We start from the raw sequence: 82719 nt of genomic DNA, 5'->3' as shown, positions 1-82719 counted from the left end.
AACTGGAACTTCAGTTTTAAAGATCTACCAAAGTACGATGGACAAGGAAATGAGTTCAAGTACACAGTAAATGAAGTGAAAGTGAAAGACTACGAAACAAAAGTAGAAGGAACAACAATCACGAACACTTACAAGAATACGGAAACAACAGAAGTAAGTGGTAAGAAAATCTGGGAAGATTACAACAACAAGTTCAACACACGTCCAGAAAGCATCACAGTTCAATTGCTTCAAAATGGTAAAGAGTTCAAAACAGAAGAAGTGAAAGCTGATAAAGAAGGCAACTGGACTTTCAGCTTTAAAGATCTACCAAAGTACGATGGACAAGGAAATGCGTACACGTACACAGTAAATGAAGTAAAAGTTGATGGCTACGAAACAAAAGTAGAAGGAACAACGATTACGAATACTTACAAAAATACAGAAACAACAGAACTGAGTGGTAAGAAAGTCTGGGAAGATTACAACAACAAGTTCAACACACGTCCAGAAAGTATTACGGTTCAATTACTTCAAAATGGAACAGAGTTCCAAACAAAAGAAGTGAAAGTTGATACAGCTGATAAAGAAGGCAACTGGACTTTCAGTTTTAAAGATTTACCAAAGTACGATGAACAAGGAAATGAATACACGTACACAGTAAGTGAAGTAAAAGTAAATGGATATGAAATAAAAGTAGAAGGAACAACAATTACGAACACTTACAAAAATACAGAAACAACAGAAATCAGTGGTAAGAAAGTCTGGGATGATAACAACGCAATAGATCGTCCAAGCACAATCAAAGTAGACTTACTACAAAACGGTCAAGTAATTGACACGAAAGAAGTAAGCGTGGCAACAAATTGGAAGTACACGTTTGAAAACCTGCAAGCATACGATGCAAACGGAGTAGCGTACAAGTATGAAGTGAAAGAACAGCCAGTAGCTGGATACAAATCCGAAGTAAATGGTTATGACATCACAAATACAAAAATCAAGGACGAACCAAATGTAGATCCAAAAGATCCAAGTACAGATCGAAAAGATCCAAGCACAAATCCAGACAAAAATAGCGATTCAAAAGTTCCACCTACTACAGAAAATGATAAGCCAACATTACTTCCTAACACAGGAGGAACATCAGCAGAAATGAGTTCAATTCTTGGAGGTATTGTATTATTCCTTTTAGGTGGAATTCTACTCGCTCGTCAGCGAATAAAATAATAAAAAAAATTTAGATTATTGATTACACTGTAATCTGAGTAGCAGACAAATTAAAAGTTTACTATTGATATTACGCCCTTTAGGTAAGTATTCAAAAACACTTCACGATAAAGTGAAGGGAAGAATACAACCTGAAGGGTTTTTTTATAGAAAAAAGAGAACAGTTTCAAGGTGGAATCAATCTGCAACCCAATAATATGGTCAGCTTTCATAGAGAGATAGGCGGCTCTAAAACGATAATAAAACAAGCCTATTATCCATTGGATCATAAGCTTAGAGTGTGGTATCTCATTTAATTTAAGATCAATGCCATGTTCCATTAAGTTTTGGATGACTGCATGGTCATTTGTATGGCGGATTTAAATTTGGTCTCATTTTGGTTCTGGTGCAAAAACTTTGAAGTATATGAAAATGGTCTATCAAACTTGTAGATACTGATAGTATTACTCTAAAAAGATGTGCGATTGGTATATGGGTGTAACCCCATATCCATCAACTTAAGAATTTTATAACACCCAAAAAATAATAACTTTGTATATTTGCACTTAGAGATGTAAAATGTCTCATTTTTGGATACTTTTTATTTGTCAACTTGATGTCAATGGGGCGGGATCCCCTACACGCTTTTATGAAGAACCTTTATTTACATTAAAGATTGGAATCTTATTGTCGCCTGAAAATGTAGATAGGGGAAAATAATGTAAAAAAACTATTGTATATTCAAAAACCTTATGTTACATTTGTGTTACAGAAGAGTTACAAATCGTAACTTATATTACGGTTTGTTTTCTTTTGTCTTTCGGTATGTTACGGATTATGGATTGTATTTCAAACCAACTGAGAATATATAAAGTTGAAGAAATAGCAAGCTATAAACGAAAAATGATTTTTCTATGTGTATAAGAGTGTGTGTAGTAAAGAGCCTGAGTGAGAGCTTTGTGCATATTATTAAAATTCCTTTCTGTCTTAAAAAAGAAGAATACCAACTATTTAGGAGTTTTAAGTAATGATAGTAAATGAAATGTACTTCCTTTCCCACACACAATGTAGTACATATTTACTTTCGGTCTAATTACTACACAGACTTTTATACATATGACGTTATTATTTTAGGGAAATATAGGGGGAGAGAAAATGAAGAAGTTATTAACGGTAATTGGACTTATGTTTTTAATGCTAGCTGGGTGTAGTAATGGGAATTTTGACAAAGCAATGGATGAAGGGAAGACCGCGTTAACGAATAAAGAATATAAAACAGCCTTGTCATCATTTGAAAAAGCACTAGATGAGAAAAAAGATGATTCAGATGTAAAAGTGCTTGTAGAACAAACGAAAGTAATGATTGAAGCAGTGAAGTTAAAAGAAGAAACAAAGGTAGAAGAATCTGTTAAATCGTTTGAAAAAGTAGAAAGCGTGAAGAATGGTAGCACTACGCTTGTAAAACAAGCAAAGGAAGAACGAACAGCGTTACTAGCTATTTTAGAAACAAAAAAGAAATATAGTGAACAACTGGTGAAAAGCGAAGAGTTAATCGGCAAGAAAAATTATTCAGAAGCGAAAGAGTTATTAACGAAGCTAGTTTCAGAAACAAAAGATAACAAGAACCTTGAAGAATATAATAAAAAAGCCGCAGGATTAATCACGAAAATTGGTGAAGAAGAAAAAAATGCAAAGAATGTAGCGGTAGCAACGAAAACAGAAAAAACGAATACAGCACCGGCTCAAAAGGTAGCGACAGAGAATAATAAAAAGGTAGAAGCAGACAAGACTCAAAAAGTAGCAACAGAGAATAATAAAAAGGTAGAAGTAGACAAGACTCAAAAAGTAGAAGCAGACAAGACTCAAAACGTAACGACAGAAAATAATAAAAAAGTAGAGGCAGATAAGACTCAAAACGTAACGACAGAAAATAATAAAAAGGTAGAGACAGGAAAGAATCAAGATGCGTTTACTTTTGAGAAGGCTAAAGAATATATCAAAAATGAATATAAAGAAGAATATGATTATACGCTAGAAGATACGCAAGTAGAAAATGGAAAGAAATATTATAAAATTAGAGTGCGTACGACATATAAAATAGAAGGCGCAGCTGGATCAGGATTTACTGGAGTATTCAAAGTATTCGAAGATGGTACAATTATTGAACTGCACTAAATCGATGGAAAAGGTACCCTCAAACTATTTGAGGGTACCTTTTTTAGCATAAAAAAAGGCATCTAGCAAAAGTACTAGATGCAAATAAAAACACAAGGGAAGACAAAATTCTTCCCGTTTCCCGTAAGTAATTATATCAAAAAATATATAAAAAACTAGCTTTATTTTTAATATAATGAATGTGTGAAGCTATGAAAGCAAAAGATTACACTATTTTCATAGTGTTTTATTGAAAAAGGAGTTGTATAAATGATTAATTTCAAACCAGAAAATTTAAACCAACTACTAAAAGTGACGTTAATTAGTGCGAATAAGTCTTATGACGCGATTAAAGATTATGAATTTACGGGAGAAGCAGTAGCATTTCGTATAGATTTTGAGTATATAGATGTTGCGCTTATGGTTACGGATATGTTAGGAAGATCAGCTTCTAATTTTAACATTTTGCCATATGCCCGTCCTAATACGAATGAAATAGATTATATTCAGTTTCAGGTGTATTCCATTAATGAGGGGAATTTTAAAGAAATGCTCGATACGATGTGATAACTATAATTTTACAAAACTGTATATAACAACTAATATATAATTAATAAATTCATATAATTGGAGTGATGAGATGCAGCCGTTAGAAAGGGAGATTCATTCTAATATGCTGAAAGTGTGGAGAATTCACGCTTTAATTGGGGCGGCAGTTATACTAGCAGTCGTAATTGCGTATTTCTTTTTTATGATCAATTTTAACTGGTGGGGCTGGTTGTTTGGATTATTAGTAACAGGCGCTATTACCTTTATACCACTTGATTATTTTGTGTTTCCAAATTTACGTCAACGTTATTATAGTTACAGATTAAATGAAGAAGAGATTGAGATTCAAAAGGGAATGTTCGTTATAAAACGCGTACTTATTCCGATGATTCGCGTGCAGCACGTAACGATTGAGCAAGGACCAATTATGAGAAAGTATAATTTAGCAGAATTACATATTTCAACAGCGGCAACTTCTCATAGTATTCCAGGTTTAACGAGAGAAGAAGCAGAGCAGTTGAAAAGACAAATTGGAGAGCTTGCGAAAGTGAGTGATGAGGATGTATAAGAGGCAACATCCGATCACGATATTATTAGGTATTCGAATTGCAGGCTTGTTGCCTTTTATTTTTCTTGTTTTATTTCGATCAGAGGGTGAAGTAAAAGCTTGGTATGCATTGCATCTTGTGCTTTTGTTTGTATTATTTATTATGGCTATTTTTTCAGCTGTAAAATGGTATTTCAAAGTGTACTGGGTTGAGAATAATATTTTACATATTAAGCACGGTGTGTTCGTTAAGAAGGAAAGTTACTTAAATAAAGAACGTGTGCAAAATATTAGTACGTCTTCTAACATCATTTATCAGGTGCTTGGACTGACGAAATTAAACATAGAAGTAGCCGGCGGCGGTAGTGAGCCGGAAGTGATGTTAGCTGGTATTAGAGAAGATGAAGCGAAGGAACTGATTGCCTTATTAAATAAAAAAAGAAGCGCTGCGAGTGAAGAAGTACCCATGGCAGAAGAAAGTAAGACGATTTATCAGTTAACGATGAAAGAGATTTTAGTAGCTTCCATTACGTCTGGTAGATTCGGATTAGTGTTTTCTGGATTACTTCTTATTTACACAGAGTTTAATGAATTTCTTCCAAAATGGCTCATCAGTAAAGTGGAAGCGTATGTGATGGATAACGGTGTATATGAATTAATCGTTATGGCTGCGATTTTAATGGCGGTTTCATGGGTCGTTTCGACAGCTGGCTATGCATTAAAATATGCGAACTTTAAAATCGAGCGAACCGGAAATGAAATTCGCATCGTTCAAGGGTTATTTGATAAGAAAGAGTTTGTTTTAAAACTACACCGTATTCAAGCTATTACGGTGAAAGAAGGAATTCTTCGCCAGCCTTTCGGTTATTGTTCTGTCGAAGTGGAAGTTATTCAAAGTATAGAAGCGGCTGGAAATGAAGTAATGCTACATCCCTTTATGAAAAAGAAAGATGTCCAGCAGTTACTTACGTATTTGCAGTTGCCGTATGAAACGGAAGAAGAAATCGTTCATTTACCGAAGGCCGCATTACGCCGTTACATCATAATGGGCTGGATTACAAGTGCCATACTCGCTGTGCCGATCGTCGGTGCGAGTATTTATTTTAAACAAAATAGTGCGTTGTTCACTTTAATACCACTATTTATCATATTTACCTTACTTGCATATGCTCGGTATAAAAGTGGTGGATATATGATACGGGAAAATCAATTAGTCATGGTATACCGTGGCCTTGCAAAATATACAGGAATCATGCGGAGAAGGCATGTTCAAGCAGTAGGATACAATCAATCGTATTTTCAAAAGAAAGACGAGCTATGTACAGCTGTTGTATCGGTAGCCGGGAATAGATATAAAGTGAAGCATATGCGAAAAGAAGATGCACTCCGTATATATAATTGGTACAAAGAAAAAGGAAACACCGGTGTATAATGGTGTTTCCTTTTTTTGTGTCGTGATTTGTCGATAAGTCGATATATTCGAAAAATCGCTGATATATTTTGAGTTGCGCCGATATATTCGAAAAATCGCTAATATAATTTCATGCACTGCCGGTGTTGTACTACTTTTTAATTAAACTAAAACATCAAAAGTAGTCACAAATGACGGACGAGAGAAAATACTTTTTTGCCCTTCCGCATGTGGATGCGCCGGAGCTTGTCCCTCTGCTTGTGCAGGGCGTTTTTTATGAGCGTTTTCGAATGAACGTGATTCTGTCCAGTCTTTAAAGTTTTGCTCAGTTTCCCACATCGTTAAGATGACATATGTATCGTTACTTAATGGGCGAAGAACGCGGATTGCTTGGAAACCAGGTTCGTTTTCGATAAGGCCTGCGCGGTTTTTAAAGCGGTTTTCAAATACAGGGCGACCTTCGTCTGTTACAGAAATGTTGTTACAAACGATGTAGCCAGGTTGTCCTTTAAATTCTCCAACAGCGTCTAATACGTCATACTGAAGTGCTGATTCTACAGATTCTTCAGTATTTTCTTTATAAAACATATCTTTTTCGTTATTTTTTGCAGTGAAATGTGCTTGTTCTAGAGGTGTTTCGTATGAAATAATGGCCTTCATTTTAATGCCCCCTTTATGGTTTGTCTCTATTATATCAATTCTCTTAAAAAACTTCGAAGATTATATACATAAAGATACTTCTTTTTCAAATAATAAATGTACCATCATTTGGAAAGAAGGCCGATGTATGAAGAAAGCAAAGTGGACTTTATTGGGCGGGTTAGCAACGTTTGTAGTAGCAATTGTACTTTATAAACTTATTGTGTTAGCTGGTGGCTATATGATGGATGAAAAGCAGCTTGTTTTCCACTCTTCATCACGTATCGTTGACCAGAAAGGAAAAGAAATTACGAAATTATATGTAGAAAATAGAGAGCTCGTGCCGATCGAAGAAATTCCAAAGTATGTGCAGCAAGCATTTATTGCGGTGGAAGATTCTCGTTTTTATGAGCATCAAGGAATTGATTACCCTTCTATATTTCGGGCGCTTTATAAAGATACGTTAGCTGGAGAGAAGGTAGAAGGCGGTAGTACGATTACACAGCAATTAGCTAAAAATGTCTTTTTAACTCGTGAAAAAACATTTACGCGCAAATTGAAAGAAGTCGCAATCTCTCTTCAATTAGAGCAAAAATATACGAAGCAGCAAATTCTTGAAATGTATATGAACCATATTTATTTTGGCCACGGGGCATATGGAATTCAAGCGGCAGCAAAGTTGTATTTTAATAAAAATGTAGAAGATTTAACAGTAGAAGAGGGGGCTATGCTTGCAGGGCTTCCGAAAGCGCCAAATGGCTATTCACCGTACTTATCCCCTGAGAAGAGTAAGGAACGCCGTGATCTTGTTTTGTCACTTATGCATAAACAAGGCTATTTAACAGCGGAAGATAGTGTTCGTTATCAAGGGAAAACAATCGCTCTTTATAAAAATTCAGATGAACGTGAACTCGCATATATGCCGTATATCGATATGGTTATAGATGAAGCAGCACGTTTATACGGTTTGTCTCATCAAGAAGTGCTTCGCGGAGGGTATACGTTTGTCGTACCGATGGATGAAAAAATTCAAAAGGTAGCATATAACCAGTTTCAAGATGCGAGAAATTTCCCAGGTAAAGAAAACGGGGCGCAAGGTGCATTTTTATTAATGGATAACCAAACTGGCGGAATTAAAGCAGCAATTGGCGGAAGAGAGTACGTTCCAAGAGGGCTTAATCGTGTTTTTGCAAAAAGGCAGCCTGGTTCTGTTTTAAAGCCGCTTATCGTATATGGACCTGCACTTGAGACGAAAAAATATAATCCATATTCTTTATTAACGAATGAAAAAAATTCGTTTGAAGGCTATGAACCTCGAAATTATAATCATGAGTATACGAAAGAGATGACGATGTACGATGCGGTATTAGAATCAGCAAATGTGCCAGCTGTCTCTTTATTAAATGAATTAGGGGTAGATGAGGGAAAGCAATACTTAGAGAAAGGAAATATTCATATTGCGGACTCAGGTTTAAGCACGGCACTTGGCGGGCTTAAAAATGGTGTTTCTCCATTTGATCTTGTTAAAATGTACCGCTCTTTTTTAGCGAACGGGAATATTATTGAACCGCACGTTATTGATAAAGTATTAAATAGACACGGTGCAGTTATTGGAGAATCATCAAAAGCTGAAACGAAAGTCTTTTCAAAGCAAACGGCATGGTACATGACAAAGATGCTGGAAGGAGTTGTGAAAGAAGGTACGGCGAAAGCTGGTGTATATAATGGAGCTTTGGCTGGAAAGACTGGAACAACTTCATTGCCGAATGATGACCATGGTGCGCGCGATATGTGGTTTGTTGGATATACACCGAATTTAGTAGGGGCAGTTTGGATTGGCTATGATCGTACTGATAAAGAGCATCAATTACAAGATGGAAATGCATCTGCAACGATGTTGTTTAAAAAGATTTTAACGAAAGCAAACATACAAGATAAAGCGAGTTTTCATAGGCCAAAAGGTGTCGAAACAATTGGACTGCCAATTCGTTTAGATAAGATTCAAAACGTGGAAGCAAAACTAGTATTTAGTCCTTTCGGTTTATTTGCGATGAAACTAAGCTGGACGCCGCTTCCTGATGAGCGAATTATGTACCGGATTTATAAAGTTGAAAAAGGAATTCATACTCACGTTGGGACGGTAAAAGGAGCTGAGAAATATGAGGAAAAGTTTATTAACATATTCTCAAAACCGAGTTTTTACGTTGTGCCATTTAACACACAAACGAACCGTGAAGGAGAAAAGTCAAAAGTAGCTAAACCGTAGTTTTTCTCTGTGCTATAATAAGAATGTTGTGAAAATAGTAAGCGGTTTTACGAACATTTGTGTCAATTTCATGAACAACGTACATAATGTTATGCATTTTGTTTTTACAAGCTGTATAGTAAAAAAAGATAAATATCGGAATAGAACGTATTTAAAGCAAAAGCATTGGTAGGGAAGGGAGCAAGGGTCTTGGTAAGAACTATAAATGAGACATTTTTAAAAGCATGTAGGGGGGAACGTACAGAGTATGTACCAGCATGGTATATGCGTCAAGCAGGTCGTTCGCAGCCGGAATATAGAAAGATAAAAGAGAAATATTCTTTATTTGAAATTACACATAATCCAGAATTATGCGCTTATGTTACAAAGTTGCCAGTTGATCAATATAACGTAGACGCAGCAATTCTTTATAAAGATATTATGTCACCACTACCTGCAATTGGTGTTGATGTGGAAATTAAATCTGGTATTGGCCCAGTAATTGATAATCCAATCCGTTCTTTACAAGATGTAGAAAAATTAGGGGAAATCAATCCAGAAGATGACGTACCTTACATACTAGATACAATTCGTTTATTAACGACAGAAATGTTAGATGTACCGTTAATCGGTTTTTCAGGAGCTCCATTTACGTTAGCGAGCTATATGATTGAAGGCGGTCCTTCTCGTAACTACCATAATACGAAAGCGTTCATGTATGCAGAGCCGAAAGCTTGGTTCGCATTAATGGATAAGCTTGCAGATATGGTTATTACATATTTAAAAGCGCAAATTAACGCAGGAGCAAAAGCTGTTCAAATTTTCGATTCTTGGGTTGGAACAGTAAATGTAGCGGATTACCGTATATTTATTAAACCAGCGATGGAGCGTATTTTTGCAGAAGTTCGCACGATGGGTGTACCAATGATTATGCACGGCGTTGGCGCTGCACACTTAGTAAATGAGTGGCACGACTTACCTCTTGATGTAGTCGGTTTAGACTGGCGTTTACCGATCGAAGAAGCACGTGCACGCGGCGTTCATAAGGCGGTACAAGGAAATATGGACCCTTCATTCTTACTTGCGCCATGGTCTGTTATTGAAGAACATGTAAAAGGTATTTTAGATCAAGGAATGAAAGAGCCAGGTTATATCTTTAACTTAGGTCACGGTGTATTCCCAGAAGTAAATCCAGATACATTAAAACGTTTAACTACATTTATTCATGAGTACTCTAAAGAACAGTTAGCGAAGTAAAGGAGATTGGCTGTATGAAAAAGAAAATTGGTTTGCTTGTAATGGCATACGGAACGCCATATAAAGAAGAAGATATTGAACGTTACTATACACATATTCGCAGAGGAAGAAAGCCAAGTCCTGAAATGCTAGAAGATTTAACAGAGCGTTACCGTGCAATTGGTGGTATTTCTCCTTTAGCTACTATTACATTAGAGCAAGCTAAAAAGTTAGAGACGCGTTTAAATGAAGTGCAAGATGAAGTAGAGTATCACATGTATCTTGGCTTAAAACATATCGAACCGTTCATTGAAGATGCGGTACAAGCTATGCATAAAGATGGAATAGAAGATGCAATTGCACTCGTTCTTGCCCCTCATTATTCTACTTTTAGTGTGAAGTCGTATGTAGGACGAGCGCAAGAAGAAGCAGAAAAACTTGGAAACTTAACAATTCACGGCATCGATAGCTGGTATAAAGAACCGAAATTTATTCAGTATTGGGTCGATGCAGTGAAAGGTATATATAACGGTATGTCAGAAGCAGAACGTGAAAAAGCTGTGTTAATCGTATCAGCACATAGCTTACCAGAAAAAATCATCGCACTAGGCGATCCATATCCAGATCAACTAAATGAAACAGCTGACTATATCGCAAGAGGCGCTGAAGTAGCAAACTATGCAGTAGGTTGGCAAAGTGCCGGAAATACGCCAGATCCTTGGATTGGTCCAGATGTACAAGATTTAACGAGAGAACTAAATGAAAAGTACGGCTATACTTCATTCGTATATGCACCAGTTGGATTTGTTGCGGAACATTTAGAAGTTTTATATGACAATGACTTTGAGTGTAAAGTTGTAACGGATGAAATTGGCGCGAAATATTATCGTCCAGAAATGCCAAATGCATCGGACGCATTTATTGATTGCTTAACAGATGTTGTAGTAAAGAAAAAAGAATCTGTAATGTAAGTAGAAAGGGGGAGCTTACTTGAGGAAAAAAGTTGTGATCATCGGCGGTGGCATCACAGGATTAACAACAATGTATAACTTACAAAAAGAAATTCGTGAAAAAAACTTGCCGATAGATGCATTGCTTATAGAAGCGTCTGGTAAACTTGGCGGGAAAATTCAGACCGTTCAAAAAGATGGATTTACAATTGAACGTGGCCCTGATTCTTTCTTAGCAAGAAAAGAGAGTGCAGCTAAATTAGTGAAAGAATTAGGACTTGGCGATGAACTTGTAAATAATAAGGCAGGTCAATCATTTATCCTTGTAAATAATCGGTTACATAAAATGCCGAGCGGATCAATGATGGGAATTCCAACGCAAATTACGCCGTTTCTATTTTCCGAATTGTTCTCCCCAATTGGTAAATTAAGAGCTGGTTTTGACTTATTAATGCCAAGGTCAAAACCAGTTTCTGACCAATCACTCGGGCAGTTTTTCAGACATCGCCTCGGGAATGAAGTCGTTGAAAATTTAATTGAGCCATTATTATCTGGTATTTATGCAGGGGATATTGATGAAATGAGTTTAATGTCAACATTCCCTCAAATTTATCAAATCGAACAGGAGCACCGTAGTATTTCACTCGGTATGCGTACGCTCGCTCCGAAAGAAGAGAAGGCTGAAGTGAAAAAAGGAATCTTTAAAACTGTGAAAACCGGTTTAGAATCTATAGTAGAATCTCTTGAAGTGAAGACTCCTAATGATATGGTAATAAAAGGAACGCGTATTGAGAAAGTTGCAAAACTTGGTGATGGCTATACGATTACTCTTAGTAACGGAAAAGAACTAGAAGCAGATGCGATTGTAGTCGCAGCTCCGCATAAAGTGTTACCATCTATGTTTGCGCAGTACAAGCAGTTTCGTTTCTTCCGTAACATTCCATCTACATCAGTTGCGAATGTGGCACTTGCTTTCCCGAAGTCTGCCATTCAGCGTGATATTGACGGTACCGGATTTGTCGTATCAAGAAATAGTGATTACACGATTACGGCGTGTACGTGGACACATAAAAAATGGCCACATACAACGCCAGAAGGAAAAACGCTTCTTCGTTGTTACGTCGGACGACCTGGTGATGAAGCGGTTGTAGAACAAACCGATGAGGAAATTGTACAGCTCGTCTTAGAGGACTTACAAAAGACAATGGATATTACAGAGGATCCAGAGTTTACAATTGTAAGCCGCTGGAAAGAAGCGATGCCTCAATATACAGTAGGTCATAAAGAACGAATGAAGAAGCTCACAACATTTATGGAAAGTGAGTTGCCAGGTGTGTATTTGGCAGGTAGTTCTTACGCTGGTTCTGGTCTTCCGGACTGTATTGAACAAGGTGAGAGAGCTGCAAAGTGTGTGCTAATTCATTTAGAGAAAGTAATGGAGACTGAATTAGTCGCAAATTAAAATATTTCAAACAAACCGCCTTCAATTAGATTGAAGGCGGTTTGTTTATTGAATAAAATAGCTGTTAGTTAATAAACCTATATAAGTTATTTTGTATTATAGTTTGAAAACTTGTAAATTAAATAAATTTTGTGTAAAACTTGTCGAAATATAGTTCTATATAACGAATCATTTGATATGATAGACATGCTGAGAAAATATGAATTAGGGAGAGGAAAATGACTGTGAAGAAACTGTTAAGTGTCTTTTTATCATTCATACTATTGCTTTCATTTACTGGAACTTTAGCGCAGGCGGAAGAAAATACTTCTATGTCGGTAGAAAAAGCAATTCAAGTATTCAAGCAGCAAGGGAAAACGAAGGAGATAGTGGAAGGATATATCGTTGGATATACGCAAAGTCCTTCTAAATACACGAAGGATCCGGCTAAGTTTGACGACACAAATGTGGCAATTGCCGATTCGCCAAACGAAACGAATCCAGACAAAATCATGCCTGTTCAGTTGCCAAAAGGCGATGTGAGATCGGCTGTAAACGTGAAAGATCACCCTGAAAATATCGGAAAGAAAGTTCAGCTAACAGGGACGCTTGAATTATATTTTAGTAGCCCAGGCTTAAAATCAGTAACAGCTCATAAGTTTCCAGGGGAAGAACAGAACCGTGTTAGCGATGTAGTAGCTTCGCCTGGTGGCGGGGAAGTTGCTAAAGGAACAGCGGTAACATTAACAACGAGCACAGAAGGAGCAACAATCTACTATACGTTAGATGGTTCTAATCCTACAAACAAAAGTGTTCGTTATAACGGACAAATTGTAGTGAATGAAAATAGTGTAGTGAAAGCAATCGCAGAGAAAGAAGGGTTTACTTCTTCGGCGATTTCAACATTTTCATTTATTATCGTAAACAATGAACCAGTTCGTATTCATGATATTCAAGGAAAATCACATATTTCTCCTTACAATGGGAAGAAAGTATACAATGTGGAAGGCGTTGTAACAGCGCTTGATAAAAATGGCTTTTATATAGAAGACAATCAGCCAGATAATGATCCAGCTACTTCAGAAGGTATGTACGTATACAAAAAAGATGCGAATGTAGCAGTAGGAGATCTTATTCAAGTTGATGGAGAAGTAGAAGAATATGTTGGACCTGGATATGCAGAGCGATTTGAAACAGACTTAACGACGACGGAAATTAAGGCGAGTCGCGTTGCTGTAATCGCAAAAGATCAACCTTTACCAGCGCCGATTGTATTAGGAGAAAACGGTGTGAAAATCCCTGATCAAATTATCGATAATGATGCATTCGGTTTATTTGATCCAAATGAAGATGCAATCGATTTTTATGAAAGTGTAGAAGGCATGCGCGTTACGATGCCAACGCCAAAAATTATCGCTCCGCAGAAAAACGGTAATTTATATGTAACAGTAAAAAATGGCGGAGATAAAGTAGTAACGAAGTATGGTACACCTTTATTAGATAAAGAGCAATTAAATCCAGAGCGTCTTTCTGTAAAAGTACCTCGTGATTATGTCGCGAAAGTAGGAGATACGTTCACTGGAGATATAACAGGAGTAGTAGGATATGACTACGGTTCGTTCCGCATTTCGCCAGTAACGGAATTACCATCTGTAGTGGACGGCGGATTTAAGCAAGTAGGGGCAAATATTCAGCCGCGTCTTGATAAGTTAACAGTTGCTACATATAATATTGAAAACTTCTCAGCGAACAAAAAAGAAACAACGGACGAAAAAGTAAAAGCGTTAGCTTATTCTATTAAATATAATTTAAAAATGCCAGATATTATCGGTGTAGAGGAAATGCAAGATAATAATGGAGCAATAAATGACGGTACGACAGATGCTTCATTAAGCGCAAAACGTATTATTGATGCAGTTCTAGAAATTCGCGGACCGAAGTATGAGTATGTAGAAATTGCGCCGAATAACAATCAAGATGGAGGAGCACCAGGAGCGAATATTCGCGTCGGTTTCTTCTATAACCCATCACGTGTGAAATTAGCGACAGTACCGAAGTTACTAGATAAAAATGTTGTTCGTATAGGGGACGAAAATCCTTTATTTGAAAGTACACGTAAACCGTTAGCGGCAGAATTTACGTTCCAAGGACAAAACGTTGTTGTCATCGCAAATCACTTAAACTCAAAACTAGGAGATGCAACACCATTTGGAAAAGTGCAGCCGCTCGTATTAAAGAGTGAAGAAAAACGAGTTCAATTAGCACAAGAAGTGAATCAATTCGTACAAGGTATTCAGAAAAAGAATACGAATGCACCAGTTGTTGTATTAGGTGATATGAACGATTTCGAGTTCTCTAAACCACTAGAAGCACTGCAAGGAACGATATTAAAAGATATGTTAAACACAGTGCCGAAAGAGAATCGCTACACGTACATTCATGAAGGTAACGCACAAGTGTTAGATCATATTTTAGTAACAAATAACATCGCGCCGCACACAATTGTAGACCCAGTACACTTAAACTCAAACATTATGAAAGAACATGGGCGTGTAAGTGACCACGATCCAGTACTTGCTCAAATTGATTTGAAGAAGGCTTCTTAAAATAGGGGAACGCTTAGGTATCTAAGCGTTCTTTTTAGGTTGCATAATGAAATATCTCCAATTGCTAATGTTATATGCTTATTTAGTAAAAAGGTAGCCAAATAAGAGAATGGAGCTAATAAGTAAAATATTCAAAAGAGTGACCACTAAAGCTATAATAGGTAATACTTTCTTTTCAGAAGGACTACTAAATGAAATGATAGCCATTATTATAGATAAAATGGTTCCGCATAATATTGCGTACGTCATAGGAGTAACTGTATTTGGACCAAATCGATCTAAGACAGGAACAAGTGAAAACATTAAAATAGTACTGAATAGGCTAAAGGTTAAAAACATATAACTTTTCCAAGTATGAATTTTAGGTTGCATGATCAAAACGCCCCTTTCCGAGGTAATGTGGACTATTTATGTTTATCCATATGAAAATCATAATTAGAAAATAATATTTTTGCAATATTGTAAATTTTTAACTTGATTTAAATTGTTGATTTTCTATGGCTTTAGCAGTGAGCATTTTATTTAAAAAGAGAATATAACTAATCACTCGAGATTATATATAGATCCCCTTTTTATAAAATTCATGATAAAATTAATTGAATATTTAGTTTTTTAAAAAGGGAGGTCAACGATGCAAGCACAAATAAATGGAAAATTAATGAATCAGCTTGCGATTTTTTTTAGTACGATCGTCATGCTTCAATTTGTGGCTGAGGTAACAGGACTTACTCAAAATTTGGACATTACGTATAACTTAATAAATATAGCAACTTCCTATGTAACGTTTAGTTTGGCGGTTATTTTTACTTTAATAGGTGCGAGAAGAGAATTAAGTAAATATGCAATTATTTCATTATGTTTAGTGGTAGCTATTAAAGCAATTTATTTTGCGGCGGTTGTTATTTTGTGGGGATTGGCTGGTACGCCGTAAAAGAAGAGTAGTGAACGTATGCATTTGATACATGTAAACGATAATAAGAGCGTAATTCCCATCTTACATAGGGAATTACGCTCTTATTCGTTTTAATTACTTAGTCTGAAATTACTTGAAAAGCTTTTCTACATCGATCTCGTTTTTGAAGTCTTCTCATATATCTTTTTTTGTCCCGTTGTAATCCTTTTATGTACATGAATAAGCTGACAAGGAAGAAAAATGTACATTGTAAAATGTACGGTGACATCCTGTGTAATGGTTGTTTCGGATCATATAAGTGAATAGGTGCTCCGCCTACTGTAGGGAATAGTGTATTTAGTAGGACGAAAGGAATGGAAGTAACTACAAATGGAAATAGAAGTGCCATGTAATCCTTTTGTGACCATGTGGACGCTGCTAAACCTAAGAGGGCCATTAAACCAGCGAATAAAAAATTAATCCCTATATATAGAGAAATATAAGTGATGGGAGAAGAGAAATATAACTCTGCGAACATTCCGTTGCCATTTATCATGCTAGTACCAACGGTGGGAACTCCATTTGGAATCGTTAATTTGCAAAGTAATAAAGAAAGAATGAACGGTAAAGTATAAAGAAATCCACCGCAGAAAAATGTAACGATATACTTCGTAAAGGAATACGAGAATAGGGAAATTTCCTTACTTATAAAAGCTTTGAAACCATCAGATTTATCGGAATTATAACTTGTACTAAATGGTAAACTTGCAATAACAGGCAGTAATAATAAATAAACATCCATTTCATTATCACGAAAACCAATCCATTTAAAAGCAGTTGCCATAGTCCCGTTCGTTGCGTCTCCTAAATAACGAATTACATAATAATAATGATAAATAGAAATAAGAACTAATCCACTAAACATAATAATTAAAGAAACACGATTACAAAAAGCTTGCTTTATATTTAAACGAAGTGCACGCATCATGACTGAAAAAGCCTCCACTATTTTTATAAATCTGTCTACTTTCTATATTACTATTAATTGTAAGGATTTTCTTGTTTTTTTATGTGGTTATTAGAAAAAGAGGAATTTTGTTGTTGCTAAGTAAGGTTTAACTGTAGAAGAAGATTGTTAGAGTGAAAGGAAAAGAGAGGGCATATGGAATTCTAGTTTAGACAAAATTACGCTTTCTACGCTGAAATAAGAAAAAGGTGTTCATAAAAATTATATCTGAAGAACATCTTTTCCTTTCTCCTTTTTTTCTGATACACTATGACAGTATTATATACATTGACTGGAATGTTTTTATACTGGGAATAACTAAAAAGAGAACTTGTATAGAATGTAAGCGTGTGGTAATATCAAAGATGTACTAATTGACCATATTATCCAATTGGTCATTTTTGGAGGTGATGATGTGGCGATAGATCGAAAACGTTCTATTATTGAAGCTGCAACAAAGTCTTTTTCAGCATTCGGTTATAAGGCGACGACGATGGATCAAGTTGCGAAGTTAGCGAATGTAGGAAAAGGAACAATTTATACTTTTTTCAAAAATAAAGAAGAACTATTTGGCGAAATTATTTCTAATTTAATTACAGAAATGAGGCAAGTTGCAAAAGATGCAATTCGTTCAGATATTTCATTTTTTGAAAATGTACATAGAGCATTATATAGTATATTAGAATTTAGAAAAGAACATCAGCTCATGATTAAATTAATTCAAGAAGAGCGCGATATGGGAACGAAAGAAGTACAAGAAGTGATGCAACAAGTAGATGTGGAAATCGTTTCTGTCATTCAATCTTATTTAGAGATTGCAATTGAAAAAGGTGAAATTAGCAAATGTGATCCAGAAATTACAGCGTTTATTATGCTTCGCCTATATGTATCGCTTATTTTTGATTGGGAAAAAAATCATGAACCGTTAGAAAAAGAAAAAATATCGGAATTATTCGAACTGTATTTACTAAAAGGATTGTCAAATTAAGATAATCCTTTTAATATTATAAAAAATGACTAATTAAACAAAATGGTCATAAGTTTAATTAAAGGGGGGAATAGAGAAAGAAATTTCATAATGAGGAATAGTTGCATAGTATAAATTCGGGGATGAGGCATATGTATGAACAGAATATAGCCTTTTTATTTGCATAAAAATGACCGGATATTAATTTTGGTCATTTTTAAAAAGGGGGATAAATTATGAAATGGCGTAAGTTGCTTAGCAAAGAATTTGCAGAGATTATAAAAAGTAAAAAAATATTAATCCCAATCATTGCGGTTTTATTTGTACCGATTTTATATGCAGGTATGTTTTTATGGGCTTTTTGGGATCCGTATGAGCAGCTAGATGACTTACCAGTTGCGGTAGTCAATTTAGATAAAGGTGCAGAACTTGATGGGAAACCAATTGAGGTCGGGAAAGGGCTCGTTGATAACTTAAAAGATAATAAAAGTTTTAAATGGGAATTTGTAAGTGAAAAAGAAGCGAAAGAGGGAATGAAAGGCAGAAAGTATTACATGTTAGTACGTATTCCAGATGACTTCTCAAGTAACGCTACAACAGTATTAAAAGACGATCCGAAACCATTGAACTTAGAATATATTCCGAATGAAAGTTTGAACTTCTTATCTTCACAAATTGGCGGAACAGCCATTGAAAAAATTAAAAGTGAAGTATCAAGCACGTTAACGAAAACATATGCAGAGAAAATGTTTGATTCTATTAAAGACGTCTCAAAAGGATTAGCAGATGGAGCGGACGGGGCAAATAAGTTACATGACGGTACCGGTGAGTTGCATGACGGTTCGAGTAAAGTGACGGATGGGCTTTATACGTTGCAAGGAAAGTCTGGTGAGATGAAGGATGGAGTTCAGAAATTAGCAGATGGATCTAGTAAATTATTAGATGGGTCCGGAAAAGTAACAGATGGTTTAAATACATTAAATAGTAAAACAGGCGAAATACAAACGGGTATAGGGAAATTACAAGATGGATCAGAGAAAGTAACTGGTGGTTTGAATACGTTAGTAAATAAATCAGGTGAATTAAAAACAGGAACGAATGAATTAGCAAATGGTATGGAAAAACTTGTTGGAGGACAAAGTCAATTAGAGGGAGCTTCCCAAAAAATTGAAAAGGGTTTGCAAGAGTTAAATAGTACAGTGAAAAATTCTGTTGCAGGTTTAGAGGGAATGCGGTCGAAAGTTCCTTCTATATTAAATACGGTAAATGAGAAAATAGATGGAGCTGTGGAAAATGTAAATCAGTTAAATGAATTTACTCAATCAACAGCAGGGGATGCAAAAACGGCAGCACAAGATGTAGCGAATTTGCAAAAGCAAATCGAGAGTTTACCAAAAGAATATCAAGAGCAGCTACAACCATATATAGCAAATGCGGCAAAAAGTACAGCAACAGTTCAGCAGAAAGCCATTGGAGTAGCAGGTGGAACAAATAAATTAAATGAAGAAGTAAAACAATTAAAAGGTGAAATAAATCAAACGACAAGTGAAATGCAAAACAAACTACCGAATTCAGAAGGGGTCAAAACTTTAACGGATGGTATTGAGAAATTAATGAATGCGCAAAACGAATTTGTAAGTAAATTTCATGGATTTGGTGAAGGATTAAGTAATGCCAAAGTAGGTGTAGATAAATTAAATAACGGGTCAGGTCAATTAATTGATGGAGTAACGCAATTAGCGGATGGCTCAAGTAAAGTAACTGGCGGTTTAGGCTCATTATCTGTAGGAGCAAACCAAATGACAGGCGGAATAACCCAATTAGCAGATGGCTCAAATCAAGTAACAACTGGCTTAGGTACTCTAAATGGTGGCCTAAATAAAATGTCCACTGGCTCAACTCAGCTAATCGACGGAGTAAATAAACTAACAGACGGATCCGGAAAAGTGACAGATGGACTTGTGAAAGTAACCGATGGTTCAGGTACACTGGCTGAGAAACTTGGTGAAGGTGCAGAAAAAACAGGAGAAGTAAAAGGTACGGATAAAACGTATGATATGTTTGCAAGTCCTGTAAAAGTGAAGACGGAGAAAATGGCGGAAGTTCCAAACTACGGAACTGGATTTACACCATATTTCTTATCACTCGGTTTATTCGTTGGGGCATTACTACTATCTATTGTATACCCATTACGCGATACAGTCGGTGTTCCGAAATCAGGGTTCAGCTGGTTTATTAGTAAGTTTGGTGTTTTACTATCAGTCGGTATTATTCAAGCGATAGTAGCAGATGTCATATTACTGTTCTGGTTAGGTGTAGAAGTACAAAGTATTCCATACTTCATACTCTTTAGTATTGTTACGAGTTTAGCGTTTATTTCATTAATTCAATGTTTAGTAACAGCATTCGGTGATGCAGGGCGTTTCATCGCCATCATCACATTAATTATTCAGCTTACAACAAGTGCTGGAACATTCCCACTAGAGTTGATTCCGAAGTATTTACAACCATTTAATGCTTGGCTACCAATGACATACTCTGTATCAGGATTTAAAGCAGTCGTATCAAGCGGAGATTTTAACTTCATGTGGCAAAATATTGGAATACTCATGATCTTTATCGTTGTATTATCAATTGGAACAATCGCTTCATTAACTTTGATGCACAAACGACAATTTAAAAATATTGCTGAAAATCAATCGATTGAAGCTTAGAAAAAAGCACCTTTTTGGTGCTTTTTTTATTTTAGTGCAGGGTATCTTTTCTGTAGTTCGTATACAAATGTTTTCCAAATCTCTAGAAATGAAGGAAAAGGAATTACAACAATTTACAGAGAAACATAGAATAGAGGAGTTGATATGATGAAAGGCAATCTTACTTACTATTTTATCTTATATCCGCTAATCTTCTTTCTTGTTTATGCCCTTTGACCTATCTTGTTTGATAAAGAAGAATATACAAGTATGAAAGATATATTGGGAATGATTGTAACGTATTACATTCTAATTAGTGGATATTACTTTATTGATTGTTTAAGTGAAAGAATAAAGAAAAACGGTAAAGAAAAACAGTAAAGTTTCATTATTTAAAAGCTGATGGAGGATAACAAAATGACCGAAAGTGAAATGAAATTTAGAGATACGACCATTCGTAACTTTTTCGATAAAGAGGACCGCTTAAAATCGATTCCAGGTCAAAAGAAGAAAAAACTAGTATTGTTAGAGCATTTAGTTAGCAAGTTAAACGCTGAAAATCAATATACAGAAAAAGAAATTAATACATTCATAAAACAATATCATGATGATTTTTGTACGATTAGACGCGAGTTTATCGTGCATGGATTTATGGATCGTGAGGATAATATGTACCATATAAACGGGAGAGAAGTGTGGACGAAGTGGGAGGAGCTAAAGTAATGAATCAGCGGGGAGATCCCCACTGATTCAGAATTTAAGCTAGTTGTGCATTTTTTTGTAGTAAGTCTAAGAACCCTTCAATATTTGAACTTGTAATGTATCCCAACGTTATATATTCATCTTCATAGTAAAATATTATTTTTTTATCAAAGATTCTTCTCTTCGTTTCTATAGATACAATTTTTTTATACTCAAATTCGGCAATGAATGTATTTTTACATTGTCCATAAAAGAGAAGCCTTCTATTAGTAGCCAGTAGCATGCCTGGATACGGGACTTTATGCGTATTCATATAGTCAGTAAGTGAACATTTTAAAGTAGATATAATAACTTCTTCTTTATGTAATAGTTGTTTTGCAGCTGTTAAGATTAGATTCATTATATGTCTTCCTTTTTTTATTTAGATGTATGAATATTGTATCAAAAGTGGAAAGATTCTCAATATGTAATGATGCATATTGAGAGTTTTGGTTGGATGGCTTTTTAAAGAAAAAGGTACGAGGTGATTTAGTGATACGATTAGCAAAAGAGGCTGATGCGGAAGCAATTATAGATATTAGAAAAGAAATTATATTATCGGAAACTACTACAAAGTTTTTCATAGTATCTCCAAATAAATTACCAAATGACATTGATGCAGAAAGAGAAAAGATACGGAAAAGCAATGAAAAAGGTAATCTTTATATAGTTTATGAAGTAGATAGTAAGGTGGTTGGCTTTTTACTTTTCAATCGATATGAACTAGAACGCTTACGACATGCAGGCACAATGGGAATGGGAATTAGGGAGGCGTACTGTAATCAAGGCATTGGTACGAAGCTAATTGAATTTCTTATTAGTTGGGCTAAAAGGCAGAAAGGTTTAGAGAAAATTTGCTTAGGCGTAGTTTCTATTAATGATAGGGCGATTAAGGTGTATAAACGTATGGGATTTGTAGAAGAAGGAAGACAGAGAAAGCAAATTAAATATGAAGATGGATCGTATGGAGATGACGTATTGATGGGGTTTTATATTGAATAAAAAAGAGAAGTCTTCCATTAGTAGCAGGCTGGAATACGGGATTTTATGAGTAATCGTATAGTCAGTGAACATTTTAGTGAAGAGACCGCCAATATTGGCAGTCTCTTTTTAGTGGCAATGTTTACACTTAACAAACCGTAAGTTCCAGTCGATTTTTCTGACGAAGATGATGTGAAAAGTGCATAGAAATAAGCTGGAACCATTCTGTTGCATTTAAGTAACCAAGCCCAGGGTGTTCGACTTTACAATTATTTGAAATAGAAGTAAGTGTTGCTTCGGTATTTTTTACAATTGTAATTAATTCTAGAAATTGTTTCTGCACTTCTTCTTTGTTAGTTGGGTTTTCAGGTGTATATCCTGGATGACCTGGCACTTTGATTTGTATGTCCGGGAAAGCCCCCAGTATATATACTTTTTCACCCATATCCGTTTTTTTGTTAGCTACAGATGGTGTTTCAGTTTTACATTTATCGATTGCATTTAATTGCATGTATGTGGAGGCAACTAAATGATTATACATTTGACCGAGGGACCATTCCTCACGAGAAGGCTTCGTCCTAAATTGTTCTATAGAGTATTTTTCTAATTCCTCTATGTAATACGTTGCTAAACTTTCGAATTTCTCTAACATAACAGTACTGTTCATATTGTTATCCCCTTTTTATGAAAATGTATTTGTTAATATCTACTATAAAGGAGGGCTGCTGACAACATTATGTCAGTAGTGAAATGGAAAAATTAAAGTTTTAACATTTTTTTTACTTCATCATATATTTTCTCAGAAAGAATTTTTGGCTCTAGTACTTGCACTTGGCTTCCCCAGCTTGATACCCATTGAAATACTTCGTCTATGCTTCTTGATTTCAAAAAGACGTGAAAACCATTATCTTTATGCTCGTATGAATCTATAAAAAAGTATCGTGATTCAATAATTTTATGCGCAATGTGGGCTGGGAATAATAAATGGATTGTAACAGTACGATTGTTTTCAGGTTGATAGTCTTGTAAGGAAAAGTCTTTCGGTTTTGTAAAAAATTCTTGTTCTTGCTGTAATGTATCCATACGGTCTAAGCGAAAATTACGTATTTGTTTTCGCAGTAAACAATGAGCAACGATGTACCAAATTCCTGAAATGTTGACTAAACCGTAAGGATGAACGGTACGTTTTGTTTTTGTAGTTTCTCTCGGTTTACGATATGAAAAAGAGATAGATTGCTCTCTTTGAATAGCTTCTTGTAATAAGAAAAGTTGGCTCTCTAGTTTTTCTTGCTCGGCTTGCTGGTTTGAAAATATAGGAGAAAGGAAACGGAAAGTTCCTCGCAATTCCTCAATTTTCTTTTGTTGATCAGTAGGGAGGACTATCTCAAGTTTCTCTTTTGCCGATTGCGCATGTACAGAAAAAGAAGAGGTGAAAGCTTTCTCAATATAATCACCGCCCAATAAAAGAGTAACGGCCTCTTCTGGCGTAAGCTGAATGGGTGGTAAGAAATAACCATCCATTAATGAATAGCCGTGACCAGGCATTGAAAAAATGGGAACGCCGGATTCGCTGAGTGCGTCCATATCTCGATAAATAGTGCGTATACTTGTCTCAAATTTTTCAGCTAAGCTTTGTGCTGTGACAGTTTGTTTTCTTTGTAATTCAATTAATATAGCTAATAAACGATCCGTCCGATTCATGAAATATCATCCTTTATTTTATAAATATTCTTATTGTAAAATTCTAAAAGTAGTGTGTGATTTCCTTCCATTAACAGACTTTTCCCTATGTATAATATTAATATAGTAAAATCATAACAACCTATATTGCAGTTTCCAATAATATACTATATAATCAGGATAAGAAAACGTTTTCATGCAAAGGGGGAAAATTTCGTGTCGACTATCGAGGACGTGGCGAAATTAGCGGGGTTATCAAGGACAACGGTTTCTAGGGTGATTAATAATCATCCATATGTTTCAGATGAGAAGAAAAAAAGGGTTCAATTAGCAATGAAGCATTTAGGCTTCGTTCCTAATTCTGCGGCGAGAAGGCTTCGTAAACAAAAAACGGAAACAATTGCGGTGCTAGTTCCAAGGATTACAAATCCTTTCTTCAGTAGATTTATTGAAGCAATCGAGATTGCTGCTTCTGAACATAAATATAAACTGATTATTTGTCAAACAAGATATTTACCGGAAAAAGAGATGGAGTATTTACAATTATTATCTACGAAACAAGTAGATGGGATTATTCTATGTTCACTAGAAAATCCGTGGGAAGATGTAGAGCCATACTTACAACACGGTCCAATCGTGTTATGTAATGAATATATTGAGGAAGCAAATGTTCCAACAGTGAAGTTTGATCATGCGCAAGGAGCATACATAGCTGCCAATCATGTATTAGAACAAGGCTATCGTAATCTTATTTTTTGCCGTGGTAACGAAACCAAAGTTGTTAGCCAGCAGCGAAAAATGGGCTTTTTACGCGCTATTACTGAAAAGAGTAGAGAAGTGGAAGCGATCGATTTTCTTGAAAACGCTTTCTCTTGGGATGATGGAAAAAGAATATTCCATGAAGTATTAAAGGACAAAAAAAATCCTACCGCGATTTTGGCAGGAGGCGACGAGGTTGCAGCTGGAATTATCTCAGAGGCGAAACGCCATAATTGGAGTATCCCAGAGGATCTCGCTGTTATCGGTTTTGATAATCAAATTTTATCACAGATTACAGAGCCAGGTATTACGACAATTGAACAGCCAATCGATGAGATGGCTCGAAAAGTTGTCGACTTAATGATGGATAAAATCCATACGAAAAATTATCGAAAAAAAGAATTGTATGAGTTTGAACTGGAGCTCTTGGTGAAAGGTTCAACGATGAAGGATACGATGTTATTAGCCTAGTAGACTATGTCTGCTAGGTTTTTTTATGTTCACAAACTACTATTCTTCGTGAACGCAATCGTCACATTTGTTATGGTATGCTTCGTGCTGCTCATCAATTTCTTTCCCGCAGTGTGCACAAGTTTTCGTCGGTAAATTTCTGAAAAACTCCATTGGTTGATCGATCATGTCAATCCCTCCATTTCCATTTCTTACTATCATTGTATTAGTACAAAAAACAAAAGTCAACAACTGTTTTATAACAAAATTGAAAATTAATGAAAAAGTTTAGGAAATGGATTATAGTTAACAATGTAGGATGTACGTAAAACATGCATTCCTACTCGGTTTTAGAAAGGATGGATACATATGAAAATGACTGTTGTCGGCTTTTGGGGCGGCTTTCCAGAAGCGGGAGAAGCAACGTCGGGGTATTTGTTTGAACACGATGGTTTTCGTTTACTTGTAGACTGTGGCAGTGGTGTATTAGCACAGCTTCAAAAATATATAACACCATCTGATATAGATGCAGTTGTACTGTCGCACTATCATCACGATCATGTTGCAGACATTGGGGTATTGCAATATGCGAGATTAATTACGAGTGCCACAAAAGGACAACTACCGGAGTTACCAATATACGGTCATTCGTTTGATGAGAACGGATTTAATTCTTTAACGCATGCACCGCATACGAAAGGAATCGCGTACAATCCAGAAGAAACACTTCAAGTTGGACCGTTTTCCATTTCATTCTTAAAAACTGTTCCATCCTGTTACATGCTTTGCGATGCGCATTGCAGCGGGTGATGACGCTGTAGTATATAGCGCAGATTCAAGTTATATTCCTGAATTTATTCCGTTCACAAAAGATGCTGATCTTTTCATTTGTGAATGTAATATGTATGCACATCAAGAAGCAGCGAAAGCAGGGCACATGAATAGTACAGAAGTAGCAAGTATTGCGAAAACTGCAAATGTAAAAGAACTTTTATTAACGCACTTACCGCATACAGGCAATCCATCTGATTTAGTAACAGAAGCAAAACAAACTTTCAGTGGCCACATTACGCTTGCGCATAGTGGTTACATCTGGAATTCATGAGGTGATATGATGTTATTTATTGATAATAAAGGGATTACAGATCCTAGAATAAACTTAGCGATTGAAGAATATTGTGTGAAGAATTTAGATATTAACGAAACATATTTATTGTTCTACATTAACGAACCTTCAATTATCATTGGTAAAAACCAAAACACAGTAGAAGAAATTAATGCAGATTACGTAAAAGAAAAAGGTATTCATGTCGTTCGTCGTCTATCAGGCGGAGGCGCAGTATATCACGATTTAGGAAACTTAAACTTCAGCTTTATTACGAAAGATGATGGAGATAGTTTCAGCAACTTCAAAAAATTCACAGAGCCTGTAACGAAAGCGCTTAGTAAATTAGGCGTAAATGCAGAGCTAAGTGGTCGTAACGACATTTTAGCTGAAGGTAGAAAAATTTCAGGTAACGCGCAGTTCTCAACGAAAGGTCGTATGTTCAGTCATGGTACGTTACTATTTGACTCTGAAATCGATCACGTCGTATCAGCGTTAAAAGTAAAAATGGATAAGATCCAATCAAAAGGAATTAAATCAATACGTAGCCGAGTTGCGAACATTACAGAGTTCTTAAACGAAAAAATGACGACAGAAGAGTTTAGACAACTTCTTCTAGAAACAATTTTCGAAGGAGAAACAGAAATCCCAACGTACGAATTAACAGAGAATGATTGGAAAGAGATCCATAAACTTTCTGAAGAGCGTTATCAAAATTGGGACTGGAACTACGGAAAATCACCGAAGTTCAACTTACAACATTCACACCGTTTCCCAGTTGGACAAGTTGACGTTCGCCTTGAAGTGAAAAAAGGAACAGTAACAGAATGTAAAATTTACGGTGATTTCTTCGGATCACTAGATGTTCATGACATTGAAGAACGTCTAACAGGCATACAATTTGATAAAGATGCATTCGCTGTAGCTTTAGAAGGCGTAGATATAGTGCGCTACTTTGGTAATATTACAACAGAAGATTTCTTACATTTATTCTTCTAAAAATGAGAGAGGTTGTCATAAAAGGGCAACCTCTTTCTTTTTGTTTAGGTTGTCAGGATTTGTCGGTAAATCGATATATCTGGAAAATCGCCGATAAAAATGGAGTTGCGCTGATATATCTGGAAAATCGCCCATATAATTTTATTTACCACAAAACATAAAATCACAGGACATCTGCCCCTTACAAAGGAATATATATATTCAAAAGGAGGCACGGATCGAAATGAAAAGGGTAATGTCCGTTGTATTATTGCTCAGCTTAGTCATCGGCATGACAGCTTGTAACGATGAAACGTCCTCAAGTCGCACACTTTTATCTATTGGAAAACCAGCGAAAGATAATGTTATATATTTTACGCATACAGATAACAGACGAAAGATACAGGAAATACAAAACATGTTTCAAAATAAGAAGTGGAAAAGAAATGAAACATTCAGCACTGTTAATAAAACACCAGATGTCGTCTTTTCAATAGATGAAGACAATACAGGGTTACCGACATTATATGTTACGGTTTATTTTCATGAAGATGGAGCGGACGCTCTTAACTTGCACGGGGAGCATACGACGTTAAATAAAGAGGAACTTAATAAACTTAGAGAAAAGATGAATGCATATTATCCTAAAATGATTTCTGTACTAGTTTAATAATTTGCTGGTAAGTGGAATTCCCTTATCCTTCCAAAGAAATTCAACAGAAGATGCTCCGTGTATATGCAGTTAATAGAATATCACTTGCCACTTTAATTTTCTTTTAATATAATTAATTTAGAATTTTTAAATATTCTAAATTTTATAAAGGTGGGATTTGTGTGAATCTCGTTCAATCTTTGGCTGAAACGGCAAAAAATAAGGGGGATAAACCGGCGTACATATTTATGGATCAGTCGGTCTCATATGACCAATTAAACAAAGTGGTCACTAGGTTTTCTAGCAATTTAGCAAAAATGGGCATTGGAAAAGGGGACAATGTCGCATTAGCTGTAGGCAATTCACCACATTTTTTAGTCGGTTTATACGGAACGATGAAAGCCGGAGCAACTGTCATTCCGATTAATCCAATTTATACAGCAGATGAAATACATTATATTTTACAAAATGGAGATGTAAAAACAATCATTGTACTCGACGTCCTTCTACCTGTTATACAATCTCTTACAACAAGACTTCCTTCACTTGAAAACATCATCATATGCGAAACCTCATCAGATTTTACTCATATAGAAACCGAAAAAATGAAAACGTTTACTAGTCTTATAGGAACTGGAGATATAACTTACGCAGGTCCTGAACTAGATGAAGAAGATGTAGCTGTTATTTTATACACTTCAGGTACAACTGGAAAGCCAAAAGGCGCTATGTTAACTCATAAAAATTTATATAGTAATGCTAGCGATGTTGCGTCATATTTACAATATACTGCGGACGATCGCGTCGTTGCAGCATTGCCGATGTTCCATGTGTTCTGTTTAACTGTTGCGGTAAATGCGCCGATTGTGAACGGGGCAACGATTTTAATGGTACCGAGGTTCAGTCCGAAAGAAGTATTCCGTATTTGTCGTACGTATGAACCAACGATTTTTGCTGGTGTACCGACGATGTACAATTATTTATATTTATTTGAAGAAGCAAGCGCAGAAGATGTGAAGACGCTTCGTCTCTGTATTTCAGGTGGTGCATCAATGCCTGTTGCCCTTCTGAAAAACTTTGAACAACGTTTTGATGTTATCGTTTCAGAAGGATACGGATTATCAGAAGCATCACCAGTTACTTGTTTTAATCCGTTAGATCGTCCTCGTAAACCAGGTTCGATTGGTACAAATATTTGGCATGTAGAAAATAAAATTGTAAATGAACTTGGGGAAGAAGTACCTGTCGGTGCAGTTGGGGAGTTAATTGTTCGCGGACCTAACGTTATGAAGGGTTACTATAATGCGCCAGAAGATACAGCTGCGACACTTAAAGATGGCTGGCTATATACAGGTGACTTAGCGAAAATGGATGAAGAAGGTTACTTCTATATCGTCGATCGCAAAAAAGATATTGTTTTAGTTGGTGGTTATAACGTATACCCTCGTGAAGTAGAAGAAGTATTATATACTCACGATTCGGTAGCTGAAGTTGTTGTAATTGGCGTTCCTGATGAAAACTTAGGAGAAGCAGTTCGAGCTTACGTCGTTCTGAAACAAACGAACGTAACAGAAGAAGAACTGATGCATTACTGTACGCTACATTTAGCGAAATATAAAGTACCAAAGAGCATTGAGTTTTTAACAGAATTGCCGAAGAATACAACTGGTAAATTGTTAAGAAGAGCTTTGAGAGAGAAGGCATTGCAAGTATAAAAATAAAGGTATTCATCTCTATGACTAAGTGTTATAGAGGTGGATATCTTTTTGTTTTTTAGAATTGACTAAGCTATAAGCCCATATATTTAAAACGTAATATGACTAATACGGAGGGGATATGTATGGAGCAGAAGGAATTACGATTACGGAAAGTGCAATATCTCATTTGTGACATTATGGATGAAATGAATATGGAGAGTGAGAAGAAGAACTTAGAAACATTGCAAAAGGTAATTGATCACCTTTCAGGAGCGATTGGGGATTTAGTTGATCCATCGAGTACGTATTCGTTGGACTATTTAGAGAGAAAAGTGCATACTGCTCATTATTTATTGTTTAAAAATGATCGGAAAGCATATTTGTGTAATAAATAGGTATTATTCGTTTAATTTTTTTATTTGACGTTGATAATCATTATCAATATGATAGGGATGTTGGGTATATTCATATAAAGAGAGAGGTCATGTTGATAATGATTAAAAAAAAATATATTAATGCATTCGTTATAGCAACAACTTTAGTAGTTCCATTTAGCGGTATTATGGCACCGATTGCGAAAGCTGATGCAGCGGTTGAAATGAAGGTAAATAGTAAACTTGCAGATGGTACATACGATGTTATTTTTAAAACTTATAAAGATCAAACAAATGAAACATCGGTTGCTTCAACATATTTAAAAAATGCAAAAGTAACAATTCAAGGTGACAAAAAAATCGTTACGTTAACAGTGCAAGATAGTAGCTATTTCCAGTATCTTAGAGTAGAAGATACTAATAAAGTAGGGACATTCCATGATGTGAAAGTGATCTCTGAAGATAAAACAAATAATGGTACGAAGGTTGTTCAATTTGAAATCGATGAGTTCTCGAAAAAATATAATATGCAAATGCATATATTAATTCCAGCAATTAAATATGATCATAAATATCAAGTGCAGTTTGAAATCGATGCAAGTACAATTGAAAAGAAATCTAAGTTCTCAGATGTACCGACTTGGGCACAAGAGTCAGTGCAATATTTAGTAGACAAAGAGGCAGTACACGGTAAGCCAGATGGTACATTTGCCCCCGCTGAAAATATCGATCGTGGTTCAGCAGCAAAAATATTAGCTACTGTTTTAGGGTTAGAAATTAATAAAGATGCGAAGCCATCATTCCGCGATGCTCAAAATCATTGGGCTACACCTTACATCGCAGCAGTTGAAAAAGCTGGTATTGTAAAAGGTGATGATAAGGGTAACTTTAATCCGAGCGGGCTAATTAACCGTGCATCAATGGCTTCTATGCTTGTAAATGCATATAAATTAGAAAGAAATGAAAATATTAAACTACCAAAAGAATTTGCTGATTTAAAAGATCATTGGGGAGCGAAGTATGCCAATGTTTTAATTCAAGAAAACATTTCAGTTGGAACAGATAATGGCTGGGCTCCTGATAAAGCAGTAAGCCGTGCGGAAGCAGCACAATTTATTGCAAAGACAGATAAATTGAAGAAATAAAATGAAATGAAAATCAGTGAGGGACTATCCTCGCTGATTTTCATTTATTAAGAAAAAACAAATTCCAAGTTGACACATATGAATTACGGAATTAAAATGAAAAGAAATCAAACAGAATACAATAGAAGCTCATCAGAGAAACTGAAGGCGCACAATGTTCACTTTTGTGAAGAAATTGTGTGCCTTTTTCTATTGTACAAACTAAGGGGGCTTTATATATGAAACAGTGGGGTAAGACAGCATTTATGAAAAGTACAGGTGTTTTATTATCAGCATTTGTTCTTTTATCAGGGTGTGGTTCGGCAACATCCACTAGTAATTCTGAAGGAGGCGGGGATAAAAAGACGGTTGAGCTTTTAAATGTTTCATATGACCCGACTCGTGAGTTGTATCAAGACTTTAATAAAGACTTTGCGAAGTATTGGAAAGAGAAGCATGGTCAAACAGTAAATGTAAAACAATCACACGGGGGATCTGGAAGTCAGGCACGCTCCGTTATTGACGGTTTAGAAGCGGATGTTGTAACGCTCGCACTCGCTTATGATATTGATGCAATTAGTAAGAAGAAACAATTAGCAGAAGATTGGCAGAAGCGACTTGCGGATAATTCTACTCCGTACACATCAACAATTGTATTTCTTGTGAGAAAAGGAAACCCGAAAGGAATTAAAGATTGGGATGATTTAACGAAAAAAGGTGTGTCTGTCATTACACCGAATCCAAAAACATCTGGAGGAGCACGTTGGAACTATTTAGGTGCATGGGGATATGCGCTGAAGAAGTATGACAATAGTGAAGACAAGGCGAAAGAGTTTGTCGGCCAAATTTATAAAAATGTAGAAGTATTAGATTCAGGGGCGCGGGGGGCAACAACAACTTTCGTTGAAAAAGGAATTGGTGATGTGTTAATCGCTTGGGAAAATGAAGCGTTATTATCACAAAAGGAACTTGGAAAAGATAAATTTGAAATTGTAACACCTTCGATTAGTATACTTGCCGAGCCACCAGTAGCAGTTGTAGACAAAGTCGTTGATAAAAAAGGAACGAAAAAAGTAGCAGAAGGATATCTTGAATATTTGTATTCAGAAAAAGGGCAGGAAATTGCGGCGAAAAACTTTTATCGCCCTCGTAACGAGAAAGTAGCAGAAAAGTACGCATCACAATTTCCGAAAGTTCAATTATTTACAGTAGATGAACTATTTGGCGGCTGGAAAAAAGCACAAGAAAAACATTTTAATGATGGCGGCGTATTCGATCAAATGTATAAAAAATAAGGGGGGATGAGGTGACGTTATATGAGGAAAAAGCGAGTCTTACCAGGGTTTGGATTATCTCTCGGATTTACAATGCTGTATATGAGTTTATTCGTACTTATACCACTTTCTATCGTATTTATTCAAACTTCGCAGCTAGGCTGGAAGAAATTTGCTGGGGTTATAACGAGTGAGCGCGTGTTGCATTCCTATCAAGTAAGTCTCACAACCTCACTTGTAGCGGCAATCGTAAATGCCATTTTCGGTTTATTAATTGCTTGGGTACTCGTTCGCTACACATTTCCAGGGAAGCGGTTATTAGACGGACTAATCGATTTACCATTCGCTCTTCCGACTGCAGTAGCTGGTATTACACTTACGACGCTTTATGCGGAAAATGGCTGGGTTGGAAAAATATTTAGTGTGTTTCATATAAAAGTAGCTTTTACCCAGCTCGGCATTATTGTGGCGCTTACGTTTATTGGCTTACCATTTGTCGTCCGAATGGTGCAGCCAGTACTGCAAAGTATTGATAAAGAAGTAGAAGAAGCAGCTTCTAGTTTAGGGGCGTCACGCTTCCAAATATTTGTGAAAATCATTTTGCCAGAAATATTCCCGGCTCTACTTGCTGGTTTTTCACTCGCCTTTGCGCGGGCGTTAGGGGAATATGGATCTGTCGTGTTCATTGCAGGTAATATGCCAATGAAAACAGAAATCGCACCGCTTATGATTATGACAAAACTAGAACAATATGATTATGCAGGTGCAACAGCTGTAACGGCTGTGATGCTTATTATTTCTCTTCTTTTCCTACTACTTATTAATATGATTCAAACTTGGAGTAGAAGGCATGAACTGAAAAGCGAATAGGAGGGGAGAAAATGGAACCAACATTATTAGAAAAGAAACTAGTAAAAAGCGTATCAGCTAAAAAAGAATCTAAGTTTGTACCAATTCTATTCATTACGATAACAATTTTATTTTTATCTCTCTTTCTATTACTGCCGCTCGTGACAATTTTTATGAAAGCATTCGAACGAGGAATTGATGTATATATTGCCGCTGTAACAGATCAAGAAGCATTTTTGGCAATCAGGTTAACACTTCTCGTTGCATTAATTGTTGTACCACTGAATACGATATTCGGAATAGCAGCGGCTTGGCTTATTACAAAGTTTCAGTTTAAAGGAAAGCAACTATTATTATCTCTTATTGAACTGCCGTTTGCAGTATCACCAGTTATCGCGGGGTTAGTGTTCGTTTTACTTTTTACACCTCGTGCTGCTTTTGGCGGATGGTTATTGGAACACGGGATAAAATTCATCTTCTCTGTCCCTGGCATTATCATTGCGACGATATTTGTTACGTTCCCGTTCGTTGCGCGTGAATTAATCCCGGTTATGCAGGCGCAAGGGAAAAGTGAAGAAGAAGCAGCTCTATCACTTGGCGCAAGCGGCTGGAAAATGTTTTGGCGAGTGACATTACCTAATATAAAATGGGGCCTTTTATACGGCATGATTCTATGTAATGCCCGCGCTATCGGTGAGTTCGGAGCAGTTTCCGTTGTGTCTGGTCACGTACGCGGCGTTACAAATACGATGCCGCTTCATATTGAAATTTTGTACAATGAATATCAATTTTCAGCAGCGTTCGCTGTGGCGACTTTAATGTCACTCATCGCAGTTTTTACGCTCGTTATAAAAAACTGGATTGAATGGAGAATGGAAAAACGACAATAAGGGGTGAGTGCGGTGAGTATTCAAATTCAAAATGTATCAAAACAATACGGTACATTTCAAGCGCTGACAGACATTCATTTGGATATTCCAAAAGGTGAACTGGTCGCTTTATTAGGCCCATCAGGTTCTGGGAAAACGACGTTATTACGAATTATTGCAGGACTAGAAGAAGCGGATCAAGGTGCCATTTCATTTGATGGAGAAGATTTAACAAATATTCATGTGAAAAACCGGCAAGTCGGTTTCGTCTTCCAGCATTATGCACTTTTTAAACATATGAATGTGTTTGAAAATGTCGCTTTTGGTTTAAAAGTAAGAAAGAAAAGTGTAAGGCCCTCAGCAGAAGTAATAGAAGAAAAAGTAACAGAACTATTGAAACTAGTAAAAATGGATGGTTTCGCAAAACGTTACCCGGCGCAATTATCTGGTGGACAACGACAGCGTATCGCACTAGCTCGGGCACTTGCAGTAGAACCGAAAATTTTATTACTTGATGAACCGTTTGGTGCACTTGATGCGAAAGTACGAAAAGAATTGCGAAGGTGGCTCCGAAAACTACATGACGAATTTCAAATTACGAGCGTATTCGTAACGCATGATCAAGAAGAAGCGTTAGACGTTGCGGACCGCATTGTCGTGATGAATGAAGGGCGCATTGAACAAATGGGAACGCCGGAAGAAGTGTATGAAAAACCAGCAAGTCCATTCGTATATGACTTTTTAGGAAATGTAAACTTATTTCACGGTCGCGTTCATAAAGGTAAGCTAAATGTAGGATCGGTGGAACTAGAAGCACCAGAGCATAAGCACGTTTCAAACGTAGACGGAGTGGGATACGTAAGGCCACATCACCTTTCAATCGCTCGTACGAAAGAAAAAGTGGATGCCATTCCGGCGAAAGTAACATACTCACACGCAGTTGGCCCTGTCGTATATGTAGAATTGAAGCGCGACGGAACAGATGAATATTTAGAAGCAGAAATTAGTAAAGAGCAGTTCAGAAAGCTCAACATTCAAACGGGTGAGTTTGTATATGTACATCCGAGAGAAGTGAAAGTGTTTATTCCGGAGGATTTTGTGATTTAAGAGAGCGAAAATTAACTTGGATTAACAGCAATCTATTAATAAGAGGAGGTCTCCTAAGATATATTTGGGAGGACTTCCTCTTTGTTTGTTGCGATAACTTTTTTTATATGAAATGTAGTGGGAAGTTTGTTATAGATATATGGAAACACAACAGAGAAATCTATCATGTTTGGCGGTAAAACACAAACACACAAATATGAATATGATGTAGATAATAAAAATACAGTGTATATCGATGCGTTAAATCGCCGTATTGAACACACATATGATGAAAATGCAAACAAGATTAAAACAAAAATGCCAAATGGCTCGATTTTAGAGTCTGTATATGATACAGCAGATCGCGTCGTTGGAGAAAAACGCAATGGAAAAGATTCATTTACATATGAACGTGATCAAAATGGACAAGTTACGAAAGTCAAAGACCATGTTAACGGTGTAGAACGCACAAAAACATACGATAAGGCAGACCGCGCGACAAGTGCAACGGATAGCCGAGGTGGAAAAATTGACTGGGCGTATCATGACAAAGCAAACAGTAAGACAGAAAAACTAAAAGAACAAACAGTAACGCAAGGCGGATACACAAATAAAGTATCGTATGACTACAACACGTTAGATCAAAACATTCGTGTGACAGATGGTTCTCAAACGTATCGCTTTGATTATGACGATCAAGGAAATGTTCGTACGTATACAGCCGGAAATGGTTCGGGTTCTACTCTCAACTATGACCATGCGAACAAAATTAAAGATTTAGTAGTAGGTACGTCAAATAGTATTCTACTTTCTGAACGATATGAATATGACCAATCGGGTAACCGTAAGAAGATAAAGCATGAAAGTACAGGCGGAAAAGTAACAGAAACAAATTTTGTATATGACCCGATTAACCAACTATTAAACGAGGCATTACCAAACGGGACAAGTAAATCATACACATATGATGGATTTGGAAACCGTACGAGTGTTAAAGTTGTAGAGAACGGAAAAGAAACAAAATCTATAGCGGCAACATTCAATGAAGGAAACCAGCTTGTAAAGTTCGGAAACGAATCGTTAACATATGATGCGAATGGAAATCGTACATCTGATGGGAAGTACAAGTATACATGGAATGAACATGACCAGATTGTAGCTATCACAAAACAAGGTGAAAGCAATGCATTCGCAACTTATAAATATGATGATGATAATCGTCGTATTGAAAAGAGTGTAAATGGTCAAGTAACACGTTACTTCTATGAGGGAGATAGTATTAATCCGTTGTACGAGACGGATGGTAGCGGAAATGTACTTCGTCAATATGTATACTCAACAAGTGGCGCGCGTCTAGCAATGAAGTCAAAAGGACAAATGTTATACTACCACTCTAATCCTCGTGGTGATGTTGTTGCGATGACAGATCAAAATAAAGAAGTTGTAGCAACGTATGAATATGATGCATGAGGTAACGTATTAAAGAGTGATACGAAAGATATCGCAGCAGACAATCCATTTGGATATGCGGGATACATGTATGATAAAGAGATTGGCATGTATTACTTGATTGCTCGTTACTATAATCCAGAGCATGGTGTGTTCTTATCGGTGGATCCTGGCCCGGGTGATGAGGGATGATCTGATTACGATGAATGGGTATACGTATGCGGATAATAATTCGGTAATGAAGGTTGATCCTGATGGGCATGTAGCTTGGTGGGTTGGTAGTGCAGCAATTGGTGCTGGTTTTGGAGTAGCTAAATATTTATACCAAAACAGGAATACTGGATATACTTGGAAAGGTGGTTTGGAAGCTGCAGGGAAAGGTGCTTTAAGTGGCTTGATTTCTGGTGGTGTAGGGAGAGTGTTTGGGTTTATAACTCCTATGCAAGGGGGGATAAGAGTAGTGAAAAAAACTATTCAAGGAAGGGGGCGAATCCCGTTTAAACAAGCAGGACGTAACGTGTCTCGTTTTATTGGAAACCCGAAAAAACACTTTGAAAGGCTTCCAGGTGCACGATTAGAAAGGCTAGCTAAAGCGAAGAAGAATTCTACAAAAGCAAAGTTAATGCGTATTTCTAATGCGATAGGAAAGCGTAAATAAATTTAAGAAGGAGAATTTAGGATTGGTAGAGCTTTTAGAATATTTATTAATTTTGGGTTTGAATATGCTAGTAGCATCTATCGTATTTTTACAAGAGTACTGCATAGGTAGTATAAGACTGTTTCATTATAAGAGAATCTTTGCCATGATTCTAGTAATACGTTCATTGTTGAGCATATGGATCATTTACCCTACGGCAGCTCCCCTGTTAGGGACGCTAAATATCTTAGTGATTCAATCAATTATATTACTTTGCCTTTGGGGGATTATGCAGTGTGTAAAGAAGTACGAGGGAAAGTGGTATATTACAATGATTGCACTTATTATTTATGGTCTTAGCTGTTATTTTCATATTATGTATGCGAAAACTGTATAGATAATTAGAGGGTATTTATAGTGGGACATGTGATAGTTATGATGGATGGGAAACGCAAGTTGTAGAGTGATAATAAAGAAGGACTATTCTAAATTGAATTTTAGATAGTCTTTTTTATTGTGAAAATAGGGGTTTGAAATATTGCTAGTGAAAGTTAATATAAAATGGAATAGCTGAGATCCTACTCATTTGTACAAGTAATAATTTTTTATTTAAAAATATAATGCATAAAAATGATGATTGAGGAAGATTTGATGAACTTAAAATATAAAAATGGTTTTTATGTAAAAGAAGATGTGCATGGGGAAACTGTATTAGTATCTCAAAAAAATTTAGGTGAATGTATAGAATATATTAATATGTTTAATATTTCTGGAGTACAAATATGTGATATGTACTATGAATTAGAAGATATAAACTTTTTAAATGAGTGTGAGAATATTACACATTTAATGTTAGATAACATGTTTTTAAAAGATGTATCGGGTATATATGATTTAAATAAACTTCAAGATATATCAGTAATGGAGTCTAATTATAAATTAGAGTTAAATAAATTAACAAACTTAGAGAGCTTGACGATGTACTGTGATAAAAAGATAACAGGCTTACAGGAACTAACGAATTTAAAATCACTTTCTTTATGGAAATACAGTCCTAAAAATAGAGATTTGACTGAATTGAAACATTTACGAAATTTAGAAGATATAAGGATTACACAATCTAAAATAGATTCAATCAATGGTATTGAAAATTTTAAGAAATTGCAGTCGTTACAATTAAATTATTTACGTACATTAAAAACGATAGAGCATTTAAAGTATGGGAGTAGAAAATTACTTAATTTAGAAATGGAAGTATGCAAAAATATTGAAGATTTTTCTGTTATTCAATGTTTAGAGTCTTTAGAGGTTTTGCACCTTTTCAATTGTGGGGATATACCGACAATAAGTTGTATACAAACATTAGATCATTTAAAACGTTTTTCTTTTTGGGGAAGTAATGTTGTAGATGGTGATGTTAGTTTCTGTGAGGGGATAGAATTTGTTAGTTTTACAGACAAAAAGCATTACTCTCATAAAAATAAGGATTTTAATGATATATAAGAGATAAGAGGGCATTATAATGAGGTTTCCAAAAGATGAAGATGGGCAAGTACTGAATAAATAAAAAGAGTGTCTAATTACTTTCAAGGAGAAAATATGGATATATATATTGAAATGCACAAGCCCGCAACTGAAAAAAATGAATATTTTCTTGTGCTAGATGAAAATGATAACTTTGAAAATGATAAAAATTTAAATTTATTATCATCGGTTAATAGATATATAGTTGATGTTGATACAGGCATGGAACGATTTATGGAAACAATGATATCGAGATTTCATTTATATATTTTAGTGAATTGTGAAGGGGTTCAAGAAGAATTAACAAAGGTGCAAAATTACATTTGGGAAAAAGAATTAAAAGAGTTAAACTGGAAAAAATCCACTGTAAAGAGCATGATTTTAACGAATCAGTATGATAATACAACTAATATTTTCGATGTGATTTCTCCTGTATGTATGGAGGGAAGTCTTATGTTCCTTTTCTCTGAGAAGGCAGTAAGCGAAGAAGAGTTAGAAAATATAATAAAATATATGAAATTTGATCGGACAAGAATATATTTTAATAAAGAAACAATTGAACTAGCAGGGAAAATGGGTTATATAGTAGGGCATTTTACAGATGAATATTATATAGTATCTTTACGTTTGGAAAAGCAAGTATTTGTTTGTTATGGGGAAGAACGTGTTATGGGGTAGAATAGAGATACAAAACATGAAATTGCTACGTTGAGAATGAAAATGCATCTAAATTAAGGGTGTATTTTTTTTACAATCTGTATGTATTTCATCTCATCAATTTTTTATTTACTGGTGTAGTTGCATGTAACTTTTTCTGAAATGATAATGTGCTGTTATTTTTATAATGGAGATCGTATTCACCCGTTATACGGGACGGATAGTAAGGGATGATTAAACGTGAAGTATACTTATTATTCGGAATTTCATTTAGTTCAAATGAAAGATAAAAAGGCTAAAGGTATGCCTCTTAGCCTTTTGTTTAATCAATACTTCTCAGTTTTATATTCATTTGGAAGCTATTTGAGTTAATTTACGAATAAATTCCACTGCACTGTTTTTATTACCTGCCAATTCTATAGGTACAGAGATGTAGAGTGCAGTATATAATTGTTTCGCCATATACCTCCTAAGGTGTTTTTAACAAGGTGATGGGTTATTTTTCATTGTGATATTCTTCTAAAGTGATACCTTTCTCGTATATTTCTGTTGCAATGTCACCTACGTATCGAATATGCCATGGTTCATATGAATAACCTGTAATGTGCTCTTTTCCTTTTAAATAACGTATAATAAAGCCAGCACGATGAGCATTGTTTTTAAGCCATTTTCCTTCAGTAGTATTCGCGAATTGAGTTTCTAGTGTATTATTGACACTATTCGCAGAAACATCCATCGTTAAACCTGTTTGATGTTCGCTATGACCTGGCTGTGCAGAAACTTTATCAGCTTGGACTTGACCTTGTTTCGCTACATTTCGTCTATAAACAGTTTGTTGATATTCTTCCGAACGAAATCCGGATATAGCATGTAGTACTATTCCATCTTGTTTCGCTAAAGCAAATAATTTTTCCAAAGCGATAGCAGCTTCTTTTCGTAAATGACTTTTTTCTTGAATCCCATCGAATGCAAAAGTAACTTTAGGTACAACTAAATCGTCAGGTCTATAATTACTTGGAAGTTTCCTATTTTTATTAACTACTACATCCACACTATTGGGGAATCCAATAGTTACAGATCCATCATTATTTTGTATATCGTCCTTGCCTTTAGCGATGTCAGTTATACTAGGGAAAAAAATATATATGCATAGGAAGAGAAGAACAGCTCCCCCTACTAAGCGGCCTATTAATTTTCTAATCATTTTATTTACTCCTTATAGCAATCTATTTTAAAATTTACGTTTCTATGTAATTTCGTATTATCTATTTATCATAATTTAAAGATTAATGCTACCAATTCAAAAAAGTCGAGCTAATTTTATTAAATCCATATGAAAATAATTTTTTTGTTTCTATAAATCTCTTAGTATCTTCGTTAGTTCCCGCAACAACAGAAATCAGCCTGTTTTTACCTTGTTTTGCTGTGCCTGTAAAACAGTATCCTGCTTCATCTGTAAATCCAGTTTTCAAACCATCAATTCCTTGAAAATACAATTCATCATTAGATGTATCGAGCATCTTATTTGTAGTTATTATAGTTGCACCATTATACGATAATGTATAGTTTGTTAGCTTGGTTATATCTAAAACTTCGGGATATATTTTTAACAAATGTTGCGCGAGCGTTGCGACATCTAAAACAGTCATTTTTGACTCTTTATTTTGAGCATTTGGTAGTCCTGTAGCATTAACAAAATGAGTCGCATTAGATAAATTTAATTGCTTTCATATTCATAAGCTTTGTAAAATTCTCTTCACTTTTAGAAATATGCTCAGCTAAAGCAACAGCAGCATTATTGGCTGATGATATTACCATCGCATGAAATAAATCTCTAACAGTTAAACGATTACCAACTCGTATATTGATCTTAGCCCCAATACTATTTACAGCATTTGGACCAATTCTGACGGAATCGCTCCATTTTAATGTACCGTTATGAATTTTTTCTAGTACAATATACTCGGTCATCATCTTTGACATACTTGCTGGAGCAAGGGGCACATTTTCATTCTTACCATAAACAACTTTTCCTGATTGTGCATCCATTAGTATAGCAGCGTTAGCTTCTATAACGGGTTCTTTTGTAAAAGCTAAATAAGTATATAAGGTCACAAAAATAGCAATAAATACTATAAGCATGTTCCTACTTCTCTTTGCTATTTTCATTTTCTATTCTCCTTCATCATTGTTACTAGCAAAGTGTATGTTTCAGGTTTTGTTGCAAAGTTTCCGAAGACATAAAGAGCTGAGGAATATTGCAACAGAATCTGATTTTTATTATTACATTGCAATAGTAAATAAACTATCTAATAACCTTACGTAAAGGTGACAAACTTGTAAGGTTTCATAAGTAGAAAATGAATGTAACAAAAGGATCCTATTAATTTAGACCTCTAATCGTTAGATGCAAATCTAACAATTAGAGATCTTTACTGTGATGAACAAGGTGCTTAATATTTACGTTTAACGTGCATAACAAGTTATAATAGAAGAAATTAATAAGGAGGCTGGCTGTGAAGAATCTTCGTTATTTCAATATATTTACTATGTTACTTGTATACACACTACTTATGTTTTACATAGGCTGGAACGGATGGGTTTGGCTCAGTGCGGTATTTGGCTGGGAATCTTGGGGGTATTACGCTTTCGTAGTTGGATTTATTTCATATGCGTATATTCTCGTGCAAGTGTTTAAGTTTTTGCCATTTCTGCGAACGATTGGTTCGATTTGGTTTGCGGTCATACAATATGCGCTTATGTTGTTGCCACTTGCTGATATTACAGTTTTCCTTTTTCAATTTGGGGTGGAGAAAGAAACAGCAATTATTTGGACAGGGGCGGCTGTGATAGCTGCATTTATCTTTATCTTTGCGTATGGGGTATTTAATGCGTATAGCCCCGTAGTAAGAAAATATGAGGTACACATACCGAAAAAGGTAGAAGGGCGTAAAAGTTTACGCATTGCGATGGCTTCTGATATGCATTTCGGTAAATTGTCTGGTGTTGCTCATTTGAAGAGACTTGTCCGTCATGTAAATGAAATGGAGCCCGATATTATTTTACTGCCAGGTGATATTATCGATGATCATCCAGGAGTATTTATTCAAAAAAACATGGGTCATATTATGAAACAAATGAAAGCTCCATTAGGCGTATATGGTGTGTTAGGAAACCATGAATATTACGGCCGAGCTGTTCCTGAGTTTTTACAAGAGATGGATAAGATTGATATTCGTATTCTTTTAGATGAAGTCATTACAATTGAAGATGATTTTTATCTCGTCGGAAGAAGGGATAAAACAGAGCGTGATCGTCAAAGCTTTGAAAATCTAATGAGTACGGTAGATAAATCGCTTCCTGTTATCGCAATGGATCACCAACCATTTGAATTAAAACAAGCAGCGGACGCTGGCGTTGATTTATTATTATCCGGTCACACGCATCGCGGACAAATGGCGCCGAACCATATTGTGACGAGAAGAATGTACGAACTAGACTGGGGATACGCACAAAAAGGTGCATTCCACGCAATTGTTTCTTCTGGATTTGGATTCTGGGGACCACCGCTTAGACTTGGAAGTAGATCTGAGATTGTGCAGGTGGAGGTTACGTTTGAATAGATTTATGAAATAGAGGGCTGATGGCTCTCTATTTTTAAAAATAAAAAAGGCTCCACATAAGGAGCACTCAATAAAAGTATAGTAAATGAATTAAAACAAATAACAGACATTTATAATATATACAAAAACAAATTTAATATCAATATATATTTAAAAATAGATATAAAATAAATCAGAACATTCATGTTTGTATTGTTAAATATTGTATTTACTCGCCTTTGAAAATGAGATACTATAAGAAGACTCTGCTTGAAAAGGGGGATTTTAAGTGATCATATCAGATGCCATATACGGTGAGTTTAAAGTAGATAAAGTGTTAGAAGAATTAATTTTAAGTAAGTCTGTGCAAAGATTAAAAGGTATTCACCAAAATGGCGCAAGCTACTTAATAAATGAGAAATGGAATGTAACGCGCTTTGATCATTCAGTTGGTGTTATGTTGTTAATTAAGAAACTAGGTGGTTCAGTAGAGGAACAAATTGCAGGTTTACTGCACGACGTATCGCATACTGCTTTTTCTCATGTAATCGATTACGTTTTTGATAACAAAAATGAAAGTTATCATGAAGAGATATTTAGTTCTGTCGTGAAAAACTCAGAAATTCCAGCGATTCTTTCAAAGTATGGTTATAACTATGAAGATATTTTGTTAGATGACTCAAAGTGGACATTGCTGGAAAGATCAGCACCAGAATTATGTGCAGACCGAGTGGATTATACATTACGAGATATGTATACATATGGGTATATTTCTTTAGAAGAAGCTCAAAATTTTTTAGATGATTTAATCGAAGTTAATGGGAGAATGGTTCTTCAAAATATTGAAATTGCAGAATGGTTTACGAAGACGTATTACAAAGAAGTAATCGATTTCTTTATGAAACCACTTAATATTTATGGAAATGATATGTTAGCTAAAACGTTAAAGTTAGCTCTTCATAAAAAGGTTATTCATGCAGATGACTTTCTTCTTGAAGATCATGAGCTTATATCGAAATTGCAGCTATGTAACGATCCAGAAGTACATGTTTTATTAAGAAAAATTCATCCAAGTATAGAAGTAAAAGAAGATAGAAATGAGTATGATCTACATCAGAAAAATAAAGTGCGTCTTATTGATCCGCCGTTACTTCGTGCAGGTGAGGTTATTCAATCGTCTGTTGTGTCAGAAAACATAAGGAAGATGAGTGAGATCGCTTATGAAAAAGCGGTGAGAGGGATGTATGTGAAAGTGATTGCGAATTAAAAAAGAAGTAGCGCATCATTTCTAATGCGTTACTTCTTTTTATTAATTATCAAACCAATTCCAAACCTCAATATCTCCAAGAGTCGCATAACGTACGTGCGGTGAGTTTTGTAATTTTAATAACTCTTTTGACGGTCCAGTAATGACAATGCCATATACTTTTACTCCGTTATCTTTTACATATTTATAACGTTTATCTAAGTTTAGTTCACTTTCAGGAAGCATAGCAACTGTACTTACAGTTTTTTTATGTGTAGAAAGAATGCGCATCATTTCAATAACTTTATCCTCTTGCGTTTTCAGATTTTCTGTTTCATCATCAAGGAATCCTATATGTTCTGGAAATCCTATAAAGTCGCTCCCAGATAGGATGAAATCTTCTTCGTTTATTCTTTCTTGCCCCGTATCTAAAGCGTACCATACAGGGGTTGGAGGGAGTTCTTGTGCTTCAAATACACTATATAAAAGTGGTTCTAACTCTTGTAAAGTGTAGGATTTATCAAAAGAAATTGCTACTTCTGCAACGGTTCCCTCATGTACCTTTGCAAGTGTATCCCAAACCTTTTTAGATGCTTCTTTCAAATAATCACCTTGTTTTATTTTTGGATGAACAAAGTGGATGTTCGGTTGATAGTGCATATTCACCCAAGATTTATTTGTGATATTTAAAGAAGATAAAAAGCTGCTCGTTTCTATTGTACCGAGTGGCATTTCTTTTTTACCAATCGTTTTGACTAAATCAAATTGGCTGTTTGTTCGAAAGAAAGCTTCTACACTTGTTCCGCCCCCCATGACGCGGCTATTTGGGATAGTTGCTTCAAGTGCAAGAGAGGGAACATCTCTTATTTCTTTTAGCTTTTTATCATTATTAGCTTGAAAATAAAAGGCAGACAATACCCCGCCAATCATATATATAACGATACAAATTGCTAGTATAAAACCAAACATCTGTAAACGATGTTTCCACTTAATTCTCCAAAAAGGAACTTTAAGTTCTTTTGGAGGTAATTTTTTCTTTACGGGTTCACTCTTCGTAAGCAATTCATCTAAATGAGCTTCACATTCTGCACAAGTTTCTATATGACTTTCTAACTGTTCTTGCTCATCACGTGTGAGCGTACCTTTTTCATATTTCTCCCAAAGTTTTTTAAACTCTGCACAACCCATCTGTATCACTCCTTTATGCTTCTTGCTTCTTTTCGTCCGCGGTGTAATTCAATTTTCACTTTCGCTAATGAGAGACCGGTCATTTCTGCTATTTCCTTATAGGTGAATCCGTAGTAATCTCGTAGTAGTAGCATATTTCGTCTTTCGAGCGGAAGTGAGGATAAACTGTCTAACCAACTAGCAATCTCATGTTTTACAAAATATGCATGTTCTGTACTTGGCACGTTTGGTAAATGGAATTCTTCAACTGTCGTTGTTTTATATTTTTTTTCTTTTCGATACCAATCGATAAAGGCGTTGTAGGCAATCGTAAACAACCACGGCCTAATTTCTTCTCCTTTATAATAATCAATGTGGACTAGCATTCGGTAAAAGGTTTCTTGCATAAGATCTTCCGCGTAGTGAGAATCTCCGGTTAGGGAGAGAAGATAGCGAAATAAATCTTGCATATGCTCTGAGTAAATCTCTTCTAATGATTGTTTGCGTTTCACTAATTTCCCTCCCTTCATACATAACAACGAAATACATATAAAAAAGTTACATTTGTTTTTAGAATTATAGTAAAAAACGTCAAGAATCAGATATGATTCTCTTTTATCATAATACATATAAGGCGGGTGAACAGAGATGGAAAGCTATGAAACACAAGTTCAAAGGTCAATTGATTATATTGAGGAAGATGTAATGGAAAAACAAACGCTGCGTAATTTGGCGCGTATTGCAGGTTTTTCTGAGTCGCATTTTCATCGTGTATTTCAGGCGTTAGTAGGTGATACAGTAATGGAGTATGTTCGAAAGAGGAGGTTAGCCCGGGCAGCTTATCAACTTTCTCATACGGATGAAAAAGTTATTGATATCGCATTTGAGCATGGCTTTCAATCTCACGAAACGTTCACGAGAGCCTTTAAAAAATTATTTCAAATGACACCAAGTGAATATCGAAAACAAGAAATCGAAACACCGATGTATTACAGAGTGAATGTAAAGCAAAGAAAATTAAATCCGTATTTAGGAGGCATACAAATGGAATATCGTATTGTAAATAAACCAGAATTTTTAGTGGCGGGTTATGAACTGAAGACGACAAGTAAAGAAGGAAAAAATCATCAAGACATTCCAGCATTTTGGCAAGAATATTTACAAAAAGATCTTGGAACAACGATTCCGAATCGTAAAGATACGAGTCAATGGGTAGAGCTAGGATTATGTACTGATTTTAATTTAGAAACAGGGGACTTCACTTATATAATTGGAATGGAAGTTACAGACTTTGAAAATGCACCAAATGCAGTTGCAAAGCGTACATTCCCAGCAGCGACATATGCAGTATTTACAACGCCGAAAGTTCCTCATGAAGAAATGATATCGTCTATTCATCAAACGTGGAATGCAGTATTCTCAGAATGGTTCCCGCACTCAGGATATGAACATTGCGGAGTTACAGAATTTGAGCTATACGATGAGCGTTCCCATGCAGATAAAAGTGAGTTTGCTCAAATTGAACTTTGGCTACCAGTGAAGAAGAAATAATAAGAGGAAAAGTGAACCACTCAGTGGTTCGCTTTTTTATCATATAGGTTGCTACATTTGACGATTTTTGTCGGTAAATCGATATATCTTGAGTTGCGCCGATATAATGAAAAAATCGCCGGTATAATTTCATATACTGTAGAACTATTAAGAAAACCACTTCATAATTTCATTCACCGAAAAAATTCCTCAAAAAAAAGACGCCCTACAGCGTCTTTCCTATGAACTAAACGGAAACATAAGTATAATCGTCGTTCCTTTTTCAAGTTCACTATCAATGGAGATCGTTCCGTTATGAGCATGAACGAGCTGTTTTGTAATGGCGAGGCCAAGTCCAGTTCCGATGTTGCTTTCTTCTGTATTCGTTCCTCTGTAGTACCGCTCGAATAGAAGTTCTTTCGTTTTATCGTCCATACCTTTTCCATCATCTGAAATAGATAGTGTAAAGAAGTTAGCATTTTGCGAAAGTTTTACGATTACGTTTGTCGTTTCATTATTATGTTTTACAGCGTTTGCGAGTAGGTTTTCGATAATACGCTGGAACCATTTTTCTTCAATAAAATATTGGATTTTGCTTGAACTTGGCACAAATTCAATATTTTGATTTTGTAGTGTTGGGTTATTAATAAATTGTAATAATACTCTTTGGACGAACTGATTAATTTCAACATTTACGTGTTGCGCAGGAAGAGTATCATTTTTTAATTGATATGTTAAGCTTAAGTCGTCAATTAATGTAGTCATATATTGAGATTTTTCTTTCATTACATGGCCAAATTGTTGAATGTCTTGATCAGTCCAATTATATTGCTTCGATTCTAGTAATAATGCATAGCCGTATATAGAGCTAAGCGGTGTTTTTAGATCATGCGTCAGGCCGGTAATCCACTCTTCACGTGTTTGTTGCAGTACTTTTCTCATTGCATCGTTCTTTTTCAAAGTAATAGAAAGGTGCTCTAGTGAGTTTGTAACATCTTTAAATATACGGAATGACCATTTTTCTTTACCGGAGCGCCGGAACCGAACAGGTTTGCCTTTTTTACTAACAGGTTCTTCATATTTTCCTCCGGCTATGTTTTTAAGCCAGCGCATCGTATGTAATAAAGGCTTTCCAAACTTATTTCCATACCAAATTGAAAGAATGACTAAATAAACAAACACAATAAGGAGGATTAAGCTGCATCCGATTAGAAGTTTCTTGGTAAATACATCATCTAATTCATCATCTGGATAATAATGAGCGTTTGGGGCGGATACAACGACGAGATGACCGCTATTTGAATCGTAAAAACTAGATGTATTTTCTTTATAATTCCACGGTTCTTTTTCATTAAGAGCCGTTTTTATGGCTGAAAATGTTTTTTTCTTCCCAGTTGGATAGGAAAAAACTTCTTCTCCATTGTTATTAAATATTTGTAGTGTTGCTTTTTCTTTAGAAATTAATTGTTTTTCTTGTTCAGTTAGTGCAAATTCATTTAATGATAAAGAAGGATGTCCTTGTTGTATCGTTTTTAGTAAAGTATTACTTTTTAGTTTGGCACCGTAAATAACGATCGCTGGTTTCTTTTCTAATTTAATCTCCCAATAGTTAAATTTATAAATACTGTTGCTGCTATTCTGTAAATACGTAAGTAAGGATGTCTTTGTGTAAGAGGTAGGAACATCGCTAGGCGTATTAAAGTTGTAAAGGACCTTTCCATCTTCATCTACAATTTGAAGCCAATCACTCTTTTCTTTTATTAAATCTTTTACCTCAGATTTTAAAGTAATTTTATTGTCTTCAGAAGAAATATATTCGGAGATTGTAAAGGTATCATAATCAGAAATATTAGGTTCATATAAAGTACTATTAAGAAGAAAAATTAAATAAGAAAAAGAAGCAACTACTGCGATAAGTAACGTAACTAAGACGAAAACGTGTTGTAAAATAAACTGGATTATAAGTCTCTTATTAAAATTCATATCTTTAACCTACTTTGTAATGAACTTATAGCCAAGTCCACGAACTGTTTTTATGTATTCTGGTTTACTTGGATCATGTTCAATTTTTTCACGTAGTTTTCGAATGTGAACCATAACAGTATTATCATCTCCATTATAGGCAGGTGCTCCCCAAACTTTTTCGTATAATTCTTCTTTCGAAAATACGTAGTTCGGATTCTCACAAAAGAAGAGTAGTAATTGAAAGAGTTGAGCGGAACATTCGACAACGTTTCCATCTACTGTTAGTTCCGCAGAATGTTGATCAATTTCAAATCTCCCAAATGAAATGGAGTGCGTTTTTTGTTCTTGTACGCTTTGCTTCATATGTCTTCGAAGTTGTGCTTTCATACGAGCGACTACTTCAAGTGGATTAAATGGCTTCGTAATATAATCATCGGCACCGTATGAAAATCCAGATACTTTATCTAAATCAGAAGTTTTCGCTGTTAGAAAGAAGATGGGGCAATCCGTTTTTTGGCGAATGATCGGACAAATGTCAAAACCAGACTGTCCAGGAAGCATCACATCTAAAATGATTAAATCGTAATTGTTTTGCTGGGTGAGAGATAAGGCTAGTTCCGCAGAGGTTGCAGTTGTAATATGAGAAAAACCTTCTTTTTTAAGAATGGTAGTTAGTAATTGTAAAATTGCTGTTTCATCATCAACGAGTAAAATATTTGCGTGATACATATGAATCCCTCCTAATTTCCTCGAATATCATATCATCTTTTTGTAACTTATGGAATTTTTAAGGAAATTTTAAGGTTTTCTTTCACAAAAAATTAAGATTCAAATGATATGATAAAAGTAACATGGGGAGGAGATGAATGTGAATCCGTTTCAAACGATGCGAGCTAGATATTTTTTAATTGTATTTGCATTATTAATTTTAATAGCACGAAGTAGTAATGAAGTGCTAGAAAATACATTTCATATACAGAATTCATCTTTTATAAACATTCTTATATTTTATATCCTTCCAATAGTATGGCTGTTTTACGGATATAGAAAGCATCGTGTTTCATTTTCATTATTTATTAATAGAAACGAAACATTTAATCTAGTGCAAGTTTTGTATATCGCAATTATGCTATGTATGTTTAGTTACGGCTATCTTATTTTGTACATGTACAGCTTCGCGTGGATTACACCAGATTTTATTATGAATGCCTTGCATGAACCGATTATAGACAGTACCGGGGGATATGTATATCAATTTATTATGGTCGTATTTATCGCGCCTATTGTCGGAGAGTTTGTTTTTCGAGGATTTTTACTACAGCGTTTTGCAGCAAAATGGGGTACTAGTATAGCGGTGGTCGTTGTAGCACTTTTATTTGCATGCTTACATGTTGATTTCCTTGGTGCAGTTGTGTTTAGCATCGTAATATCAATTGTATATATTCGTACGAAAAGCTTACTCATGCCAATTGCCATTCATATGTTAAACAATGCGTTTGTGCTTAGTTCATCTTTTTTAGTAAGCAGAGAAAAGATAATGAGTTTTGCCGATTTTTCGAACTATACGACATTCTTTCCAGGATTAATTATTTTTATGGCAGGATTAAACTTAGTACTCATCTTTTTATTTGTGAATCGCAAATATTGGAGTAAAGAAGTGCCTGTTATATATGCGGAGAAGGAAAAGAGCTTTTCGAGCATAGTGGGGGATAAGTAAGGTAGAGAAGATGTTTGAGAAAATATTGAAGGAAATGATAGATTCCACTTCTATTAGACGTAAGTACTTCTCCATCAATAATGATTTCATCTTATCGTGTTAGGGACATTAATAATAGTTAGCTTTATTGTGGAAGAAATGATGAGGCGTATCTTCAGACAGTATGTAAAGAACGAAGAAAATTATGTTAGGGCTCATAAAATGTTTGAGAAAGTAGTGGGGACTTTTATTTTATGAAAACTAAATCATCATTAATTCGTAATTTGAAAGGGATGTATAAAATTATATGAATGAAACAATATCGTCAAATAAGTTTTTTTATTTGATTGTACTGAGTTTAGTATTAATTACGACAGTAAATGTTGTTCTTCGCTGGGAGGAAGCTTACTTTTTTATGTATTTAGCGCTCCATTTATTAGGGATTTTATGCATTACGGGCGGAGTAGTTGCTGAGAAAAAGCATGAAGAAAGTATTAATTATATGTGTGTGATTGGTCTTATTTTACTTTTAACTGTACAAGGTATTATGAAATATAGTTCTTTTTCTTTGCAAGATTTTAGTTTATTAATAGATGTGCTTCCTTAAGGCGGATTATTATAACGACGCTAGTTTGTAAGTACATTTCTTATACATAGATTATGAGACAAAGAAAATATTTAAAAATAGGGAAAACTCTTCTTGTAATAGAAGAGTTTTTTTATATAAATTGAACGAGCTAGAACAATTCTCACGATTAGCTTGTTCTAATTTTGAAAGTCCGAACTTACAATAATAATAGACAGGCAGCATAGAGGAGGGAATAGCGTGAGGAAAGTTATTGGGTGGTCGCTTTTTTTGTACGTTGGGTTTGCGTTACTTATATATTGGTATTTATTTGGATGGAATCATGAACTCATTCCAGACATGTATAAAGGAACGAGTGCGGATCCAGAGACTTTTATGAATGCGAGGGAGCTTACGCTAAGCCAAGATTATTCGCGCGTGAAAAACTTACTGTACTTTTTAGCGACGCCTCTTGAATGGATTATTTTATTGTTTGTACTTGTGCTCGGTATTTCAAAAAAGTTTGAGAAATGGTCGAAGGAAACGACAAAAATAAATGTCTTACAAGTTGCGATTTATTTCTTTTATTTATCATTACTGACAACAGTCCTTGCCCTGCCGATGCAATGGATTGGGCGTAAAGTGTCGGTTGCTTACGGTATTTCCACGCAAAGTACACAAAGCTGGATAAAAGATCACGTTATCGATTTTTGGGTTAATTATGCGACGATGTTACTCATTGTTACTGTTCTTTTATGGCTTATCCGTAAATTCCCGAAGAGATGGTGGCTAGCAGGGTGGGCGCTCTCTGTACCGTTTACAATTTTCTTAACGTTCGTGCAACCTGTTATTATTGATCCACTTTATAACGACTTCTCGACGCTGAAAAATAAAGAATTAGAAACGAAAATTTTAGCGATGGCAGATAAAGCTGATATTCCAGCTAAACACGTATATGAAGTAAATATGTCGGAAAAAACGAATTCGTTAAATGCATATGTAACAGGAATAGGCCTTAACTCGCGTATCGTAATGTGGGATACGACGCTTAAGCAATTAAAAGATAAAGAGATTTTATTTATAATGGCTCATGAAATGGGACATTACGTAATGAAACATATATATTGGGGCGTTGCGAGCTATGTCTTGCTATCGTTTATAGGTATGTATTTAATTAGTCGTATTTTAAATATGTGTATTCGAAAATGGGGAGATACGCTGAAAGTTTCAAAAATGGCATGTTTCTCGATTTTACCTTTATTTTTCTTAATTTCTTCTGTACTATCCTTTGCATCACAACCAGCAACAAACTACGTTTCTCGTATAGAAGAACGAGCGGCAGATCAATACGCTTTAAATATGACGAAAGATGGAAATTCAGGTGTGAGAACTTTTCAATACTTATCAAAAACAAGTTTAAGCCAAGTAAATCCGCCTGCGTTAGTGAAATTTTTCTTATACACACATCCACCAATTTTCGAAAGAATTCATACGTTTGAACAATATGAAAAACAGAAGAAGCAGTAGTATACTGCTTCTTTTTATTGTGGAGTATTCGAATTTTGGAAAATTATAGTGTATAATATATGGAATATTCAGTGAAATGTTTAGGAGGTTAATATTTTGTTTCATTCAAAATCAATGCCGGCTATAAAAATGATTCTTTCGATGTCTATTTTCGGATCGATTGGATTTTTTTCTGTCCAGACAGGTTTACCGTCTTTTGAATTAGTATTCGTTCGTTGTATTTGTGCGACTATATTTTTAGCATTATGTTGGTTCGTAACGGGGCAGTACAAAAGTGAGAAATGGAACAAAAAAGAAACCATGCAAATATTAGCTTGTGGTGTATTTCTTGTTTTTAACTGGGTGTTTTTATTTAAAGCGTTTGAAGTTATGTCGATTACAATTGCGATTTCTGTATATCATCTTGCACCGATCATCGTATTAATAATTGGTAGTATTGTATTTAAAGAGAGGTTTACAGTATTTTCTATTATATCCATCATTATTTGTTTTATCGGTACAGTTTTAATAGCTGGAGTAGATGGCAATGTGTCGCTTGAGAAATTAATGTCATCTGGAATGGTGTGGGCACTTCTTGCAGCTTTATTTTATGCATTTACAACGTTGCTCGGAAAAGGAATTAAGCATACGAGTGCGTATGCGATGACATTTTTACAAACATTTTTAGGTATATTTTTACTATTACCATTTATAGATTTCGGAGCATTTCAAGGATTAACACAAACGAATTGGATCATGATTACAGCGACAGGACTTATACATACAGGGTTTGTGTACTATTTGTTTTTTGACAGTTTAAGAGATTTACCGACGAGACTAATTTCTGTATTAGTGTTTCTAGATCCTGGTGTTGCGATTGTATTAGATACAGTCTTTACTGGATTCAGACCGACTAGTATGCAAATTGTAGGGATTGTCCTAATATTTGTAGGGATGGCGTTTACTTTTCGGAAGCCACGAGATGAAAGAGTGCAAGTATGCTCAGAAGCGTGATTTATTCCAATAATTAAATAATATTGTAAAGATTTTGAGTATTCAATATAATCGAAAAAGAGGTGAATAAAGAAAAAGGTGGATGACTAAAATGAAGAAGTTATTAAAAGTAGCTACATCATTAACGTTAATGGGCGGAATATTTGTAAGTGCAAATGGTGCTTCTGCAAATACTGGCGTGAATCAAAAATCTGGTCCTAATATTATTATAGATTTTGATGATTTATCAAAGGATCACTGGGCATATGATGAAATTGTTGAACTAGTGCATCACCGAATTATGTATGGCTACGGAAATGGGAAATTTGGTGTAGAAGATAATGTAACACGCGAACAAGCAGCGGCAGTACTGTATCGCGCACTAGATTTGAAGCGAAATGTACATATTGAAAATCCATATGGAGATATTGACGGGAAATCAACAATGTTTCCTTATGAAATTTTACAATTAACAAAGCTCGGTATTTTTAAAGGAGACGAAAATCAGAACTTCCGTCCAAAAGATACGTTAACTCGTGCGGAACTAGCGCAAATTTTGGTGAAAGCATATAATCTGAAAGCTAAACAACCTCATACATTTACAGACGTATCAGAAGATTATTGGGCAAGAGATGCGATTAGTGGGCTACAATCTAATAACGTTGTAGTAGGAACAGGCGATGGGAAGTTTGAACCTGAAATGCTTGTAACACGTGGGCAATTTGCGAAATTCTTAAAAAAGGCAATCGATAATTCACCAGGGAAAATGGAATAAATAAGAGTGTAAAAAAGTACAAGTAGATTATATTTGTGCTTTTTTTGTCTATAAAGTGAAATTTTTATAAGTGAAGGACTTGATTAGTAGATAGTAGAATATTGTATATATAACATCTTTTCAAAAGCTTTTGTCTATCCTTTTGAAAATTAAATAGAGGAACTAGAGCGTAAAGATGGGAATATTTCTTCAAATGATTTGTATGCAATTCAGAATACCAATTGGAATTGAGAGCGAATTGGCTCACCTAGTAATCTTCAAAATAATAGATGTTAAAAATGCAATATATTACATAAGGCTTGTAAATACAGCATATGTAATATGAAAAAAGAATTTAGTCTATTATGTTCCATTTTTAATAAAGTGGAAATGAAGGAGAGAGGACAATGAAGAAAAAAATGTTACGTATAATGGCCGCAGCGACTATTATGGGTGGATTGTTGGTAAGTGCAAATGTTCCTAACATAAAAGCAGAAGAATATCCTGAAATGATTGTATTTGACGATGTCCCAGTAAACCATTGGGCATATGATTATATTCTAGATGCGGCATATAATAAAATTATGCTAGGTTATGGAAATGGAAAGTTTGGTGTAGGTGATAACGTAACACGTGAACAAGTGGCGGCAGTACTATATCGCGTACTTAATATAGAACATGAAGGACCGTTAAAAAATCCGTATAATGATATTTCTGAAAGATCAACAATGTTTCCAAATGAAATTTTAGCATTAACAGAACGCGGTATTTTTAAAGGTGATGAGAAGGGGAACTTTAGACCTAGGGGAATAATTACACGTGCAGAAGTAGCGCAAGTTCTTACGCAGGCATTTTCATTTGAAGTGAAGCAACAGCATACATTTGCAGATGTACCGAATAATTACTGGGCAAAAAATTCAATTAGTGCTCTGCAATCAAATAATGTCATAGTAGGGACAGGAAATGGAAAGTTTGAACCGAATAAAGTTGTAACACGTGAGCAATATGCAACATTTTTATATAAAGCTATTATTAACTTTCATTTAAAAAATGAATGACGTTAAATTATATTGATATAGTATATTTTAAGAAAAAAGCGCGAAGATAACGCGCTTTTTTCTTGTTTTAAATGGCTTATTTTGTATATTTATTATGCTGTTCATAGTTTAGTGAATAGTATCATATGGAAAAAACAGGTTAATTTTAGTTACTTTTTATATCGAAAAAATATGATTTAGTAACTTTATTGTTCACTAAGTATAAAAATAAGTATATGAAATAGAGTTCATAAATTAGACAAAACTTATATGGATAAGTGTATTGTTACTTTTCTATGAATTCTTTATATTAGAAAAAAATACGTTTTTAGGGAGAGAACAAAGTGAAGAAAAAAATTTTAAAAGTAGCAACAGCTTTAACAATTATGGGTGGAATTGCATTTAGTGCTGAAGGCGCTACAGTGAATGCTGAAGTAGCTGCTAAGCCTAAGCCACAACAAGCAAGTCAGGCTATCTTTAAGGATGTACCAGCAGGACATTGGTCTTACGAAGCAATTCAAACTTTAGCACAAGAAGAAATTATGCTTGGTTATGGAAATGGCGTGTTCGGTTTTGGTCATAACATAACTCGTGAACAAGTAGCTGCTTTAATTTATCGTACTATCGATTTCAGTGAAGTATTCGAGGAAGGCGATATCCTTGAGAATCCATACAAAGATATTAATGAAAAATCAACAATGTTCTTAGAAGAAATTTTAGTATTAACAGAGGTAGGTATCTTTAACGGTGATGGAACTGGAAACTTTAGACCGAAAGATACACTAACACGTGCAGAAATGGCTCAAGTACTTACAGTAGCATATGAGTTAGAAGTAAAAGGAACACAAGGATTTAAAGATGTACCGAAAGGACATTGGGCATACAATGCGATTAATGCAGTAGGTTCAAATGGTATTTCTGTAGGAGATGGAACTGGAAACTTTGCTCCAAACATGAAAGTAACACGTGAACAATATGCACAGTTCTTATTTAAAACAATTTTTGAATAAATAATAAAAAAGAGTCAGTGTTATATAACACTGACTCTTTTTTTGTGTGTAACGATGGTAAAAGAATATAGTTTCATAAAAAACAATTAAATTTTCAAAAAAAACTTCCTTTTCTGAAGATTTGTTATATAATATAAAACATAAAATCAAATCTGTTATAAAACAGTTTAAGAAGGGGATGCTAATATGTCGACGCAAACTTCACGGGTTACATTGCCCGGAGAAATGTTACCAGCGTACAACGAAATATTGACACCTGAGGCGCTTAGCTTTTTAAAGGAACTACATGGGAATTTCAACGAACGCCGCATAGAACTTTTACAAAAGCGTGTGGAGAAACAAAAAAGAATTGATGCAGGGGAGTTTCCTACGTTTTTAGAAGAAACAAAGCATATACGTGAAGGTGATTGGACAATCGCTGAGCTTCCGAAAGATTTAGAGGATCGTCGTGTGGAGATTACTGGACCAGTAGATAGAAAGATGGTCATTAACGCTTTAAATTCAGGAGCACATCTTTTTATGGCAGACTTTGAAGATTCGAATGCACCAACTTGGAGAAATGCTGTTGAAGGCCAAATTAACTTGCGAGATGCGAGTAAGGGAACGATCTCACATAAAAATGAGAACGGAAAAGAATATCGGTTAAATAGTAAAACGGCTGTCTTAATCGTGCGTCCGAGAGGGTGGCATTTAGAGGAAAAACATATGCAAGTTGACGGCAAGAACATGTCTGGCAGCTTAGTAGATTTTGGTTTGTTCTTTTTCCATAATGCTAAGACGCTTTTAGCAAAAGGAAGTGGCCCATACTTTTACTTACCGAAAATGGAAAGTTACTTAGAGGCAAGATTATGGAATGACGTTTTCGTATTCGCTCAAAAGTATATCGGTATTCCGAACGGAACGATTAAAGCGACTGTATTAATAGAAACGATTCACGCTTCATTTGAAATGGATGAAATTTTGTATGAACTAAGAGATCATTCTGCTGGTTTAAACTGCGGGCGATGGGATTATATATTTAGTTTCTTAAAGAGTTTCCGAAATCATAATGAATTTTTACTTCCAGATAGAGCGCAAGTCACAATGACAGCGCCGTTTATGCGCGCGTATTCTTTGAAAGTTATTCAAACGTGTCATCGCCGTAATGCGCCAGCAATCGGAGGGATGGCAGCGCAAATCCCAATTAAGAATGATCCAGAAGCAAATGAGGCAGCTTTTGAGAAAGTGCGTGCTGATAAGGAGCGCGAAGCTTTAGATGGACATGACGGGACTTGGGTTGCCCACCCGGGACTTGTACCGGTTGCAATGGAAGTATTTAATCACATAATGAAAACGCCAAATCAAATTTTTAGAAAGCGTGAAGAAATAAGTGTAACAGAAAAGGATTTATTAGAAGTACCGATGGGAACGATTACAGAAAGTGGTCTTCGCACGAATATTAACGTCGGTATTCAATATATTGCATCTTGGTTAAGCGGGAGAGGAGCAGCTCCAATTTATAACTTAATGGAAGATGCGGCAACAGCGGAAATATCAAGAGCACAAGTATGGCAGTGGATTCGCCATGAGGGTGGAAAGCTAAGTGATGGCCGTAATATTACTTTTAAATTGATGGAAGAATTGAAAGAAGAAGAACTAGCAAAAATAGAAAGAGAGATTGGTAAGGAAGCATTTAAGAAGGGGAGATTTGAAGAAGCTACAAAACTGTTTACAAACCTTGTTCGTAATAATGAGTTCGTGCCGTTTTTAACATTACCGGGTTATGAAATTTTATAAGAAACAAGAAAAGGGGATGGAACATATGAAAAACGAAAGAATTGATAAATTGCAAGAAAGCTGGGAGTTAGATACACGCTGGAAAGGGATCACACGTCCATACTCAGCTGAAGATGTAATTCGTCTGCGCGGATCGATTGATATTGAACATACGTTGGCGCGCTGCGGTGCAGAGAAGCTTTGGAAATCACTTCATACAGAAGATTATATTAATGCACTTGGCGCATTAACAGGAAACCAAGCGATGCAACAAGTGAAGGCTGGATTAAAAGCAATTTATTTAAGCGGTTGGCAAGTAGCGGCAGATGCGAATCTTTCTGGACATATGTATCCTGATCAAAGCTTATACCCAGCGAACAGTGTACCAGCTGTTGTAAAGCGAATTAACCAAACACTTCAACGTGCTGATCAAATTCAGCACATGGAAGGAAATGGTGATACGGATTATTTCGTCCCAATTGTGGCGGATGCTGAAGCTGGCTTTGGTGGACAGTTAAACGTATTTGAGCTAATGAAAGGGATGATTGAGGCTGGTGCATCTGGTGTGCACTTCGAAGACCAATTATCTTCAGAGAAAAAATGCGGGCATTTAGGCGGAAAAGTATTATTACCGACGCAAACAGCGGTGCGTAATTTAATTTCGGCACGTCTTGCTGCGGATGTAATGGGTGTACCAACAATTATCGTCGCAAGAACAGATGCAGATGCGGCAGATTTAATTACGAGCGATATCGATCCAGTTGATCAAGAGTTTATTACAGGTGAAAGAACACCAGAAGGGTTTTATCGTACGAAAGCAGGTCTTGATCAAGCAATTGCACGTGGTTTAGCGTATGCGCCGTATGCAGATCTCGTTTGGTGTGAAACGTCGGAGCCAAGTTTAGAAGATGCAAAACGCTTTGCAGACGCAATTCATAAGAAATATCCAGGGAAGCTACTCGCTTACAATTGTTCGCCTTCATTTAACTGGAAACAAAAATTAGATGAAAAAACGATTGCAAGCTTCCAAAAAGAAATTGCATCGTACGGTTATAAATTCCAGTTCGTAACGCTTGCTGGATTCCATTCATTAAATTACGGCATGTTTGAATTAGCGCGTGGTTACAAAGAGCGCGGCATGGCTGCGTACTCTGAATTACAACAAGCAGAGTTCGCAGCAGAAAAATTTGGTTACTCTGCAACGCGCCATCAACGCGAAGTAGGAACAGGATACTTTGATGAAGTAGCACAAGTGATTACGGGCGGTACTTCATCAACGACTGCTCTAAAAGGATCCACAGAAGAAGAACAGTTTACGAAATAAAGATAGAAGTAGGTGCCTGTTATAGGTACCTACTTTTACTTAAAATATCCAATTTAATATAGTAAATATACCAATAATAGCAGTAAAAAGAAGGAATGCGAATAATGCTAGACAGCCCCATGTAAATAGTTTGTCTTTCCATGTTTCTTCATAATCATCAATTAGTTCCTCTATCACTTTTTTCTGCAATGGCTGTACGGGACATTCGGTGTGTAGTCCTGTAATAATGTTACGATCTCCTTTGAATTTTAAAGCACGTACAATATGATAAGGGTCGTTTCCCATCGATTTTTCAAATTGTAGACATGCCGCGTGCATAACATCTGTTTTCTCTTTTTCAAGATACCAATACCGTCCAGCCATTTCTGGGTATTGTAATGTAAAGTAAATATCACCGAGTTTTTTTCTAAGTTCTAATTCATTCGGATAAGTAGCGATTAATCCGTGTAATCTATCTCTTGCTTTTCCAAGGTTGTTATTTTTAAGATCTGTTTTAATTCTCTCTAATGTTTTTTCAGGTATTATTTCTGCCATATACACCTCCTTATTAGAATAGGTGTGTTTATATTTTATAAGAAATAATAAAATTTAGAAATTTTATTATTAAAAAGGATTGTACATTCTATTTTAAGTATGTTATGATAATACCAGTTGAATAATTAAATTAAGCAATCCATATATTATCAAGTGCCGAAAACAAACGGGGAAAAGTATGTGAGAACTAGTTTATGTTTCGAATTTGATAATGTGTGGATTCTTTTTTTATACATGAAGACTAAATAATAAAATGTATTTTCTTAGGAGGAAATAATTATGACAGTTACAGGACAAGTAAAATGGTTTAACAACGAAAAAGGCTTCGGTTTCATCGAAGTTCCAGGCGAAAACGATGTATTCGTACATTTCTCTGCAATCGAAACTGAAGGTTTCAAATCTTTAGAAGAAGGTCAAAAAGTTAGCTTCGAAATCGAAGAAGGCAACCGTGGACCTCAAGCTAAAAACGTAATCAAACTATAATTTTATAGTTCATTATGGAAAAAAGGATGGCTTATGCCATCCTTTTTTGTTGTTGAGATATATGATATTATATTAGTTATAAAGACTGCCTAAAAAGTACGATTGAAGAGATAAAGGCGTACGCGGAAACTTATGAAAATGATAAAATGGAACTTTAATCAGTGGGGGTTCATCCCCCACTGATTATTAGCCCTCACCAATAGGGTGTTAATGCGGGATAAAGTGATGTTAATTGATTTGAAAAAATCTTATTCTCATGTTTTAGATGAAGAACGATATACAATCACATTACAAATTGAAAGAGATACAGAAAATCTCGGAAGAAAATATGAATATGAAGAAGAGTAAAAGGCTTTCCAAAAAAGGAAGGCCTTTTACTCTTCTTTTCCAACTTTTTTCTTTGCTCGTTTCTTGTATTCTGGGCATTTTGATTTACGAAAAGGCTTTGCAAAGAGCAGTAGAATGAAAAATAAAGCGAATATAATACTAGCTGAGTTTTTCACAATAACAATGTTGTTATTTTTTATATGAATCGTTGGTTGGCTCTCTTTTTCTTCCATAATGGACCTCCATATATTGGATTTATATTTCAATTATAGCAAAGTTGATTGTTGTAATGATGTGAAAAGAGGAAGCGATTATAAATATTTATAGATGGTATAAATAATTTTTGTACAGGTTCAAATCATTCTATTGCTATATGATTAATTTTAAATTTAATAAATGTTTGATAAATGATAAAGTATTGTAAAAAAGGGAAATCTGTAAAGCGTTTCCTTTTCATAGGTGCTAAAATTGTACATGCAGCTGCTACCATAAATAGAAAAAGGAGATAGTAGAATATGGAAAGTAAAGTAGAACGTTATGTTGAAAATTATGTTGTAAGTAAAAATACGATGGCCTTACTTCCTGTTGTTCTAGGAGAAAAGAAAGTGGTTACGCGAATTGTTGAAATGGAAGATTCTTTTTTCGTATTTCAAAAACCTCTCGATATTATAGAGAGAAGTTGCCGGAAACATGGTTCTAGTTTTTTTGGAAGAAAAGAAGGAACGAAGGAGTTAACTAGTATTACACATAAAGCTCCTATCGCAATTAGCCCGACAGATCAACTTTATTTTTTCCCTACGTATTCTTATTCTCGAAAAGAGTGTGCGTGGTTGTCTCATTTTCATATTGAAAATAATAAAGAATTAAAAGATGGAAATCTTATTATTAGATTTATAAATGGTTTCGCTGTCAAATTAGAAATATCCAAAAGCAGCTTTGAAAATCAGCAAAATCGTACAGCAAAATTACGGACAGAGTATGAAGACCGGAAGAAAAAACAAGGAAATCCTTCTTTTAAAGAGATTGATAAAAGTGAAGAATCTAAATTAACGCCAGCCTATGAGAAAGTGTATTTTGTGAGGGAAGGCGAAGTGTGAGAGGAAAAGGATGGGGGACTCATCCTTTTTTGATTTCATTATATATACCGTTACGCTGTAAGATTCATAAATAAAACGAGAAAAATTTGCGGATTTTTTGTTCTTTAATAGCTTGAGAAGGTGTAAAATTACAATATAAGGGTAATTTTACTACATATATTTATCGCGATGTTAATATGCATCATTTAACATTTGCGGCATACATGATATTTCTTACCTTATTGTATAAAAAAAGGAGATGGTATGTTGAAAAGGACTATGTTATTTTGGGCGCAATATATTCTTGTTTTGCCTATATTATTTCTTACCTTTATGTTTACTGGTTTCGTTGGTAGTCAGTTAATGATAGGTGCTGATAAACAACATTTTATTTTTACGCCTCAAAATGCAACAGAATATAGTCAAATTAGTGAAATTGATAAATTACTATTTTCTTTTTCAATTCAGCCAGTTGTCACCATAGTATTTCTTCTATCGATCGTGTACGTACTGACACTTATTGTCTTTCAAATTATTGAATGTAAGAAGAAAAGAAAGATATTACATAGTTTGCAATATATGATTCTTATACCAATTTTTATTTACTTGTGGTTAGGAATAATACAATTTTCCGCAGTTAGTTTAACTTGGATAGATAATTGGAAAGATTACCTTATATTCACTCCTAGTACGATAACTGATGAGCAAGATATATATACGATTGATAAGTTTTTATACAAATTTCGAAGGTTACCTATTCCGAGTACAGTATTAATACTATCTTTCTTATATTTATTAATACTTGTCGTGATTGATAGTATACGCTTACTAAAAAAGTTTCTTATAAGAACTAGTCATTAGAAAAGGGTAATTGTTTGAAGGTACACCAATTATTTGCCATTACTTATTTCCATACAGGTAGAAATAACCTTACGCGTAGTAAGGGGATTTTTTTGAAACTATAGATTGACACTTTCTGTAGTTTCTTCTTTTTTATAATCTGTGCGTGGTGTCCAAATTATTCTCATGTCTTGTCGAATATTGAAAGATTATCATAGCATAATAATGAAGGAATTCTAGAGGAAGATATGGAAACTTAATAATTACATCTCCATATGTCATATCTACCATTTCCTCTTTCATATAAGCGATGATACAGTAGAGGTAGTAATTAGAGTAAAGGGGTAAAGTGTAGAATGGATTTTCAGACAATCAAAGAATATTTTTCACCAGAAAATATGGATCACATTGTTGAAAGTTATAAAGCGTTCGGGCCGCTTCTTGGTATTGGTTTACCGATGATAGAGGCGCTTATTCCAGCATTGCCTCTCATTGTGTTTGTACTGGCGAATGCTGTTGCATTTGGTTTTTGGTTCGGTTTTCTTTATTCTTGGCTTGGATCAGTAATTGGTGCAATGCTTGTATTTTTCATCATTCGTAGCTTTGGAAGGACGCGTTTCTTTTCTTTTGTAAATAAACATGAGAGAGTGCGAAAGGCGATGGGATGGATTGAAAGAAAAGGGTTTGCGCCAATCTTCGTCATATTCTGTTTTCCTTTCACACCATCTGCGCTTATAAACGTTGTAGCTGGTTTGTCTCGCATTAGCGTAAAACAATTTGGACTAGCGTTAGCATTCGGAAAGCTTGTTATGATCTTTATTTTAACGTATATCGGTCATGATTTAATGTCGTTTATTCATAAACCGGTAAAATCGGTTATTGTTGGCGTTGGTATTTTTATTTTATGGTATGTCGGTAAGAAAATTGAAGTAAAGTTAGAACTACATTAGGAAAAGTCTTCTTTGTAAAGATAAGCTTCATTATTAAAGGGCGAGGGGAGAAGCGAATGAAGAAAACTTTGAAAAAAGAAGGGCTAGAGTGGATAAGAACAATTTTAATTGGTGTACTATTAGCTGTATTTTTTCGAACGTTTTTCTTTTCAACGTACGTTGTAGAGGGGAAGTCAATGATGCCGACATTGCAAGATGGCAATATGCTCGTTGTAAATAAGGTGAGTTATCAAGTAGGGGACTTGAACAGGTTTGATGTCGTCGTTTTTCATGCGAATAAAAAAGAGGACTACGTAAAGCGAATTATCGGTTTACCTGGGGATCATATTGAATATAAGCAGGATAAACTATATATAAACGGACAATTTGTGGATGAACCTTATTTAGAGGCGTATAAGAAAGAGATAAATGGACGACAACTAACAGGTGATTTTAAATTAGAAGAATTAACGAAAGAAAAGTTTGTACCACCCGGGTCTATTTTTGTAGTTGGTGACAACCGCCTCGGTAGCTGGGATAGTAGGCATTTCGGTTTTGTAAAAGCTGATACAGTTGTCGGTAAAGTTGACCTGCGATATTGGCCGATTCGAGAGGTGCAAACGAATTTTTCAAAAGGTTGATATAATTATTTGAAGTACGAAAAAGGCAAACAATTATGTTTGTCTTTTTTATTTTATATTTTTTTAATCTATTGATAATGAGAATGTTTAGATGGTATCACGACCAATGATAAAAATAATTTTTATATCGTTATATAATTGGTAATAATAATTTCTAAAATTTTTATGTTTAATCTTTTTAATATAATGTAGAATTACTTCGGAATTATTTTCAATAAAATGGTAATTCGTAATTAGCGAGTAAGATACTTTTTATGAATTGATGATTACTAGATACAATTATTTTTTTTATTGTATTATAATTTTAGGGACCGTATATTAAGCTAGGGAGTGGGGATGTTTGAATATTGAGTCTCTTAAGTTATCGAGCAAAGAAGTATATGTATTAACGGATATATTTGATCATGAAACAATGATTGGAATTGGGAATCCATTTGAAAACTGGTTAGACGAAGAAATAGATAAAGAATTAGATATAATGTAGGATCACTGGAGGGAAAAAGAATTACTCATAATAAAAGAAGACGAAGTATTTTGTGAACAACAACTTGTAGAATATTTTAGTATTTGTCTAACTACAGGTTTTGTTATTGAAGTACAGATAAATAAAAACGACATTACAGAAAAGAACGTCTTTTATTTTACTGATAAAAAAGTTATACATAACAGAATAACAGATGTTAACGGTGAAAAACAATGTATATTTAGAGAGTGTGGAATACCTGAGGTAGCATGGCAATTTATATATCAAGCGTTGCAGTCTAAAAATACTTGTTCACGTTCGAATTATACATTTAAACTTCCTTGCGCCGTATATGAAAAAGATTTTTTAAATCAATCAGAAAAGTATTTATCGGAATTATTAGGATATTATGCGGATGATGATGATGTTAAAAAATTAGTGAATATTATATGTGACCGTGAAGAGTTAACTACAGTTAAAACTCATTATTATATAAAGGATACATGGTATACCGATAGTATTCAGTATATGTATAGTCAAAATCAATATTGGCTTATCCAAAAAATACTAGACAGTGGAGAGAAGCAAACGAATGTTATTTGTCTAGATATCTTTGCAATTATTGAAGAAATCAAAAAAATGGTTCTGTACCTTAAATCAATAGGTGGTGAATCAAAATGAGTAAAGAAATTAAAGTTACTCCTGCCCTTTTAAGGGAGTTAGCTTCTAATATAGAGCGTGCAGCTCATGAATTATTTGAAACACATAAACGTTTGAATCAGCAATTAATGGATTTACCCTTTCAAGTATCTGGAAGAGATGCTGTATTGAATCAGGCTTTATATGCAGGTTCAATGTTAGAGCGTGTAACGAATGATTTAAAAACTCATAGTAAATCATTAAGAAATATTGCTGATCGTTTTGAGAAAACTGATCAACAAGAAGTTTCATTAGGAGATTGGAAAATAGATAGTGTTGATTTATTAAGTCCTTTTGGGGGAGGCATTGATGAATGGAAAGAAAACCCCATGGGAGCCGGGTTAACAGCATTTGGAACCTTTAAAGATGGTCAAGAGGCATACCAAATTGCTCAAAGGCATAACCAAGGTTTTCGCGCGACACCATATACAAATAATCAGGGAAAACCTATGGTGCGATTTGAGAACCGTACACTTATTAAAGGAAAAGATGGTAATAACATTATTAGAAGAACAAAGCTGCCATTAGAGGAAGCTAAAACAATTGATGAAGTAAAACGTTATGTTTTAAAACCAGGTGCATTATTAAAAGAATCATTATCGTTAAAAAATAACGCATTAGGATATATAAGTACCGGTTTAGATGTCTTTAAAGATACGAAAGAAAATTTGGAAAGTAATGCGAGCGATAGCAAAATTGTAGGAGACATTGTTGGTGATGTAGCGGTTGGAGTAGGTTCTACTGCTGCTAGTACTTGGGCGGGTGCTGCAGTCGGTACAGCAATTGGAGGACCCATTGGAACTGTGATTGGGGCTGGTGTAGGTTTTACTGCTTCTGTAGTATCTAGCATAATAACGGATGGAATTAAGTTCGATAAAGGGGATTGGAATAATGATGGTGAAAAAGACTCTATAAAAGACCGGATTAAATCTGGAATAGGCTCTGCTTTAGATGAAATCTTTTAATTTTCTATGAGGTGCATAATGGATAAATATAATTTTAAAAATATAGATGATGGCATACGAATATTACTACCATTTGATATAAGAAATATTGTCGGATCCTTTGTATGGTTTATTATGAATTTTTTGTTATTGATTATAATTTTTGTATTTCCACCAATATATAATGTGTATTTTTACTTGGCGCTTCCATTTTTTATAGTATGTAACTTGTGGGGAATTTGGATTTTTATTAACAAACCTAAGCAGCCTCAATTGCAACATTTACTATATTCTGGATTTGTTGGAACTAGCATTTCATTTTGTAGTTTTATAGGTGTTCAAAAAATAGCTTACGAGTTAATAGGATTGGAATCACCTTTATTTTTTATTTTATCATTTATAGTATATTGTTTGGTTGTTTATAAATCCGGACAATTGTGGATTAAATATTTTACAGCTCGTTTAATGGGTATAAATGATCAGAAGGTGAAATTTTCAAAAGTCGGTGTTTTTTCAGGTGTAGGCTACATTGTTGGTCAAATCAGTATAGGAATTTTAAGTCAAGATTCTCTAGCGATTTTGCTAATTATCTTACTGTCATTTTTCTCGATTATTTTCTTGTTTGCGAGTGTCCATGTGTACTTTTATTTTGATTTTAAAAAACATCTTATCATTACAGGGCATTCAAAAATGAAACAGGTTCAACAAAAATCTAATCTTACAAGAAAGGAAAGGAGAAGGAAATGAATTCACATCTTCTACCTATAGGCTCTATCGTAATCTTAAAAGAAGGAACCAAGAAACTCATGATTTATGGACGTAAACAACAAGTAGAAACAGATAAAGTGAAAAAATTTGACTATATGGGATGTTTTTACCCAGAGGGCTATATTAGTCCTGATTTTACTTATTTATTTAACCATGACGATATTCAAGAAGTTGTATCAAGTGGATATAAAGATGAGGAAGAAAGAGCTTTTCAACAAAATATATTGTCTAAAGTGGAGTAAGAAATATTACATGGAAAAAGCTGCTTATATGAGCAGCTTTTTCTATGTAATTAAATACTTTAGTGGTTGTATTTTTATGTTTTGAGAGGGGGTATCGTCATTATACATGTTTGTCTTTTTTCGTGTACTATAATACAATTATAGTAGCAAACTAACGTTCGTTATGTAAGTGAAAGGTGGGGTTACATGTCACTTCGATTTGTGATTGGTAGAGCGGGAAGTGGAAAAAGTACACTTTGTTTACGCGAAGTGCAAGAAGAGTTAAAACAGCGCCCGAGAGGGAAAACAATATTATATCTTGTGCCAGAACAGATGACATTCCAGACGCAGCAGGCGTTAATTGGAAGTGAGGATGTAAGAGGTTCTATTCGGGCACAAGTTTTTAGTTTTTCACGATTAGCGTGGAAGGTACTGCAAGAAGTTGGCGGAGCGAGTCGTCTTCATATTGATGAAGCTGGTGTACATATGTTACTCCGTAAAATTGTAGAGTCTCGTAAAGATGGGTTATCGGTGTTCCAAAAAGCAGCGGAGCAAAACGGTTTCTTTGAACATCTTGGTAGTATGATTGCAGAGTTTAAACGTTACAATGTGACGCCATCTAACGTATATGAAATGTGGCAACAACTAGACGCGCATAGTAGCAGTGCAGAGCAAAAATTGCTAGCGAATAAAGTGTATGACTTACAGCTATTATATGATGATTTTGAACGTGCCTTAATCGGAAAATATTTAGATTCAGAAGACTACCTACAATTGCTAGTGGAAAAGCTTCCGCAGTCTGAATATGTAAATGGTGCGGAAATTTATATAGATGGATTTCATTCATTTTCTCCGCAAGAGCTTGAAATTTTAAGGCAGCTTATGGTTTGTGGAGCGAGAGTTACGATCACGTTAACGATAGATGAAAAAACGTTAGCACAGCCAGTAAACGAACTAGATTTATTTTTTGAAACGACGTTAACATATGAAAAAATAATACAAGTAGCGCGTGAAGAGAAAATAGAAATTGAAAAAACAATTCCACTTATGGAACAGCCGCGTTTTCATTCTCCGGCATTAGCTCATTTAGAAGCTCATTATGAAGCGCGTCCGAATGAAAAATTTAACGGTGAAGCGAGTGTAACAATCAGTACAGCAGCTAATTTACGAGCTGAAGTAGAAGGTGTAGCTCGTGAAATTCGTAAGCTTGTCGCAGATGAAGACTATCGTTACCGAGATATCGCAGTCCTCCTTCGTAACGGAGAAAGTTATTACGATGTAATGCGAACGTTATTTACGGATTATAATATCCCGCATTTCATCGATGAAAAACGCCCGATGTCACATCATCCGTTAGTAGAATGCATTCGTTCAGCTTTAGAGATTATTAGCGGAAATTGGCGTTATGATGCCGTGTTCCGCTGCGTGAAAACAGAGCTTTTATATCCATTAGGTGTAAGGAAAGAAACGATGCGAGAAGAAATGGATGAGTTTGAAAACTACTGTTTAGCGTACGGTGTACAAGGGAAGCGATGGACTTCAGAGGATCCGTGGATGTATCGCCGTTATCGTTCTCTTGACGAGACAAACGGAATGATCACAGATAGTGAACGTGAAATGGAAGAGAAAATAAACAGGCTGCGTGATGTTGTAAGAACGCCTGTTATTCGTATGCAAAAAAGACTGAAGCGTGCGGGAACAGTTATGCAAATGTGCGAGGCAGTTTACTTATTTTTAGAAGAACTTGACGTTCCGAAGAAGTTAGAAGAGTTACGTATACGAGCAGAAGAAAGTGGAGATTTCTTATTTGCGACAGACCATGAACAAGTATGGGAAGAAGTAATGAGTCTTCTTGATACGTTCGTAGAGATGCTTGGTGAGGAGAAAATGTCACTATCCATGTTTACAGACGTTATGTCCACAGGTCTTGAGGCACTTCAATTCGCGAACATTCCGCCGTCATTAGATCAAGTATTAGTTGCTAATATTGATCACTCCCGGTTATCAAATGTGAAAGCGACGTTCATTATCGGCATAAATGAAGGCGTCATTCCGGCAGCACCGATGGATGAAGGGATGCTTTCTGATGAGGAAAGAGAAGTTCTTGGCGCTGCGGGTATTGAACTCGCGCCAACGACGAGACAAACTTTATTAGAAGAACAGTTCGTTATGTACCAAATGGTAACGAGAGCGACTGAGAAATTATATATTTCATGCCCGCTTGCAGATGAAGAAGGAAAGACGTTACTTGCGTCTAGCTTTATTAAGAAAATAAAAAGAATGTTCCCTGATGTGAAAGAATCATTTATTACAAATGACGTAAATGACTTATCACGTTCGGAACAAATTTCATACGTAGCAACGCCAGAAGTGACATTGTCTTATGTCATGCAGCAGCTGCAAACATGGAAACGATACGGATTTGAAGGACAATTAGACTTTTGGTGGGATGTATATAACTTCTACGTAACTTCAGATGAATGGAAGCAAAAAAGTAGCCGCGTGTTATCAAGTTTATTTTACCGAAATCGTGCGCAGAAACTAAGTACGGCTGTAAGTAGAGATTTATATGGAGATACAATTAAGGGAAGTGTCTCTCGTATGGAACTATTTAATCGTTGTGCGTACGCTCATTTCGCACAGCACGGTTTATCACTAAGAGAGCGTGATATTTTCAAACTTGATGCACCAGATATCGGTGAACTATTCCATGCAGCGCTAAAGAGAATTGCAGACAGGTTATTACGTGAAAACCGTACTTGGGCAGATTTATCAATAAAAGAGTGTGAGCATCTTTCTACTTTAGTAATAGAAGAAATCGCACCGTTATTACAAAGACAAATTTTATTAAGTTCAAACCGTCATTTCTATTTAAAACAAAAACTACAACAAATCATATTCCGTACGTCACTCATTCTTCGTGAACATGCGAAGTCTAGCGGTTTTGTACCAGTTGATTTAGAAGTACCGTTTGGTATGGGCGGGACTGGATCTCTTCCGCCAATGGAATTTGCGTTGCCAAATGGTGTGAAGATGGAAGTAGTGGGCCGTATTGACCGTGTTGATAAGGCGGAAGATGAGAGTGGTACGTTCCTTCGTATTATTGACTATAAATCAAGTTCGAAAGCGTTAGATTTAACAGAAGTGTATTACGGACTAGCGCTTCAAATGTTAACGTATTTGGATGTTGTTACTTCAAATGCACATACGTGGATGAAAAAGGGCGGCACTGCATCACCGGCGGGTGTATTGTACTTCCATATTCATAACCCGATTGTTGAGATGAAAGGCGATGCATCTGAAGAAGAAATTGAGAAAGAAATTTTAAAGAAATTTAAAATGAAAGGGCTCGTACTAGGAGATGCTGACGTTGTTCGTTTAATGGATAATAAACTTTCAACAGGAAGCTCTGATATTATTTCTGCTGGTCTGAAAAAAGATGGTAGTTTTAGTGCGCGTTCTAGCATTGCAAGTGAACAAGAGTTTAACGTACTTCAAAAATATGTACACCACTCATTTGAAAATATCGGAAAAGACATCACAGAAGGTGTTATCGATATTGCTCCTTACAAAAAGGGGAATAAAGCGGCTTGTACGTTCTGTAACTTTAAATCAGTTTGTCAGTTTGATGAATCACTTGAAGATAATCAATTCCGTACGTTAAAAGATATGAAAGATAGCGAAGCAATGGAGAAAATTAGAGAGGAGGTTGGCGGAGAATGATAGAAAATTGGCCTGAAAAACCAGAAGGTAGTCAATGGACAGATGACCAGTGGAAAGCGGTTGTAGCGAACGGACGTGATATTTTAGTCGCAGCAGCAGCTGGATCAGGGAAAACAGCAGTATTAGTTGAACGGATTATTAAAAAGATTATAAGTGAGGAAAATCCAGTCGATGTCGACCGCCTGCTCGTTGTAACATTTACGAATGCAGCAGCGCAAGAGATGAAAAACAGAATTGGGGAAGCGTTAGAAAAAGTATTAATTGATGGACCAGGATCGCAGCATATAAGAAAGCAGCTCAGCTTATTAAATAAAGCCTCCATTTCTACCATTCATTCATTTTGTTTACAAGTGATTAGAGGATATTACTACATGCTTGATGTCGATCCTCGTTTCCGTATTGCGAATCAAACAGAAAATGAATTGTTAAAAGAAGAAGTGTTAGACGACATATTAGAAGAAGAGTATGGAATCGAAGATAATAGTATTTTCTTTGAACTCGTTGATCGTTATACGAGCGATCGTAGTGACGATGACTTACAACGAATGATTTTAGCGCTTCATACAGAATCAAGAGCGCATCCAAACCCGGAAAAATGGCTTGATAAATTAGTAGAAGCATACGACGTTGAAGGGAAGACGATTGAAGATTTAGTGTACGCTTCTTACTTATTAGAAGATGTGAAATTCCAGCTTGAAACAGCGGAAGAGCATATTCGTAAAGCAACTGAACTCGCAATGCTTCCTGATGGTCCAGCGCCTCGCGTTGAAACCCTGCAAGCGGATTTAGCTTTACTTGGAATGTTATCCTCAGCAGCTCGTGGATCGTGGACAAGCGTTTATGAAGCAATGCAAAATGTATCGTGGCAAACGTTAAAGCGTATTAAGAAAAGTGATTACAACGAAGATGTTGTAAAACAAGTAGACTCTCTTCGTAATAAAGCGAAAGATGAAGTGAAGAAATTACAAGAAGAGCTATTTAGCCGCAGACCAGAAAGTTTCTTACGAGATTTTCAGGATATGCATCCTGTATTAGAAAAACTCGTTCAGCTCGTAAAAGTATTTACAGAGCGTTTCCAAGCGATGAAGCGAGATAAAGGAATGGTCGATTTCACAGATTTAGAGCATTTCTGTTTACAAATTTTAAGTGAGCAAAGTGAAGACGGTGAAATGAAGCCGTCAGCAGTAGCACTTCAATATCGTAATAAATTTGCTGAAGTACTAGTTGATGAATATCAAGATACGAACTTCGTACAGGAATCAATTATTAAATTCGTAACGAAAGATTCTGAGAGTGAAGGAAACTTGTTCATGGTTGGTGACGTAAAACAGTCAATCTATCGTTTCCGACTAGCAGAACCAGGACTGTTTTTAGGGAAATACAAACGATTCACACAAGAAGGATCGGGCGGCGGAATGAAGATTGACTTAGCGAAAAACTTCCGTAGCCGTCATGAAGTGCTAGCTGGTACGAACTTTATCTTCAAACAAATTATGGGCGAAGAAGTCGGAGAAATCGATTATGATGCTGATGCTGAATTAAAGCTAGGTGCTAGCTATCCAGAAGGTGAAGATGTAGCGGCTGAGCTATTATGTATTCAGCAAACGGAAGAAGAAGTAATAGACGGAGAAGAAGGTGCCGAAGTCGAAAAAGCACAGCTTGAAGCTCGTCTTATGGCGCAGCGTATTAAAGCAATGGTCGATTCAGGTTATGAAGTGTATGATCGTAAAACTGATAGTATGCGCCAAGTACAATACCGTGATTTCGTTATTTTACTTCGCTCCATGCCGTGGGCGCCGCAAATTATGGAAGAGTTAAAACTACAAGGAATTCCAGTATATGCTGACCTTGCGACTGGTTATTTTGAAGCGACAGAAGTAAATATTATGATGAACGTATTCCGCGTTATTGATAATCCGATGCAAGATATTCCACTTGCAGCTGTACTTCGTTCACCCATTGTTGGACTAAATGACGAAGAACTTGCGACGCTTCGTTCTCACGGGAAAAAAGGGTCATTTTATGAAGTAATGAGCTCATTCTTAAAAGGAGCACCGCTTGAAGAAGAACAAGAACTACATGATAAATTAGAGTGGTTTTATAACTTACTGCAAGGGTGGCGTGAATTCGCGCGTCAACAGTCTCTTTCTGATTTAATTTGGAAAGTGTACGGTGAGACAGGTTATTACGATTTCGTTGGCGGTTTGCCAGCAGGAAAGCAAAGACAAGCAAACTTACGCGTACTATATGACCGCGCGAGGCAATATGAAGCAACATCGTTTAGAGGATTATTCCGCTTCTTACGCTTTATTGAGCGTATTTTAGAACGCGGTGATGATATGGGAACGGCGAGAGCTCTTGGAGAACAAGAAGACGTAGTTCGCATTATGACGATTCATAAAAGTAAAGGGCTAGAGTTCCCAGTCGTATTTGTAGCTGGACTTGGTCGCCGTTTTAATACCCAAGATTTAATGAAACGCTTCCTACTTCATAAAGATTTTGGTTTCGGTTCACAATTTATCGATCCGCGTAAGCGAATTAAATATACGACATTATCGCAACTAGCGATTAAGCGTAAAATGAAAATGGAATTAATTGCGGAAGAAATGCGCGTATTATACGTAGCGTTAACGCGTGCAAAAGAGAAGTTAATTTTGATCGGAACAGTTAAGGATGCAAATAAAGAAATGGAAAAATGGCTTGATGCAAGGGAGCATAGTGAATGGTTATTACCAGACCATATACGTGCCGGAGCATCATGTTATTTAGACTGGATTGCACCTTCATTATATAGACATCGTGATAGTGAAATGCTACTTGAATTAGGACAAGGAAATATTCCAGGTGACATTTATGGATATGACACTAGCTGGAAAGTAGAAGTTGTTGACGGCAACACGTTACTTGCGCCAGAACCAGTTCAAGAAGAGAAACAAGAATTGTTAGAAGCGCTTCGTGAGAAAAAAGCCGTTCCGTTAGAGAGTGAAAGAAAAGATGAAGTGTACGACAGATTAACGTGGAAGTACGGATATGAGGATGCAACATCTCACCGTGCGAAGCAATCTGTTACAGAAATAAAGAGAAACTATCAATCAGAAGATGGCAGCGATAATGCCTTTATTAAAAAACTACGTGCACCAATTAAAACACGCCCTCGTTTTATGGAGAAAAAAGGATTAACATACGCAGAGCGCGGAACAGCAGTCCATGCTGTTATGCAACATGTAGATTTGAAGAAACCGATTACGATTGAAGCTCTTCAAGAACAAATTGCTGGAATGGTAAATAAGGAATTATTAACATTCGAGCAAGCTGAAGAAATAGCAATTGAAAAAGTGATTTCATTCTTTGAAAGTGACCTAGGTAAAAGGGTATTAGCAGCAAAAAGTGTTGAGCGTGAAGTACCATTTACGATGATGCTTGCAGCAGAAGAAGCATATCAAGATTGGCAAGGGAAGAAAGGCGAATCAATACTTGTCCAAGGGGTTATCGACTGCATGATCGAAGAGGAAGACGGAATTACTTTAATCGACTTTAAAACAGATACCATTGAAGGAAAGTTTCCAGGCGGATTTGATCAAGCGAAACCAATTTTAGAAGACCGATACAAAGTACAGCTTTCACTATATGCAAAAGCACTCGAGAAAAGCTTAAAACATGCTGTGAAAGAGAAGTGTTTATACTTCTTTGATGGGAATCATGTTGTGAATATTGAGGAATAGAGAGCAGAAAGGGGCTATAAAAAATGGCAACGTTAAGAACTTGTGAACAGGGACACGAGTACTATAAAAGTAGCGATTGTCCAACTTGCCCAACCTGTGAGAAAGAGAGAAAGCCAAAAGAAGGTTTTCTCTCTCTTCTTTCAGCACCAGCAAGAAGGGCGTTAGAGCACCACGGGATAACGACTGTAGAAGAACTTTCAAAGTATAGTGAAAAAGAAATTTTGAAATTGCACGGTATGGGACCGGCATCTTTACCTAAATTGAGAGCGGCTTTAGAAGATAAGGGATTATCATTTAAATAAAGAAAAACTAATCATTAGAGAGGAGTAGCATCTTAACTAATGATTAGCGTATCCCGCTATTTGTGGGCAGTAAAATCCCCACTGATTAAAGTTTCACTTTATATAATCGGTATTAATTAGCTGGATAAACGCATATAACGAAATCTCATTTTGAAAATCTTAAATCGATGGACAAAACGCTTTAACAGATGAATTTATGAAGTGTAGAGAACTTGATAAAGAATATAAGTGAATTGATTATAATATTAAGAAAGGAAGTGCAATACTATGGATTTCGAAACAGTAATGCAAGAGCTTGAAACTCTCGGCAAGGAACGGACTAAAAAAATATACATATCCAATGGTGCAAAGGAGCCACTTTTTGGCGTAGCTACAGGTGTTATGAAACCAATCGCAAAGAAAATAAAAATTAATCAAAGTTTAGCTGAAGAGCTTTATGCCACAGGTAACTATGATGCGATGTACTTTGCAGGCATTATCGCAGACCCAAAAACTATGAATGAATCGGATTTTGATCGTTGGATGGATGGAGCGTACTTTTATATGCTGTCCGATTATGTGGTGGCAGTAACTTTATCAGAATCAAATTTTGCACAAGACGTGGCTGATAAATGGATTGCAAGTGGTGACGAACTAAGAATGTCAGCGGGTTGGAGTTGCTACTGCTGGCTTTTAGGGAATCGAAAAGACCATGAATTTTCCGAAGGTAAGATTGTCAATATGCTAGAAGTTGTAAAAAATACAATTCATGATGCGCCAGAACGTACGAAATCCGCTATGAATAATTTTCTAAGCACCGTGGGGATTTCATATGTGCCGCTACATGAAAAGGCAGTTGAAACTGCAAAGGAAGTAGGCATAGTGGAGCTAAAACGGGACAACAAGAAAAGCAGTTTTCTAAATGCTTACGAAAGTATTCATAAAGAACTTGATCGAGGAAGACTCGGATTCAAACGTAAATATGTAAGATGTTAAAAATTAGGATTCTGAAATTCTGTAAAATATTCAACTTTTGTATAAATACATCTATTCCTTTATTCTAGAAAAGGACGCTATTTTTTGAATAAAACTTAGATTTTTAAATGACTTTATTGCTATAAATTTAACCCCGTCCTAAATTTAGAGCGGGGTTGTGCTTGTTTGAGCTTTTAAAATATAATAAATTTATTTTCATTTTATAAAGAGAGTAAATATCATAAGATATATATCTGTGTGGAAATAAACAATTGAAGGGGAATGTGAATGGATCCCATTAAAGAGAAATTAGATTTATTACGTAATGAAATAAAAGATATGGGTGGTATAATCGATCTAGATTGGTGCGATAGATTGTTATACCCTTATTATAAACACTTTAATGATAGTAAATTGAGATATCGATCAGGTTCATTGTTAGCATTTTGGGGAATTCTCCTAGAGTGGGAAGATGGAAGTGGGTTTCCATTTTATACAGGCACTCAGGAGTATGATTGTCATCATTTTGATATGTATTTAAAGGGATTTCTAAAGTACGCTCCTAAGATTGAGAGGCAATTTCCGAATATTTATCTTGTTATTGTTGGATCACTGATGGAGTTGGATGAAAGAGAAAGATGGGAAAGTGAATTTCCTAACATATGTAAGGAGTTATTCGATGCTGTTAGGGAGGAACTGTTCCATACTGATGTTACACAGATAAATGATGAGACATATCAAAATGCATATAAAGAAGGAAGAATGCTATATTAAAAGAATATAAGCTTGAATTAAAATTATCTTTAATAGAAGAAACAGCCCTAGCTCTACACAATATAGAGCTAAGGCTGTTCCTTTTTTACGCTGTTCCGATTTGATCTTGGTCTGCAACGTCCGAATCGAATGTATTTGTTGCACTAACGCCGCTAAAAGTATTAACGACAAATCCGACATTGGAAGCCCCAGATCCGTTATAAGCTTTCGTATTTTCTTTCGGAGACACGTTATAAAAATCTCCTAAGTTGAAAGAGCCGTTACTGTTTTGAACGACAAGATTTCCTACAACCGAAGGCATACCATCCACCTACTTTACTAAGCTTTTTAATTACTATATGAATTATTTATTGGAAGGTTCATCAGTAATGTATTGGCGGATTTGCATAATACGAGAGTTATTAAAAGCATAATCAACATTTCCAATTTGAAAGCAACCAGAATTTAAAAGTGTCCGCAAGTGAACATCATTTACTTCAATAAAAGGGCACTCATTTACAATATTCATTCTTACATCTGTGGTTCGCTTTGGAATAGTAATGTGTTCATCTGTGAAAATTTCAAAAGCATCTAAGCGACCTTCTCCTTTTAAATAACAAGGAATTTCCCGATGAACCAAAAGCGCCCTGCTTTTTAATTCCATTTGATTTGCATCACCAACTTGAAATACTGCAGCAATCCCCAAAGAAATAATAGAAACATTTTGGACAACTGAAACATGATGTAACATAATTTTGAGTCTCCTCAACCTGGAGTCGTAGGGACAGCTGTTACTAATGGTACAAATGGTCCCTCTGTAACGGATTCGAATGGCGTATCAAGAATAGAAGAAAGGATGAGAAGGTTTGCATCTCCAATTAAAAATAATGCGGAAGAAGAAACCCCGTTCATTTTAATCTGGCCTACTTTTAACTCGCGGTTCACAACATTTAAATTCATACACACTTACTCCTTTCGGAAATTGCCTGGTATGTGTTGAATAAAGGAAAGGAAGGCTTTGTCAATATCTTGTTTCATCGCTTGAATAATGACGTCCCGTAAATAATCGGGATCTGTGGAAATACCCTCATATGATTGAACTTGTGATAAATAATACGGAAGTCTATGTTCCATCTGTTTTTTTATGTCATCCACCATCATTTGTCGATACATCTCATCAAGCGGCGTTCTCTCTTCTTGTTCAAAATGGAGAATTCGACTATATGCTTCTTCATCTAAATAGCGATGCATTTCCTGAAGGATACCTTGATAAAAGTCTGGATTTATTTCTGTTTCAGGGTTTACTTTTAATGTTTCTGTGTCCACTTGAAAATTTTCAATTTGTTGCCCTTTTGTTGAAAATGGATTCAAGCCAATATTTAAAGTGCCGTTTAAATTTTCTACTTTTAATTGATCGAATTTATATTCCACTTTTCCTATAGAAGAGGAGGGACGACTTTTTAACTCATTAAGCTCTTCTTGTAGTAGGCGAACTTGTTCTTCAAGATTTAGAATAGTTTGCTGCTGTATTTGAAGAGCTTGCTGAAGTTGGTTTAGGTAGGTGTATATATCTTGATTCATTTTGTGAAACCTCCTTTTCAATAGGGAGGGTATATTACTGCTATATATTTATGATAATGGTGGTCTAAGAAGAACTAGTTGAAGGCTTAATGGAAATAATTTGTCCTTTCGCACTTAAAGGGCGAAGAGGTTCTGTAAATCCGCCAGTATTTGAAAATTTAGAAAGAGCCTTAATACTACCTGCAGTTCCAATTTGAAAAACGGAAGAGGTCGTAATGCTATCGATTTTAATGCTGTTAATAATGATACTTTGGTTCACATAAAAATTCAAAGCAATCGCCCCCTTTAGTTCGAACCAATTATTGCTTGATCGATTACATCTGAATCATTGACAGTCGTTGAACTTTGATAATTGTAGACAGAGACGTTATCCCCAACATTAAAGGAGCCGGCCCCAGCAAAAGCGCGTGAATAACTAATAGGCCTAATCGCAAATACATCTCCAATATGAAAAATACCACTTGATCCAATATTAACGATACGAATATGTCCGACCATAGCTGGCATACAAAACACCTTTCATTTTTAAAATTTTCTTTTCTACTATTGTATGGGCGTTTTCAATAAAATGTGTATTTTTTTGAAATAAAAGAAACACATACGTTATTGCGTATGTGTTTCGAACATTTGAGTGTGTGTGCAATCTGTGTGTATATGCCAAATAACATTTAAGAGCCTGTCCAGTTCTTGGCTACAATCCACTGTTTTTTGAGAAGTCATTCCGTAGCGTTCAGCAAAATAGATCATTTTTTCGCGTTTTTTTTCGATAGCTTGCTCAAACATTGAAATCGGCTCCATCTCTCAATAAATTTTATGTATATATTTAGTACATATTATACAAAAATCACATAAAAAAGAAACATCTTCGCTAAAAAAAGTATAATTTCTACATTTTATGTCAAATGACGGATGTGGAACAAATATAAGGATGGTTGAATATTGTAAAAATTAGCGTGCATAAGAAGGTTTTTTTCTTAAAGATGCGAATACAATTAAAGGGTATGAGTTTTAGGATGGAGAGTGGAAATATTGCGTTTTGTAACGGCGAAGAAAGAAGAAAAGGTATTTGTAGGTATTGTGGATGAAGAGGAAGATAGAGTCTTACATTTAAGAGAAGCGCAAAGACAAAAAGGGGAAAAGGTTACGATCCCGATTACTATGTTAGAGTGTATTGAAAGAGGAAGTGAATGCCTTGAGAAGGTGTACGATATTGTAAATTGGGCGAAGGAAAATGCGGGAGCGGCGTATTATCCGTTAGCAGAAGTGAAAATATTAGCACCGATTCCAAGGCCGAGAAAAAATATTCTTTGTGTTGGAAAGAACTATCGTGAGCATGCGGTAGAAATGGGCGGAGTAGAGTCTATCCCTGAAAATATAATGATCTTTACAAAAGCGCCAACAACAGTGATCGGAATTGATGAGCAAATTAACGGTCACCCTCATGCAACAAATGAACTGGACTATGAAGGGGAACTAGCAATCGTTATTGGTAAGCGAGGGAAACAAATAAAAATAGAAAAAGCTCTTGATCATGTTTTTGGATATACAGTTATAAACGATGTAACTGCTCGGGATATTCAAAGGAAACATAAACAATTTTTCCTAGGGAAAAGTTTCGATACATTTTGTCCGATGGGACCGTATTTAACTCATAAATCAATGGTTAGAACGCCGAATGAATTACACATTGAAACGGTGGTAAATGGAGAAGTAAGGCAAACTTCAAATACGAGAGAAATGATTTTTTCAGTAGAAGAAATTATTTCAATTATAAGTAAAGGTATGACATTAGAACCAGGAGATATCATTGCAACAGGGACACCAGCTGGTGTTGGTAAAGGTTTTACACCACCGAAGTTTTTGCACGCTGGTGATGAAGTTGTTATTAAAGTAGAGGGAATTGGTACGCTTAGAAATATTGTGAAATGAAAAAAGAGCTATCTTGTGAAAAGGTAGCTCTTTCCTATGGTTGCGGATTAACAGAGTAATCTATAATAACGAAAATATACAATCCGATTAATGCTAAAGTACAAATTCCAATTAGCATAGCTGCAAGTGCGCTTCTCTCACGGCCAAAACCGATAATTGTAAGGAAAACAGCAGTCCAAAATGATGTTTTAAGTAGTGTGAATGTATTAGGAGTTGAATAATGACTGAGTAACGTTGTAAATAATATGAAGCCGATGAATGTCATAGAAATAAAAATTGTAGCTAAATAGTTAATGTGTTTACCGTATTTCAACAGCATACAGTTGCCTCCTTTTAAAGAAAACAGAATATTCAATTTTATTTTACGATACATTACTAAAAAAAGAAAGGGGTTGTCCTATATTTTAGGACAACCCCACTATTATTAAGATAATACAGCTTTAATTTTTTGGAACGCCCACTCTAAATCTTCTTCAGAGATTACTAGAGGTGGTGCAATACGAATTACATTTTCGTGTGTTTCTTTACATAATAGACCAGCTGCTTTTAGTTGTTCACAGTAAGGACGAGCTGGCTCGTTTAATTCGATACCGATGAATAAACCTTTACCACGAATATCAGTAATCATTGGGTTATCAATTTCTTTTAATTGCCCAACTAATTTTTCTCCCAATTGAAGAGAACGCTCTGTTAATTTTTCTTCTTCTAATACTTCAAGAGCTGCGATAGAAACAGCACATGCAAGTGGGTTACCACCGAATGTAGAACCGTGAGAACCTGGCTCGAATACGCCTAAAATGTCGCTATTTGCTGCAACACAAGAGATTGGGAATACGCCGCCGCCAAGTGCTTTACCAAGTATGTACATGTCAGGAGTTACATTGTCCCAGTCGCAAGCAAATACTTTACCAGTACGGCCTAAGCCTGTTTGGATTTCATCTGCTACGAATAAAACGTTTTCTTTTTTACATACTTCAAAAGCTTCTTTTAAGAAACCAGCTGGTGGAATGTTAATTCCTGCTTCACCTTGGATTGGCTCTAAAATGAATGCAGCTGTATTTGGTGTAATCGCAGCTTTTAACGCTTCTAAATCACCGTAAGGAATTACAATAATGCCAGGAAGCATCGGACCGAAGCCACGCTTGTACTCTTCGTTTGATGACATAGAAACAGCACCCATTGTTCGTCCGTGGAAGTTATCTTCACAAACGATGATTTCTGCACGGTTTGCCTCTACCTTTTTCACATCGTAAGCCCAGCGACGAGCTGTTTTAATTGCAGTTTCAACAGCTTCTGCACCTGTATTCATAGGAAGTACCATATTTTTATTTGTTAGTTTCGCAACTTTTTCGTACCAAGGACCTAATTGATCGCTATGGAAAGCACGAGAAGTTAACGTAACTCGATTAGCTTGGTCAATTAAAGCGTTAATGATTTTTGGATGACGATGACCTTGGTTTACTGCAGAATATGCACTTAATAAGTCCATATAGCGGTTTCCTTCAGGATCTTCTACCCAAACGCCTTCTGCTTTAGAAATAACGATTGGAAGTGGGTGATAGTTATTTGCTCCGTATGTGTCTGTAAGTTCGATAATATCCTTAGTTTGAATCATGATTGTTCCCCCTTTTGTTATTACAAGAAGTTTGTAAATACTCTAAATATTATAGCATTTAAATGTAAAAAAGCGAAACATTTCCTGAAAATAAATGGACATGTTATCATATAGAGTGAAAAAGTGTGAAAAAGAGGAGGCAGGGATACGATGGTACATATGCATATTACAGCATGGGCGTTAGGATTAATTTTATTCTTCGTTGCGTATTCACTTTATTCAGCAGGAAGAAAAGGTAAAGGTGTACATATGGGGCTTCGCCTAATGTATATCATCATTATTGTGACAGGTTTCATGTTGTACATGAGTATTGTGAAGACGGCAACAGGTAGCATGCACATGTGGTACGGCATGAAAATGCTAGCTGGTATTTTAGTGATCGGCGGCATGGAAATGGTTCTTGTAAAAATGAGCAAAAACAAACCAACAGGGGCGGTTTGGGGCTTATTTATTGTTGCGCTAGTAGCAGTATTTTATCTTGGACTGAAATTACCGATTGGTTGGAAAGTATTTTAATTACAAATAAAACCACCTTATCTCTCGAATATTTGGGAGATAAGGTGGTTTTTATTTTATCCCGTAAACACCCGATTGGTGCGGGCTGATAATCAGTGGGGGATGCCCCTACTGATTAAAGTTTCACTTTATGTCGCATCGA

At 35.6% G+C, this 82719-nt stretch carries 80 protein-coding genes and 6 pseudogenes (1 of these 86 only partly in view); 61 read left to right on the top strand and 25 right to left on the bottom strand.

What is annotated here, in order from left to right; translation table 11 throughout:
- From JDS80_RS10000 to JDS80_RS09980, 5 genes are all read left to right on the top strand, one after another.
- Positions 1–1206: Cna B-type domain-containing protein (locus JDS80_RS10000; protein ID WP_199638283.1), on the top strand; the 1206-nt coding region annotated here is incomplete at its 5' end.
- 1134 nt (positions 1207–2340) lie between these two features.
- Positions 2341–3360, top strand: coding sequence for a hypothetical protein (locus JDS80_RS09995; RefSeq protein WP_199638281.1), 1020 nt, complete (start codon positions 2341–2343; stop codon positions 3358–3360).
- Positions 3361–3609: 249 nt separating this feature from the next.
- Positions 3610–3906 carry a protoporphyrinogen oxidase gene (locus JDS80_RS09990; protein ID WP_199638279.1) on the top strand — a complete coding sequence of 99 codons (297 nt, stop codon included), beginning with the start codon at positions 3610–3612 and terminating at the stop codon, positions 3904–3906.
- A gap of 73 nt (positions 3907–3979) precedes the next feature.
- Positions 3980–4456, top strand: a complete 477-nt coding sequence (locus tag JDS80_RS09985) for a PH domain-containing protein (RefSeq protein WP_199638277.1) — start codon at positions 3980–3982, stop codon at positions 4454–4456.
- Positions 4449–5867: a PH domain-containing protein gene (locus tag JDS80_RS09980; RefSeq protein ID WP_199638275.1), complete on the top strand. Its 1419-nt coding sequence runs from the start codon at positions 4449–4451 to the stop codon at positions 5865–5867. Before JDS80_RS09985 ends, JDS80_RS09980 begins: the two co-directional genes overlap by 8 nt.
- A gap of 141 nt (positions 5868–6008) precedes the next feature.
- On the opposite strand, the gene hmoB is transcribed toward JDS80_RS09980, so the two are convergent.
- Complete coding sequence (gene hmoB / locus JDS80_RS09975; protein ID WP_199638273.1) at positions 6009–6506, bottom strand: heme-degrading monooxygenase HmoB; 498 nt, start codon at positions 6504–6506, stop codon at positions 6009–6011.
- A gap of 127 nt (positions 6507–6633) precedes the next feature.
- On the opposite strand from hmoB, the gene JDS80_RS09970 reads away from it, so the two are divergent.
- The 5 genes from JDS80_RS09970 (at position 6634) to JDS80_RS09950 (ending at position 14963) form a co-directional block, all read left to right on the top strand.
- Positions 6634–8751, top strand: a complete 2118-nt coding sequence (locus JDS80_RS09970; RefSeq protein ID WP_071744553.1) for a transglycosylase domain-containing protein — start codon at positions 6634–6636, stop codon at positions 8749–8751.
- 189 nt (positions 8752–8940) lie between these two features.
- Positions 8941–9987 (top strand): uroporphyrinogen decarboxylase, encoded by a 1047-nt coding sequence (hemE, locus tag JDS80_RS09965; RefSeq protein ID WP_071744554.1) that lies wholly within the window; start codon positions 8941–8943, stop codon positions 9985–9987.
- A 14-nt stretch (positions 9988–10001) separates the two neighbouring features.
- Entirely contained in the window at positions 10002–10937 is a 936-nt protein-coding gene (hemH, locus tag JDS80_RS09960; protein ID WP_071744555.1) for a ferrochelatase, read from the top strand.
- A 19-nt stretch (positions 10938–10956) separates the two neighbouring features.
- Complete coding sequence (hemY, locus tag JDS80_RS09955; RefSeq protein WP_199638271.1) at positions 10957–12378, top strand: protoporphyrinogen oxidase; 1422 nt, start codon at positions 10957–10959, stop codon at positions 12376–12378.
- A gap of 218 nt (positions 12379–12596) precedes the next feature.
- A complete protein-coding gene (locus JDS80_RS09950) occupies positions 12597–14963 on the top strand; it encodes a DUF6359 domain-containing protein (RefSeq protein WP_199638269.1) in 2367 nt (788 codons plus the stop codon).
- Between the two features lie 78 nt (positions 14964–15041).
- Here JDS80_RS09950 and JDS80_RS09945 read toward each other — a convergent pair whose 3' ends face one another.
- Positions 15042–15335, bottom strand: a complete 294-nt coding sequence (locus JDS80_RS09945) for a hypothetical protein (protein ID WP_071770362.1) — start codon at positions 15333–15335, stop codon at positions 15042–15044.
- Positions 15336–15594: 259 nt separating this feature from the next.
- On the opposite strand from JDS80_RS09945, the gene JDS80_RS09940 reads away from it, so the two are divergent.
- Complete coding sequence (locus tag JDS80_RS09940) at positions 15595–15894, top strand: hypothetical protein (protein WP_199638267.1); 300 nt, start codon at positions 15595–15597, stop codon at positions 15892–15894.
- A 100-nt stretch (positions 15895–15994) separates the two neighbouring features.
- Here JDS80_RS09940 and JDS80_RS09935 read toward each other — a convergent pair whose 3' ends face one another.
- Positions 15995–16843, bottom strand: a complete 849-nt coding sequence (locus JDS80_RS09935; RefSeq protein ID WP_199638265.1) for a hypothetical protein — start codon at positions 16841–16843, stop codon at positions 15995–15997.
- Between the two features lie 433 nt (positions 16844–17276).
- Between JDS80_RS09935 and JDS80_RS09930 the strand changes: the two genes are divergently transcribed.
- The 4 genes and pseudogenes from JDS80_RS09930 (at position 17277) to JDS80_RS09920 (ending at position 21244) form a co-directional block, all read left to right on the top strand.
- Complete coding sequence (locus JDS80_RS09930; RefSeq protein ID WP_071744560.1) at positions 17277–17849, top strand: TetR/AcrR family transcriptional regulator; 573 nt, start codon at positions 17277–17279, stop codon at positions 17847–17849.
- A 215-nt stretch (positions 17850–18064) separates the two neighbouring features.
- Positions 18065–20542, top strand: coding sequence for a YhgE/Pip domain-containing protein (locus JDS80_RS09925; protein WP_199638263.1), 2478 nt, complete (start codon positions 18065–18067; stop codon positions 20540–20542).
- A gap of 144 nt (positions 20543–20686) precedes the next feature.
- Positions 20687–20902, top strand: a pseudogene (locus tag JDS80_RS31415) (hypothetical protein).
- A gap of 36 nt (positions 20903–20938) precedes the next feature.
- Complete coding sequence (locus JDS80_RS09920) at positions 20939–21244, top strand: DUF2087 domain-containing protein (protein ID WP_071744563.1); 306 nt, start codon at positions 20939–20941, stop codon at positions 21242–21244.
- Between the two features lie 34 nt (positions 21245–21278).
- Here the strand turns inward: JDS80_RS09920 and JDS80_RS09915 are convergent, their stop codons facing one another.
- Positions 21279–21623, bottom strand: coding sequence for a PH domain-containing protein (locus JDS80_RS09915; RefSeq protein ID WP_199638261.1), 345 nt, complete (start codon positions 21621–21623; stop codon positions 21279–21281).
- A 131-nt stretch (positions 21624–21754) separates the two neighbouring features.
- Between JDS80_RS09915 and JDS80_RS09910 the strand changes: the two genes are divergently transcribed.
- Positions 21755–22264, top strand: a complete 510-nt coding sequence (locus JDS80_RS09910; RefSeq protein WP_199638259.1) for a GNAT family N-acetyltransferase — start codon at positions 21755–21757, stop codon at positions 22262–22264.
- A gap of 127 nt (positions 22265–22391) precedes the next feature.
- Here JDS80_RS09910 and JDS80_RS09905 read toward each other — a convergent pair whose 3' ends face one another.
- Entirely contained in the window at positions 22392–22910 is a 519-nt protein-coding gene (locus JDS80_RS09905; RefSeq protein ID WP_199638257.1) for a DinB family protein, read from the bottom strand.
- A gap of 92 nt (positions 22911–23002) precedes the next feature.
- Complete coding sequence (locus JDS80_RS09900) at positions 23003–23944, bottom strand: helix-turn-helix transcriptional regulator (RefSeq protein ID WP_199638255.1); 942 nt, start codon at positions 23942–23944, stop codon at positions 23003–23005.
- Between the two features lie 195 nt (positions 23945–24139).
- Here JDS80_RS09900 and JDS80_RS09895 point away from each other — a divergent pair, with 195 nt between their 5' ends.
- A complete protein-coding gene (locus JDS80_RS09895; RefSeq protein ID WP_071744567.1) occupies positions 24140–25153 on the top strand; it encodes a LacI family DNA-binding transcriptional regulator in 1014 nt (337 codons plus the stop codon).
- A 39-nt stretch (positions 25154–25192) separates the two neighbouring features.
- Here the strand turns inward: JDS80_RS09895 and yhfH are convergent, their stop codons facing one another.
- A complete protein-coding gene (gene yhfH, locus JDS80_RS09890; protein ID WP_000567010.1) occupies positions 25193–25321 on the bottom strand; it encodes a protein YhfH in 129 nt (42 codons plus the stop codon).
- Positions 25322–25501: 180 nt separating this feature from the next.
- Here yhfH and JDS80_RS09885 point away from each other — a divergent pair.
- The 14 genes and pseudogenes from JDS80_RS09885 (at position 25502) to JDS80_RS09825 (ending at position 39428) form a co-directional block, all read left to right on the top strand.
- A pseudogene (locus tag JDS80_RS09885) lies at positions 25502–26237 on the top strand (MBL fold metallo-hydrolase).
- Between the two features lie 9 nt (positions 26238–26246).
- Positions 26247–27236 (top strand): lipoate--protein ligase, encoded by a 990-nt coding sequence (locus JDS80_RS09880; RefSeq protein ID WP_071744569.1) that lies wholly within the window; start codon positions 26247–26249, stop codon positions 27234–27236.
- A 223-nt stretch (positions 27237–27459) separates the two neighbouring features.
- Positions 27460–27885 carry a hypothetical protein gene (locus JDS80_RS09875; RefSeq protein WP_071744570.1) on the top strand — a complete coding sequence of 142 codons (426 nt, stop codon included), beginning with the start codon at positions 27460–27462 and terminating at the stop codon, positions 27883–27885.
- Between the two features lie 164 nt (positions 27886–28049).
- Positions 28050–29582 carry a long-chain-fatty-acid--CoA ligase gene (locus JDS80_RS09870; protein ID WP_199638253.1) on the top strand — a complete coding sequence of 511 codons (1533 nt, stop codon included), beginning with the start codon at positions 28050–28052 and terminating at the stop codon, positions 29580–29582.
- 125 nt (positions 29583–29707) lie between these two features.
- Positions 29708–29959 (top strand): hypothetical protein, encoded by a 252-nt coding sequence (locus JDS80_RS09865; RefSeq protein ID WP_060749789.1) that lies wholly within the window; start codon positions 29708–29710, stop codon positions 29957–29959.
- Positions 29960–30057: 98 nt separating this feature from the next.
- A complete protein-coding gene (locus JDS80_RS09860; RefSeq protein WP_199638251.1) occupies positions 30058–31083 on the top strand; it encodes an S-layer homology domain-containing protein in 1026 nt (341 codons plus the stop codon).
- Between the two features lie 218 nt (positions 31084–31301).
- Positions 31302–32357 carry a sulfate ABC transporter substrate-binding protein gene (locus tag JDS80_RS09855; protein WP_071744573.1) on the top strand — a complete coding sequence of 352 codons (1056 nt, stop codon included), beginning with the start codon at positions 31302–31304 and terminating at the stop codon, positions 32355–32357.
- A gap of 21 nt (positions 32358–32378) precedes the next feature.
- Entirely contained in the window at positions 32379–33206 is an 828-nt protein-coding gene (cysT, locus tag JDS80_RS09850) for a sulfate ABC transporter permease subunit CysT (RefSeq protein ID WP_199638249.1), read from the top strand.
- Between the two features lie 11 nt (positions 33207–33217).
- A complete protein-coding gene (gene cysW, locus JDS80_RS09845) occupies positions 33218–34075 on the top strand; it encodes a sulfate ABC transporter permease subunit CysW (RefSeq protein WP_199638247.1) in 858 nt (285 codons plus the stop codon).
- A 12-nt stretch (positions 34076–34087) separates the two neighbouring features.
- Positions 34088–35161: a TOBE-like domain-containing protein gene (locus JDS80_RS09840; protein WP_199638245.1), complete on the top strand. Its 1074-nt coding sequence runs from the start codon at positions 34088–34090 to the stop codon at positions 35159–35161.
- A gap of 225 nt (positions 35162–35386) precedes the next feature.
- Positions 35387–37247 (top strand): annotated as a pseudogene (locus tag JDS80_RS31240) (RHS repeat domain-containing protein).
- A gap of 64 nt (positions 37248–37311) precedes the next feature.
- Positions 37312–37623 carry a hypothetical protein gene (locus JDS80_RS31410; protein ID WP_414645826.1) on the top strand — a complete coding sequence of 104 codons (312 nt, stop codon included), beginning with the start codon at positions 37312–37314 and terminating at the stop codon, positions 37621–37623.
- Positions 37624–37877: 254 nt separating this feature from the next.
- A complete protein-coding gene (locus tag JDS80_RS09830) occupies positions 37878–38729 on the top strand; it encodes a leucine-rich repeat domain-containing protein (RefSeq protein WP_199638243.1) in 852 nt (283 codons plus the stop codon).
- A gap of 96 nt (positions 38730–38825) precedes the next feature.
- Entirely contained in the window at positions 38826–39428 is a 603-nt protein-coding gene (locus JDS80_RS09825; RefSeq protein ID WP_199638241.1) for a hypothetical protein, read from the top strand.
- 475 nt (positions 39429–39903) lie between these two features.
- Here the strand turns inward: JDS80_RS09825 and JDS80_RS09820 are convergent, their stop codons facing one another.
- Both JDS80_RS09820 and JDS80_RS09815 read right to left on the bottom strand, forming a co-directional pair.
- Positions 39904–40611: a M15 family metallopeptidase gene (locus JDS80_RS09820; RefSeq protein ID WP_199638239.1), complete on the bottom strand. Its 708-nt coding sequence runs from the start codon at positions 40609–40611 to the stop codon at positions 39904–39906.
- Positions 40612–40699: 88 nt separating this feature from the next.
- A pseudogene (locus JDS80_RS09815) lies at positions 40700–41456 on the bottom strand (D-alanyl-D-alanine carboxypeptidase family protein).
- Positions 41457–41923: 467 nt separating this feature from the next.
- Here JDS80_RS09815 and JDS80_RS09810 point away from each other — a divergent pair.
- Both JDS80_RS09810 and JDS80_RS09805 read left to right on the top strand, forming a co-directional pair.
- On the top strand, positions 41924–43030 hold the full coding sequence (locus tag JDS80_RS09810; RefSeq protein ID WP_199638237.1) for a metallophosphoesterase: 1107 nt from the start codon (positions 41924–41926) through the stop codon (positions 43028–43030).
- Between the two features lie 268 nt (positions 43031–43298).
- The gene (locus JDS80_RS09805; protein WP_199638235.1) at positions 43299–44276 is read left to right on the top strand and encodes an HD domain-containing protein; all 978 of its coding nucleotides are present in this window, start codon (positions 43299–43301) and stop codon (positions 44274–44276) included.
- Between the two features lie 42 nt (positions 44277–44318).
- Here the strand turns inward: JDS80_RS09805 and JDS80_RS09800 are convergent, their stop codons facing one another.
- On the bottom strand, positions 44319–45443 hold the full coding sequence (locus JDS80_RS09800) for an anti-sigma factor (RefSeq protein ID WP_199638233.1): 1125 nt from the start codon (positions 45441–45443) through the stop codon (positions 44319–44321).
- A 5-nt stretch (positions 45444–45448) separates the two neighbouring features.
- On the bottom strand, positions 45449–45952 hold the full coding sequence (locus JDS80_RS09795; protein WP_116733434.1) for an RNA polymerase sigma factor: 504 nt from the start codon (positions 45950–45952) through the stop codon (positions 45449–45451).
- 118 nt (positions 45953–46070) lie between these two features.
- On the opposite strand from JDS80_RS09795, the gene JDS80_RS09790 reads away from it, so the two are divergent.
- Positions 46071–46973, top strand: coding sequence for an AraC family transcriptional regulator (locus tag JDS80_RS09790; RefSeq protein WP_199638231.1), 903 nt, complete (start codon positions 46071–46073; stop codon positions 46971–46973).
- A gap of 219 nt (positions 46974–47192) precedes the next feature.
- On the opposite strand, the gene JDS80_RS09785 is transcribed toward JDS80_RS09790, so the two are convergent.
- Entirely contained in the window at positions 47193–48935 is a 1743-nt protein-coding gene (locus JDS80_RS09785) for a sensor histidine kinase (RefSeq protein WP_199638229.1), read from the bottom strand.
- 9 nt (positions 48936–48944) lie between these two features.
- A complete protein-coding gene (locus JDS80_RS09780) occupies positions 48945–49646 on the bottom strand; it encodes a response regulator transcription factor (protein WP_071744587.1) in 702 nt (233 codons plus the stop codon).
- Positions 49647–49785: 139 nt separating this feature from the next.
- On the opposite strand from JDS80_RS09780, the gene JDS80_RS09775 reads away from it, so the two are divergent.
- The 10 genes and pseudogenes from JDS80_RS09775 to aceA all read left to right on the top strand — a co-directional run bounded on the left by JDS80_RS09775 (position 49786) and on the right by aceA (position 59557).
- Positions 49786–50634, top strand: coding sequence for a CPBP family intramembrane glutamic endopeptidase (locus JDS80_RS09775; RefSeq protein ID WP_071744588.1), 849 nt, complete (start codon positions 49786–49788; stop codon positions 50632–50634).
- A gap of 90 nt (positions 50635–50724) precedes the next feature.
- Positions 50725–50924 (top strand): annotated as a pseudogene (locus tag JDS80_RS31405) (hypothetical protein); the annotation flags it as partial.
- Positions 50921–51220, top strand: coding sequence for a hypothetical protein (locus JDS80_RS09770; protein WP_016104139.1), 300 nt, complete (start codon positions 50921–50923; stop codon positions 51218–51220). The pseudogene JDS80_RS31405 and the gene JDS80_RS09770, both read left to right, overlap by 4 nt.
- A 219-nt stretch (positions 51221–51439) precedes the next feature.
- Positions 51440–52705 (top strand): M48 family metallopeptidase, encoded by a 1266-nt coding sequence (locus JDS80_RS09765; RefSeq protein WP_071744590.1) that lies wholly within the window; start codon positions 51440–51442, stop codon positions 52703–52705.
- A gap of 96 nt (positions 52706–52801) precedes the next feature.
- Complete coding sequence (locus tag JDS80_RS09760) at positions 52802–53698, top strand: DMT family transporter (protein ID WP_071744591.1); 897 nt, start codon at positions 52802–52804, stop codon at positions 53696–53698.
- An 82-nt stretch (positions 53699–53780) separates the two neighbouring features.
- A complete protein-coding gene (locus tag JDS80_RS09755) occupies positions 53781–54452 on the top strand; it encodes an S-layer homology domain-containing protein (RefSeq protein WP_071770344.1) in 672 nt (223 codons plus the stop codon).
- 386 nt (positions 54453–54838) lie between these two features.
- The gene (locus JDS80_RS09750) at positions 54839–55489 is read left to right on the top strand and encodes an S-layer homology domain-containing protein (protein WP_199638227.1); all 651 of its coding nucleotides are present in this window, start codon (positions 54839–54841) and stop codon (positions 55487–55489) included.
- 323 nt (positions 55490–55812) lie between these two features.
- A complete protein-coding gene (locus tag JDS80_RS09745) occupies positions 55813–56478 on the top strand; it encodes an S-layer homology domain-containing protein (RefSeq protein WP_071744593.1) in 666 nt (221 codons plus the stop codon).
- Positions 56479–56664: 186 nt separating this feature from the next.
- Entirely contained in the window at positions 56665–58254 is a 1590-nt protein-coding gene (gene aceB, locus JDS80_RS09740; protein ID WP_199638225.1) for a malate synthase A, read from the top strand.
- 25 nt (positions 58255–58279) lie between these two features.
- Entirely contained in the window at positions 58280–59557 is a 1278-nt protein-coding gene (aceA, locus tag JDS80_RS09735; protein WP_071744595.1) for an isocitrate lyase, read from the top strand.
- A gap of 39 nt (positions 59558–59596) precedes the next feature.
- Here aceA and JDS80_RS09730 read toward each other — a convergent pair whose 3' ends face one another.
- A complete protein-coding gene (locus JDS80_RS09730) occupies positions 59597–60091 on the bottom strand; it encodes a DUF6584 family protein (protein ID WP_071744596.1) in 495 nt (164 codons plus the stop codon).
- Positions 60092–60370: 279 nt separating this feature from the next.
- Here JDS80_RS09730 and cspA point away from each other — a divergent pair, with 279 nt between their 5' ends.
- Both cspA and JDS80_RS32325 read left to right on the top strand, forming a co-directional pair.
- Complete coding sequence (gene cspA / locus JDS80_RS09725) at positions 60371–60574, top strand: RNA chaperone/antiterminator CspA (protein WP_000218989.1); 204 nt, start codon at positions 60371–60373, stop codon at positions 60572–60574.
- A gap of 225 nt (positions 60575–60799) precedes the next feature.
- Positions 60800–60922, top strand: a complete 123-nt coding sequence (locus JDS80_RS32325; RefSeq protein ID WP_412676973.1) for a hypothetical protein — start codon at positions 60800–60802, stop codon at positions 60920–60922.
- A 26-nt stretch (positions 60923–60948) separates the two neighbouring features.
- On the opposite strand, the gene JDS80_RS09715 is transcribed toward JDS80_RS32325, so the two are convergent.
- The gene (locus tag JDS80_RS09715) at positions 60949–61134 is read right to left on the bottom strand and encodes a hypothetical protein (RefSeq protein WP_199638223.1); all 186 of its coding nucleotides are present in this window, start codon (positions 61132–61134) and stop codon (positions 60949–60951) included.
- Positions 61135–61416: 282 nt separating this feature from the next.
- Between JDS80_RS09715 and JDS80_RS09710 the strand changes: the two genes are divergently transcribed.
- From JDS80_RS09710 to JDS80_RS09650, 13 genes and pseudogenes are all read left to right on the top strand, one after another.
- On the top strand, positions 61417–61998 hold the full coding sequence (locus JDS80_RS09710) for a competence protein ComK (RefSeq protein WP_071744598.1): 582 nt from the start codon (positions 61417–61419) through the stop codon (positions 61996–61998).
- A 243-nt stretch (positions 61999–62241) separates the two neighbouring features.
- Positions 62242–62838: a DUF4306 domain-containing protein gene (locus JDS80_RS09705; protein WP_071770341.1), complete on the top strand. Its 597-nt coding sequence runs from the start codon at positions 62242–62244 to the stop codon at positions 62836–62838.
- A 335-nt stretch (positions 62839–63173) separates the two neighbouring features.
- Complete coding sequence (locus tag JDS80_RS09700; RefSeq protein ID WP_071744601.1) at positions 63174–63767, top strand: TVP38/TMEM64 family protein; 594 nt, start codon at positions 63174–63176, stop codon at positions 63765–63767.
- Between the two features lie 56 nt (positions 63768–63823).
- Positions 63824–64387, top strand: a complete 564-nt coding sequence (gene lepB, locus JDS80_RS09695; RefSeq protein ID WP_071744602.1) for a signal peptidase I — start codon at positions 63824–63826, stop codon at positions 64385–64387.
- 340 nt (positions 64388–64727) lie between these two features.
- A pseudogene (locus JDS80_RS32105) lies at positions 64728–65531 on the top strand (hypothetical protein).
- Entirely contained in the window at positions 65528–66514 is a 987-nt protein-coding gene (locus JDS80_RS09685) for a WXG100 family type VII secretion target (RefSeq protein WP_199638221.1), read from the top strand. The pseudogene JDS80_RS32105 and the gene JDS80_RS09685 overlap by 4 nt, the downstream one beginning before the upstream one ends.
- An 18-nt stretch (positions 66515–66532) precedes the next feature.
- Positions 66533–67240 (top strand): hypothetical protein, encoded by a 708-nt coding sequence (locus JDS80_RS09680; protein ID WP_199638219.1) that lies wholly within the window; start codon positions 66533–66535, stop codon positions 67238–67240.
- A complete protein-coding gene (locus JDS80_RS09675) occupies positions 67237–67503 on the top strand; it encodes a DUF4176 domain-containing protein (protein ID WP_001084250.1) in 267 nt (88 codons plus the stop codon). Before JDS80_RS09680 ends, JDS80_RS09675 begins: the two co-directional genes overlap by 4 nt.
- Positions 67504–67689: 186 nt before the next feature.
- Positions 67690–71205, top strand: coding sequence for a helicase-exonuclease AddAB subunit AddB (gene addB, locus JDS80_RS09670; protein ID WP_199638217.1), 3516 nt, complete (start codon positions 67690–67692; stop codon positions 71203–71205).
- The gene (gene addA / locus JDS80_RS09665) at positions 71202–74927 is read left to right on the top strand and encodes a helicase-exonuclease AddAB subunit AddA (protein ID WP_199638215.1); all 3726 of its coding nucleotides are present in this window, start codon (positions 71202–71204) and stop codon (positions 74925–74927) included. Before addB ends, addA begins: the two co-directional genes overlap by 4 nt.
- 23 nt (positions 74928–74950) lie before the next feature.
- Complete coding sequence (locus tag JDS80_RS09660) at positions 74951–75229, top strand: RNA polymerase alpha subunit C-terminal domain-containing protein (protein ID WP_199638213.1); 279 nt, start codon at positions 74951–74953, stop codon at positions 75227–75229.
- A 267-nt stretch (positions 75230–75496) separates the two neighbouring features.
- Positions 75497–76204, top strand: a complete 708-nt coding sequence (locus JDS80_RS09655; protein ID WP_199638211.1) for a DNA alkylation repair protein — start codon at positions 75497–75499, stop codon at positions 76202–76204.
- Positions 76205–76471: 267 nt separating this feature from the next.
- Positions 76472–76957, top strand: a complete 486-nt coding sequence (locus JDS80_RS09650; RefSeq protein ID WP_199638209.1) for a hypothetical protein — start codon at positions 76472–76474, stop codon at positions 76955–76957.
- Between the two features lie 85 nt (positions 76958–77042).
- Here JDS80_RS09650 and gerPF read toward each other — a convergent pair whose 3' ends face one another.
- The 7 genes from gerPF to JDS80_RS09615 form a co-directional block, all read right to left on the bottom strand.
- Positions 77043–77258, bottom strand: a complete 216-nt coding sequence (gene gerPF, locus JDS80_RS09645) for a spore germination protein GerPF (RefSeq protein WP_001141570.1) — start codon at positions 77256–77258, stop codon at positions 77043–77045.
- Between the two features lie 42 nt (positions 77259–77300).
- Positions 77301–77687: a spore germination protein GerPE gene (locus JDS80_RS09640; RefSeq protein ID WP_044437740.1), complete on the bottom strand. Its 387-nt coding sequence runs from the start codon at positions 77685–77687 to the stop codon at positions 77301–77303.
- Between the two features lie 14 nt (positions 77688–77701).
- Complete coding sequence (gerPD, locus tag JDS80_RS09635; protein ID WP_016104152.1) at positions 77702–77896, bottom strand: spore germination protein GerPD; 195 nt, start codon at positions 77894–77896, stop codon at positions 77702–77704.
- 6 nt (positions 77897–77902) lie between these two features.
- The gene (gene gerPC / locus JDS80_RS09630) at positions 77903–78517 is read right to left on the bottom strand and encodes a spore germination protein GerPC (protein WP_199638207.1); all 615 of its coding nucleotides are present in this window, start codon (positions 78515–78517) and stop codon (positions 77903–77905) included.
- Positions 78518–78581: 64 nt separating this feature from the next.
- Positions 78582–78788, bottom strand: coding sequence for a spore germination protein GerPB (gene gerPB / locus JDS80_RS09625; protein WP_002116962.1), 207 nt, complete (start codon positions 78786–78788; stop codon positions 78582–78584).
- Positions 78789–78802: 14 nt separating this feature from the next.
- Entirely contained in the window at positions 78803–79024 is a 222-nt protein-coding gene (gene gerPA, locus JDS80_RS09620; RefSeq protein ID WP_001111190.1) for a spore germination protein GerPA, read from the bottom strand.
- A gap of 96 nt (positions 79025–79120) precedes the next feature.
- Positions 79121–79300 (bottom strand): aspartyl-phosphate phosphatase Spo0E family protein, encoded by a 180-nt coding sequence (locus JDS80_RS09615; RefSeq protein WP_071744611.1) that lies wholly within the window; start codon positions 79298–79300, stop codon positions 79121–79123.
- 246 nt (positions 79301–79546) lie between these two features.
- On the opposite strand from JDS80_RS09615, the gene JDS80_RS09610 reads away from it, so the two are divergent.
- Entirely contained in the window at positions 79547–80446 is a 900-nt protein-coding gene (locus JDS80_RS09610) for a fumarylacetoacetate hydrolase family protein (protein WP_199638205.1), read from the top strand.
- Between the two features lie 34 nt (positions 80447–80480).
- On the opposite strand, the gene JDS80_RS09605 is transcribed toward JDS80_RS09610, so the two are convergent.
- Complete coding sequence (locus JDS80_RS09605; RefSeq protein WP_199638203.1) at positions 80481–80765, bottom strand: hypothetical protein; 285 nt, start codon at positions 80763–80765, stop codon at positions 80481–80483.
- Between the two features lie 105 nt (positions 80766–80870).
- Entirely contained in the window at positions 80871–82061 is a 1191-nt protein-coding gene (rocD, locus tag JDS80_RS09600) for an ornithine aminotransferase (RefSeq protein WP_000616664.1), read from the bottom strand.
- 150 nt (positions 82062–82211) lie between these two features.
- Between rocD and JDS80_RS09595 the strand changes: the two genes are divergently transcribed.
- Positions 82212–82577: a YisL family protein gene (locus tag JDS80_RS09595; RefSeq protein WP_000233498.1), complete on the top strand. Its 366-nt coding sequence runs from the start codon at positions 82212–82214 to the stop codon at positions 82575–82577.
- Between the two features lie 128 nt (positions 82578–82705).
- Here the strand turns inward: JDS80_RS09595 and JDS80_RS09590 are convergent, their stop codons facing one another.
- Positions 82706–82719, bottom strand: partial view of a DUF2777 domain-containing protein gene (locus tag JDS80_RS09590; RefSeq protein ID WP_199638201.1) — the 3' portion only. The gene runs 541 nt beyond the window's last position; 14 of the gene's 555 nt are visible here — the last part of the coding sequence; its start codon lies off the right edge, out of view; it ends in the stop codon at positions 82706–82708.

It is taken from the genome of Bacillus cereus group sp. N8 (genome assembly GCF_016483685.1).
In the GTDB taxonomy this organism is placed as follows: Bacteria; Bacillota; Bacilli; order Bacillales; family Bacillaceae_G; genus Bacillus_A; species Bacillus_A proteolyticus.
Note: the sequence above shows the minus strand (reverse complement) of the source record. Positions and strands in the feature narration are given on the sequence as shown.

What these genes read in the sequence shown, in the direction of transcription:
- JDS80_RS09915 (WP_199638261.1), bottom strand. Translation starts at nt 21,623, where the DNA reads ATGAATCTAATCTTAACAGCTGCAAAACAACTATTACATAAAGAAGAA.
- cysW (WP_199638247.1), top strand. Translation starts at nt 33,218, where the DNA reads ATGGAACCAACATTATTAGAAAAGAAACTAGTAAAAAGCGTATCAGCT.
- JDS80_RS09710 (WP_071744598.1), top strand. Translation starts at nt 61,417, where the DNA reads ATGGAAAGTAAAGTAGAACGTTATGTTGAAAATTATGTTGTAAGTAAA.
- hmoB (WP_199638273.1), bottom strand. Translation starts at nt 6,506, where the DNA reads ATGAAGGCCATTATTTCATACGAAACACCTCTAGAACAAGCACATTTC.
- JDS80_RS09865 (WP_060749789.1), top strand. Translation starts at nt 29,708, where the DNA reads ATGGAGCAGAAGGAATTACGATTACGGAAAGTGCAATATCTCATTTGT.
- JDS80_RS09830 (WP_199638243.1), top strand. Translation starts at nt 37,878, where the DNA reads ATGAACTTAAAATATAAAAATGGTTTTTATGTAAAAGAAGATGTGCAT.
- JDS80_RS09825 (WP_199638241.1), top strand. Translation starts at nt 38,826, where the DNA reads ATGGATATATATATTGAAATGCACAAGCCCGCAACTGAAAAAAATGAA.
- JDS80_RS09980 (WP_199638275.1), top strand. Translation starts at nt 4,449, where the DNA reads ATGTATAAGAGGCAACATCCGATCACGATATTATTAGGTATTCGAATT.
- JDS80_RS09855 (WP_071744573.1), top strand. Translation starts at nt 31,302, where the DNA reads ATGAAACAGTGGGGTAAGACAGCATTTATGAAAAGTACAGGTGTTTTA.
- JDS80_RS09605 (WP_199638203.1), bottom strand. Translation starts at nt 80,765, where the DNA reads ATGCTGTTGAAATACGGTAAACACATTAACTATTTAGCTACAATTTTT.
- JDS80_RS09790 (WP_199638231.1), top strand. Translation starts at nt 46,071, where the DNA reads ATGGAAAGCTATGAAACACAAGTTCAAAGGTCAATTGATTATATTGAG.
- JDS80_RS09795 (WP_116733434.1), bottom strand. Translation starts at nt 45,952, where the DNA reads ATGAAGGGAGGGAAATTAGTGAAACGCAAACAATCATTAGAAGAGATT.
- JDS80_RS31410 (WP_414645826.1), top strand. Translation starts at nt 37,312, where the DNA reads ATGCTAGTAGCATCTATCGTATTTTTACAAGAGTACTGCATAGGTAGT.
- JDS80_RS09655 (WP_199638211.1), top strand. Translation starts at nt 75,497, where the DNA reads ATGGATTTCGAAACAGTAATGCAAGAGCTTGAAACTCTCGGCAAGGAA.
- JDS80_RS09660 (WP_199638213.1), top strand. Translation starts at nt 74,951, where the DNA reads ATGGCAACGTTAAGAACTTGTGAACAGGGACACGAGTACTATAAAAGT.
- JDS80_RS09615 (WP_071744611.1), bottom strand. Translation starts at nt 79,300, where the DNA reads ATGTTTGAGCAAGCTATCGAAAAAAAACGCGAAAAAATGATCTATTTT.
- gerPA (WP_001111190.1), bottom strand. Translation starts at nt 79,024, where the DNA reads ATGCCAGCTATGGTCGGACATATTCGTATCGTTAATATTGGATCAAGT.
- JDS80_RS09595 (WP_000233498.1), top strand. Translation starts at nt 82,212, where the DNA reads ATGGTACATATGCATATTACAGCATGGGCGTTAGGATTAATTTTATTC.
- JDS80_RS09685 (WP_199638221.1), top strand. Translation starts at nt 65,528, where the DNA reads ATGAGTAAAGAAATTAAAGTTACTCCTGCCCTTTTAAGGGAGTTAGCT.
- cspA (WP_000218989.1), top strand. Translation starts at nt 60,371, where the DNA reads ATGACAGTTACAGGACAAGTAAAATGGTTTAACAACGAAAAAGGCTTC.
- yhfH (WP_000567010.1), bottom strand. Translation starts at nt 25,321, where the DNA reads ATGATCGATCAACCAATGGAGTTTTTCAGAAATTTACCGACGAAAACT.
- JDS80_RS09705 (WP_071770341.1), top strand. Translation starts at nt 62,242, where the DNA reads ATGTTGAAAAGGACTATGTTATTTTGGGCGCAATATATTCTTGTTTTG.
- gerPF (WP_001141570.1), bottom strand. Translation starts at nt 77,258, where the DNA reads ATGCCTTCGGTTGTAGGAAATCTTGTCGTTCAAAACAGTAACGGCTCT.
- JDS80_RS09990 (WP_199638279.1), top strand. Translation starts at nt 3,610, where the DNA reads ATGATTAATTTCAAACCAGAAAATTTAAACCAACTACTAAAAGTGACG.
- JDS80_RS09755 (WP_071770344.1), top strand. Translation starts at nt 53,781, where the DNA reads ATGACTAAAATGAAGAAGTTATTAAAAGTAGCTACATCATTAACGTTA.
- JDS80_RS09750 (WP_199638227.1), top strand. Translation starts at nt 54,839, where the DNA reads ATGAAGAAAAAAATGTTACGTATAATGGCCGCAGCGACTATTATGGGT.
- JDS80_RS09875 (WP_071744570.1), top strand. Translation starts at nt 27,460, where the DNA reads ATGAAAAGGGTAATGTCCGTTGTATTATTGCTCAGCTTAGTCATCGGC.
- gerPC (WP_199638207.1), bottom strand. Translation starts at nt 78,517, where the DNA reads ATGAATCAAGATATATACACCTACCTAAACCAACTTCAGCAAGCTCTT.
- JDS80_RS09880 (WP_071744569.1), top strand. Translation starts at nt 26,247, where the DNA reads ATGTTATTTATTGATAATAAAGGGATTACAGATCCTAGAATAAACTTA.
- JDS80_RS09995 (WP_199638281.1), top strand. Translation starts at nt 2,341, where the DNA reads ATGAAGAAGTTATTAACGGTAATTGGACTTATGTTTTTAATGCTAGCT.
- JDS80_RS09900 (WP_199638255.1), bottom strand. Translation starts at nt 23,944, where the DNA reads ATGAATCGGACGGATCGTTTATTAGCTATATTAATTGAATTACAAAGA.
- JDS80_RS32325 (WP_412676973.1), top strand. Translation starts at nt 60,800, where the DNA reads ATGTTAATTGATTTGAAAAAATCTTATTCTCATGTTTTAGATGAAGAA.
- JDS80_RS09800 (WP_199638233.1), bottom strand. Translation starts at nt 45,443, where the DNA reads ATGGGTTGTGCAGAGTTTAAAAAACTTTGGGAGAAATATGAAAAAGGT.
- aceA (WP_071744595.1), top strand. Translation starts at nt 58,280, where the DNA reads ATGAAAAACGAAAGAATTGATAAATTGCAAGAAAGCTGGGAGTTAGAT.
- JDS80_RS09675 (WP_001084250.1), top strand. Translation starts at nt 67,237, where the DNA reads ATGAATTCACATCTTCTACCTATAGGCTCTATCGTAATCTTAAAAGAA.
- JDS80_RS09970 (WP_071744553.1), top strand. Translation starts at nt 6,634, where the DNA reads ATGAAGAAAGCAAAGTGGACTTTATTGGGCGGGTTAGCAACGTTTGTA.
- JDS80_RS09940 (WP_199638267.1), top strand. Translation starts at nt 15,595, where the DNA reads ATGCAAGCACAAATAAATGGAAAATTAATGAATCAGCTTGCGATTTTT.
- lepB (WP_071744602.1), top strand. Translation starts at nt 63,824, where the DNA reads ATGAAGAAAACTTTGAAAAAAGAAGGGCTAGAGTGGATAAGAACAATT.
- JDS80_RS09640 (WP_044437740.1), bottom strand. Translation starts at nt 77,687, where the DNA reads ATGTTACATCATGTTTCAGTTGTCCAAAATGTTTCTATTATTTCTTTG.
- rocD (WP_000616664.1), bottom strand. Translation starts at nt 82,061, where the DNA reads ATGATTCAAACTAAGGATATTATCGAACTTACAGACACATACGGAGCA.
- JDS80_RS09925 (WP_199638263.1), top strand. Translation starts at nt 18,065, where the DNA reads ATGAAATGGCGTAAGTTGCTTAGCAAAGAATTTGCAGAGATTATAAAA.
- JDS80_RS09935 (WP_199638265.1), bottom strand. Translation starts at nt 16,843, where the DNA reads ATGATGCGTGCACTTCGTTTAAATATAAAGCAAGCTTTTTGTAATCGT.
- cysT (WP_199638249.1), top strand. Translation starts at nt 32,379, where the DNA reads ATGAGGAAAAAGCGAGTCTTACCAGGGTTTGGATTATCTCTCGGATTT.
- JDS80_RS09780 (WP_071744587.1), bottom strand. Translation starts at nt 49,646, where the DNA reads ATGTATCACGCAAATATTTTACTCGTTGATGATGAAACAGCAATTTTA.
- addA (WP_199638215.1), top strand. Translation starts at nt 71,202, where the DNA reads ATGATAGAAAATTGGCCTGAAAAACCAGAAGGTAGTCAATGGACAGAT.
- gerPD (WP_016104152.1), bottom strand. Translation starts at nt 77,896, where the DNA reads ATGAATTTAAATGTTGTGAACCGCGAGTTAAAAGTAGGCCAGATTAAA.
- JDS80_RS09820 (WP_199638239.1), bottom strand. Translation starts at nt 40,611, where the DNA reads ATGATTAGAAAATTAATAGGCCGCTTAGTAGGGGGAGCTGTTCTTCTC.
- JDS80_RS09700 (WP_071744601.1), top strand. Translation starts at nt 63,174, where the DNA reads ATGGATTTTCAGACAATCAAAGAATATTTTTCACCAGAAAATATGGAT.
- JDS80_RS09715 (WP_199638223.1), bottom strand. Translation starts at nt 61,134, where the DNA reads ATGGAAGAAAAAGAGAGCCAACCAACGATTCATATAAAAAATAACAAC.
- JDS80_RS09860 (WP_199638251.1), top strand. Translation starts at nt 30,058, where the DNA reads ATGATTAAAAAAAAATATATTAATGCATTCGTTATAGCAACAACTTTA.
- JDS80_RS09985 (WP_199638277.1), top strand. Translation starts at nt 3,980, where the DNA reads ATGCAGCCGTTAGAAAGGGAGATTCATTCTAATATGCTGAAAGTGTGG.
- JDS80_RS09770 (WP_016104139.1), top strand. Translation starts at nt 50,921, where the DNA reads ATGAATGAAACAATATCGTCAAATAAGTTTTTTTATTTGATTGTACTG.
- JDS80_RS09730 (WP_071744596.1), bottom strand. Translation starts at nt 60,091, where the DNA reads ATGGCAGAAATAATACCTGAAAAAACATTAGAGAGAATTAAAACAGAT.
- JDS80_RS09680 (WP_199638219.1), top strand. Translation starts at nt 66,533, where the DNA reads ATGGATAAATATAATTTTAAAAATATAGATGATGGCATACGAATATTA.
- hemH (WP_071744555.1), top strand. Translation starts at nt 10,002, where the DNA reads ATGAAAAAGAAAATTGGTTTGCTTGTAATGGCATACGGAACGCCATAT.
- JDS80_RS09650 (WP_199638209.1), top strand. Translation starts at nt 76,472, where the DNA reads ATGGATCCCATTAAAGAGAAATTAGATTTATTACGTAATGAAATAAAA.
- JDS80_RS09945 (WP_071770362.1), bottom strand. Translation starts at nt 15,335, where the DNA reads ATGCAACCTAAAATTCATACTTGGAAAAGTTATATGTTTTTAACCTTT.
- JDS80_RS09950 (WP_199638269.1), top strand. Translation starts at nt 12,597, where the DNA reads ATGACTGTGAAGAAACTGTTAAGTGTCTTTTTATCATTCATACTATTG.
- JDS80_RS09785 (WP_199638229.1), bottom strand. Translation starts at nt 48,935, where the DNA reads ATGAATTTTAATAAGAGACTTATAATCCAGTTTATTTTACAACACGTT.
- JDS80_RS09905 (WP_199638257.1), bottom strand. Translation starts at nt 22,910, where the DNA reads ATGAACAGTACTGTTATGTTAGAGAAATTCGAAAGTTTAGCAACGTAT.
- JDS80_RS09920 (WP_071744563.1), top strand. Translation starts at nt 20,939, where the DNA reads ATGACCGAAAGTGAAATGAAATTTAGAGATACGACCATTCGTAACTTT.
- aceB (WP_199638225.1), top strand. Translation starts at nt 56,665, where the DNA reads ATGTCGACGCAAACTTCACGGGTTACATTGCCCGGAGAAATGTTACCA.
- addB (WP_199638217.1), top strand. Translation starts at nt 67,690, where the DNA reads ATGTCACTTCGATTTGTGATTGGTAGAGCGGGAAGTGGAAAAAGTACA.